General features: G+C 63.8%; 107 protein-coding genes and 4 tRNA genes (2 of these 111 only partly in view). 61 read left to right on the top strand and 50 right to left on the bottom strand.

Translation table 11 applies throughout. The features are described 5' to 3' along the window. The 19 genes from rpoC to KW845_RS19815 form a co-directional block, all read right to left on the bottom strand. Positions 1-2009: the 5' end (the start) of a DNA-directed RNA polymerase subunit beta' gene (rpoC, locus tag KW845_RS19905; RefSeq protein WP_218371059.1), read on the bottom strand. Its footprint begins 2230 nt before the window's first position; the window shows 2009 of its 4239 coding nt (coding positions 1-2009); the start codon lies at positions 2007-2009; the stop codon falls past the left edge of the window. Continuing rightward, positions 2009-6121: a DNA-directed RNA polymerase subunit beta gene (gene rpoB, locus KW845_RS19900; protein WP_218371058.1), complete on the bottom strand. Its 4113-nt coding sequence runs from the start codon at positions 6119-6121 to the stop codon at positions 2009-2011. The genes rpoC and rpoB overlap by 1 nt, the downstream gene beginning before the upstream one ends. A 168-nt stretch (positions 6122-6289) precedes the next feature. Beyond that, entirely contained in the window at positions 6290-6670 is a 381-nt protein-coding gene (rplL, locus tag KW845_RS19895; RefSeq protein ID WP_218371057.1) for a 50S ribosomal protein L7/L12, read from the bottom strand. A 76-nt stretch (positions 6671-6746) separates the two neighbouring features. Next, a complete protein-coding gene (rplJ, locus tag KW845_RS19890) occupies positions 6747-7271 on the bottom strand; it encodes a 50S ribosomal protein L10 (protein ID WP_218371056.1) in 525 nt (174 codons plus the stop codon). A gap of 251 nt (positions 7272-7522) precedes the next feature. Then, the gene (gene rplA / locus KW845_RS19885; protein WP_218371055.1) at positions 7523-8221 is read right to left on the bottom strand and encodes a 50S ribosomal protein L1; all 699 of its coding nucleotides are present in this window, start codon (positions 8219-8221) and stop codon (positions 7523-7525) included. Positions 8222-8223: 2 nt separating this feature from the next. Continuing rightward, complete coding sequence (rplK, locus tag KW845_RS19880; RefSeq protein WP_012251786.1) at positions 8224-8655, bottom strand: 50S ribosomal protein L11; 432 nt, start codon at positions 8653-8655, stop codon at positions 8224-8226. 65 nt (positions 8656-8720) lie between these two features. Then, a complete protein-coding gene (gene nusG, locus KW845_RS19875) occupies positions 8721-9254 on the bottom strand; it encodes a transcription termination/antitermination protein NusG (protein WP_218371054.1) in 534 nt (177 codons plus the stop codon). 9 nt (positions 9255-9263) lie between these two features. Further along, positions 9264-9644 (bottom strand): preprotein translocase subunit SecE, encoded by a 381-nt coding sequence (secE, locus tag KW845_RS19870; RefSeq protein ID WP_218371053.1) that lies wholly within the window; start codon positions 9642-9644, stop codon positions 9264-9266. 115 nt (positions 9645-9759) lie between these two features. Then, positions 9760-9835 (bottom strand) — tRNA-Trp (locus KW845_RS19865). Positions 9836-9950: 115 nt separating this feature from the next. Continuing rightward, positions 9951-11141, bottom strand: coding sequence for an elongation factor Tu (gene tuf, locus KW845_RS19860; protein ID WP_218371052.1), 1191 nt, complete (start codon positions 11139-11141; stop codon positions 9951-9953). Between the two features lie 54 nt (positions 11142-11195). Continuing rightward, positions 11196-11270, bottom strand: a tRNA-Thr gene (locus KW845_RS19855). Positions 11271-11276: 6 nt separating this feature from the next. Then, positions 11277-11350 (bottom strand) — tRNA-Gly (locus tag KW845_RS19850). A 120-nt stretch (positions 11351-11470) separates the two neighbouring features. Then, a tRNA-Tyr gene (locus KW845_RS19845) sits at positions 11471-11557 on the bottom strand. A 71-nt stretch (positions 11558-11628) separates the two neighbouring features. Continuing rightward, complete coding sequence (locus tag KW845_RS19840) at positions 11629-12633, bottom strand: asparaginase (protein WP_218371051.1); 1005 nt, start codon at positions 12631-12633, stop codon at positions 11629-11631. Beyond that, on the bottom strand, positions 12626-13537 hold the full coding sequence (locus KW845_RS19835; protein ID WP_218371050.1) for a ParB/RepB/Spo0J family partition protein: 912 nt from the start codon (positions 13535-13537) through the stop codon (positions 12626-12628). The genes KW845_RS19840 and KW845_RS19835 overlap by 8 nt, the downstream gene beginning before the upstream one ends. Before the next feature lie 136 nt (positions 13538-13673). Beyond that, positions 13674-14474: a ParA family protein gene (locus tag KW845_RS19830; RefSeq protein ID WP_218371049.1), complete on the bottom strand. Its 801-nt coding sequence runs from the start codon at positions 14472-14474 to the stop codon at positions 13674-13676. Next, complete coding sequence (gene rsmG / locus KW845_RS19825; RefSeq protein ID WP_218371048.1) at positions 14471-15268, bottom strand: 16S rRNA (guanine(527)-N(7))-methyltransferase RsmG; 798 nt, start codon at positions 15266-15268, stop codon at positions 14471-14473. Before rsmG ends, KW845_RS19830 begins: the two co-directional genes overlap by 4 nt. Continuing rightward, on the bottom strand, positions 15265-17184 hold the full coding sequence (gene mnmG, locus KW845_RS19820) for a tRNA uridine-5-carboxymethylaminomethyl(34) synthesis enzyme MnmG (protein ID WP_218371047.1): 1920 nt from the start codon (positions 17182-17184) through the stop codon (positions 15265-15267). The genes rsmG and mnmG overlap by 4 nt, the downstream gene beginning before the upstream one ends. A 788-nt stretch (positions 17185-17972) precedes the next feature. After that, positions 17973-18179, bottom strand: a complete 207-nt coding sequence (locus KW845_RS19815) for a cold-shock protein (protein WP_218371046.1) — start codon at positions 18177-18179, stop codon at positions 17973-17975. 262 nt (positions 18180-18441) lie between these two features. On the opposite strand from KW845_RS19815, the gene KW845_RS19810 reads away from it, so the two are divergent. Then, complete coding sequence (locus KW845_RS19810; protein ID WP_218371045.1) at positions 18442-19608, top strand: pyridoxal phosphate-dependent aminotransferase; 1167 nt, start codon at positions 18442-18444, stop codon at positions 19606-19608. Between the two features lie 60 nt (positions 19609-19668). Here the strand turns inward: KW845_RS19810 and KW845_RS19805 are convergent, their stop codons facing one another. The 5 genes from KW845_RS19805 to KW845_RS19785 form a co-directional block, all read right to left on the bottom strand. Further along, positions 19669-21195 carry a tripartite tricarboxylate transporter permease gene (locus KW845_RS19805; protein WP_218371044.1) on the bottom strand — a complete coding sequence of 509 codons (1527 nt, stop codon included), beginning with the start codon at positions 21193-21195 and terminating at the stop codon, positions 19669-19671. Next, the gene (locus KW845_RS19800) at positions 21192-21629 is read right to left on the bottom strand and encodes a tripartite tricarboxylate transporter TctB family protein (RefSeq protein ID WP_218371043.1); all 438 of its coding nucleotides are present in this window, start codon (positions 21627-21629) and stop codon (positions 21192-21194) included. Before KW845_RS19800 ends, KW845_RS19805 begins: the two co-directional genes overlap by 4 nt. A 96-nt stretch (positions 21630-21725) precedes the next feature. Then, positions 21726-22721, bottom strand: a complete 996-nt coding sequence (locus tag KW845_RS19795; protein ID WP_218371042.1) for a tripartite tricarboxylate transporter substrate binding protein — start codon at positions 22719-22721, stop codon at positions 21726-21728. A 115-nt stretch (positions 22722-22836) separates the two neighbouring features. Continuing rightward, positions 22837-24213, bottom strand: a complete 1377-nt coding sequence (locus KW845_RS19790; protein WP_255592836.1) for a sensor histidine kinase — start codon at positions 24211-24213, stop codon at positions 22837-22839. 85 nt (positions 24214-24298) lie between these two features. Then, positions 24299-24976: a response regulator gene (locus KW845_RS19785; protein ID WP_218371041.1), complete on the bottom strand. Its 678-nt coding sequence runs from the start codon at positions 24974-24976 to the stop codon at positions 24299-24301. 497 nt (positions 24977-25473) lie between these two features. Between KW845_RS19785 and KW845_RS19780 the strand changes: the two genes are divergently transcribed. From KW845_RS19780 to KW845_RS19770, 3 genes are all read left to right on the top strand, one after another. After that, positions 25474-25917, top strand: a complete 444-nt coding sequence (locus KW845_RS19780; RefSeq protein WP_218371040.1) for a type III secretion system chaperone — start codon at positions 25474-25476, stop codon at positions 25915-25917. A gap of 111 nt (positions 25918-26028) precedes the next feature. Further along, positions 26029-26484 (top strand): type III secretion system chaperone, encoded by a 456-nt coding sequence (locus KW845_RS19775; protein ID WP_218371039.1) that lies wholly within the window; start codon positions 26029-26031, stop codon positions 26482-26484. 12 nt (positions 26485-26496) lie between these two features. Then, positions 26497-29346: a hypothetical protein gene (locus tag KW845_RS19770; RefSeq protein ID WP_218371038.1), complete on the top strand. Its 2850-nt coding sequence runs from the start codon at positions 26497-26499 to the stop codon at positions 29344-29346. A gap of 31 nt (positions 29347-29377) precedes the next feature. Here KW845_RS19770 and KW845_RS19765 read toward each other — a convergent pair whose 3' ends face one another. The 8 genes from KW845_RS19765 to sctW are packed head-to-tail and all read right to left on the bottom strand — an operon-like array spanning position 29378 to position 35705. Continuing rightward, positions 29378-29644 (bottom strand): EscF/YscF/HrpA family type III secretion system needle major subunit, encoded by a 267-nt coding sequence (locus KW845_RS19765; RefSeq protein ID WP_218371037.1) that lies wholly within the window; start codon positions 29642-29644, stop codon positions 29378-29380. 9 nt (positions 29645-29653) lie between these two features. Further along, positions 29654-29932: a hypothetical protein gene (locus KW845_RS19760; RefSeq protein WP_218371036.1), complete on the bottom strand. Its 279-nt coding sequence runs from the start codon at positions 29930-29932 to the stop codon at positions 29654-29656. Positions 29933-29968: 36 nt separating this feature from the next. After that, positions 29969-31291, bottom strand: a complete 1323-nt coding sequence (gene sctD, locus KW845_RS19755) for a type III secretion system inner membrane ring subunit SctD (RefSeq protein WP_218371035.1) — start codon at positions 31289-31291, stop codon at positions 29969-29971. Positions 31292-31328: 37 nt separating this feature from the next. Continuing rightward, positions 31329-33422 (bottom strand): type III secretion system export apparatus subunit SctV, encoded by a 2094-nt coding sequence (gene sctV / locus KW845_RS19750; protein ID WP_218371034.1) that lies wholly within the window; start codon positions 33420-33422, stop codon positions 31329-31331. 8 nt (positions 33423-33430) lie between these two features. Next, the gene (locus tag KW845_RS19745) at positions 33431-33811 is read right to left on the bottom strand and encodes a tetratricopeptide repeat protein (RefSeq protein WP_218371033.1); all 381 of its coding nucleotides are present in this window, start codon (positions 33809-33811) and stop codon (positions 33431-33433) included. After that, on the bottom strand, positions 33808-34203 hold the full coding sequence (locus KW845_RS19740; protein ID WP_218371032.1) for a hypothetical protein: 396 nt from the start codon (positions 34201-34203) through the stop codon (positions 33808-33810). Before KW845_RS19740 ends, KW845_RS19745 begins: the two co-directional genes overlap by 4 nt. An 18-nt stretch (positions 34204-34221) precedes the next feature. Then, positions 34222-34608 carry a hypothetical protein gene (locus KW845_RS19735; RefSeq protein WP_218371031.1) on the bottom strand — a complete coding sequence of 129 codons (387 nt, stop codon included), beginning with the start codon at positions 34606-34608 and terminating at the stop codon, positions 34222-34224. After that, positions 34605-35705, bottom strand: a complete 1101-nt coding sequence (gene sctW / locus KW845_RS19730; protein ID WP_218371030.1) for a type III secretion system gatekeeper subunit SctW — start codon at positions 35703-35705, stop codon at positions 34605-34607. The genes KW845_RS19735 and sctW overlap by 4 nt, the downstream gene beginning before the upstream one ends. 211 nt (positions 35706-35916) lie before the next feature. On the opposite strand from sctW, the gene KW845_RS19725 reads away from it, so the two are divergent. The 23 genes from KW845_RS19725 (at position 35917) to sctC (ending at position 53382) form a co-directional block, all read left to right on the top strand. After that, positions 35917-36639: a hypothetical protein gene (locus KW845_RS19725; protein WP_255592760.1), complete on the top strand. Its 723-nt coding sequence runs from the start codon at positions 35917-35919 to the stop codon at positions 36637-36639. Positions 36640-36662: 23 nt separating this feature from the next. Continuing rightward, a complete protein-coding gene (locus KW845_RS19720; RefSeq protein ID WP_218371029.1) occupies positions 36663-37472 on the top strand; it encodes a hypothetical protein in 810 nt (269 codons plus the stop codon). Positions 37473-37553: 81 nt separating this feature from the next. Then, a complete protein-coding gene (locus tag KW845_RS19715; RefSeq protein ID WP_218371457.1) occupies positions 37554-38120 on the top strand; it encodes a hypothetical protein in 567 nt (188 codons plus the stop codon). Between the two features lie 36 nt (positions 38121-38156). Continuing rightward, positions 38157-38468 (top strand): hypothetical protein, encoded by a 312-nt coding sequence (locus tag KW845_RS19710; protein WP_218371028.1) that lies wholly within the window; start codon positions 38157-38159, stop codon positions 38466-38468. A gap of 26 nt (positions 38469-38494) precedes the next feature. Beyond that, positions 38495-38992 (top strand): SycD/LcrH family type III secretion system chaperone, encoded by a 498-nt coding sequence (locus tag KW845_RS19705; RefSeq protein WP_218371027.1) that lies wholly within the window; start codon positions 38495-38497, stop codon positions 38990-38992. A gap of 1 nt (position 38993) precedes the next feature. Beyond that, positions 38994-39911: a type III secretion system translocon subunit SctB gene (sctB, locus tag KW845_RS19700; RefSeq protein WP_218371026.1), complete on the top strand. Its 918-nt coding sequence runs from the start codon at positions 38994-38996 to the stop codon at positions 39909-39911. Between the two features lie 26 nt (positions 39912-39937). After that, positions 39938-41203 carry a type III secretion system translocon subunit SctE gene (sctE, locus tag KW845_RS19695; protein WP_218371025.1) on the top strand — a complete coding sequence of 422 codons (1266 nt, stop codon included), beginning with the start codon at positions 39938-39940 and terminating at the stop codon, positions 41201-41203. Between the two features lie 26 nt (positions 41204-41229). Continuing rightward, entirely contained in the window at positions 41230-41709 is a 480-nt protein-coding gene (locus KW845_RS19690) for a SycD/LcrH family type III secretion system chaperone (RefSeq protein ID WP_304502402.1), read from the top strand. A 12-nt stretch (positions 41710-41721) separates the two neighbouring features. Further along, positions 41722-42165, top strand: coding sequence for a tetratricopeptide repeat protein (locus tag KW845_RS19685; protein WP_255592759.1), 444 nt, complete (start codon positions 41722-41724; stop codon positions 42163-42165). Between the two features lie 45 nt (positions 42166-42210). After that, positions 42211-42624, top strand: coding sequence for a type III secretion system inner rod subunit SctI (sctI, locus tag KW845_RS19680; protein ID WP_218371024.1), 414 nt, complete (start codon positions 42211-42213; stop codon positions 42622-42624). Next, positions 42624-43484: a type III secretion system inner membrane ring lipoprotein SctJ gene (sctJ, locus tag KW845_RS19675; protein WP_218371023.1), complete on the top strand. Its 861-nt coding sequence runs from the start codon at positions 42624-42626 to the stop codon at positions 43482-43484. Before sctI ends, sctJ begins: the two co-directional genes overlap by 1 nt. Beyond that, the gene (locus KW845_RS19670; protein WP_218371022.1) at positions 43481-44125 is read left to right on the top strand and encodes a SctK family type III secretion system sorting platform protein; all 645 of its coding nucleotides are present in this window, start codon (positions 43481-43483) and stop codon (positions 44123-44125) included. The genes sctJ and KW845_RS19670 overlap by 4 nt, the downstream gene beginning before the upstream one ends. After that, positions 44095-44733, top strand: coding sequence for an HrpE/YscL family type III secretion apparatus protein (locus KW845_RS19665; protein WP_218371021.1), 639 nt, complete (start codon positions 44095-44097; stop codon positions 44731-44733). The genes KW845_RS19670 and KW845_RS19665 overlap by 31 nt, the downstream gene beginning before the upstream one ends. A 12-nt stretch (positions 44734-44745) precedes the next feature. Next, complete coding sequence (gene sctN / locus KW845_RS19660) at positions 44746-46080, top strand: type III secretion system ATPase SctN (RefSeq protein WP_218371020.1); 1335 nt, start codon at positions 44746-44748, stop codon at positions 46078-46080. Next, the gene (locus tag KW845_RS19655) at positions 46077-46583 is read left to right on the top strand and encodes a type III secretion protein (protein ID WP_218371019.1); all 507 of its coding nucleotides are present in this window, start codon (positions 46077-46079) and stop codon (positions 46581-46583) included. Before sctN ends, KW845_RS19655 begins: the two co-directional genes overlap by 4 nt. Next, entirely contained in the window at positions 46580-47143 is a 564-nt protein-coding gene (locus KW845_RS19650; protein WP_218371018.1) for a hypothetical protein, read from the top strand. The genes KW845_RS19655 and KW845_RS19650 overlap by 4 nt, the downstream gene beginning before the upstream one ends. A gap of 25 nt (positions 47144-47168) precedes the next feature. After that, positions 47169-48242, top strand: a complete 1074-nt coding sequence (gene sctQ / locus KW845_RS19645; RefSeq protein WP_255592757.1) for a type III secretion system cytoplasmic ring protein SctQ — start codon at positions 47169-47171, stop codon at positions 48240-48242. After that, positions 48239-48916, top strand: a complete 678-nt coding sequence (gene sctR / locus KW845_RS19640) for a type III secretion system export apparatus subunit SctR (RefSeq protein WP_218371016.1) — start codon at positions 48239-48241, stop codon at positions 48914-48916. The genes sctQ and sctR overlap by 4 nt, the downstream gene beginning before the upstream one ends. Positions 48917-48925: 9 nt before the next feature. Further along, positions 48926-49192, top strand: a complete 267-nt coding sequence (sctS, locus tag KW845_RS19635; protein WP_218371015.1) for a type III secretion system export apparatus subunit SctS — start codon at positions 48926-48928, stop codon at positions 49190-49192. A gap of 17 nt (positions 49193-49209) precedes the next feature. Beyond that, entirely contained in the window at positions 49210-50010 is an 801-nt protein-coding gene (gene sctT, locus KW845_RS19630; RefSeq protein ID WP_218371014.1) for a type III secretion system export apparatus subunit SctT, read from the top strand. Further along, a complete protein-coding gene (gene sctU / locus KW845_RS19625; protein WP_218371013.1) occupies positions 50007-51062 on the top strand; it encodes a type III secretion system export apparatus subunit SctU in 1056 nt (351 codons plus the stop codon). Before sctT ends, sctU begins: the two co-directional genes overlap by 4 nt. Further along, positions 51059-51457: a hypothetical protein gene (locus tag KW845_RS19620; protein ID WP_218371012.1), complete on the top strand. Its 399-nt coding sequence runs from the start codon at positions 51059-51061 to the stop codon at positions 51455-51457. Before sctU ends, KW845_RS19620 begins: the two co-directional genes overlap by 4 nt. A gap of 2 nt (positions 51458-51459) precedes the next feature. Further along, a complete protein-coding gene (gene sctC, locus KW845_RS19615) occupies positions 51460-53382 on the top strand; it encodes a type III secretion system outer membrane ring subunit SctC (protein ID WP_218371432.1) in 1923 nt (640 codons plus the stop codon). Positions 53383-53403: 21 nt separating this feature from the next. Here the strand turns inward: sctC and KW845_RS19610 are convergent, their stop codons facing one another. Together KW845_RS19610 and KW845_RS19605 are read right to left on the bottom strand one after the other, a co-directional pair. Beyond that, positions 53404-53973, bottom strand: a complete 570-nt coding sequence (locus KW845_RS19610) for an RNA polymerase sigma factor (RefSeq protein WP_255592755.1) — start codon at positions 53971-53973, stop codon at positions 53404-53406. Between the two features lie 201 nt (positions 53974-54174). Beyond that, entirely contained in the window at positions 54175-54753 is a 579-nt protein-coding gene (locus KW845_RS19605; protein WP_218371010.1) for a hypothetical protein, read from the bottom strand. A gap of 167 nt (positions 54754-54920) precedes the next feature. Here KW845_RS19605 and KW845_RS19600 point away from each other — a divergent pair, with 167 nt between their 5' ends. Next, positions 54921-56402, top strand: coding sequence for a glutamate-cysteine ligase family protein (locus tag KW845_RS19600; RefSeq protein ID WP_218371009.1), 1482 nt, complete (start codon positions 54921-54923; stop codon positions 56400-56402). Between the two features lie 16 nt (positions 56403-56418). Here KW845_RS19600 and KW845_RS19595 read toward each other — a convergent pair whose 3' ends face one another. Further along, the gene (locus KW845_RS19595; protein ID WP_218371008.1) at positions 56419-57579 is read right to left on the bottom strand and encodes an ABC transporter substrate-binding protein; all 1161 of its coding nucleotides are present in this window, start codon (positions 57577-57579) and stop codon (positions 56419-56421) included. Continuing rightward, a complete protein-coding gene (locus KW845_RS19590) occupies positions 57576-59588 on the bottom strand; it encodes a SpoIIE family protein phosphatase (RefSeq protein WP_218371007.1) in 2013 nt (670 codons plus the stop codon). The genes KW845_RS19595 and KW845_RS19590 overlap by 4 nt, the downstream gene beginning before the upstream one ends. Positions 59589-59704: 116 nt before the next feature. Here KW845_RS19590 and KW845_RS19585 point away from each other — a divergent pair, with 116 nt between their 5' ends. Continuing rightward, positions 59705-62188 (top strand): MFS transporter, encoded by a 2484-nt coding sequence (locus KW845_RS19585; RefSeq protein WP_218371006.1) that lies wholly within the window; start codon positions 59705-59707, stop codon positions 62186-62188. An 11-nt stretch (positions 62189-62199) separates the two neighbouring features. On the opposite strand, the gene alr is transcribed toward KW845_RS19585, so the two are convergent. Then, the gene (gene alr / locus KW845_RS19580; RefSeq protein ID WP_370628256.1) at positions 62200-63345 is read right to left on the bottom strand and encodes an alanine racemase; all 1146 of its coding nucleotides are present in this window, start codon (positions 63343-63345) and stop codon (positions 62200-62202) included. Between the two features lie 161 nt (positions 63346-63506). Continuing rightward, complete coding sequence (locus KW845_RS19575) at positions 63507-63932, bottom strand: ATP-binding protein (RefSeq protein ID WP_218371005.1); 426 nt, start codon at positions 63930-63932, stop codon at positions 63507-63509. A gap of 172 nt (positions 63933-64104) precedes the next feature. Between KW845_RS19575 and KW845_RS19570 the strand changes: the two genes are divergently transcribed. The 3 genes from KW845_RS19570 to KW845_RS19560 all read left to right on the top strand — a co-directional run bounded on the left by KW845_RS19570 (position 64105) and on the right by KW845_RS19560 (position 65981). Beyond that, a complete protein-coding gene (locus KW845_RS19570) occupies positions 64105-64440 on the top strand; it encodes an STAS domain-containing protein (protein WP_218371004.1) in 336 nt (111 codons plus the stop codon). A 120-nt stretch (positions 64441-64560) separates the two neighbouring features. Further along, entirely contained in the window at positions 64561-65658 is a 1098-nt protein-coding gene (ada, locus tag KW845_RS19565; RefSeq protein WP_218371003.1) for a bifunctional DNA-binding transcriptional regulator/O6-methylguanine-DNA methyltransferase Ada, read from the top strand. Then, positions 65655-65981 carry an Ada metal-binding domain-containing protein gene (locus KW845_RS19560; protein ID WP_218371002.1) on the top strand — a complete coding sequence of 109 codons (327 nt, stop codon included), beginning with the start codon at positions 65655-65657 and terminating at the stop codon, positions 65979-65981. The genes ada and KW845_RS19560 overlap by 4 nt, the downstream gene beginning before the upstream one ends. Here KW845_RS19560 and KW845_RS19555 read toward each other — a convergent pair. Further along, the gene (locus KW845_RS19555) at positions 65955-66503 is read right to left on the bottom strand and encodes a DUF924 family protein (RefSeq protein ID WP_218371001.1); all 549 of its coding nucleotides are present in this window, start codon (positions 66501-66503) and stop codon (positions 65955-65957) included. The genes KW845_RS19560 and KW845_RS19555 overlap by 27 nt on opposite strands. A gap of 168 nt (positions 66504-66671) precedes the next feature. On the opposite strand from KW845_RS19555, the gene KW845_RS19550 reads away from it, so the two are divergent. The 12 genes from KW845_RS19550 (at position 66672) to KW845_RS19495 (ending at position 83128) form a co-directional block, all read left to right on the top strand. Continuing rightward, complete coding sequence (locus tag KW845_RS19550; RefSeq protein ID WP_218371000.1) at positions 66672-67925, top strand: nitrate/nitrite transporter; 1254 nt, start codon at positions 66672-66674, stop codon at positions 67923-67925. A 63-nt stretch (positions 67926-67988) separates the two neighbouring features. After that, positions 67989-69374, top strand: coding sequence for a NarK family nitrate/nitrite MFS transporter (locus tag KW845_RS19545; RefSeq protein WP_218370999.1), 1386 nt, complete (start codon positions 67989-67991; stop codon positions 69372-69374). Between the two features lie 148 nt (positions 69375-69522). Next, positions 69523-73263, top strand: a complete 3741-nt coding sequence (locus KW845_RS19540; protein ID WP_218370998.1) for a nitrate reductase subunit alpha — start codon at positions 69523-69525, stop codon at positions 73261-73263. Then, the gene (gene narH, locus KW845_RS19535) at positions 73260-74825 is read left to right on the top strand and encodes a nitrate reductase subunit beta (protein WP_218370997.1); all 1566 of its coding nucleotides are present in this window, start codon (positions 73260-73262) and stop codon (positions 74823-74825) included. Before KW845_RS19540 ends, narH begins: the two co-directional genes overlap by 4 nt. A 16-nt stretch (positions 74826-74841) precedes the next feature. Then, positions 74842-75489: a nitrate reductase molybdenum cofactor assembly chaperone gene (gene narJ / locus KW845_RS19530; protein WP_218370996.1), complete on the top strand. Its 648-nt coding sequence runs from the start codon at positions 74842-74844 to the stop codon at positions 75487-75489. Between the two features lie 16 nt (positions 75490-75505). Next, a complete protein-coding gene (narI, locus tag KW845_RS19525) occupies positions 75506-76189 on the top strand; it encodes a respiratory nitrate reductase subunit gamma (protein ID WP_218370995.1) in 684 nt (227 codons plus the stop codon). Positions 76190-76231: 42 nt separating this feature from the next. Further along, positions 76232-76978 (top strand): peptidylprolyl isomerase, encoded by a 747-nt coding sequence (locus tag KW845_RS19520; protein WP_218370994.1) that lies wholly within the window; start codon positions 76232-76234, stop codon positions 76976-76978. A 10-nt stretch (positions 76979-76988) separates the two neighbouring features. After that, positions 76989-77978, top strand: a complete 990-nt coding sequence (moaA, locus tag KW845_RS19515) for a GTP 3',8-cyclase MoaA (protein WP_218370993.1) — start codon at positions 76989-76991, stop codon at positions 77976-77978. A gap of 2 nt (positions 77979-77980) precedes the next feature. Further along, positions 77981-78631, top strand: coding sequence for a carbonic anhydrase (locus KW845_RS19510; RefSeq protein ID WP_218370992.1), 651 nt, complete (start codon positions 77981-77983; stop codon positions 78629-78631). 84 nt (positions 78632-78715) lie between these two features. Beyond that, the gene (locus KW845_RS19505; protein ID WP_218370991.1) at positions 78716-80650 is read left to right on the top strand and encodes a type IV pili methyl-accepting chemotaxis transducer N-terminal domain-containing protein; all 1935 of its coding nucleotides are present in this window, start codon (positions 78716-78718) and stop codon (positions 80648-80650) included. A 13-nt stretch (positions 80651-80663) separates the two neighbouring features. Then, on the top strand, positions 80664-81323 hold the full coding sequence (locus KW845_RS19500) for a response regulator (RefSeq protein ID WP_218370990.1): 660 nt from the start codon (positions 80664-80666) through the stop codon (positions 81321-81323). Positions 81324-81355: 32 nt separating this feature from the next. Then, positions 81356-83128: a monovalent cation:proton antiporter-2 (CPA2) family protein gene (locus tag KW845_RS19495; protein ID WP_218370989.1), complete on the top strand. Its 1773-nt coding sequence runs from the start codon at positions 81356-81358 to the stop codon at positions 83126-83128. A 24-nt stretch (positions 83129-83152) separates the two neighbouring features. Here the strand turns inward: KW845_RS19495 and KW845_RS19490 are convergent, their stop codons facing one another. Together KW845_RS19490 and KW845_RS19485 are read right to left on the bottom strand one after the other, a co-directional pair. Then, entirely contained in the window at positions 83153-84901 is a 1749-nt protein-coding gene (locus tag KW845_RS19490) for a bifunctional protein-serine/threonine kinase/phosphatase (protein WP_218370988.1), read from the bottom strand. Between the two features lie 15 nt (positions 84902-84916). Then, positions 84917-85729 carry a formate/nitrite transporter family protein gene (locus KW845_RS19485; protein WP_218370987.1) on the bottom strand — a complete coding sequence of 271 codons (813 nt, stop codon included), beginning with the start codon at positions 85727-85729 and terminating at the stop codon, positions 84917-84919. Between the two features lie 373 nt (positions 85730-86102). Between KW845_RS19485 and KW845_RS19480 the strand changes: the two genes are divergently transcribed. From KW845_RS19480 to KW845_RS19470, 3 genes are all read left to right on the top strand, one after another. Next, on the top strand, positions 86103-87107 hold the full coding sequence (locus KW845_RS19480) for an alpha/beta fold hydrolase (protein ID WP_218370986.1): 1005 nt from the start codon (positions 86103-86105) through the stop codon (positions 87105-87107). Between the two features lie 156 nt (positions 87108-87263). Then, the gene (locus KW845_RS19475; RefSeq protein WP_218370985.1) at positions 87264-87614 is read left to right on the top strand and encodes a winged helix-turn-helix domain-containing protein; all 351 of its coding nucleotides are present in this window, start codon (positions 87264-87266) and stop codon (positions 87612-87614) included. A gap of 1 nt (position 87615) precedes the next feature. Further along, complete coding sequence (locus KW845_RS19470) at positions 87616-87882, top strand: hypothetical protein (RefSeq protein ID WP_218370984.1); 267 nt, start codon at positions 87616-87618, stop codon at positions 87880-87882. 30 nt (positions 87883-87912) lie between these two features. On the opposite strand, the gene mnmE is transcribed toward KW845_RS19470, so the two are convergent. Next, positions 87913-89271, bottom strand: a complete 1359-nt coding sequence (gene mnmE / locus KW845_RS19465) for a tRNA uridine-5-carboxymethylaminomethyl(34) synthesis GTPase MnmE (protein WP_218370983.1) — start codon at positions 89269-89271, stop codon at positions 87913-87915. 124 nt (positions 89272-89395) lie between these two features. Here mnmE and KW845_RS19460 point away from each other — a divergent pair, with 124 nt between their 5' ends. The 10 genes from KW845_RS19460 (at position 89396) to KW845_RS19415 (ending at position 100104) form a co-directional block, all read left to right on the top strand. Further along, a complete protein-coding gene (locus KW845_RS19460; protein ID WP_218370982.1) occupies positions 89396-90982 on the top strand; it encodes an ABC transporter substrate-binding protein in 1587 nt (528 codons plus the stop codon). Positions 90983-91001: 19 nt separating this feature from the next. Next, positions 91002-91976, top strand: a complete 975-nt coding sequence (locus KW845_RS19455; protein WP_218370981.1) for an ABC transporter permease — start codon at positions 91002-91004, stop codon at positions 91974-91976. Beyond that, complete coding sequence (locus KW845_RS19450; RefSeq protein WP_218370980.1) at positions 91973-92899, top strand: ABC transporter permease; 927 nt, start codon at positions 91973-91975, stop codon at positions 92897-92899. Before KW845_RS19455 ends, KW845_RS19450 begins: the two co-directional genes overlap by 4 nt. A 14-nt stretch (positions 92900-92913) precedes the next feature. Beyond that, complete coding sequence (locus tag KW845_RS19445) at positions 92914-93906, top strand: ABC transporter ATP-binding protein (protein WP_218370979.1); 993 nt, start codon at positions 92914-92916, stop codon at positions 93904-93906. A 41-nt stretch (positions 93907-93947) separates the two neighbouring features. After that, on the top strand, positions 93948-94979 hold the full coding sequence (locus tag KW845_RS19440; RefSeq protein ID WP_218371430.1) for an ABC transporter ATP-binding protein: 1032 nt from the start codon (positions 93948-93950) through the stop codon (positions 94977-94979). Positions 94980-95138: 159 nt separating this feature from the next. Continuing rightward, on the top strand, positions 95139-96338 hold the full coding sequence (locus KW845_RS19435) for a M20 aminoacylase family protein (RefSeq protein ID WP_218370978.1): 1200 nt from the start codon (positions 95139-95141) through the stop codon (positions 96336-96338). Between the two features lie 110 nt (positions 96339-96448). Beyond that, entirely contained in the window at positions 96449-97351 is a 903-nt protein-coding gene (locus tag KW845_RS19430) for a TauD/TfdA family dioxygenase (RefSeq protein ID WP_218370977.1), read from the top strand. A 12-nt stretch (positions 97352-97363) separates the two neighbouring features. After that, positions 97364-98407: an ABC transporter substrate-binding protein gene (locus KW845_RS19425; RefSeq protein WP_218370976.1), complete on the top strand. Its 1044-nt coding sequence runs from the start codon at positions 97364-97366 to the stop codon at positions 98405-98407. A gap of 1 nt (position 98408) precedes the next feature. Further along, positions 98409-99206: an ABC transporter ATP-binding protein gene (locus KW845_RS19420; RefSeq protein WP_218370975.1), complete on the top strand. Its 798-nt coding sequence runs from the start codon at positions 98409-98411 to the stop codon at positions 99204-99206. A 22-nt stretch (positions 99207-99228) separates the two neighbouring features. Next, the gene (locus KW845_RS19415) at positions 99229-100104 is read left to right on the top strand and encodes an ABC transporter permease (RefSeq protein ID WP_218370974.1); all 876 of its coding nucleotides are present in this window, start codon (positions 99229-99231) and stop codon (positions 100102-100104) included. A 9-nt stretch (positions 100105-100113) separates the two neighbouring features. Here the strand turns inward: KW845_RS19415 and KW845_RS19410 are convergent, their stop codons facing one another. From KW845_RS19410 to rpmH, 8 genes are all read right to left on the bottom strand, one after another. Further along, a complete protein-coding gene (locus tag KW845_RS19410; protein WP_218370973.1) occupies positions 100114-101742 on the bottom strand; it encodes a GMC family oxidoreductase in 1629 nt (542 codons plus the stop codon). Beyond that, positions 101739-103271 carry a sulfatase gene (locus KW845_RS19405; RefSeq protein ID WP_218370972.1) on the bottom strand — a complete coding sequence of 511 codons (1533 nt, stop codon included), beginning with the start codon at positions 103269-103271 and terminating at the stop codon, positions 101739-101741. Before KW845_RS19405 ends, KW845_RS19410 begins: the two co-directional genes overlap by 4 nt. A 4-nt stretch (positions 103272-103275) precedes the next feature. Next, positions 103276-104280, bottom strand: coding sequence for a tripartite tricarboxylate transporter substrate binding protein (locus KW845_RS19400; RefSeq protein ID WP_218370971.1), 1005 nt, complete (start codon positions 104278-104280; stop codon positions 103276-103278). Positions 104281-104596: 316 nt separating this feature from the next. After that, positions 104597-106036, bottom strand: a complete 1440-nt coding sequence (locus KW845_RS19395; protein WP_218370970.1) for a catalase — start codon at positions 106034-106036, stop codon at positions 104597-104599. A 246-nt stretch (positions 106037-106282) separates the two neighbouring features. Further along, positions 106283-107971 carry a membrane protein insertase YidC gene (gene yidC / locus KW845_RS19390; RefSeq protein ID WP_218370969.1) on the bottom strand — a complete coding sequence of 563 codons (1689 nt, stop codon included), beginning with the start codon at positions 107969-107971 and terminating at the stop codon, positions 106283-106285. Positions 107972-108032: 61 nt separating this feature from the next. Continuing rightward, positions 108033-108305 carry a membrane protein insertion efficiency factor YidD gene (gene yidD, locus KW845_RS19385; protein ID WP_218370968.1) on the bottom strand — a complete coding sequence of 91 codons (273 nt, stop codon included), beginning with the start codon at positions 108303-108305 and terminating at the stop codon, positions 108033-108035. After that, a complete protein-coding gene (locus KW845_RS19380) occupies positions 108302-108673 on the bottom strand; it encodes a ribonuclease P protein component (RefSeq protein ID WP_218370967.1) in 372 nt (123 codons plus the stop codon). Before KW845_RS19380 ends, yidD begins: the two co-directional genes overlap by 4 nt. Before the next feature lie 50 nt (positions 108674-108723). After that, positions 108724-108858 (bottom strand): 50S ribosomal protein L34, encoded by a 135-nt coding sequence (gene rpmH, locus KW845_RS19375; RefSeq protein ID WP_029577875.1) that lies wholly within the window; start codon positions 108856-108858, stop codon positions 108724-108726. 268 nt (positions 108859-109126) lie between these two features. Between rpmH and dnaA the strand changes: the two genes are divergently transcribed. The 4 genes from dnaA to KW845_RS19355 all read left to right on the top strand — a co-directional run. After that, positions 109127-110560 (top strand): chromosomal replication initiator protein DnaA, encoded by a 1434-nt coding sequence (gene dnaA / locus KW845_RS19370; RefSeq protein ID WP_218370966.1) that lies wholly within the window; start codon positions 109127-109129, stop codon positions 110558-110560. Between the two features lie 2 nt (positions 110561-110562). After that, the gene (dnaN, locus tag KW845_RS19365) at positions 110563-111672 is read left to right on the top strand and encodes a DNA polymerase III subunit beta (RefSeq protein WP_218370965.1); all 1110 of its coding nucleotides are present in this window, start codon (positions 110563-110565) and stop codon (positions 111670-111672) included. Between the two features lie 90 nt (positions 111673-111762). Beyond that, positions 111763-114216, top strand: a complete 2454-nt coding sequence (gene gyrB / locus KW845_RS19360; protein WP_218370964.1) for a DNA topoisomerase (ATP-hydrolyzing) subunit B — start codon at positions 111763-111765, stop codon at positions 114214-114216. A 426-nt stretch (positions 114217-114642) separates the two neighbouring features. Next, positions 114643-115343, top strand: the 5' end (the start) of a protein-coding gene (locus KW845_RS19355; RefSeq protein ID WP_218370963.1) for a hydantoinase/oxoprolinase family protein. The gene runs 1345 nt beyond the window's last position; the window shows 701 of its 2046 coding nt (coding positions 1-701); the start codon lies at positions 114643-114645; its stop codon lies beyond the right edge, outside the window.

Below are 115343 nucleotides of genomic sequence, written 5' to 3'. Positions count from 1 at the left end.
GACGAGTACTGCTTGTCGATTTCCTTCACTTCGCGGCTGGCCTCGGCCAGGATGCCTTCCTTGGCCTTGGGGATCAGCATGTCGCCCATGGCGATGGAAATACCGCCGCGGGTCGCCAGGCGGAAGCCCGACTGCATCAGCTTGTCGGCGAAGATCACCGTGTCGCGCAGGCCGCAGCGGCGGAACGACTGATTGATCAGGCGCGAGATTTCCTTCTTCTTGAGTGCCTTGTTCAGCACCGTGAAGGGCAGGCCCTTGGGCAGGATCTCGGACAACAGCGCACGCCCCACGGTGGTTTCGTGGCGGCGCAGCACGGGCTGGAACGCGTCGTTGTCGTCGCGTTCGTATTCCGTCAGGCGCACGGTGATGCGCGACTGCAGCTCGACTTCGCCGTTGTCGTAGGCACGCTGCACTTCGGCAACATCGGTGAAGAAAATGCCTTCGCCCTTGCCGTTGATGCGCTCGCGGGTCGTGTAGTACAGGCCCAGCACGATATCCTGCGACGGCACGATCGACGGTTCGCCGTTGGCCGGGAACAGTACGTTGTTCGAGGCCAGCATCAGCGTACGTGCTTCGAGCTGGGCTTCCAGCGACAGCGGCACGTGCACGGCCATCTGGTCACCGTCGAAGTCGGCGTTGAACGCCGCGCAAACCAGCGGGTGCAGCTGGATGGCCTTGCCTTCGATCAGCACAGGCTCGAACGCCTGAATGCCCAGGCGGTGCAGCGTGGGCGCCCGGTTCAGCATGACCGGATGCTCGCGGATGACTTCTTCCAGGATGTCCCAGACCACCGGCTCCTGGCTTTCGACCAGTTTCTTGGCGGCCTTGATGGTGGTGGCCAGGCCCATCATTTCAAGACGATTGAAAATGAAGGGCTTGAACAATTCCAGCGCCATCAGCTTGGGCAGGCCGCACTGGTGCAGCTTGAGCTGCGGGCCCACCACGATGACCGAACGGCCCGAGTAGTCGACGCGCTTGCCCAGCAGGTTCTGGCGGAAGCGGCCGCTCTTGCCCTTGATCATGTCGGCCAGCGACTTCAACTGGCGCTTGTTGGCGCCCGTCATGGCCTTGCCGCGACGACCGTTGTCGAGCAGCGAATCGACGGCCTCTTGCAGCATGCGCTTTTCGTTGCGCAAGATGATTTCAGGCGCCTTCAGTTCGAGCAGGCGCTTGAGGCGGTTATTGCGGTTGATGACGCGGCGGTACAGGTCGTTCAGGTCGGACGTGGCGAAACGGCCGCCATCGAGCGGTACCAGCGGACGCAGGTCCGGCGGCAGCACGGGCAGCACTTCCATGACCATCCATTCGGCCTTGATGCCAGACTTCTGGAAGCCTTCCAGCACCTTCAGGCGCTTGGAGATCTTCTTGATCTTGGCTTCGGAACTGGTGGCCTTGAGCTCGCCGCGCAGCGTTTCCACTTCACGGTCGATATCGATGGTACGCAGCAGTTCGCGCACGGCTTCCGCGCCCATCAGGGCACGGAAGTCGTCGCCGTACTCTTCGGTCTTGGCCAGGAAGTCGTCGTCGGACATGATCTGGCCGCGCTTGAGCGGCGTCATGCCAGGTTCGATGACGCACCAGGCTTCGAAATACAGCACGCGTTCGATGTCGCGCAGCGTCATGTCGAGCACCATGCCCAGGCGCGACGGCAGGCTCTTCAGGAACCAGATGTGCGCGACCGGGCTGGCCAGCTCGATGTGGCCCATGCGCTCGCGGCGCACCTTGGCCACGGTAACTTCGACACCGCACTTTTCGCAGATTACGCCACGGTGCTTCAGCCGCTTGTACTTGCCGCACAAGCACTCGTAGTCTTTGATCGGGCCAAAGATCTTCGAGCAGAACAGGCCGTCGCGCTCGGGCTTGAACGTGCGGTAGTTGATCGTTTCGGGCTTACGGACTTCGCCGTAGGACCACGAGCGAATTTTCTCGGGCGAGGCGATGCCGATCTTGATGGCATCGAACTGCTCGTCTTGCGAGACTTGTTTAAAGAGGTCGAGTAGCGCTTTCATCAGTTACGCTCCAAATCCATGTCGAGGGCCAACGAGCGGATCTCTTTGACCAGCACGTTGAACGATTCCGGCATGCCGGCATCGATGACGTGGTCGCCCTTGACGATGTTTTCGTATACCTTGGTGCGGCCGGTGATGTCGTCGGATTTCACCGTCAACATTTCCTGCAGCGTGTAGGCGGCGCCGTACGCTTCCAGCGCCCACACTTCCATTTCGCCGAAACGCTGGCCGCCGAATTGCGCCTTGCCGCCCAGCGGCTGCTGGGTCACCAGCGAGTACGGGCCGGTGGAACGGGCATGCATCTTGTCGTCGACCAAGTGGTGCAGCTTCAGGTAGTGCATGTAGCCCACGGTGACCGGACGCTCGAATTGCTCGCCGGTACGACCGTCGAACAGCCACGCCTGCGTACGCGATTCGGTCAGGCGCATGCGCTGGGCGACGTCGTCGGGGTAGGCCAGTTCGAGCATCTTGCCGATTTCTTCCTCGGTGGCGCCGTCGAACACCGGCGTCGCGAACGGCACGCCGTTCTTGAGGTTCTGCGCCAGTTCCATGACTTCGTCATCGGTCAGGGTGTCGACCTGCTCGCCCGTGCCGGAGGTGTTGTACACCTTGTCCAGATAGGCACGCACGTTCTTCACCTGCGCCGTGCGCTCGTCGCGCAGCATATCGGCAATACGATGGCCCACGCCCTTGGCAGCCCAGCCCAAGTGCACTTCGAGCACCTGCCCGACGTTCATCCGGGAAGGCACGCCCAGCGGGTTCAACACGATGTCGGCGGCGGTACCGTCGGCCATGTGGGGCATGTCTTCGACCGGCGTGATGCGCGAGACGACACCCTTGTTGCCGTGGCGGCCGGCCATCTTGTCGCCAGGCTGCAGGCGACGCTTGACGGCCAGGTACACCTTGATCATCTTGAGCACGCCCGGGGGCAGCTCGTCGCCTTGGGTCAGCTTCTTGCGTTTTTCTTCGAACGCCAGGTCGAACTGGTGGCGTTTCTGCTCGAGCGATTCCTTGGCCTGTTCCAGCACCACGGCGTGGGGCTCGTCGGCCAGGCGAATGTCGAACCACTGCCAGCGATCCAGGTCGGCCAGGTAGGCCTTGGTGATCGTGGCGCCCTTGGCCAGCTTGCGCGGGCCGCCGTTGACCGTCTTGTTCACCAGCAGCTTCTCGATACGGTCGAACTGGTCGTTCTCGACGATACGCAACTGGTCGTTCAGGTCTTGGCGATAGCGGCGCAGTTCATCATCGATGATGGACTGGGCGCGCTTGTCGCGCACGATGCCTTCGCGCGTGAACACCTGCACGTCGATGACGGTGCCGACCATGCCCGAGGGCACGCGCAGCGAGGTGTCTTTCACATCGGAGGCTTTTTCGCCGAAGATGGCGCGCAGCAGCTTTTCTTCCGGCGTCAGCTGGGTCTCGCCCTTGGGCGTGACTTTGCCCACCAGCACGTCGTCGGCAGTGACTTCGGCACCGATGTAGACAATGCCGGAATCATCCAGGCGGTTCAACTGCGTTTCAGCCAGGTTGCTGATGTCGCGAGTGATTTCCTCGGGCCCGAGCTTGGTGTCGCGCGCAACGACCGTCAGCTCCTCGATGTGGATCGAGGTGTAGCGGTCGTCGGCCACGACTTTTTCCGAGATCAGGATCGAGTCTTCGAAGTTGTAGCCGTTCCAGGGCATGAACGCGATCAGCATGTTCTGCCCCAGCGCCAGTTCACCCAGGTCGGTGGACGCGCCATCAGCCAGCACATCGCCCTTGGCGACCTTGTCGCCACGCTTGACGATGGGACGCTGGTTGATGTTGGTGTTCTGGTTGGAACGGGTGTATTTGATCAGGTTGTAGATGTCGACGCCCACTTCACCGGCGACGTTCTCGTCGTCGTTGACGCGGATCACGACACGTTCGGCGTCGACGTGATCGACCACGCCGCCACGCAGCGCCTGCACGGTCGTGCCGGAGTCAACCGCCACGGTGCGTTCGACACCGGTACCCACCACGGGCTTTTCAGGACGCAGGCAGGGCACGGCCTGGCGCTGCATGTTGGCGCCCATCAGTGCACGGTTGGCGTCATCGTGCTCGAGGAACGGGATCAGCGATGCCGCCACCGAAACGATCTGCGACGGCGCCACGTCCATATAGTGCACGTTGGCCGGTGCGGTCAGCATGGTTTCGCCTGCTTCGCGGCAAGCGACCAGGTCGTCGACAAAACGGCCTTCGCTATCGAGCGCGGCGTTGGCCTGCGCGATGACGTAGTTGCTTTCTTCGATGGCCGACAGGTAGTCGATCTGGTCGCTGACCTTGCCGTCGATGATCTTGCGGTAAGGCGTTTCCAGGAAGCCGTACTCGTTCAGGCGAGCGTACAGCGCCATGGAGTTGATCAGGCCGATGTTCGGACCTTCCGGCGTTTCGATCGGGCAGACGCGGCCATAGTGCGTGGGATGCACGTCACGCACTTCGAAGCCGGCGCGCTCGCGGGTCAGGCCGCCCGGGCCCAAGGCGGACACGCGACGCTTGTGCGTGATTTCCGACAGGGGGTTGGTCTGGTCCATGAACTGCGACAGCTGGCTCGAGCCGAAGAACTCCTTGATGGCGGCCGAGATCGGCTTGGAGTTGATCAGGTCATGCGGCATCAGGTTTTCGGTCTCGGCCTGGCCCAGACGTTCCTTGACGGCGCGTTCGACCCGCACCAGGCCGGCGCGGAACTGGTTTTCGGCCAGTTCGCCCACGCAACGCACGCGGCGGTTGCCCAGGTGATCGATATCGTCGATCTGGCCGCGGCCGTTGCGCAACTCGACCAGCACCTTGATGGTTTCAAGGATGTCTTCGTTGCTGAGCGTCATGGGGCCGGTGATGTCTTCACCACGACCCAGTCGGCTGTTGACCTTCATGCGGCCCACGCGCGACAGGTCGTAGGTTTCTTCGCTGTAGAACAGGCGCTGGAACAACGCTTCGACGGCGTCTTCGGTGGGCGGTTCGCCTGGACGCATCATGCGGTAGATGGCCACGCGCGCGGCCATCTGGTCGGCGGTTTCATCGGTGCGCAGCGTCTGCGAGATGTACGGGCCGCGATCCAGGTCGTTGGTGTACAGCGTCTGGATATCGTGCACGTTGGCCGCACGCAGGGCGCTCAGCACGCTTTCGGTGATTTCGTCGTTGGCATGCGCCACGACTTCGCCAGTGTCGGCATCGACGATGTTCTTGGCCAGCACGCGGCCATACAGGAACTCTTCGGGCACCGAAATGCGCTGGATGCCCGCAGTGGCCATGTCGCGCAGGTGCTTGGCGTTGATGCGCTTGTCTTTTTCGACGATGACGTTGCCGTCGCGGCCGGCGATATCAAAGCGGGCCATCTCGCCCTTCCAGCGCTCGGGCACGAATTCAATCATGCCGCCTTCGCTCTTGAGCTCGAAGTTGTCGAAATCGAAGAAGTGCGCCAGGATCGACTCGGGCGTCATGCCGATGGCTTTCAGCAGGATCGTCACGGGCATCTTGCGGCGACGGTCGACGCGGAAGAACAGGACGTCCTTCGGGTCGAATTCGAAGTCCAGCCACGAGCCACGGTAGGGAATCACGCGGGCCGAGAACAGCAGCTTGCCCGAGCTGTGCGTCTTGCCGCGATCGTGTTCGAAGAACACGCCGGGCGAACGGTGCAGCTGCGAGACAATGACACGTTCAGTGCCGTTGATGACGAACGAACCGGTGCCCGTCATGAGCGGAATTTCGCCCATGTAGACTTCCTGTTCTTTCACTTCCTTGATGGTCGGCTTGCTGACTTCACGGTCGAGCAGCACCAGGCGCACCTTGGCGCGCAGCGGCGACGCGTAGGTCAGGCCACGTTGTTGGCATTCCTTCACATCGAACACCGGCTCGCCCAGCACGTAGCTGACGAACTCCAAGCGCGCCATTCCGTTATGGCTGACAATCGGGAAAATCGACGAAAACGCCGCCTGCAAACCGTCGCTTGCGCGATCGGACGGAACAGTATCCGCCTGCAGGAAAGTTAGGTAGGATTGAAGCTGAGTCGCCAGCAGGAAAGGAACGTTTTGAACGTCTTCACGCTTGGCGAAGCTTTTGCGGATGCGCTTTTTTTCGGTGTACGAGTAAGGCATGAGCACTCCGACTCGAGGTTGCATGGGCCGTCAACCACGGCCCCAGGTGATACGACTCCAGAAAACCCCTCTACAAAGACAAAGGGCACCCTGGCAGTAGGGGTTTCCTGGAAACGCAAAAGCCCGGGGACGGCAAACTGCGCTGTCCCCGGGCAGTTGACGCAGGTCTTATTTGACTTCGACCTTGGCGCCAGCTTCTTCCAGCTTCTTCTTGGCAGCTTCGGCGTCAGCCTTGGCAATGGCTTCCTTGACGGGCTTCGGCGCGCCGTCGACCAGGTCCTTGGCTTCCTTCAGACCCAGGCCGGTCAGTTCACGCACGGCCTTGATGACGCTGACCTTGTTGGCGCCGGCTTCAAGCAGCACGACGTTGAATTCGGTCTGCTCTTCAGCAGCGGCGGCAGCGCCACCGGCAGCGGGGGCAGCCACGGCCACGGCGGCGGCAGCAGCCGACACGCCAAACTTCTCTTCCATTTCCTTGATCAGCTCGGACAACTCGAGCACGGTCATGCCAGCGATGGCGTCAAGGATTTCAGCTTTGTTCAGTGCCATTTTTTAGAACTCCAGAATTGGATAAATGCCAGGTTGGGTGTCGCTCGGTCGTTCAACGAATTCCGTGGGCAGTGGCTTACGCCGCTGCCTTCTGGTCGCGCACGGCAGCCAGGCCGCGGGCGAACTTGGTGGGAACTTCGTTGAGCGTACGCACGAATTGCGCGATGGGGGCTTGCATGGTGCCCAGCAGTTTCGACAGCAACTCTTCGCGCGAGGGCATGGTGGCCAGGGCCTTCACGCCTTCTTGGTTCAACAGGTTGTTGGGCAGCGAGCCCGCCTTGATGACCAGCTTGTCGTTGCTTTTTGCGAAACCAGCGAGAACCTTGGCCGCCGAAACCGGATCGTTGCTGATGCCATAGATCAGCGGACCGGTCAGTTGTTCGGACAACGGCTCGAAAGCCGTGCCGGCAACTGCTCGACGGGCCAGCGAGTTCTTCAGAACACGCAGATACACGCCCGATTCACGCGCAGTTTTGCGCAGTACGGTGACAGAGGCGACGTCCAGACCACGGTACTCGGCGATAACGATCGACTGGGCCTTGGCAACAACTGCCGAGACTTCTTCGATCACCACCGCTTTCTCTTGACGATTGAGACTCACGGTTTGAACACTCCATCAAAAGACGCCTGGGGCCTGTGGCCTTGCGCGTCAACCGAATGCGGCGCCTGGTTGAGTTCTTCGGGTAAAGAAATCTTCCTGGGGACGCCGTCTACGCTGGATCCGGACTGGGTAAGCTCCGGGATTAAGCGGGGCAGCGGCGATGCGGCTGCCGATACCCTGCTCCAGCGGTCTTTGACAGCAGCATCCGGAAATCCGGATGCGGCCCAAAGTTCGTTTTTGCCCGCGGCCGATTAACTGGCCGAGAGCGAAGCTACTTCCACGCGCGCACCGCCGCCCATGGTGGACGACACGGCGAGCTTGCGCAGATAAATACCCTTGGCAGCAGCGGGACGAGCCTTTTGCAGGGCGTCGACCAACGCAGCCAGGTTGGTTTGCAACTGTTCCACGCCGAACGAGGCGCGGCCGATGGTGGCGTGAATGATGCCCGCCTTGTCGGTGCGATACTGGACCTGGCCCGCCTTGGCGTTCTTCACGGCCGTGACGACGTCAGGGGTGACGGTGCCGACCTTGGGGTTCGGCATCAGGCCACGGGGGCCCAGGACCTGGCCCAGGGCGCCCACGACACGCATGGTGTCTGGCGAGGCAATGACCACGTCGAAATCGATCTGGCCACCCTTGATACGCTCGGCCAGGTCATCCAGGCCGACGATGTCGGCGCCGGCGGCACGCGCGGCTTCAGCCTTGTCGCCCTGGGCGAACACGGCGACGCGCACGCTCTTGCCGGTACCGGCAGGCAGCACCACGGAACCACGAACCAACTGGTCGGATTTCTTGGGGTCGATACCCAGCTGCACGGCGACGTCGATGGATTCATCGAACTTGGCGGTGGCGGTTTCCTTGACCAGGGTCAGGGCTTCGGACACGGGGTACAGCTTCGTGCGATCGATTTTCTTGGCGATGGCGGCGGCGCGCTTGGACAGTTTGGCCATGATTAGATCCCCTCAACCGTGATGCCCATGCTGCGGGCGCTGCCAGCGATCGTGCGAACGGCGGCTTCCAGGTCGGCCGCGGTCAGATCGGGTTCCTTGGTCTTGGCGATTTCCTCGGCCTGGGCGCGCGTGAGCGTGCCGACCTTGTCGGTGTGCGGCTTGGCCGAACCCTTTTGCACTCCGGCAGCCTTCTTGATGAGGACCGTCGCGGGCGGGGTCTTCATGATGAAGGTGAAGCTCTTGTCGGCGAAAGCGGTGATCACCACCGGAATCGGCAGACCGGGCTCCATGCCCTGGGTCTTGGCGTTGAACGCCTTGCAGAATTCCATGATGTTCAGGCCACGCTGACCCAGTGCCGGGCCAATCGGGGGAGAGGGGTTAGCCTTACCAGCCGGTACTTGCAGCTTGATAAAGCCGACGATCTTCTTCGCCATGCTTTGCTCCTTGCGGGTTCAAACGCTCGCCGCGCTACGCGACGGGCTCCCCGGGGGTTGAAAAATCAGGTCTTCTCGACCTGGCTGAAATCGAGCTCGACGGGCGTGGCGCGACCAAAAATGGTGACAGACACACGCACCTTGCTCTTTTCGTAATTGACTTCCTCGACGTTGCCGTTGAAGTCTGCAAACGGGCCTTCTTTGACGCGAACCATCTCGCCCACTTCGAACAGGATCTTGGGGCGGGGTTTCTCGACACCCTCTTCCATCTGGGAGAGGATTTTCTCGACTTCCTTTTCGGAAATCGGCGTGGGACGGTTACCCGAGCCACCCAGGAAGCCGGTGACACGGTTGGTGTTCTTGACCAAGTGCCAGGTTTCGTCAGTGAGATCCATCTCGACCAGGACATAGCCCGGGAAAATGCGGCGCTCACTGATGGACTTCTGGCCGCCCTTCATTTCGACGACCTCTTCCGAGGGCACCAGGATCCGGCCAAACGACGTCTGCAGGGCCGCGCGCTCGATGCGCTCGATCAAGGCCTTGTGGACGCTTTTTTCCATGCCCGAATACACATGGACGACATACCAGCGTTTACTCATTCGGCGTCCTTATCTCCAGCCCAGCAGCAGGCCATAGAGCACCCATTCGATGCCCTTGTCGAGCACCCACATCAATAGGCCCATGACTGCGACGAAGGCAAAAACTATGCCCGTCATCTGGGTGGTTTCCTTGCGGGTAGGCCAGGAAACCCGTTTGGCTTCGTTATACGATTCGCCGGCGAAGCTCAGGGTGCGGCGGCCGGGTTCGCTGAACCAGGCAATCAGGGCGGCAACCACCAGGCCGCCGACGAACACGCCGACACGGGCGGCCATGGGTTGGGCGCTAAGCACCGAAAAACCCACGATGCCAGCAATGATGACCAGAACCGCCAGCCCGAGCTTGACCCGGTCGGCGGTACTGGTTACGGTTTCTACGCTGGTATTAGACATTTTGCGACGCGAGCCGGCCAAGATTGCACGACTTGCGGTGATCTCCCGGCGAATTAAGAGCGAGCGGGGTTGACAACGAACTAGGCCTTGTTAGCCATGACTTTGGCCGCCAGGGTGGCAGGGGCAGTAGGAATCGAACCTACAACCTTCGGTTTTGGAGACCGACGCTCTGCCAATTGAGCTATACCCCTAAAACGCTTAAAGTGCGATGCATGGCAACTTGCGGAACCATACATAGTACTACTTTTTTGACAAACATGGGAAGCGGGCCCAAAACGGGCCGGCTTCCCCATGCAGAACGCCGATTTAGGCGATGATTTTGGCGACGACGCCGGCGCCGACGGTACGGCCGCCTTCACGGATGGCGAAACGCAGACCTTCTTCCATGGCGATCGGGGCCAGCAACTTGACCGTCATCGACACGTTGTCGCCCGGCAGCACCATTTCCTTGTCCTTGGGCAGGTCGATCGAGCCGGTCACGTCCGTCGTGCGGAAGTAGAACTGCGGACGATAACCGTTGAAGAACGGCGTGTGACGCCCGCCTTCTTCCTTGGACAGAATGTACACCTCGGCGGTGAATTCCGTGTGCGGCGTGATCGAACCCGGCTTGGCCAGCACTTGGCCACGCTCGACGTCTTCGCGCTTGGTGCCGCGCAGCAAAATACCCACGTTGTCGCCCGCCTGGCCCTGGTCGAGCAGCTTGCGGAACATCTCCACGCCCGTGCACGTCGTCTTGACCGTCGGCTTGATGCCCACGATCTCGATTTCCTCGCCCACCTTGACCACGCCACGCTCGATACGGCCCGTCACCACCGTGCCACGACCCGAGATCGAGAACACGTCTTCGACCGGCATCAGGAACGCACCGTCGACCGCACGCTCGGGCGTCGGGATGTACGTGTCCAGCGCCTCGGCCAGCTTCAGGATCGCCTGCTCGCCCAGCTCGCCCTTGTCGCCCTCGAGCGCCAGCTTGGCCGAACCCTTCACGATCGGCGTGTCGTCGCCCGGAAAGTCGTACTTCGACAGCAGTTCGCGGACTTCCATCTCCACCAGCTCGAGCAACTCGGCATCATCGACCATGTCGGCCTTGTTCAGGAACACGATGATGTACGGCACGCCAACCTGGCGCGACAGCAAAATGTGCTCGCGCGTCTGCGGCATCGGGCCGTCTGCGGCCGAACACACCAGGATCGCGCCGTCCATCTGCGCCGCACCCGTGATCATGTTCTTGACGTAGTCCGCGTGACCCGGGCAATCAACGTGCGCGTAGTGACGGTTCGCCGTCTCGTATTCCACGTGCGCCGTGTTGATCGTGATGCCACGTGCCTTCTCTTCGGGCGCCGCGTCGATCTGGTCGTAGCCGCGGGCTTCCCCGCCGAACTTGTTCGACAGCACGGTCGTGATGGCCGCCGTCAACGTCGTTTTGCCGTGGTCAACGTGACCAATCGTACCCACGTTCACGTGCGGCTTGGTACGTTCAAACTTGCCTTTTGCCATGGCTGACTCCTGACCTGGATTGAAGCTTCTGACTACGAAGAGAACAAAAAGTAGTGGTGCCCATGACGCGGATCGAACGCGTGACCTCTCCCTTACCAAGGGAGTGCTCTACCACTGAGCCACATGGGCAAATTCTGGAGCGGGTGAAGGGAATCGAACCCTCGTCGTAAGCTTGGAAGGCTTCTGCTCTACCATTGAGCTACACCCGCGGGCTACCCTTTCACCACTCACCCGTATTCTGCAGTGCCTGCCGCACAGCGAACCATGCGAAAAACCCGGGCCTTACATTGAGAATCCAGGCTTTGGCCTGGATTCGGAATATGGGTCTCTGGTGGAGGAGGTTGGATTCGAACCAACGTAGGCGCAAGGCCAACAGATTTACAGTCTGCCCCCTTTAACCACTCGGGCACCCCTCCAGCGGAGAACTAGGGATTATGGACACTTTTGAAGTAGAAGTCAAATCCCACAATCATTGCGCCCAGGGGGCTTAGTACCGGTCGAAAAAGCCCTGCAGCTCGGCGGGATCCTGGGTCAGCGCCAGGCCCAGCATCAGCAGGATGCGGGCTTTCTGCGGGCTGAGTTCGCCGCCAGCGATGAATCCGGCAGCATCGTCATCGACTTCGATGTTGCGGCCAACCCGGCCGCTGCCCGTGCGGCTGGCCCGCACCACCGCCACGCCGTCCGCCGCGGCGCGCTGCAGCGCCTGCAAGGCCGCATTGGTGGCGTTGCCGTCGCCCACCCCGGCCAGCACGATGCCGCGCGCCCGGGAGGACAGGAAATCGATCAGGTCGGCCCCCAGGCCGACACCGGCATGGACGACCTCGACCCGTGGCCAGCCGGCCGCTTGCAAGGCCTGGAGCGTAAATACGCTGGCGCGGCCATGCACGGTGTCGTTGCGCGAGAAAAAACAGGCCTGCGCACTGCGCATGACCCCTGCCCTGCCGCGATTGGGCGAGGCGAAGGCGTTGATACCGGCGCAGGCGATTTTCTGCACTTCGCGCGCGTAATGGATGTCTTCGTTCATGACGACCAGCGGGCCACGCCCGCGGGCGGCGGCGCATCCGGCCAGTGCCACGGCGTGATACAGATTGGCCGGCCCGTCGGCACCCGGCGCGGTGGCCGGGCGCATTGCGCCGACCAGGACCAGGGGTTTGTCTTGGCGGATGACCAGGCTGAGGAAATAGGCGGTTTCTTCGAGGGTATCGGTGCCGTGGGTAACCACGATGCCATCGATAGACGGATCGCTGCACAAGGCATCGATACGCTGCGCCAGATCGGCCCATACCGCATGGCTCATGTTCTGGCTGCCCACGCTGGCCACCTGTTCGGCCTGGATGTGGGCCAGTTGGCCCAGCCCCGGCACGGCATCCAGCAGGTGGCCGACAGCCAATGCACCGGCACGATAGGCATGCGAGGCGCTCTCGGCCTGGGCGCCGGCAATGGTGCCGCCGGTCGCCAGTACGGCGATCGTCGGCAGGCGCGCGTCAGGCATCCAGCACCCCGGACAGGCCCTGGCGCTCAAGCAGCGAATTGAGGTGTTCCCAGCCGTGGAAGTCGATGACGAGCTGGCCTTTGTCGCGGGCGCTGACTTTCAGGGCCACGCGGGTGCCGAGCTGGTCGGACAGGGCTTCTTCAAGGCGCGCCACATCGCGTGAGGCACCGTTGCTTTTCTTGCGCAGGGGTGTTTCGGATTCTTTGGCGGCCTTGGTGACCAGTTTTTCAGCTTCGCGAACCGACAGGCGCTTGGCAATGATCTGGTTGGCCAGCTGGATCTGCATGGCCGCTTCGACAGCCAGCAGCGCGCGCGCGTGGCCCATGTCGATATCACCGGCCAGCAGCATGGTTTGCACGGGCGCAGTCAGGTTCATGAGGCGCAGCAAATTGCTGGTAGCCGAACGCGAGCGGCCGATGGCCTGGGCGGCTTGTTCGTGGGTCAGGCCGAATTCGTCGAGCAGGCGGCGTACACCCTGCGCTTCTTCCAGTGGGTTGAGGTCTTCACGCTGGATGTTTTCGATCAGCGCCATGACGGCTGCGTTTTCGTCGGCGACCTCGCGCACCAGCACGGGCACTTCTTTGAGGCCCGCCAATTGCGCGGCGCGGAAACGACGTTCGCCGGCGATGATCTCGTAGTGGCCGGGTTCGTCGCTGAGCGCACGCACCAGGATGGGCTGCATGATGCCCTGAGTGCGAATGGACTCGGCCAATTCGTTCAAGGCGCCTTCGTCCATGCGCGTGCGCGGCTGATACTTGCCGGCGCGCATCTTCAGGATGGGCAGCGTCGACGGCGGCCCTTCGGTTTTGGCCGAGACCTTGCCGATGGTATCGATGGCGGGCCCGTCTGCACCGAGCAGGGCATCCAGCCCGCGGCCCAGACCCTTGGGTTTTTTGGTGGCCATGTCGAATAGATCCTTTCTACAACTTTCGATTCTTGCTGCGGCCGTCAGGCGCAACCTGGAACGATACGCCCGGCCGCGAATGCGGTGAACGTGTGGATAACCCCAGCATGGCGATCAGGATGGCCATGGCGCGGCGTCAATCCATGCTTTCGACGCGCTTTACCATCTCGGCGCCGAAAGAAATATAGGCCTGGGCCCCGCGCGAGGCCTGGTCGTACACCACGCCCGGCAAGCCGTAGCTGGGTGCCTCGGCCAGGCGGACGTTGCGGGGAATGACCGTGGAAAAAACCTTGTCGCCGAAATGCGATTCGAGCTGCGCAGACACCTGCTGCTGCAGCGTCATGCGCGGGTCGAACATGACGCGCAAGAGGCCGATCAGCCGCAGTTCGTCGTTGATGTTGCGATGCACGCGCTTGATCGTGTTGACCAGGTCGGACAAACCTTCGAGCGCGAAGTATTCGCACTGCATGGGAATGATGACGCCATGCGCCGCAGCCAGGCCATTGAGGGTAAGCAGCGACAGCGTGGGCGGACAATCGATCAGGACGAAATCGTACTGTTCCACGACCGCGTCGATGGCCATTTTCAATTGGCGTTCGCGCTCGTCCATGTTGACCAGGTCGATCTCGGCACCCGAGAGTTCGCGATTGGCAGGCAGCACATCGTAGCCGCCCGCTTCCGAGCGCACCCGTGCCTGGTCAATGGAAGCATCGCCGATCAGCACCTGGTACAGATTGGATTGCAGCGTGCTCTTGTCGATGCCGCTACCCATGGTGGCATTGCCTTGCGGGTCGAGGTCTACCAGCAGTACCCGCTTGCCGTACGTGGCCAGGCCCGCAGCCAGATTGATGGCGGTGGTGGTCTTGCCGACGCCACCTTTCTGGTTCGCAATGCAAAATACGCGAGCGGTACGCGGGCTGGGCGATGTGGTGTTCATAGAGTTCCTTGACAGCGACGCATCCAGATCAGGCAGCGTTGTGCATCCAGTGCCGGCACCTGCAGTGCCTGGATGTTTTCTACGCGCCATTCGCCCTGCTGGTGCAGGGCTTGAATCTCGTCTTCCGGGACCTTCCCTTTCATGGCGACGAGCGTACCATCGTTGCGAACGTGGCGGCCCGCCAACGACGCAAAATCATTGAGCGAAGCGAACGCGCGCGAGACGACGACATCGCAGCCGGCTGGCGGCAAGTCTTCTACCCGTGCATGTATCGCACGCAAGTTGGGCAGCGACAGCACGCCTGACATCTGGCGCACGAAGGCCATTTTCTTTTCCACCGCGTCCACGCAGCCTATCTGCCAGGTGGAGCGCATGATGGCCAGCACGACGCCGGGCAACCCGCCTCCCGAACCGATGTCGTACACGGTGGCTGGCGCGTCTGTGGCGATGACACGGCACAGAGGGTTGACGACACTGAGGCTGTCGACCAGATGCTGCACCAGCATCTGTTGCGGGTCACGAATGGCCGTGAGGTTGTAGGTGCGATTCCAACGCTGCATCTGCGCCAGATAGGCCAGCAACTTGTCGACCTGCTCCGCATCCGCCTGCAGGGCCAGTTGGTCGCAGGCTTGCCGCAGGCGCTGCGCCAGGCCAGCGTCCGACGCGGGGCTCGTTGGCGAGCCTTCGTGCTGCGCACTCCGGTATTCGCCCTTGGGGCGGCCCGGCGGGCTTATGACGGTGCCTTCGTGCTCCGCACTCCGGTATTCGCCCTTGGGGCGGCCCGGCGGGCTCATGCGGCTTGCTTGCGCGTGCCGTAGTGCAAGCGCTTGAGGTGAATGAGCAACAGCGAAATGGCTGCGGGGGTCACGCCGGAAATGCGGGCGGCTTGTCCTATGGTTTCGGGACGGTGCGTCTTGAGTTTCTGGCGCACTTCGAACGACAGGCTGCTGACCGCGTCGTAATCGATATCGGCGGGAATGCGCTGTTGTTCGTGCGCCAGGTGCTTCTGTACTTCGTCTTGCTGGCGAGCGATGTAGCCGGCGTACTTGACTTGTATTTCGACCTGCTCGGCCAGGATCTCGTCGGCCATCACGCCGGGGCCGGCCAACAGGCTGCCGTCACTACTGCACGCCTGCATGAGGGCGGCATAAGAAACCGCGGGACGCTTCAGCAAGTCTGATAGTGAGTACTCACGTTCAATTGCTTTCCCCAATAAAGGCTCAGCCGCTTCGGCGGGAAAACTGCGCGGATTCACCCAGGTGGACTTCAGCCGCTCGATTTCGGCCGCCACGGCATCGCGCTTGCGGCTGAAAGCATCCCAACGCGCGTCGTCGACCAGCCCGAGCCTGCGCCCTGCTTCGGTCAGACGCAGATCGGCATTGTCTTCGCGCAGGCTGAGGCGATATTCCGCGCGGGACGTGAACATTCGATAGGGCTCGGTAACGCCGCGCGTCACCAAGTCATCAACCAGCACGCCCAGGTATGCCTCATCGCGGCGCGGTGTCCAGGTGTCGCGATCCAGGGCCTGAAGCGCCGCATTGGCGCCAGCCAGCAGCCCCTGCGCTGCGGCTTCTTCGTAGCCAGTGGTGCCGTTGATCTGGCCGGCAAAGTACAAGCCGGAAATAGCCTTGGTTTCCAGCGTGCTCTTGAGGGCGCGCGGATCGAAGTAGTCATACTCGATGGCATAGCCCGGCCGCAGGATATGTGCGTCCTCGAGCCCCGGCAAAGAATGGATCAGATCCCACTGGACATCGAAAGGCAGGCTGGTGGAAATGCCATTGGGATAGACCTCATGGGTATCCAGCCCTTCGGGCTCAAGAAATACCTGATGAGATGCCTTGTCGGCGAAACGATGAATCTTGTCTTCGATGGATGGGCAATAGCGCGGGCCCACGCCTTCGATCACGCCACTGTACATCGGTGACCGGTCCAGCCCGGCTCGGATGATGTCGTGAGTACGGGCGTTGGTGTGGGTGATCCAGCAAGGCAACTGACGCGGGTGCATTGCGGCATTGCCCAGGAAGGAGAAGACCGGCATGGGGTTCAGGTCGCCCGGCTGCTCTTCGAGCACGCTGTAGTTGATAGTGCGCCCATCGATGCGCGGCGGTGTACCCGTCTTCAAGCGCCCTTGCGGCAATTGCAGCTCTTTCAGGCGCTGGCCCAGCGAGATCGCAGGCGGATCGCCGGCACGGCCCCCAGAGTAGTTTTGCAGACCCACGTGGATCAGGCCGTTCAGGAACGTGCCCGCCGTCAGCACCACCGTACGGCCGCGGAACTTCAACCCGATCTGAGTCACCGCGCCGACAACGCGATCGCCTTCCACCATCAGGTCATCTACTGCCTGCTGGAAAAGCCACAAATTTGGCTGGTTTTCCAAGCGGGTACGAATAGCCTGGCGATACAGCACACGATCTGCCTGGGCTCGCGTAGCGCGCACGGCGGGCCCTTTGGAACCATTCAAGATACGAAACTGAATGCCTGCTTCATCCGTGGCGATTGCCATGGCGCCACCGAGTGCATCGACTTCTTTGACCAAATGCCCTTTGCCTATGCCGCCGATGGACGGATTGCAAGACATCTGACCGAGCGTCTCGATGTTATGCGTCAGCAACAGGGTCTTGGCGCCTATGCGGGCCGCGGCTAACGCGGCTTCGGTGCCAGCGTGGCCGCCGCCAACGACAATAACGTCAAATTCGCGGGGGTAATCCATGATGAAGAGCAGGGAGGAAGAGCTGATTGAGCTCCATTATAGAGGCCAGCAAGGCTATGTTTCACGTGAAACCTGCAGCGGATTTGCAACGACTGGAGTCAGATAAGCTCGTAGATGTTCCACGTGGAACATCGATCGATCCCAGCGCGAGCTACGCTTGGTTTCACGTGAAACAATCACCTCCAACAATGACGGCACTCCAATCCGATACCAACGATCTCTGGGCAACAAGATTGCGCGAGCCCTGAAGTGCCATTGGGGAAGGGCTATCCACAAACTACCCACAGGATGGTTCGAGCCTAATTGACCTGTCAAACGAGCAGGATCAGCCTGGGGATATCTCTGTGAACAACTTCTGATGACGTGCCGCGGCGCAATAAGAAGAGGGCCCTGTCATAGGAGGATGCGCTGCGAAACCGACCTGATAAATAAGAGCCTGGTGCCCTTAACCCCCGGAAAACTCAGCTGATTTTCCAAGCAATGCGTATCTGCGAAAGCACGTGCCAGCCGATAGCCTGCTACCTATGGGCTCGCATATCTATATAGCATCGCTGTGCAGAAGTGGCCGGTCGGCCCAGCTGCGATTGCCATGCCGGGACATCGCCCCCAAGCAGCGCACCATATCTATCCACAGAGTTATGCCCGTAGTTACCCACAGGCGCCGCAAAACCGTACGCGGTGTGGAGCAGCATGGGCAGGGCAGGAAATGACAACGCCCCGGAGCCATACAGCCTCGGGGCGTTGCGGCCAGGGCGTCCCTGGCTAACGGGAAAGCGGGATTTCCCGATTTAAAGCGGGCGAATATCGGCCGCTTGAGGTCCTTTCGGACCTTCCTTGACTTCGAATTCAACTTCCTGGCCTTCGTTCAGGCTGCGGTAGCCGCGCCCTTGAATAGCCGAGAAATGCGCGAATACATCGGTGCCACCGGTATCCGGCGTGATGAAGCCGAAACCTTTATCGGCGTTGAACCATTTGACCTTGCCCTTCTGAACCATTTGTGTAGCGTCCTGGTAATAAAAACGAATGCAAGTGAATCAAGGACGCCGACGCGTGTAAGGGCCTGTGCAACACTTGAATCAACCGCGAAAGTCAGCATACTCACGCGTCTTGGACTAAACAAATAGTTGTTTACCCCTATGTGGCTTTTTTTCCATGTCCATCGTGGGAAATATGCCTGTCACGACCGCTGGCACCGGCCGGTGTTAGTGGGATACTTACGCGGTTTCTTTCCCATTCTATCCACGTTGCTTCATTGCCATGATCCGATCCAAGCTGCCAGATGTCGGCACGACTATTTTCACTGTCATGAGCCGGCTGGCCATCGAGCACCAAGCCATCAACCTGGGGCAAGGCTTTCCCGATTTCGATCCCGACCCCAAGCTGTGCGACCTGGTTGCGCGCGCCATGAGTGCCGGCCATAACCAGTATCCGTATATGCCAGGGGTTGCGCCCCTGCGCCAGGCAATTGCCGAGAAAACCCAGGCGCTATATGGCCGCACCTACGATCCCGAAACCGAGATCACGGTAACCAGCGGCGCCACCGAAGCACTGATGGCCACGGTGCTGGCCGCCGTCAATAGTGGCGACGAAGTCGTGGTGATCGAGCCGTGCTACGACTCGTACCTGCCGGCCATCCGCCTGGCCGGCGGCACCGCTGTGCCCGTGCCGCTGCGTGCTCCGACGCAAGACGATCCGTACTACCGCATCGACTGGCAGCGGGTCCGCGATGCGATCACGTCGCGGACCCGCCTGCTGATGCTTAATTTCCCGCACAACCCCACGGGTGCCGTGCTGGGCGACAGCGACCTGGACGCATTGGAAAGCATTGTGCGCGACACCGGGGTGCTACTGTTGTCCGACGAGGTCTACGAGCACATTGTGTTCGATGGCAGGCCGCACGCCAGCCTGGCTCGGCGTCCGCTGCTGGCCGAGCATGCTTTCGTGATCTCGTCATTTGGCAAGACGTACCACACCACCGGCTGGAAAGTGGGCTATTGCTGCGCCCCGCGCCAACTGAGTGCCGAGCTGCGCAAGGTGCACCAGTTCATGGTGTTCACGGTATCGTCGCCCATGCAGTTTGCGCTGGCCGAATATATGCGCGATCCCAAGCCGTATGGCGATCTGCCGGCGTTTTATCAGGCCAAGCGCGACCGCCTGGCGGCCGGCCTGGCTGGTACGCGTTTTAATCCTTTGCCCAGCCCGGGCACGTTTTTCATGCTGGCCGACTACAGTGCCATCTCGAAGCAGTCCGAGGCCGACTTCGCTCGTGACCTGACGCTGCAGCACGGCGTAACGGTCATACCCGTATCGGCGTTCTACCAGCACCCCGACGCTGAATCGTCCAACCATCAGTTGGTACGGTTCTGCTTTGCCAAGAAAGACGCCACACTGGATGCCGCCATCGAGCGCCTGACAAGCGTATAGCATCCAAAAAAAGGGCCGGATGAGGTTGACCCCATCCGGCCCGGAAGATGCAGCAAGTGGTCAGGCCGCGGCTTTGCGGGCCTGACGGCGCTCGCGAATCCGGCGCATCGACTGCGGGACGATGACCACGGCTGCGGCGGCAATCCACAGGCCTACCGATACCGAACTGGCGTACAGCACGGAGACATCGCCATCGGTGATGGACAGCGCGCGCCGCAGGTTCTGTTCCATCATGTCTCCCAACACGACGCCCAGTACCAGCGGCGCCATAGGCACCCCGAACTTGCGCAGGAAATAGCCGATCGTGCCGATGCCAACCACCATCAACAAATCGAACGTGCCCGAATTGATCGCATATACGCCGATATAGCTGATGCTGAGAATGCCCGGCACCATCAGCCAGCCGGGCACCGACAATACTTTGGAGAACACGCGCACCATGGGCACGTTCATCAGGAACAGCATCACGTTGGCAATGAACAGCGAAGCAATCAAGCCCCACACCAATTCGGGCTTGGTTTCGAACAGCACGGGCCCCGGCGTGATGTTGTAGAGCGTCAGTGCGCCCATCATGACCGCCGTGGTGCCCGAACCCGGCACACCCAGTGTCAGCATGGGCACGAACGAACCGATGGCCGACGCCGTGGCGGCGGACTCGGGCGCGACCAGGCCTCGCATATCGCCCTTGCCGAATTTCGCGTTGGGATCCTTGTTCTCGATGATGCGCTTTTCCTGCGAATACGCGACGGCCGCGGCCACGCTGGCGCCGGCGCCAGGTAGCACGCCCACGCCGAATCCAACCAGGGAACTGCGCACGATGCTCCACCAGGTGAAGGCCAGTTCTTTCAGGTTGAACAGCTTGCGGCCGCTGGGCTTGACCTCGACGCTATGGCCAGCCACGACTTTTTCAAGCATTTCCAACATTTCAGCCATCGCGAACAGCGCAATGACCACCACTACGAAGTCGATACCGTCGGCCAAATGCACCGAATCGAAGGTGTAGCGATAGACTCCTGAATTGGAATCGACCCCGATTACCGAGATGCCCAGGCCTATCATGGCGGCCAGCACGCCCTTGATGGGCTGCTTGCCCAGCAGGCTGGTCAGGCAGCAGAACGCGAACACCATCAGCACGAAGTATTCGGCAGGGCCGAATGCCAGCGCCCATCTGGCCAGCAACGGCGCCAGCAGGATGATGCCGGTGACAGACACAATGGCCCCCACGAACGCCGAAGCCGCCGATAGGGACAGAGCCACGTTGGCCAGGCCCTGCCGGGCCAATGGATAGCCATCAAGCGTGGTCATGATGGCACTGGCCTCGCCCGGTACGTTCAACAGGATCGAGGTGATGCGTCCCCCATATTCAGCCCCCACATACACGGCGGCCAGCAGGATCAGCGCGGTTTCCGGCGGCAAGTTCATGGCGAATGCGATGGGAATCAGCATCGCCACGCCGTTGATAGGCCCCAGCCCGGGCAGCACCCCGACCATCGTGCCTATGAACGAACCAATGGCCGCGACCATCAGGTTGGTCAGCGAGAAAGCGACGCCGAAGCCTATGGACAGGTGGTCGACGATGGAGCTCATAGCAGGTCTCCCAGCAGGCCGGTAGGCAGGACCACGTCCAGCGCCTTGTCAAACAACAGAAAGAAGAATACGCCCATGATTACCCCGCCCAGGGCGCACTTGAGCCAGGACCCGCCGAACAGGCGGCCCACGAAAATCGTCATCAGGGAAGTGGAGAGGATGAACCCCAGCCACTGGAACAGGAATGCGTAGCCGGCCGCGGCCACCACCATCAGCGCGATACGCGAGTTCGCGCCCACCGAATTGGCCTCGACCGGATTGCCGCCCTTGATGGCCAGGCGCAGCCCGCATAGGCCGATGATCAGCGCCACCAGCATCGGGAACGCGCGCGGCCCCACGGGCTCGTAGGCAAAGGGGGCTTCGATATCCCAACCGGCCCACGTCATGAAGGCAGCCAGGATCAGGGCGAAAATACCCAAAGTTCGATCATTCATGATCCAGTTTCCAAAAATCGGAAAGCCACCGGCACCGGTAGACAGGTCACGGACGCCGGCAGCATGGACGGAGCGGCCGGGCGCCGCCCCAGATGCTTATTTCTTGATCAGGCCGAAGCTGTCAGCCAGTTCGCGGTACATCTGCACACGTTCCTTGACGTACGCGTCGAGTTCGGCGCCAGTCTTCCTGAACGGGAACAGGCCCTGCTGCTCGCGCAGCTTGGCGTATTCGGGCGAATCCATGGTCTTGTTGAAGGCATCTACCCAGAATTGGTAGTCTTTGTCGGACACTTTGGGCCCAACGTAGAAGCCACGGATAATGGGCCAGTCGATGTCGTAGCCTTGCTCCTTGGCCGTAGGCACCGAATTCAGCTTGCCGGGCAGGCGCTCGTTGTTGAATACGGCCAGCACGCGGATCGGTGCGCCGCCTTCAAGCATGGTGAAGGCCTCGGCGGCATCGCCCATGTAGGCCTGGATATGGCCGCCGCGCAATGCCGTGACGGCCTCGCCGCCGCCTTCGAACGCCACGAAGCGCATCTTGCGGAAGTCGACACCGGCCGCCTTGGCGGTCAGGGCGGCTTTCATCCAGTCCTGGCTGCCCACGGTACCGCCGGCGCCCAGCACGATCTTGGTGGGATCTTTCTTGAAGGCCTCCATCAGGCTCTTCAGGTCGGTATAGGGTGAATCGTTGCGCACCACGGCCACGCCGTAGTCGGTGCCGATGCCAGCCAGCCAGCGCACATCGTTGACGTTGTACTTGCCGAACTTGCCTTGCGCCAGGTTCAACAGCGAGCCACCCGAGAACGCCACGATGGTGCCGGGTTCGTCGGGGTGCTGGGCAACGATGTTGTTGTAGGCAACCGCGCCGATGCCGCCCGGCATGTAGACGATGCGCATGGCGGATTGCAGCGCGCCGCTTTGCTTCAGGCCTTCGGTTGCCAGGCGGCAGGTCAGGTCGAAGCCGCCGCCAGGCTGGGCCGGTGCGACGCACTCGGGCCGGCGCGGCTCGTCGGCCGCATGGGCAGCCAGGCCCAAGAACAGCGCACACGCGCCAAGTACCGCCGCCAGGCGGGCTTTCAGAAAGGTATGCATCTTGCGGTCTCCGTGAATCGCTTTTTGGATGTCATCGTCGGCGGGCCAAGATGCCTGTCACAGGCACATGGCCAACGGATCAGAACCGTACCCAACGCAGGCTTTCCGGAAGCTTTCAGATTTCCGCAATTTCATGCCGCACCGCAGCATTCGGGAATGAACCTAGGGTAAACACCAATGCCGCACGCAGACCCGGCAGCGGCGCGCGATTCTCCAACACCATCGTGCCGCCGTGGATCTCGACTATCGTGCCCACGATGGCCAGGCCCAGCCCGGCGCCAGGCTTGTTCTTGCCGGCGGCGCCGCGGCGAAACCGGACGCTGGCCCGCGCGATGTCTTCGGCCGACATGCCGGGCCCGCTGTCTTCCACGGTGACCCGGGCATGGCGTTCGTCGGCGTAGACCCGCACCGTCACCTGGCTGGCTGGCGGGGTATAGCGTATGGCGTTGTCCACCAGGTTGCTGAGGGCTTCGCGAAGCAGCCAGTCGACGCCCTGGATGCGTACCGGCAAGCTGGACGCCTCTAGACCCAGATCCAACTGGCGCGCCCGCGCGGCAGGCAAAAGGGTGCGGATGACCCCTTGCGCGATCTCGGCCAGATCGACCGGTTCGGGCGCCAGGCCGCCTTCGGCCAGCGGCGCATCCTTGGCGCGCGCCAGCGCCAGCATCTGGTTGGTTGTGCGCACGGCGCGGTCCAGGCCTTCCTGCATGGCCAGCAGCACGGTGCGTACTTCCTGGGGATCGGATTCGCGCAAAGCGTAGGCTGTCTGGGTGCGCAAAATCGACAATGGCGTGCGCAACTGATGCGAGGCGTCGTCCAGGAACTGCCGCTGCAGCCTCGCCTGGGCCGCAAAACGGGCCATGTGGAGGTTTACGGCGTCGACCAGGGGTACGACCTCACCTGGGATGTCGGGCGCGTCCACGGGGCTGAGATCGTCTGCAGACCGGCTTTCGACTTCCTGGCGCAAACGCTCGAGGGGGCGAACCGCCATGAACACGCTCCAGACCACCACCAGGATGACGATGGCAATGACGACGATGTCGCGCTCGAGCGCCCGCAGCAATGCCCGGTCGAGGAAGTCTTGCCGCGATTCGAGTGTTTCGGCCACCTGCACGATGACCCGGCCCCCGGTGTCGTTGTACAGGGGCGGATCCATCGGGCGCGCCAGCGCCGCCACCCGCAAGGGTACGCCCTGGTATTCGGCGTAGAAAAACTGCGGCTGCCCCGATACCAGCGGTTTGTCGGGCAATGGCAGGTTGGGGCTGCCAATCTCGGCCAGGCCGTCTTCGGTGGCCACCCGGTAATACACGCTGCCGTTGGCGGTGAGCTCGAAGAATTCGAGCATCAGGTACGGCTGTTCCATGGCCAGGCCGCCACTGGCTGTGGATATGTTGTGATCGATGGATCGCAGGGCGCCCGACAGCGACCGGTCGTAGGCCAGGTCGACCTGGTGCCGCAACTGGTAGTTCGACAGCCACAGGGCGACCAGCATGATGAAGACCAGGGCCGGGATCAGCCACCACAGCAGCAGCGATTTCAGGGTGCGGTGATGCGCAGGCTTTGCCCAGCGGCCGGCCCTAGTTTTCAAGAAGAGCCTCCAGGCAATAGCCCATGCCGCGCAAAGTGACGATCTGCACGCCGGTATCGGCCAGTTTCTTGCGCAATCGGTGCACCAGGACTTCGATGGCTTCGAGATTGATGTCGGAATCGTCGGTCTGGATGCGATCCAGGATTTGCTGCTTGGTCATGGGTTCGCCGCTGCGCTGGATGAGTACGCGCAACACGGCATGTTCGCGCGGCGAAAGCTGCAGGGGCTGGCCATGTACCGTGAAACGCTGCGCCGAAGTATCCAGCATCAGGTTGCCCAGCGCCAGCCGCGGGTGTTCGCGGCCACGGCTGCGCCGGATCAGTGCCGTGAGCCGGGCTTCCAGTTCTTCCAGGATGAAAGGCTTGGGCAGGAAGTCATCGGCGCCTTCGTGCAGGGTGCCCACGCGTTCGGCCAGCGAATCGCGGGCCGTGAGCACCAGCACTGGCGTGCGGTCGTCACGGGCGCGGATTTTCGACAGCAAGGTATGCCCGTCCATGCCTGGCAGGCCCAGGTCCAGGATGACGGCATCGAATTCTTCGACGGCCAGGCGCCTTTCGGCCAGCAGTCCATCGTCGGCCCATTCCACCACGAAACCGGCATGGCGGGCCAGGCTGCGCGACAGCCATCTGGCCAACTCGGCTTCGTCTTCTATGAGCAGGATACGCATGGTTTGAATTCTTGGATTGGCGCGTGGCGGTAGCGCATGAGTGTTTTTTCTCTTCTCTTCTTCTATATATAAAGACTAATGATTAATAAGGCCTGTGGATAACTGCATTAACTCAAAATTTCCCAATATTTTCATGTCCTTGAAACGGTTTTTGGCTGTGCAGGACTTCTGTTTTGTACAAAGGGCCAAGTTGAACAACTTTTAACGACGCGGAAAAACGCTTACTTGTTCAATCGGGGTCCACATGCTGTGCACAGAGCGCTGACTTAGAGGTTATCCACAGGCCGTATGTTTCACCCGGGAAGTTTTTAGTGACGGTGAATACTTACTTCAACCCAACGAAAGCAGACGAGGATGCTGGCACAACGCCGCTGACTAGTATTGCAAACGGCCGATACTGCTTTGTAGGAATGAAACAAATTATGCGAAAGTCTAAAATTTGAGCCTGCATTGAGCCTACAATGTGATGCTTTCCTGCTGCCTATTCGAGTCCCGCTGTGTCTGATTCGACCTTCGAGCGGATACTTTCCGAGCTTGGCCAATTATTAGGGATTTCAAGCCTTGCTCCCACGGGGGACGGCTTGTGCCAGCTCGTTTTCGACGGCAGCCTTGCGGTGCAACTGGTCGACATGCGTGCCCACAGGCAAGTGCTGCTGTCGTGTGCCCTGGACACGGGGCCGGCCAATGCGGCGCATGCCGAACTGATGGCCAAGGCGAACTTCATGCAAGCTGGTTGTGGCGTCGTGGCTTGTCTTGCGCCTGACGGCCGCGCCCATCTTCAATTGTCAATACCCCTGACCGAGTGCAATGGGCAAGCACTGGCAACAGCGCTGGAAACCCTGCTGAACCAGGCCGAGACCTGGCAGATGCGGCTGCGCGACCAAGCAGCCAACATTCGGGAACCGATTCGCAATCCGGCGGTATACCTGCAATCGGTGTAATTCCCCAGACGGCGACGGAACTGATCCCGACCCCACGGTTACTGAACGGCCAGGTCCCTTGCGATATACCAGACGCATGGGCCTTGTTCCATTCGCCCATGAGGTCGGTCCATGCAAGCATCTACTCTCGTTGCGTTATTTGGCCAGGAGGCCGGCATTGAATTGTCGTTGGGAGACACCGGCACTTTGGCGCTGGCCTTCGAGAACGGCATCACGCTGAACCTGGAGCACGATGCGGCGGTCGATCGGCTGCATTGCTATGCCGTCGTCGGCTTGGAACCTGCAGATCCTGCACAACGGCTGACGTGGTATCGCGCCATGCTGGCCGCCAATGCATTTGGTTACGATACAGACGGCGCTACGTTGGGGCTGGACGAGGTTACCGGCGATCTGCTTCTGACGCGCCGGCTGGACTTGGATCGGGCCGATGTGCAGGCGCTGTCGCAAATGGTGGAATCGATGGCACAGGTAGCCCTGGAATGGCGCGACCGGCTTGTCACCACTGTTTCCGTGGGTTCGAAGCCGGAACCGACAGGGCCATTGACTGCATTCGAGCAACGCGCCTGAGGGGAGCCAACCATGCCCATACGCAATGTAGACGCCGCAACCGTACAGCGTGCGGTGCAGCAGGATTATGGCGACGCGGCCTTGGGGCGCGTCGGCAATCTGAGGTTTCGCGGGAGCCCCGGAGCAACACCGCGGGCCAGACGGCCCAACATATTCAAGCGTATGGCGGCCAGCCTGTCGGCGATGGTTGTCTCTATCAGGCAAACGCCGCAGCAACGCGCGCAGACGGAAGCGCTGGCCGCCGCGCGCGAGTTCAGCCGCAATACAGGCAGCTTGTTGGGGGCACTGACTGCAAATGGGGATACAGGCAAAGACAAGCGGGCCGTCGTGGCAGCCCTGAAACGGATGCAGGTCGATGTGGAAAAGCTGTCAGCGGGCGGTACCCCAAGCGAACTCCTCGGGCCTGTGCTGCGACGGCATACGCGTGCTCTTAGCGATGTGGACTTGCAGGCATTGAGGAACGGCATCTTATCCAAGAGCTGGGTGCGCCAGGAAATCGCGCAGACATTAACGCCATTGGTCCGATCCGAAGCGCAGGTGTGGCTTGATACGATCGAGCAGAATGTCGTCGACGAACATGCTGCGCGCGCAGGCGAGGCGTTCTGCAAGGTGTTCCTGCCGGCCATCAGCAGACGCAATAAAATCGATGGAGGCAAACTGGATGACGCACTGCGAGCACTTACCATCGCGGCCGACAGCCTGGACTTTACGAAATATCCCTCTGAGGACTTCGCAACACGGGCCATGCAACGAGTGCCGAACAAAGAGTTGGGAGCACTAGTGCGGGCTTTATCTTCGCGCCGTGATGGCGATAGCAAAACGGCGTTCGAAGATATGAAGACCATCGTCCGGGAACATTGTCAGAATGAGGCGTCGAGTTACATTCCCCTGCTCGAGGACATGCAAAAAGCGGTCTACCAGACGGCGGGGGCGCGCCTGGATGATGAAGTCCAGCGACAAGGCAGCGCGATGAAAGACGGCATCGCACAAGGTCACGACGCTCAAATGGTATATGACATGGCCCAGCGGGAGGTGGCAAAGCTTGGCGGTCGTGAGCTGGGATTGGGCGATCTGGCCGATGAAGTGGCGGTGTCCAGAGCGATGGCGGCGGCCGGCCAGGAAACGGCCGAGCGTTTGATTACGAAATTGGACTACGTGCAGCTGGCCGCGATAGCGAAGGCGGCCGCGCAACTGGGACCAGACGAGGCCGGGATTGTGCAGCCAATCGTCCAGAATGCTTACGACGTGCTCGCCGATGAGTTCCACGCAGGCGTGGACCTTGCCTTGTCTAACCTGGAGTGGGCGGCAAGCGAGGGCAATCGCGGTTTAGCGGCAGAAGCCTTGCGCGCATTGAGTGGCGCAGTGAACGCCTCGCGGATATTTCATGACACGTTCGGAGAAACCATGGACGGTGCGAGGCGGGATGCGCTTTGCGCCGCAGTTAGTGGCGCTCAGGCGCTGTTCCGTGCCGCGGATGACAGGGATGGACCCTTGTCCGAGGCTTCGTTGAGAGAACTGACGCATCGTGAACTGGGACACCTGCGTGCTGCCAGCGACGAGCTGACCGAATTCGGGCTGGACTTTTACGCTCGTGCCATGAAATCTGAAGTCACGCTTCGTGGCAACGCATTAATGCAGCCCCTGCATCGGCCTATTACCGATCTGGTTACGCTGTTGGCCGGCGACGCCGATATCGCCACTCTGATGCGTGCAGTGCGCGACGTGGCTGGACAAGCCGCAGACGGGATGGACAAACTGAGCGTATTCGGAACAGGCATGGGCGGCGACGACCGGGTCCAGGCGCTGGATAGCGTCATCGAAAGCACGATAGCCAAGATGGCGGGCAATGACGACATATTACGGAACGCAGCGCGCTACATCGGCCCGCGGTTAGGATCGGCCAATCAGGTGCTGCAAGAGGTGAAGATGGCGCTGGCGCACCAAGGCTTTGAACATACACAAGATGCCGATACCGTGCGCGAATACGTGACAAGTGCCGCCGATGGGCAAATTGCCTTGCTGGACATGGCTTCGACTTTGTTGACTGCGTTGGCGAGCGCGCTGAACGGCCCAGCCAATATACAAGGACAGGCACAATCACCTGTTGTGGTGTCCCCCGAGCTGGTGGCGGTGCTACGCACGGAATTTGGCATGGATTACGAGCCTGTGTCGGGTGAGGCGAGAATGACGCTGGCCCGCGCCGCCCGCGAAAAGCTGGACGCTGAGCTGGCGTTGCCCGCCAGTAAAGACACCTGGCCGAATCAAACGATAGAACTCAGCAACGGTACGCGCATGCAGTCGTTTACGGTCAGCCACCAGTTCGTGCTCGATGCCATCGAACGGCCTAGCGTGACATTCTCGGTGTTGGGACAGGACAAGCAGAATCGGCCGATCAGCGAATCGTCGTTGGTGGGCAAGCTGGTCGGAAGCAAGCGCGAGCAAGCCGTGGCGCGATCGCTTGACGCCCTGCAAAGGGTGGCCGGGGAAGTCACAACCGAAAAGCTGACGCATATCATGAACCAGCAGATTGCCGGTGCATTGCTGACCGGCCTAGACACGATAGGCACGGATTCTCCGCTACAGCTGCCCGACGGCACTACCGCGATACCGACCGGGCCAGGCTACATGCATTTCGACGTCGAAGGCTTGGCGGATGGACGTTTTGCGCTTGATGTGCGCATGCATATTCCGGAACTGGGGGTAGCGTCGATATTGTTGCCCGAAGGCATGCGGGACGGCGTCCCCCTGGACCCGACCGGCAGCGATGTAATCGTGACCTTCGGGTTGCTGGTGGCAGTCGATGCCCAGGCCATGGAAGTGGCCAAGCCGGTCCAGATGCGTTATCGATTCTTGCCTGCCTGATTCGCATCAGGCTGGCGGGGCCCTTGGTGGCTCAGGACGCCTTCTGAATGACGCCCTTGAGCGAATCGGCGATCTGCTTGGTGATGGTGCTTTGGATTTCCACCATCATTGTCCATTGCTGGATCCGTTGCTGCATCTGCAGCATGTCGGCTTGCGATACGCTGCCGTCTGCGTTGCTGCCGATGTTCGACATGGTTTCGCGCAACTGGGTTTCCTGGGTGCGGATACCGTCGTAGATGGTGTTGTTGACGTCGTTGAAATTCAGGCCGGACGAACCGGTAAGACCGTTCAGCGCCATGGATGTCTCCTAGCGGGATGGGAAAGGGGGGATGGCCGCCGCTTGCGGCAACGCCTGGCTGGCGTGAGGCGGCGACAATGGGTACGCGGCAAGCACTTCCTGCGCGGCCGCGGCCGCGCTGGCGGCCGCTTGCCAGGCCGGAAAGTCAGTGCGAGACAAGCCCGCCGCCATGCGGGCTTGCAGCCGCGCTTCGAGCACCCTTGCTTGCGCGATCAGTGCATCGCGCACGGCGGGGCCATCGGGGGCCGCGAGACGCTGTTCGAGATCGGTGAGAGCAGTGGCGTTCATGGTAGGTAGATTGGCAACATGGGGCTGCGAGGCGCCTTAGCGCAGGATGATGGCCGGCCGGGGCCCTTCGAAAATGATGCGCGTGGGTTCTATGGCCGTCAAGCGATATTGGCCATGCACGCCTCCCACCAGCAGTTTGCTGCCGTCCTGCAGCACGATGAAAGGCTGCGGGCCGCTGACCACACTACGTATGGTGAACGGCACCGAATCGGCATACTGCCGCTCGCCCGTAGACTGAGCCACTTGCACAACGTCTACGTGAGTCGTGTTGAAACGGGCAATCAGTGTCTGCAGTTGCTCCAGTTGATAATCGTCCAGGGCTTGTGCGCCAGCCTCCAGAAAATGGGGCTTCCAGGTCAGCGATACCCCGGACAACCCGGCTTCGGCCAATTGCCGGGCAAAATCGTCGGCGACCTGGGGGGCCAGCGCGATGTCATTACCCAATACGGTCATGCCAGGCAGCTGCGCGCGCAGCGCATCCAGCGCCGAAGCACGTTCTCGCGCGCTGGCGGCAATACCCAGGATCGTCAGGCGTCCATCGCCATCGTAGCGGGGCACATATTTGACGCTGAAGGCTTTCAGCGCATTTGCCGCGGTTTCGATGGCTACGTCTTCGACGCTGACGCGCATGGCGGGCATGGGCCAGATCTGCGACAACGTGGCTGCCAGCCGGTCTTGTTCGGCCGCATTGCGTACCCAGCCTGATACCCGTACGGTGCCATTGGGCAATATGGCGATGTGCAGCCGCGAACTCAGGCCCAAGCGGTCGATGGCGGCCGAGATCTTGCCCAGCGACTGCTGGGCCGCGGCGCGGGGGTCGACAGGTGGCGTCGGCCGGGGATCGCCGGGCAGCAGTTGGCTCATCAGGATGACGACCAGCACCGCCAGGACGACTGCGCCCAGCCCCAGAACCATGGGCCAGGTATCCCGCTTGCGCGGCGGAGGAACGATCGGCCGGCTGGGTACGGGTGGCGCGGGTCGAGCCGAGAGCGCATCGGCCGCCGGGGCAGGCATCGCCTCTGCCGGGGGGGATTCGTCGTTAGCCGCCAGCGGCAGCGCCGTCCATGGGTCGGCGCTGTGCGCGACGGTAATCCAGATAGGGCCCAGCGGCAGGGGCCGATTGAAGGGCGTCGCGGGGTCGCCTGGCGCGAGGGGGGGGGCGGACGCTGCATCGGGGTCAGGCACCAGGTCCCAGCCATGAGTGCCGACGCGCAGCCGCGCCGCGCGCGGTCCCAGTCCGGTATCGGCCAGCACGATGTCGCAATCGGGGTCGGCGCCCAGCACCGCGCCGTTGCTGGCGGGGCAGCGGGCTTCGCGGTGCATGCCCGACAGGACGCGCAGTTCCAGGGCCGGACTCATCGGCGGCCTCCGGGGCACAGGCGGGGACGGCCATGCATTACAGGTCCACCCTGGCCAGCGGCTGCACGTTGATTTCCTGCGTCAGCTCCTGGTAGGACAGTACTGGCAGGTCGTACAGGTCTTGCTCGATCATTTTGCGCAGATAGCGCCGGATGTCCATCGATGTCAGCAACACGGGCTTGCGCGCCGCGCCCGACAGGTCGCCCACGGTGCGCTTGATGTTCTCGACCAGTTTCTTGGATGCGGACGGATCAAGCGCCAGGTAACTGCCGGCCGAAGTTTGCCGGATCGCGCTGCGCACGGTTTCCTCGACGTTGGGCGCCAGCAGATAGGCCGGCAGGATGTTCTGCCCGCTGGAATATTTGTAGCTGATGTGGCGCTTGAGCGAGACCCGCACGTACTCGGTCAACAGAACCGAATCTTTTTCTTTCTGGCCCCATTCGATCAGGGCTTCCAGCACCGACCGCAGGTTGCGCACGGAAATGTCTTCCGACACCAGGCGCTGCAAGATCTCGGCGACTTTCTGTACCGGCATCACTCGCAGCGCTTCCTTGACCAGGTCGGGGTAGCGTTCTTCCATGGCCGAGAGCAGGAAGCGCGTTTCCTGGATGCCGATGAAGTCCGACGAATACTTCTTAAGAACGAAGGCCAGGTGCCAGGTCAGCACCTGGTGGGCATCCAGGAACGGGATACCGGCCGCTTGCAGCGTGGGGGCCAGCGCCGCTTCGACCCAGATAGTGGGCAGGTCGGGCAGGAAGCGTTTATCCGTCTCGTAAGCGACTTGCAGGGCCTGCAAGTTCTGTTCGGTGTCGCGCACCAGCACATTGCCGGGACGCAACCGGCCTTGCGAGACCGGGACTTCGGACAGCAGGATCGTGTAGGTCTGTTCCGGCAATGCATCGTTAAAGCGCAACTGTATGCCGGGAAACGGCACGCCCAGGTCGAAATACAGGGCCCGCCGTATCTTGAGTAGTTCGTCATTGAGTTCGTTGGCATTGAAATGGCGCTGCAAGCCTGCCGCCACGTCGATCATCAGTGGCAAGGTGGGGGCGAACTCGGCACTGCCGTCGGTCTTGGGCGCGGCCTGGGCGGGTTGGCCATCGGCCGCCAGCGCCGGAATCTCGGTGATGACGCCGGTTTTCTCATCGACGACCTTGCGGGTACCGCGCAGCAATACGAACCCCACCGTGCCTACCGCGGCCGCCAGCGCCAGAAAGGTAAACGTGGGCATGCCGGGAATCAGCCCCATGCCGACGGCGATAGCGGCGGCGATCAGCAAGGCGCGCGGCTGGGCCAGCACCTGAGCGCCAATGTCTTTGCCCACGTTGGATGGACCGTCGCCGGTTTGCACGCGAGTCACGATGATGCCTGCGCAGATGGCGATGAACAGCGCCGGGATCTGCGCAACCAGGCCGTCGCCTATAGTCAGGATGGAATACACATTGACGGCTTCGCCGGCGGTCATGCCGCGCTGCATGGTGCCGATGAGGATCCCGCCCAGCAGGTTGACGGCCACGATGATAAGGCCGGCAATCGCATCGCCCTTGACGAACTTCATGGCGCCATCCATGGCGCCGTATAGCTGGCTTTCCTTCTCGACCACGCCGCGCCGCTTGCGTGCCTCGTCCATGTCGATGGTGCCGGCGCGCAGGTCTGCGTCGATCGACATCTGTTTACCGGGCATGGCGTCCAGCGAGAAGCGCGCCGCCACTTCCGCCACGCGCTCGGCGCCTTTGGTGATCACCACGAATTGCACGATGGTCAGGATCAGGAAGACCACCAGGCCGACGATCAGGTTGCCCCCCACCACGAAATTGCCGAACGTCTCGATGATGTGGCCGGCATCGCCTTGCAACAGGATCAGGCGGGTGGTGGCGATGGAGATGCCCAGCCGGAACAGGGTGGTGACCAGCAAGACCGAGGGAAACGACGAAAACGCCAGCGGCGACGGCAGATACATGGCCACCATCAGCAGGATGGCGGACAGCGTCATATTGGTGCCGATCAGCACGTCGACCAGGGGCGTGGGCAGCGGCAGGATCATCATGAAGATGATCGAGACGATCAGCACCGCCAGGACAATGTCGTTGCGGCTGGTGACGACGGCGACGGCGCGGTTCAGAGCTTGCATCAGGCGGGTCATCGTGAGGAAGTCAGGGACGCGACGGCCGGCGTGCCGGCACGAGAACGCAGCGCGACATAGGCCCGCATGGCGGCCCCGGCCTCATCGCGGCGGTCTTGCGCCAGCAGGGCTTGGGCGCGCACCAGATGAAAAGCGGCATCGACACCACCGCGCATGGCGGTTTTTTCAAGTATGGCCAGGGCGCGATCCGGCTTGCCGACGCGAAGCTGGGCCAACGCCAGCGAAACTTGCTGACGCGAATCGGCCAGGCCCAACGTGTCCAGGGCGGCCAGCAAGACGACGGCTTTGTCCGGCTTCTGATTCTCCAGGTACACGTAAGCCAGCAGCCCGAGCAGGTCGGCGCCGTCGGCGTCCAGGGCAAGAGGTGCGGCACTCATCCTTGATAGAGCGCGCTTCGGTACATGGCTACGAGCTCACGCATTCCAGTTTCTTCCTTGAGCAGGCGTACGGCGCGATTCAACACGCGGGCATCCTCGCCGCCCTGCTCCGCGGCCGCCGACAGGCTGTCCAGTGTGGTGGCCAACATTTGCGAGAAGCGGCCAGGCATGAGCAGATCGTGATTGCCGATGGAGGGCTTGAGCGCGTCTTCCAGGAATCTTTCAATGTTGGGCTTGTCGAGCAGTTGTGCCAACTGGGCCTTGACACCGTCGGACGAAGGCGGCAGGTCTTGGCGCTCGGGCAGGTGTTGCGTGCTGGTTTCTTTGCTCGCATAGGCAATCGCGTCGATACCGCGGTCGAAAGTCAGGCCGGTGATGTGCAGGTCGGGCATGGCGTTCCTCGGTCCAGCTTAGTAGGCGTCGTCGCGCACGGCATCGAGCCAGCGCGCCAGGTAGTCCAGCGCCTGTTGCAGGCGCTGTGGGCTGAAATCGGCATCGGCGATGCGGGTAAGCGCCACCAGGTGGGTATTGCCGTCGCGTTCGCTCAGGGCAGCCTGTACGGGCCAGTCTTCCTGGCAACTGTAGTGGTTGCGTCTCCAGGCGCGCCGCAGCCAGGCGCCGGCATCGTATGGCAAGTGATGCGACACATAGACCGCGATGCCGCACGGAGTGTGCTCCAGGCCCGCCCTGCGCCCGGATTCCAGTTGGACCAAGGCCGCACCGCGCTGGCCGAAGTCCTGCCCGTCAAATCCGGCGGCTTCGGCAGCATCGACCAAGGCGGCGTCGAGATGGTTCATTGATCTTCCTCATCGATAGCGACGTCCAGCGCTTCCTGGGCGGCATTGAGAATGCCGTGGCGGGTATCGACATCGGGATAGATTTGCACGGGCAAGTCTTTGAGCATGGCGCGCACGCCGGCCAGGAAGGCAATGCGGCCTTCTGCCGGTACGACGCCGTGCTGGGCGGCCAGGCCGGAAAAGCGCGATTCCGCCACCCATTTCTCGCCGCTGACCGACACCAGGTCGCGCATCAGGTTCGAGCTATCCACCGCACAGCCGAACTGGCTGTCCAATTTGGCGGCCAGTTCGCCGCAGCCGTCCAGCACGGTGGCGGCCACTTCCAGGTAATACAGGTCGGCCACCAGGGCCTGCAGCCGGTTGGGATCAACCGAGGGCCGGGTGGCGGCCAGGTCTTGGCCCAGCGCGGCGATAAGTTGTTTCAGCCCGCGGGCCACCCCGGTGTCTCCGAAGCGTTCCAGGGCCAGGTTCAGTGTCTTGGCCAGCGAATTCTCGCCCAGTACGACATCCCGGTACGTGCGCTGGAATTGCACGACCCCGGCGGCATCGGCCGCATACGCTCCGGCGGCAGGCAGGCTGTTCAGGCCGGCTCGGATCTCGGGCCCGCTTTCCAATTCCAGGTCTGCCAGCGCGTCGCGGATGGCTTCCAGGATGTCCGCCGGTGCGCCCTGCCGTTCGCCTTCGTGCAAGGCTTGCTGAAGGCCCAGGTATTGCTGGGATACCTCGCCGAATGCCTGACTGGCGGCCTGCCTGGGGCTGGCCTGGCCACTGAGCAGGTGCTTGACCAGCTCGGTCAGCTTTTCTTGGGCATCGGGGTCGTGGGTCTGCTCGAGCAATTCGACGATTTCGTCGGTGCGCAGCAGTTCGGCGGGCCGTTCGCCCTTGATCTTGCGTTCCGCGTGGTGCTTGTCCTCGGCTTTCTCAGCCATGTGCAGGCTGAGTTCCTCGGCGGCGTTGGCCAGCGAGACGCCGCCGGGCACGGTGATGGCCTTTTCGCCCAGCATCGTACCGGCACGCGTATCTGACCCGCCCGCGCCGGGCTGCGGCGTGGTCGAGGCAAAGGCTGGAGATAGGGTTCCGGCGTCGATTCGGTTCATAAGCGGGTAGCGGGGGCGCCACTGGGGCAAGCCCGTTCAGCGGTAGTAACAAACGGGTCCGGTTTGGTTCCATGACAACCGTCCGGTTCTACGGAACCAAAACCGGGCGCGCTGTTACTTACCCCAGGTCGGCGTTGGCCTGCCAGCCGGTCTGGCGGGCGGCAGCCCTGGGAACCCGGGGGCGCGCCGCCCTTACACACTGGAGAGAACCATGTCGATTTCGGGATTGGGCATCACTAATGCGACGGGCATAGACCTGTCGTCGATGGATCTGGAGACCGCTTTGATGACGGTACAGACTCAGAGGTCGCAATTGCTGGAGGCAACCCTGAAACAGCAGTTGGACACGGTCAATTCCCGCAATCAGCAGATTGCCGGACTCAGTGAAGACAATTCCAAGCTGGCGGCCACCAATAGCGGGCTGGACAAGACCAACGCCGACATGACCGGCCAGATCGCCGAGCTGAAAGACCTGCAGGGCCGCCTGGCGGCCAGCAAGTGCCCGGACCCGGAAGGCTTCTATGGCCTGTCGTGGGGCCAGGGCGACGATCCTGCGCTGTCATACAAGACGCTGGACCAGATCAAGGACGCCGGATTGACGATACCTACCGGCGCCGATGCGCCCCGCAACGTAGACGGCAACGGCACCATGGATGCCAAGGGCCGCGTCGTGCAGGGCTGGGTGGACCAGATCAATACCAAGGTGGCCGAGCTGGAAGCCAAGATCAGCACGAATACCACGGCCATCGATGACAACAAGAATGCGATCGCCAGTAACAAAAGCACCATCGACTCGCTTGGTAATACCCAGCAGATGGAGATGCTGCGACTGCAAAGCTTGACCGGCAAACGCAACGAGGCGTTCGAGACGATGACAAACTTCCTGAAGAAAATGCAGGACAGCCGCTCGTCGATCATCGGCAATATGCGTTGAGCAACCTGTAACAAGGACGCGACATGACCAATCCCATTCCGCCCGCATCCAGCCCGTCGCTTGCTGGCGTGGGGTTGGACAGCAATTCCCGGGTGCAGGGCGCGGACCTGGTCGGCGCCGACCAGGAAACCGCAATGATGACAGTGCAGACCGAGCGCACCCGCTTGCTGGACAAGGAAATCGCCAGCCAGATCGAGGAGCTGCGGGCCATCAACCGCAAGCTGGAACTGCTGAACGAAGTGCTGTCGGGCCTGAAGGCCGTGCAGGCCCAGTTCCGGTCCAGCGATGACTATGACGACGAGTGGGACGACAAGGGCGACGGCTGGAGTTACAAACTGGCCGACCAGATCAACCGCGCCGCCATGGCGGCCGATATCAACCTGGGGTTCGACTCGGACGACAACACTTACCGGTTCTATACCCATATGAGCGACCTGGATGAGTACGCCACCGCGTATATGCCGTCCGGTATCCGTCTCGCCATTATCAAGTTCCGGGAAACCGGCATGCTCGATCCCGCGGTGCTGCCCAATTATTTTCGCGATAACGGCTCGCCAGGCGGCCAGGGCTTCCTGATACCCGACCGCCCGGGGCAGGCCGTAAACCGCTGTCCGGGCGGCATCCGCTACGACTCGGAGAATGGCGAGATCCGCAAGGTCGTCACCAAGGTGACAGGGTTGGTGGACAACCTGTCGAGTGTGCAACAGGACCAGATGGTGCGGCTGCAGGCAATGCTGAACCGCCGCAACGAAGCCGCCGACATGACCAGCAACTACGTGCGCAAGCTGCACGAGAGCCGTGCCGGCATTGCCGAGAAGATCCGTGGAACTTGAGCGGGCTGGCTGTTACTTACCGGACATGGCTGTCCGATATCGTTGAAACCGGGCGCCCGCCGCCCTACCAAGGAGTCCGTCTTGAACACTATCGTTCCTAATTCCGGCGTTTCCGGCATCGGCCAGATCGATCTGTCGTCGATGGATATCGAAACCGCACTAATGATGGTCCAGCAACAGCGGGTCGGCCTGCTGGATGCACAACTGAAAGACCAGATTGGTGAAGTGCAGAAGCGCAACGAGCTGACCGGTTCGCTGAACCAGATGCAGGCCCAGCTCAATGGCATGAAGGCGGCGTTGAAGAATGACGCCAAGCCGGGCGACCGCATCTCGGATAGCGATGCCAACAAAGCCCTGTGCAACGAATACGCGAAGCTGGCCACCTCGCTGGGCATGTCGACCTCGCCCGTGGAGTGCGATCCGAAAACCGGCCAAGTCAACACCGACAAGATGCCCAAAAAAGAAGATATCGAGCGCGTGGTGGCCGATATCAAGAGCAAGCTCGATACCGCCAGCAATAGCCAGCAGATGGACATGCTGCGGCTGCAGAGCATGTCGAACAAGCGCAACGAGGCGTTCGACGTGATGACGAACTTCATCAAGAAGATGCAGGACAGCCGCTCATCCATTATCGGCAACATGCGCTGACGCGCCCCCCGCCACCTTTATCGGAGATAACTGGCCATGGCCTCCCCCGAGCAAGATAACCCGACCCAGAACATCATCGACCGCGCCGAGCAGGCGGTGCAGGAAGCGCAGCGTTCGCTGGAGAAATCAGATGATGCGCTGCGCGCCCTGGGCCTGGACCCGGCGAAAGTGAAATCGGTGCTGCAGGCGCAGCCGCTGACCGATGCGCAGCGCGACGAAGCCGAGAAGCTTTTCCGCCAGGACATGGAAGACATCGAACGCGAGGTCACGCAGGAATCGGCCTACGCCCGGCAGCGTTCCACCGCGCGGACCACTACGCCGGGCAAGCGTCCCCGCACCATGGTCTGAGACGGCTCATCGACGGAGCGACGAGCATGACCCAGAACGCCGGCTACACGCCCGAGGAATTCGCGGCATTGCACGACCAGATCGTCGACACGTTCGCGCGTGGCGGCACGCTGGCCGACTTGCGCGACATTAGCGACGACGAGTGCGAGGCACTATATACGTTGGGCCACGGGCTGTACGAAAAAGGCCGCTACGCAGACGCCCTGAAGGTGCTGGGCTATCTGGTGGCGCTGAATCACAGCGAGCACCGCTATCTGGTGGCGCTGGGCGCGACGGCGCAGGCACTGGGCAAGTATCGCGACGCGGTGCAGCAGTACATGGCCGCCACGCTGCTTGATCCCCTGGACCCCACTCCTGTGTTCTATACCGGCCAGTGCATGCTTGAGCTGAACCAGTACGCCGCCGTGATCGAGTCGTGCGACCTGGCGATCGCCATGTGCAAGGGTGAACGGCACGCTGTGCTGCTCGAGCGCGCCAAGGCCATGCGCGCCACCGCCGCGGCCAAGTCCTCCAAGGAGAGTTGATATGAACCCCATCGGCAACCAGCCTGTCCCGAATGCCGCATTGCTGGACCAGCTTGCGCCCATTCCGCCGCGCGACGCGGGCTCGGCGGGCCCGACACAGATCGACCTGTCCAGCCTGGTACCGACGAATTCGCCCGGCACCGACAAACTGGCCCAATTGGGCCTGACCCTGCCCGACTTGCCGCGCGGGGTGTCCGACCCGGCGGTATCCGACCTGGCGGCGACCTTGAACGGCCTGCCGGCATCAGGCCCCGGGGATATCTACGAGATGATGTCGCTGTTCCAGAAAATCGCCCAGGAACAGCGCAATTCCGCTCGCATGGAGCGCCAGTCGAGCATGGCGGCGCAGGTTGGCGCCCTGCAAAGTGCTGCCGACAAAATCCGTGACGCCGCCGAGGAACGTTTCAAGGGCGCGCTGGCACAAGGCATTGCGCAGATCGCGTCTGGTGCGGTGTCTATTGGCGCGGGGGCCGTATCGATCGGGACAGGCGCGGCCAGCGCGGGGCTGTCGTTGAAGGCCAATTCGGCCGCCAAGACCGAATTCAACAACCAGATGGGCGCCAAGATGAGCCCTGAAGTCGCCAGCGGGATGGCGTCACGGGCCGGAGCGGAACTGAGCGCCCAGGCGTCCAAGTACGGCGCCGTGTCGCAGTCCGTCAATGGCATCGGCTCGGGCGTGGGCGGCATGGTAGGAGGCATCGGGTCGATTGTGCAGGCCAGCTTCGAGCGCGAGGCGGGCCAGATCGATGCCCAGAAAGCGCGCCTGGAGGCCGATGCCAAGGTGGCCGAGACCGGCGTGCAGCAGGCCAACGACATCATGCAGCAGATGATGCAGATCATCCAGGACATCCGCGAGAAGCTGGGTTCGATCGAGCAAAGCCGCGTAGAGACTTCGCGCGGGATCGCGCGCAATATTTGACGCCCGTCGCGGCCAGGAGCCTGACCATGGAAATCCGTTCCACCCCTCCGATGTCGGCTGGCGTGCCCGATGCCACGGGTGCCCCGATTGGCGCCGAAGCGGCGCTGCGCCTGGCGCAAGGCATCGACCTGAGCGCGCTGGCATCGCAATGGGCCAGCATGGTGACCTCGTCCAAGGGGTCTGCGCCTGGCGCGTTGGCCAATGCCAACGGCCAGCCGGCCATTGCTTCCCCCAGCCGCGAGTTCACCGCCGACGAGATGGTGGATTTGCTGCGCGCGCTAAAGACCAAGTCGCAAGACCGGCAGCTTGAGAGCGCCAAGGAAAACATCGAAGCCAATCGCATCAATCAGCAGAAGAACAACGAAAAGCAGATCGCGAAGATCAATGAATGGATCGAGAAGAGCAAAGAGGCTGAAAGCGGCGGCATCTTCGGCAAGATCTTCGGCTGGCTCGGCGCCATCGTGGCGGCATTGGCCGCCGCGCTGATGGTGGTGGCCGCGGTGGCGGTCACGGCGGCTACCGCCGGGGCGGCGGGCCCGATCATGTGCACGCTGGCGGCGATTGCCGTGGCGGCCGCGGTATCGATGGTGGCTACCCAAATATCGTCCGAATGCGGCGGCCCCGAGATCAGTATCAGCAATGGGATTACCCAGGCTGTGGCGGGTTTGCTCACGGCCTTCGGGGTGGACCCCGATCTGGCCCAGAAAATCGGCGCCATCGTGGCCGGGCCTGCCATGGTGATGACTGGCACGATTCTGGTGGATCCCGGCGGCCTGGGCAAGATGGCGGGCGCGATCGCGTCGGTGGCGGGCGCGGATGAAGCCACCGCGGGTTATGTCGCCATGGGGGTGGGGCTGGCCGCGACCCTGACCGTGGCGGTGGTGATGACGGTGGCCTCGATGGGTGCGGGCGCGTTTGCCGGCGCAGCCAATGCGGTCGGCAACGTCAGTGCGCAGACCGCACGTACGGTAACCGACGTGCTCAAGAGCACTACCGAAGTCGTGCGCGGCGTGGCCGCGGTGGTGCAGGGCGTGGGCTCGGTGGGCCGGGGCGTGGAAACCATCAAGACTGCCGAGAAGCGCGAAGATGCCGACAAGGCCTTGGCCGACAAGAAATTGCTGGAAGCGCTGATGGCCAAGCTGCAGGCGGCCATGAACGAAGATCGCGAAAAACTGAAGGAAATCCTGCAAGCCATGGACGAATCCATGCAGATGGTAAGCAAAATGATCAATGCCGCGGCCGACAGCATGAGCCAGGTCACCGCCAATATCAGCAAGCGGGCCATGGTTTGAACACTGGCCGCAAACCGGAGACGACGTTGTCCCAATCCCCTGCCCCTACCGAGCGCTCGCCCTTCGGCCAGGCCTTGCATCAAGGCTTGTCAGAGTTGGCAAGCAGCAAGCGGATGAGCGCGCAGCAGCTCGAAGTGATCTACGCCCTGGCATACGCCCACGTGGCGCAACACCAATATGCCCAGGCGCTGCCGCTATTCGCGTTTCTGTCGCAGTACGGCGCGACGCGCAAGCATTATCTGTCCGGCCTGGCCTTGTGCTTGCAGATGGTTGGTCGCTATGACGAAGCGATCTGCATTTATTCGCTGATCGGCACCCTGTACCCTGACACGCCGGACGCGGCGTTGCGGGTGGCCGAGTGCCAGTTGGCCCAAGCCGACACCGAGTCGGCTCGCGCAGAGTTGGTACGCGTGCTGGAGCTGGCCGGCACCTCGGGCCGGCATGGACAGGCGCGGGCCCGCGCCCAGGCTCTGCTGAATTTGACTGCGCGCGAGGCCGGCGCATGACGGCTATGCGATATGCCTGACATGCCACGCGCCCCGCAGGGCGCCACCGGAACAGCCGTCTCAGCCGAGACGGCTTTTGTGCTTGATGCGGACGAGGCGCGCCTGCTTGCCGAGATCGGACTCCTGGCGGCAGCGGCTGGCGACGTGGCGCGTGCCGGCACCATCTTTGGTGCCCTGCGGCAAGTGCGGCCCACGCGCGCCTATCCCAGCATCGGCCTGGCTGTGGCCTACATGAATGCGGGCCAGGCCGCGCAAGCCGTGCAGTTGCTGGAGAATGCGCCCGCGGCCGATGCCGGCGAACTGGGCACGCTGCATGCCTGGCGCGGCCTGGCGTTGCAGTTATCCGGCCGCAACGCCGAAAGCCGCCGGGTGCTGCAAGCCGTGGCCGGACAGGATGGCGAAGGCGCGCGCTTGGCGCGCAGCCTGCTGGGATTGGATTCGAGTCAAACAACATAAGATGCCCGCCGTTTGCTCAACGGCTGATCACGGAGCTGGGAAAACATGGAAATAGCTGCGCTGTCCGCCGCCATGGCGCCTGTACTGACACCGCCGGTTGCGCCGGCCGAACCCACCGCGCTGGCCACGGCGCAATTCAATTCGCTGATGAATGCGCCCGTTCCTGCCGAGCTGACGGGAGTGCAGGCCGCGCTGCAGTCGGCGCTGGGGCCGGCAGCCGAGCCTTTGCCTACCTTGGGCAACCAGATTCTGGCCAGTTTGCAATCCACAATGACCGAGTTTTCGCAGAAATGGCAGGGCATTGCCGGCAGCCTGGAACAGGTGGCCGCGCGGCCGGCCATCGGCGACATGCTGAAAGTGCAGGCAGACCTGTTGCAGGTGTCGGTGCAATACGAACTGGTCGGCAAGGCGGTATCGCGCACGACCCAGAACGTCGATACGCTGGTCAGGATGTCGTGATGCAGGCCTTGTCGTACCCTTTGGGGCCGATGTCGGGCCGGCGTGCCGGTTGGTACGGTGTGGGACGCCTGCGCATGCTGTTGGCCGCCGCCCTGCTGGTGTTGCTGGCGGCGTGCGGCTCGCGCGTCACGCTGTTTGCGGCTGCCAACGAGAGCGAGGCCAACGAGGTGCTGTCGGTGCTGCTGGATTCAGGCATCCAGGCCGAAAAAACCGCTACTAAAGAAGGGGTGTCGGTGTCGGTGGCCGGCAATGAAGTCGCTCGTGCGCTGGATATCCTGCGCGCCCGGGGCCTGCCGCGCGAACGCTTTGACGGCATGGGCCAGATATTCCGCAAGGAAGGCCTGGTGTCCTCGCCGCTGGAAGAGCGCGCCCGCTACATCTATGCCCTGTCGCAGGAATTGGCCAACACGCTGTCGCAAATGGACGGCGTGCTGGCGGCCCGCGTACATGTGGTGCTGCCCGAGCGCGGTGGCGTGGGCGAGAACACTACGCCTTCGACCGCGGCCGTGTTCATCAAGCACCAGATGGGCTACAGCCTGGATGCGCTGCAGCCGCAGATACGCAAGCTGGTGACGCATGCGATTCCGGGCCTGACCGAAGACCGGGTGTCGATTGCCCTGGTGTCGGCCCAACCGGCAGCCACGCCCACGCACGCGCCGACCCTGACCAGCGTTCTCGGGTTCCAGGTCGGCGCCGGTTCGGCCACGCCGCTGGGTGTGGTGCTGGCCCTGCTGATCTTGCTGGCGCTTGGGCTGGCTGGCGCGCTGGCTTACCTGCTGTGGCGCCAAGGCTGGCCATTCGGGCCAAAGCTCAAGCCGTCTCCGCGCCGCGAGCCGGGCTCCGAGGGTAGCACCGCATGACGGACTTGGCGGCCCTGTTCGGTGCCAGGCTGGTGGCGTTCAACCAGCTACCCAGCCGTACGCTGCACCCCAGTCGGCATGCCGAGTTCGCCCCGGATGGTATCGCCCTGCCCGGCCGGTTGGATGGCGCCTGGCATCGCCACTGGTCGCGCGAGATCCTGGCCCGCATCGGCATGCTGCATCGTCCGGTGCGCGATCCGGCTCAGCCCGCGCTGGCGCTGGCACTGCTGCCGGCCGTGCGCCTGGAACACTGTACGCGCATGATCGGGGTGACCCTATGCGCGCCGCATCTGCGCCAAGTGATCGCCGGTTCTGAAGTCAGGCAACTGATTGCCACCCTGGGGCAAGACGCGCTGGCCTTCGCACGTGAACCGGCTGCTGCTTTGCATCCCGGTTGGGCAGCGGGCAACACCCTCAGTGCGACCGTATCGGCACAGGAGGTCGACCAACTGGGGCGTGCCACGCTGGTGGCTGCCCTGCGCCCGGGCGGGCCGGAAATACTGGCCCGGGCCGAACTGAAGCTGCCCGCCATGCCCGTCGGCGATGCGCCCTGCAGCGAGCCCGAAGCCTTGGCATTGGCACTGGGCGTCCTGAAAACAATTGAACCATCATGGCATTCCTCATTCCCCGCGATCCGCTGACCCCCCGGCAACTGGCCACCCGTGTGGATCCCGCCGTCCAGGTGCTGCGGGCGGCCGATCATGCCGCGTTGGTCGAGGCGCAGGCCATGCTGGAGAATGCGCGGACGCAAGCCCAGGCCGTTCTGGATGGCGCGAACGCCGCCTTCGAGGCCGAACGCCAGCGCGGCTACGCCGATGGCAAAGAAGAGGCGCTGCTGGACCAGGCCGAGAAAATGATCGAGACGGTCGGCCGCACGGTCGAGTATTTCGCCAGTGTCGAGAATGAAATGGTCGACCTCGTGATGGCGGCAGTGCGCAAGGTGGTCGACGGTTTCGATGATCGCGAGAAGATCATGACTGTAGTGCGCAATGCCCTGGCGGTCGTGCGCAACCAAAAGCAGATGACGCTGCGGCTGAACCCGGCCGAGGTAGACGCCGTGCGCGAGCAGATCAATGAATTGCTGGCCGCGTATCCCGGCGTGGGCTACCTGGACATCCTGGCAGACGGGCGGTTGCCGCGCGGCGCGTGCATCCTGGAAAGCGAGATTGGCATGGTCGAGGCCAGCCTGGACGGCCAGATCCAGGCGCTGCGCGGTGCCTTCCAGCGTACGCTGGGCAGCCGGATCTAGGACGCGGCAGTCATGCGGCAATTCGACTACATCACCGAGATGCTGGAAATGGCGCTGCAGGATACGCCTACCCTGCGCATCAAGGGGCGCGTGACCCAGGTGATCGGCACCATCATCAAGGCGGTAGTGCCCACAGTAAAAGTGGGCGAAGTCTGCATCTTGCGCAATCCTGGCGAAGACTTCGAAATGAAGGGCGAGGTGGTGGGCTTCGCCCGCGATGCCGCCCTGCTGACCCCGATCGGCGATATGTACGGCATCTCGTCGGCCACCGAGGTGATTCCCACCGGCCGGGCGCACATGGTGCCGGTCGGCGCCGGCCTGCTGGGCCGGGTGCTCGACGGGCTGGGGCGCCCGCTGGACGAGGCCGAACTGGGGCCGCTCGAGGCCAACAAGTTCTACCCGGTGTTCGCCGAGGCGCCCGATCCGCTGACGCGACGCATCATCCGGCAGCCGCTTGAATTGGGCGTGCGCGCCCTGGATGGGGTGTTGACCTGCGGGGAAGGGCAGCGCATGGGCATTTTCGCCGCGGCCGGCGGCGGCAAATCCACCCTGATGGGTATGTTGGTAAAAGGTGCCGACGTGGACGTGACCGTGGTGGCCTTGATCGGCGAACGCGGCCGCGAGGTGCGCGAGTTTCTGGAACACGAGCTTGGGCCCGAAGGCCGCCGCAAGAGCGTGATCGTGTGCGCCACCAGCGATAAATCGTCGATGGAGCGCGCCAAGGCGGCGTATGTGGCCACGGCCATTGCCGAATACTTCCGCGACCAGGGCAAGCGGGTGCTGTTCTTGATGGATTCGGTGACGCGCTTTGCGCGCGCCCAGCGCGAAATCGGCCTGGCGGCCGGCGAGCCGCCGACGCGGCGCGGGTATCCGCCGTCGGTGTTCGCCACGTTGCCCAAGCTGATGGAGCGTGCTGGCATGAACCAGCATGGCTCGATCACCGCGCTGTACACCGTGCTGGTGGAAGGCGACGACATGACCGAGCCTATTGCCGACGAGACGCGTTCGATTCTGGACGGGCATATTGTGTTGTCGCGGCGGCTTGGGGCATTGAACCATTATCCGGCGATCGACGTGCTGGCCTCGGCGAGCCGCGTGATGAACGCCGTGATCACCCCGGAACACAAGCGCCTGGCCGGCCGGTTTCGCGAGCTAATGGCCAAATACCAGGAAGTCGAGCTGTTGGTGAAGATCGGCGAGTACAAGCGCGGCGGCGATGCCGTTACTGACGAGGCCATCGACAAGATCGACGCGATCAACACCTTCTTGAAGCAGCGCACCGACGAGCACACGACCCTGGCCGAGGCGCTGGCGAGCATGACCGCCATTGCGGGGGCGGCACCATGAGCATGTTCGACGAGCTGCTGGCTATCAAGCGGTTTCGCGAAGGCCAAGCCGAACTGGCCGTGGTCCGCCAGCGGCAGGTGCATGCCGATGCCGAGCAGGCACGCTTGGCGGCCGAGCATGATTTGCAGCAGTTTCGCCACTGGGCGCAACAGCGCGAGTCGGACATGTATGGCGATCTGTGCAGCCGCCTGGTACGGGTGCGTGACATCGAAGACGTGCTGCAAGGCGTGGCCGGACTGCGCGAGGACGAGCGCCAGCACGAGACGGTGCTGGATGAGGCAGGCAAGCAAGTCGAGCGCGAAGCCCAGGCGCTGGCCGAGCGCCGCACGCACCACCGCGACGCGACGCGCACGACCGAGAAATTCGTCGAGCTGGCCCAAGTGAACTTGGCCGAGCACCTGAAGGAAATGGAGCGCAAGGAAGACCTCGAGATGGAAGAGGTCGCGGCGGTGGCGCGCGACCGCAACGATTGGGAACAGCACGAGGAATACGAGCCGGCATGAGCATTGATCGTCGCATCGGGCTGGAAACGGCCATTCCCCAAGGCATGCCCGACTTGCCTGAATCAGGCGCGGAAACGCGGCGCGACGCCTCTGATGCGGATCGCCGGGCGTTCGAGCAGGCGATGGCCCAGGGCGATGGCGCGGCGCCTGCCGACACGCCCGCGGCCACGCCGCGGCCGTTCGCGCTGTTCGGCGTGCCGCAGGGCACCGCTGCGCCCGGTACTTTCGATCCGCCAGAAGGCCTGGCCGATATGTTGGCCAGCTCGGCCGACCGGCTGCTGGTGGGCGATGGCAGCGCTGGCCGCCGCGAAGTACGCATCGAGCTCAAAGACGACATGCTGCCGGGCGTGACGTTGGCCGTATATGAGGAAGCGGGCCGTCTGGTGGCCGGATTCGTGTGCGCCAATGAAGCCTCGCGCGAGCGGCTGTGCGGTTCCGCCCGCGTGCTTGCCCAAGAGATGGCGCAGTCGTTGGCGCGGCCCGCGCTGGTGCGCGTGTCGACCGACGATCCCGAAGATCCCTGTTTATTAGAAGAGGCGGCTGATCCGGGCGCGCCATGACGATTTTGTAGGCATGATGGATTCGATGAACCTAGCGCCGCGCATCGCGCTGCCACGCCTGAACGGCAACGAGGCGCAGGCCCTGAGCCTGATTGCTCGCCACGGTGCCGATCTGCGGGTGGCGCTGGCGCCATCCGGCGGGGCGACAGCGGACGCCCCGGCCTCGGCATGGCGGCTGGCATTCACGCCCGGCGCCGTGGAACCGCTGGTGCAGGCCGCCAGTTTGCATGCCGAGCTGGAATGGGCCGGCGCCGCCCTGCGGTTGAGCCTGCCGCCCGCGGCGCCGGCGGCCTGGCTGGCGGCGCGCCTGCCCGACCTGCAGCCCGGCCCGGTGCCCGAAGCCCTGCAAGCCATGGCCTTCGAAGCCCTGCTGGGCGAAGTGCTGGCCGCGTTGGAACAGTCCTCGTCGAATGGGCCTGCCTATGTGCGCAGCCTGGATGCCGGGGCGGCGCGTCTGCCGCACATCTGGACGCTGACCGTGCGCGCCGAGGCGACCGGCGATACCGGGTACGCGGTACTCGAGACCGACGGGCTGGGCCTGATGCTGCTGGCCGGTCTGTTGTCGCAGACACCGAAACCGGACAATTCCATCGACGTCGACGCCCTGCCGGTGGCGCTGCGCGCCACCGTGGGGGCGGTGCAGTTGCCCGCTGCGCAATTGCGCAGCCTGCAGCCGCAGGATGTCGTGCTGTTCGACGAGTATTACGTCGGCCCGCAGGGCGATCTGTGGCTCACGCTGCCGCAAGGCCAGGGCTTGCGCGTGCGTGCCGAACAATCCACTTATATCGTGACTCAAGGCTGGACTTCGATCATGACCCAGACTACCAATGCAGAACCGGCCGATGACGGCACGACGGATGAGCCGCTGGACCTCGATGCCGTTCCGGTACGGCTGACGTTCGACTTGGGCGAGCGCAGCCTGTCGCTGGCGCAGCTCAAGCGGCTGCAGCCCGGCGAAACCTTCGACCTGCAACGCCCGCTGGCCGATGGCCCGGTCATGATCCGCGCCAACGGTGCGCTGGTGGGCACCGGGGAACTCGTCGAGGTGGACGGCCGTATCGGCGTTACCATCGCCACCCTGGGCAAGGGTGCCGCATGACCTCGTTCGATCCGATCAGCCTGGCCGTTGTCCTGGCCCTGCTGGCCCTGGTGCCGCTGGCCGCGGTGATGACCACGTCGTTCCTGAAGATCGCCATCGTGCTCACGCTGGTGCGCAATGCGCTGGGTATTCAGCAGGTGCCGCCCAACATCGCTTTGTACGGCCTGGCCCTGATCCTGTCCGCGTATGTGATGGGCCCTGTCGTCATGCAGATGGGTACCGAACTGCGCACGGTTGGTGTGGCCATGGAGTCGGCTGAGCCCGGGGTGCCGCCACCGAACCGCATCACCAGCATCATGGACGCCGTGACGCGGGGAGCCGAGCCCTTGCGGGGTTTCATGTACAAGCACAGCCGTCCAGAACAGCGCGACTTCTTCGTGCGCACCGCACGCGAGCTGTGGGGGCAGGAACAGGCCCGCAACCTGAAGGAAGACGATCTGCTGGTGTTGATCCCGGCATTTCTGTTGTCGGAACTGACTGCGGCGTTCCAGGTGGGATTCCTGCTGTACCTGCCCTTTGTGGTCATCGACTTGATCGTATCGAACATTCTGCTGGCGATGGGCATGATGATGGTGTCGCCCGTCACTATCTCGATGCCGCTCAAGCTGTTTCTGTTCGTCATGGTGGATGGCTGGACCCGCCTGATCCAGGGCCTGGTGCTTTCCTACGGCTAGGGGCCGCGCATGCAAACCGTCGATCTCGTCTCTTACATGACTCAGGCGCTGTACCTGGTGCTATGGCTGTCACTGCCGCCGATTGCGGTGGCAGCGATCGTGGGCACCTTGTTTTCGTTGTTCCAGGCGTTGACCCAGATCCAGGAACAAACCCTGTCGTTCGCGGTGAAGATGATTGCGGTGTTTGCCACGCTGCTGCTCACGGCGCGCTGGCTAAGCGGTGAGTTGTACAACTTCACGATTGCCGTATTCGACCTCTTTTACAAAATTCGCTAGCGCCACAAGGAACCGAAATGATGTCCGGCGTTACGTATGCGGAGGCGAAGATATTCCTGGGCACGCTGGCCCTGACCCAGCCCCGCATCCTGGCGATGTGCCTGATGCTGCCGCTGTTCAACCGCCAGTTGCTGCCGGGACTGCTGCGCTATGCGATCGGGGCCGCCATGGGGCTGATCCTGGTGCCTGCGCTAGCGCCGCGCTATGCGGCCATCGACCTGGGCTGGATCGAATTGGTATTGCTGGTGGCCAAGGAAGTCTTCGTCGGGCTGGTGCTGGGGTTTCTGGTGGCCATTCCGTTCTGGATCTTCGAGGCCGTGGGTTTCGTCATCGATAACCAGCGGGGGGCCAGCCTGGGCGCCACCATCAATCCGGCGACCGGCAATGATTCGTCGCCATTGGGCATACTGTTCAACCAGGCATTCCTGGTGTTCTTTCTAGTCGGAGGGGGCTTCACGCTGATGCTTACGATGCTGTACGACAGCTTCCGACTGTGGGACCTATGGGATTGGGCGCCAACCTTGCGGCGCGAAAGCATACCCCTGATGCTGGACCAGCTCAGCCGCTTTGCCCGCCTGGTGCTACTGTTTGCCGCGCCAGCCGTGGTCGCCATGTTCCTGGCCGAACTGGGGCTGGCGTTGGTCAGCCGTTTCGCTCCCCAGTTGCAAGTGTTTTTCCTGGCCATGCCGATCAAGAGCGGATTGGCGCTGCTGGTTCTGGTGCTGTATATGAGCACCTTGTTCGAGTACGCGGGCGACGCCACGCGGCAGATCGATTCTATTCTGCCGTTCCTGGACCAACAGTGGCGGGCGCCATGAGCGGCGAAAAGACCGAACAGCCAACTAGCAAGCGGCTGCGCGAATCGCGCCAGAAAGGCGACGTCGCGTACAGCAAGGACTTTACTCAGACGTTGCTGATACTGGCCTTGTTCGGCTATCTGCTTGCCGATGCGCACAGCATCGTCGAGTCTTTGGGGAAGCTGATGCTGGTGCCGGCCACCCTGACCGGCATGCCGTTCGACGAGGCGCTCAAGACGGCCCTGGATGCATCGCTGCGCGAGGGCGTGGCGCTGGTGCTGCCGTTCGTGCTGATCGTGCTGGGCGTGGGTATGTTTGGCGACTTCCTGCAGGTTGGCATTGTGCTGGCGTTCGAGAAGCTCAAGCCCTCGGGCAAAAAACTGAACATCCTGAGCAATCTGAAGAACACGTTTTCCAAGAAAAACCTAATCGAATTCCTGAAGTCGATCCTGAAGATTGTTTTCTTGTCGGCACTGGTTACCTTGGTGGTGCGCGATGCGCTGCCCGAGCTCATGACCGTTCCCCATAGTGGCCTGGCCGGCTTGCAGTCCGGCGTGAGCGGTATGTTGCGTACCCTGATCGTCAATGTGGGCGTGGCCTACGTGGTGATCTCGTTGGCCGATTTCGCGTGGCAGCGCTTCGAGTACCGAAAGGGCCTGATGATGAGCAAAGAAGAGGTCAAGCAAGAATACAAAGAGATGGAGGGCGACCCTCACATCAAGCAACAGCGCAAGCATTTGCACCAGGAAATGGCCATGCAGGGTGCGGTCGAGGGTGCGCGCAAGGCAACGGTGGTTGTGACCAATCCCACGCATTTGGCCGTGGCCATCTATTACGAACCCGACGAGACTCCCCTGCCGCGCGTGCTGGCCAAGGGTGAAGGCGCATTGGCCGAACAAATGATGCGCGCTGCGCGCGAGGCAGGAGTGCCCGTGATGCAGAATATTCCGTTGGCGCGTTCGTTGATGGAGAACGCCCAGCTTGACCAGTACATTCCCAGTGACCTGATCGAGCCCGTGGCCGAAGTCTTGCGCCTGGTTCGCAAGCTGGCCGCCCAGGAGCCGCCGCCATGACCGCCGCCCCCCACCCCCTGATCTCCCGCTATGTGGCCCGTCACGATATTGCCGGGGCGCTCCGCGCCGATGGCCGTGCCACCCTGGTGGTCGACGACAAATATCGGATGCACCTGGCTGCTGCGCGCAATGGCTGGCTGGCAATCAGTTCGCGCTTGTGCGCCCTGCCTCCCGAGGGCATGGGGCGCGATGCCTTCCTGGAAACCCTGGGACTGCAGGCAGAGGGCATGCTGGCTGGGCATGCCTCGGCCTGCGTGATCGATCCGGCTGCCGATGCATTGTGGCTGCAGCAGATGTTGCGGCCCGACAGCACCGATATCCAGTTGGATGAAGCCGTAGGCCAGTTCGCCAACGCCCTGTCGTTCTGGACGGGCGCCGTACGGCGCGCGGCATGAATATGTGGCGACGGGATGGCATCGAGGAGAGAAAGGCATTGAAACGGATAATCCTGGCAGTTGTGCTGTCGCTGTCGATAATCGGTCCGGCGCAGGCTCGCCCTTCATGGCCAAATGCGCCCTATAGTTACTACGCGAAGAACGAGAGCCTGCGCGAAGTGCTGCAAGGGTTTGCCGGCGGGTTCAGCCTGTCGCTGCAAATGGGGCCAGGCGTGAACGGCGTGGTCAATGGCAAATTCAACGCCAACTCTCCCACCGAATTCATGGACCGCTTGGGAGGCGTGTATGGCCTGACCTGGTTCGTGTATGCCGGCACCTTGTTTGTCAGCCGGTCCAGCGACATGGCCACGCACGCGGTCAGCGCCATGGGCAGCTCGATTACCGCCCTGCGCGATGCATTGATGCAGTTGGGCGTGCTCGATGCCCGCTTTGGCTGGGGCGAATTACCCGAGCAAGGCATTGCGTTGGTGTCGGGGCCGCCGGCCTACGTCGATCTGATCAACCGCACGGTGTCGGCCCTGCCGATCGGGGCGGGCGGGCAGCAAGTGGCGGTATTTCGCCTGAAGCATGCGTCCGTCAATGACCGCACCATCCGCTATCGCGACCAGTCAGTCGTCAGCCCTGGGCTGGCCACTGTGTTGCGTAATCTCATCCTGGGCTCGGGGTCGGGTGCCAACAACGAGGTGCTGTCGGCCATTGCGGCGCCGCTGCGCGACAACCCACCGGCGTTCGAGACGGGCAGCGGCATGGCCCCTCCGCTCGATGGCTCGGGCCCTCCCAGTACTACCGTGCTCGATGCGAGCGGACCAGGGCGGCGCGTCTCGAATGCCGGTGGGCTGCGCCTGCGGCAGCCGACCGTGCAGGCCGATCCGCGCTTGAACGCCATCATTGTGCAGGACATACCCGATCGCATCCCAATCTACCGCCAGCTCATCGAGCAATTGGACCAGCCCAGCACACTGATCGAGATCGAAGCCATGATCGTCGACGTGAACTCGGAACTGGTCAACGAACTGGGCGTGACTTGGGGCGCGCGAGCCGGTTCGGCCACCTTCGGCTACGGCGATTTCAGCCTGGCGCCCGGCGGGTTGCCGATCGACAGTGGCGCCGACCTGATGCCCGGCACGCTGGGCCTGAGCATCGGCAATGCGCTGGTGGCGCGGCTGCGTGCGCTGCAATCGCGTGGGCAGGCCAATATCCTGTCGCAGCCGTCCATCCTGACGGCTGACAATACCGGCGCGATCATCGACCTGTCTGAAACGTTCTATATACAGACCCGCGGCGAACGCGTGGCCACGGTGACGCCGGTGACCGTGGGAACCTCGCTGCGCGTGACGCCTCGCTACATCGAGGGCAAGCAGCGGCGCGAGGTCGAACTGACTGTCGACATTGAAGATGGGCGTATCCAGGAAGAACGCCAGATCGACAACCTGCCTACCGTGCGCCGCAGCAGTATCAGCACCCTGGCCATCGTGGGTAACGACGAAACGCTGTTGGTAGGCGGGTACAACACCAGCCAGGATTCAGAGCAAGTCGACAAGGTGCCGTTCCTGGGCGACATCCCCGGCCTGGGCTTGCTGTTTTCCAGCAAGTCCAAGACGGTGCAGCGTCGCGAACGCCTGTTCTTGCTGCGCCCCCGCGTGGTGGCGATCAATGGCGAAGTGGTTGCCCCGCCGCAGGGCGCGACGCCGGGCGGGCCTGTCCTGAACACCACCTGGGGTAAGCAGGGCGAATCGATGACGCCTGGCCAATATCTGGACCTGGTGCGCGGCCAGCAGACCCGCGTGCTCTTTGAATCGGTACCCGTCAGCGTGCAGAGTGGGCCGGTGCGACCGTCGCGCGATTATTCGAGCGACGTGCCCCCTGGCGGGGCGGTATTGCGCGTGGAGACCTTGAATGCGCCTGGAACTGGACGCGAGCCTTGATGCGCGCGGCAATGCTGCGATTCAGGGATCGAGCGCAATGCCTTTTTGCTGCAGCTTGCTGCGCAGGGCATTGCGCGCGCGCGACAACCGGCTGCGTACGGTGCCGATGGGCACGGTGAGCATGGCGGCCGCTTCTTCGTACGAGATATCTTCCAGTCCGACCAGCAGCAGGATGTCGCGCATGTTCTCGGGTAATTCGTTCAACGCTTCTTGCAGCAGACGGATGGTTTGGGCCTGTTCGGCCGCCGATTCGGGCGTGGCATTGGACGAGGCGTGATTGACCAGGCTGTCTTCGCTGACGAAATCGTAGCGGCGCTCGGGCGCACGCGACAGATGATTGCGCACCAGGTTCAGCGCAATGCCGTACAGCCAGGTGGACAACTGCGATTCGCCCCGGAAGCTGCCGTACGACCGTGCGGCCTCGACGAAAGTTTGCTGTGCCAAGTCTTCGGCTTCGCTGGTGTTGCCAATGTGCTTGATGATGAAACGTTGCAGGCGGCCGCTGTGTTCTCGTACCAAGTCGCGCAACAAACGCTCATCATGGGCCGTCCAGACCTCTTCCTTGCCAGAAACCGGCAAGGACGCTTGCAAGGAAGCGTCAGCGAGATCGCGAGGATCAACCATGGACAGACATGGGAATATTGGGCGGGATGGACGGCAAATTACAGCAGATCTAGCCAAAAACGGATCAATTGTGGAACAAAGTTACTACATATTTGCTTTCAGATATATGCGGAGAATTGCGCTCCCACCCGACGTTTTCATTTCGTAATAAGTGCGCCGGGGTCGGGATCAGGAGGGACGGGTAAGCAATTCCGCCAGCCAGCCACGGACGGTGTCGTGCGCAACCGGAGTTTGCCCGCTGGATGCGGCGTCATCGAAGCGCCGTTGCATCGCGCTGTCGATGTGCTGGCGCTGGGCCGCCGTCAACGAGTCGGCAGGTACGCCGGCGCGTGCGCAGGCGTCGAGAAACAGTGGGGAATTCATGCTGGCCGAACTGGCCAACCGGGTGGCGAAGTCCACGCCTTCGAGTGCCTGGCGCGAGGTTTGCGCCATATCGAGTGCCTGGGTAATGACGCGGGCCGACAAAGGCTTGCCGGGAGTGGCTGTCAGGCCCAGTTCGCGCGACACGGCGTTGGCGATGCCATTGCCATAGGTGTTGGCCAGTGCCTGGGAAAACATGGAAGTGATGTCGATATTGGGCGCTACCCACGCCACGCTGCGCCCGCTGGCGGTAGTACCGGTACCCAATACTTGCAGGGCCTGGCCGTCAATCGAGATATAGACATCTCCACCTGCTTGAGCCGCCTTGCTGAAGGCGTCGAGGGCGATGGTACTGGACAGCGAATGGGTGACTGGATCGATTGTCATGCGACCGGTGAGCCTTGCGGGTCGAAACGGAACGCGGCGCGTGTACGCACCCCTGTTCCAGTAAGTAACCGACAGCCGAGTTTGGTTCCGTGAATAAACAATGCGCTCATGACGCTCCTTCATATTAAATCATCGCCTGCCAACTGCCGCTCGGGAGGCAACCCGATATGACCAAAAGCAAGACAGGGAGCCTATTAGGCCTCGAGCTGGAAATGGTGCCGGTATGCCTGGGCAGCGGGCACAGCCATCCGGTGAGGGGGTATTTCGAAGCCTTGGCCGCCATTAAGCGTACCCGGAATGAGACGGTCACTGTGCGCTGTCTGGGCGGCCGGCCTTGCGGCGTTTCCGGCGAGCATGGTGAAAGCGGCCTGGACAATGGCTACAACTTGCTGGAAACCGCGTTTGCCCCCATCGAGGGCGGCGCAGGTGGCCTGGATCGCCTGGCCGGTCGGGTGGCCGGGGAGCTGGCCGATGTGGTGCAGGCGCTCGGCCAAGAAGACGCTTGCTTGCTCAATGTGTCGGAACATCCGGCCTGCACGCTCGATACACGCTGGTACACAGAAGTGCGCCTGCCGCGGCCGATCTACCGCGAGCTGGTCGAGCACCGAGGCTGGCTGCATCGCGCGGGCATCGACGCCAAGGCACAGAATGGGCCTTGCACCGCCGTGGATGTGCAAGAGGCGGTGCAGGCGCTGAATGCCATACTGGCGCTGGCGCCGGCCAGCGCAGCCCTGTTTGCCAACAGCCCCTTGCAGGCCGGCCGCATTACCGATTGGAAAGAAAACCGGCTGACACTATGGGACCGTATGTTCCGCCACGCTCGTTATGCCGGCGACCATTATCTGCAACGTCTGCCCGAACGGCCCTTCCTGGATCTAGGAGACCACTTCCGCTGGATGTTCGGGGTCGGCACCGTCAGCCGCGCGTTGCCGCTGGCTGCCTCGCAAGACTACAAGAGCGCCGTCACGGCTTACCTGACGGGCGATCCTTCACTGCAGCAGTTCCTGGCCGCGCCGTCGTGGCGAGGTCGGCGCACCGATACCGACGAATGGGTCGAGCTGCGGCCGCACAGCAGCTATTTCGAGTATTCGCAGTTCGCGCATTTCCTGGATGCGCGATGGCGTTATCGGTTGGCTTCGCCGCCACCGCTGCAGGAACTGCTGCAGGCCTGGAACCAGCCCAGGGGTCTGGAAGCGCTTTTTGCGCGTTGCGGCGTCGACGGTTATATAGAAGGGCGTGCACCGGGGGCCGTGTTTGCCGACGCGCAATTGCGCGATGAAGCCGGCCATGCCATTGCGTCTTGCGCACCGTTGGCACCTTCGGCGCTGCAGCTGGGGTTGATGCGCAACCTGGCGCAGGCCGAAAGCCTGTGGCGCGACTGGGGCTGGCTGCGGTTGCGGGCGCTGCGGGCCACGGCTATACGCAACGCCTTGGACGACGACGCTGTGTGGGCCCTGGCGCGCGACGTGCTGGCGGTGGCGCGCGCTGGCCTGCGGGCCGGTGAACGCCATTACCTGGACTACGCCGATTACGTGCTCCAGACCCGCCGCACCGGCGCCGATCGCCTACTCACGTTGTGGCATGAAGCCACGGGCAGCCTCGATGAAAAACTGGCGCAGATAGCGCCGCGCCGCGCAGTGCTTGCCTAAGTGCGGCGAGCGCCCTTCAGCGCGATTCGTAGACTTCATCGGCGGCCAGCAGGATATCGATCGGGGGGTCGAAACCGATGGCGCGCGCGGTATCCAGGTTAAGGGCGATCTTGGCGGGATCGATCCAGATCTGGCTTAGCTGGCGCGGCTTGGCGCCGTTGAGGATGCGTGCCATTGTCTCGGCATGGAACAGGCCTACATAAGAGTAGTCGGCCTGGGCCAGGCTCATCAATAGCCCTTGCTTGACCTGTTCGGATCCCAGCATGGCGAAGCTGGGCACCTTGGCTTGCCGCAGTACCTGAGCCACATCGCCGACACTGTTCGCGGTAATGCCGCGGTGCACGGTGACATAGATGGCGTCTACGCTGCCGGCCAACTGCCGGTAGCATTCGATGGCGTTATGCGTGGCCTGGGCTTCGCTGACGCCGTTGGACGGAGCATCGCAGGCGCGGATCTGAAAGCCCTCTTCCTGCGCCACCTGCTCGACCGCTGCCACGGCGGCATAGGTACGGCCTTCGGGGCTGTCTTCGTAGACAATACCCAGGGTCTTGAATGGCACGATTTCGTGAAACAGCCGCACTTGGCGCTGGTAGCGTTCGGGCTGTACCCGGGCGTGCAGATTGTCCAGCCCGCTATCTTCGGCACTTTGGACGATGCGCGCTCCTACGGCGTCGCTGGTCGAGGCCACCACCGTGGGCACCGGGGCGTCCAGCGCCGCCATGTCTTGCCCGGCCCAGGTGCCCATGGCGATGATCAGGTCGACGTCGTGCTGCTTTGCCAGGCGTTGCGAAATCGCCTGCTTGACCTGCGGCCGCTGCAAGGCGTCGAAGTTGCCAGGCTGCCACCAGGCGTCTTCGACGAATTGCAGCGTATCGCTTCGGACATTGTTCGCCAGGAAGCTCCACATCTGCCTGCCGTTCAAGCCTTCGGGAATGGCCGGCACTGTCAACCACCCCAGTTGCTGCAGGCCGGCCACGATGACGCGCAGCGTGAGCGGATATTCGCTGTAGTCGCCGCTTTCGAAGTAGCCCAGGCGCCATTTGCCGCCATCAGGCTTGGCCGCGGGGGCGGTCGAGAACACGGGCCCGGATGCGTCCGGCGCGGGTTGCTGCGCTGTTGCCGCGGCCGGCATCAACAGGCAACCCAGGAACAGCAAAGTAGAGAGGGATTTGTTCATGTGCGTCGAACCACGATCAGCGTGATGTCATCGGATTGTTCCGCGCCGGCGGCAAATGCCTGTACGTCTTCGAGTAGCCGCCGGGCCAGCCCGCTGGCCGAGGATGGTGGACCCGACAGGATCTGGAACAGGCGGGGCTCGCCATACTGGGCGTCATGGCTGCTGAACGCCTCGGTGACGCCATCGGTATAGCCTACCAGCACTTCGCCCGGCGCCAGACGTGTGACCAGGCGCCGGTAAGGCATGTCTTCCTGTACTCCGCAGGCCGGGCCGCTGCGGCCTTCAAGCAGGCGCACGACGCCATTGGCATCGATGACCGCAGGCGGAAGATGCCCGGCGTTGGCCCACACCAGTTCGCCGCTGTCCAGGTCCAGCACGCCCAGCAGCAGCGTCACGAACATCATGTTGGGGTTGTTTTCCGCCAGCCGGTTGTTGATCTTCTGCATGATCAGGGCCGGGTCGGTCTCGTCTTCGGCGGTGGCGCGGATCAGGGTGCGCGTGACCGCCATGAACAACGCCGCCGGCACGCCCTTGTCGGAGACATCGCCAATGGCCAGGCACAGCTTGCCGTCGGGCAGCACGAAATAGTCGTACAGGTCGCCGCCGACTTCCTTGGCGGGCAGCATGATGGCGTGCAGGTCGACCTGGCGCTGCACCGCAGCGGGCAAGGGAATCGGCAGCAGGCCGAGCTGGATGGCGCGCGCGATATTGAGCTCGCTTTCAAAGCGCTCGCGGGCCGAGGTTTCGTGCATCAGATCGGCTACGTTTTCGCGCAGCTTGCGATCCATGAACAGGAATGACGCGGCCAGGCGGCCCACTTCGTCGCGGTGCCGCTTGGGTAACGCCGCCACGTGCGCAGGCACCGTGGCCGGCAATGTCAGGTCTTGTTCGGGCAACTGCCGGGCATAGTGGGTCAGCGTATTCAAGGGTCGCACGATGCGCGTGGCGACCAGCCAGGCAAACAGCAGGGCCAGCACCAGAGTAATGCCGAAGATAGTGGCTTGCCGGTTCAGCAGCCGCTTGGCCGGCGCCGTCAGGTCGCTTTCGGGCACAGCGGCTACCACCGTCCAGCCGAGCGGCTTGTGGCGCACGGCCTTGATCTGCCACAGCTCCTGGCCGTCATCGAAGCGCAGCGATGCCGATGCCGATGCGGGCGCGGGGGGCGCCGCGCGCAGCAGTTGCCGTAGCGGCTTGTCCGAGGCGCGGTCTACGGTATCGAGCAGGCCGGTGCGGTTGGCGGGCGGTGCCACCACCATGCGGCCGTCGTCCGCCATGATGAACACGAAACCCGAGCGGGCCAAGGTCAGTTGCGATAGTGTCGCGCGCATGGCGGCTTCCATCCGGGTGCGCCGGTCTTGTACCTGGCGCAGCACGTCTTGCGCGCTGTCGGAAATGGCAAACACCCAGTCCCAGGGGCGGAAATAACCAAAGTACGCGTAGCGCGTCTCGGTGTCGCCCGGCGAGCCGGCCAAGGGCCATCGGTAGATGGCAAAGCCATAGCCGGCGCGGCGGCTTTCTTCATACAGCGCCTCGGCCAGCGGGCGGCCCTTCAGGTCTTGCTGGCCGGACAAGTCCTGGTCGATCATCGGCGCGCTGCCGCTGGCCAGCACGGAATAACTGGCATCGTAGATGAATACGTAGCGCTGATCATCCAGCCGCAGCTGGTTGACCCAGGCGCGGGCCTGTCCCTTGGCCGCGCCGGTCGTCATTACGCCGCGTTCGGCCATGGCGGCATAGCTGGCCAGCACCGAGGATATGGTGGCGCCCACTTGCACCAGTTGCCGCCGTCCGCTGCGTACCGTGTTGATCTTGTCGTCGAGCAGCGCGCCCCAACGCGCTTCGGTATCGCGCATGACCAGGTCCATCACGTTGTCTACGGCGTGCTGTTCGCTGGCGGCGACAGTGCGCGTGACGTCGCGCTGCGACACCAGCATGACGAGTGCAGCCACGACCAGCAGAATTGCCACGACCAGCAGGAAAATCTTGCTGCGTAGGGAACGAATGAGCATGGAGTGATCGGCAGGGTGGGCAATCCGATGCTGTCAGAAATCGACAAAAAGGATGCAAATTGCATCAATTGTAAATACCATTGAAGTCCGCGTGTGAACTTTGTGCCGTTGCCGATATGCGTAGTGAACCCTTGCAGGTCGTGCTGGACGGTCTGCGGCGCCGCCCCGTGTTGGAAGTCACCCTGGCCTGCCTGACGGTGTTGCTGCTGGCGCAAGCCCTGATCGGCGCATTGAGTTTATCGGCCCTGAACCGGTTAGTGGCCGATACCACTGCCGACCGCGTTGAAGTGGCCGCGCGCCAGGTGGCCGGCAATATCCAGAACGGGTTGCGGTTGGGCAAGCCGCTGGGCCAGTTCTTTGGTTTGCATGAACTGCTGCACGACGGTATCCGGCGCACGCCTGACGTGCGCGGCGCGACCGTGATGGTGGCCGACGGGCGTATCGTGGCCGCGCAAGGCCAGGCGATCGCGTCCGCTGGTGCGTTGGCGCGTGTGCTGGGCGGCCCGGCAGGCAGCGCCTTGCCCGATGGCGCAGTCCGTCGTGACACGGGCGCCGTGGTGCTGGCCGCGAACGGCCAGATTACGGTGGCGGTGCGGCTCTCCAGCGCCGGTAAAGTGGTCGGTACGGTTGCCCTGTCGGTAGCCGGTGATACCGGCGCGGGTCGGGCGCTGATCCTGGACAATCTGCGGGCCTTGTTCCTGGTCACCGTGATTGCCGGCCTGGGGTTAGCCGCGGCATTCAAGTACGCCATCCCGCTGACCATGCTGGCCGCCGGTGGCCGCGCGCGCTTCCTGGTACCGCTGTTGGCGCTGATGCTGGCGCAAGGTATCTACGCGGGCTACACGATCTCGACGTTTCGCAGCGCCTCGCTACAAGTGGCGCGCGAGAACGTGACCATGCTGGCCGAAGGCTTGCAGCGCGATCTCGATCGCGTGTTGGGCTATGGGCTGTCGATCGACCGGCTGCGCAATGTCGAAGCGCCATTCGCCCGGTTGGCCGGCACGTTTCCGGCCATCCAGACCATCGAACTGACCGACGCCAGCGGCCTCGTCTTGAACCGGGCCAATGCCCAGGGGGCCTTGCCGGTCGACCACGGGCTGGCCGGAGCATCGCCCGCCAGCTTGACGTTGGCGCTGCCGCTGGGCGCCGAGCAGGACCGGCCCGACGCGCGCGGCAGCCTGGTGCTGCATTTGGATGGCGACGTGATTGGCGCAGGCGTGCGTAGCCGCGTCATCGATGCGGCAACCGTGGTGGGCGTGGCGCTGGTCTCGGCCATCGAGATGCTGCTGTTGCTGTCGCTGCTGATGAATCGCGCGTTTTCGGCGCGTGGCGTCACTGAGGCCGGCACACGCGTCGGCCCCGATGATGTGTCGGAGATCGGCCGCATTGCGCGGCCGGTCATGTTTGGTTTTCTATTTGCGTGGGCCCTGCCGCTGGGCTTCTTGCCCTTGTACGCGCGCAGCCTGCCCACGGCTGGCCTGGACCTGGCGCCCCACCTGCTGCTGGCACTACCCATTTCCGTGGAAATGGGTTGCGGCCTGCTGGCCGCGCTGCTGGCCGGCGGACTCACCGACCGCAAGGGTTGGCAAGTTCCCGTGTTGGCCGGGCTGGCAGTCACGTTCGCAGGCATGGCCGCATGTGCCGCCGCGCCCAACCTGCCTTGGTTTGCCGCTGCCCGCGGCCTGGTCGGGCTGGGATACGGTTTGACCTGGATGGGCTTGCAGGGCTTTATCGTGACCCGCAGTCCGGCGCAGTACCGCGGCCGCAATATGACCAGCGTGATCGCGGGTCTGTTCGCCGGCCATTTGTCCGGCGCGGCGGTGGGCGCCATGCTGATGGAGCAGGCAGGCTTTCGGGCGGTATTCGTCGTGGGCGCCGTGATGCTGGTGTTGCCGCTGGCTGGGGTGCTGGTATTGATGCGTCCTTACATGGAACGCCTGACGACCGCCATGCGCATGGCCGTTGCCCAGCCGCGGGCCCGGGTGGCCGACACGCTGCGGCTGCTGTGCACGCGCGACTTCGGCTTGCTGCTGCTGGGCAGCGTCATTCCGTTTTCCATTGCGCAGGTAGGCCTGCTGTCGTTCGCGCTGCCGCTCTACCTGGAGGCCGAGGGCGTTGCCGCGTCCAGCATTGGCCGGGTGCTGATGATCTACGGGCTCTGCGTGATTTACATGGGCCCATTGATGGGCCGGCTGGTCGACCGGTCGGCCGTGAAGAAGCGCTGGATCGTCGTGGGCGGCGTGATCGGTAGCGCGGGCATGCTGGGGCTGTATTTCGACAGCGGGTTGATGGCCGCCTCCGGCGCCGTGCTGATGCTGGCGCTGGCAAGCTGCTTCTCGGGCGCGTCGCAGGCACCTTATATGCTGGCCTTGCCTGATGTGCAGCGCTACGGCGCGGCCGGTGCCACCAGTGTGCTGCGCGCGGCCGACAAGCTTGGTCAGATGGCCGGTCCGCTGGTGGTGGGCGCCATGTTCGGGGCGGCGGGAATGGGGACGGGCCTGGCGATCACGGGGGTCATCTACCTGGCGGCCACCCTGTTGTTCCTGGTTTTCGCGCCGGCCGGCGCTCGCGCGGTCGCGGCGCCGTCGACACCGGCCTGAGCCAGGGGGCGCTAGGCGGGATGGGCTGCGTGCGCCACCAGCGGCACGCGCGCGGTCAGGCCGCACAGCAGTTCGGCCGCGATAGTGCCGGCGGCGGCCGCCACGGTTTCCACGGGCAGCCCAGGCGCACCCCACAACGTTACTGGCGCACCGGGCACGGCGTCGGCAATACCGGTCAGGTCAATCATCGTCACGTCCATCGTGATGCAGCCCAGCACCTGGCTGCGGTGCCCATTGACCAGCACCGGCGTCCCGCTGGCTGCATGGCGGGGGTAGCCGTCGGCATAGCCGCAGCCAACCAGCCCAATGCGTGTGGCCTGGGTGGCGACGAACGATGACCGATAGCCGGCGCTTTCGCCGGCCGCCACGGTTTGCAGCGACATCAGGCGCGCGGTCAGTGTCATGGCCGGCCGCAGGCCCAGCGCCGGGCCATGCGTGCCGGGCAAAGGGCTGGCGCCATACAGCGCCAGGCCCGGACGGATCCAGTCGGTCTCGGCCATGTGGCCGGCATGCCGCCACATGGCCGCGGAATTGCAGGTGGATATTGGTCCGGGCAGATCGCGCGTGGCTTGCCGGAACAGGGCATGCGCCGCGGCGATGCCATCTTCGTCTTCGGCGTGCGCATAATGGTTCAGGTGTCCGATCTGGCCGATGCGATGTTGCGCCGCCAGTTCGCGGCAGCGCGCATCCGCGCGCCCATAGGCCGCGATATCGAAGCCCGCCAGGCGCAGGTCGCCGCAGAAGCGCAGCCAGACATCCGGCGCCTCGGGGCGGGGCGGGCGGGCGGACAGCCAGTCGATCTGGGCCGCATGGGAAATCACCAGGTGCAGGCCGGGAATATTCAGCAAGGCCGCTTCGCTTGCGCTTTGCAGGCCGGCATACACCAGGATCGGGCCCTGCCAGCCGGCTTGCCGGCAGGCATGGGCGTCAGACAGGTATTGGACCGCGATTCCGTCGGCGTCGACCAAGCCGGGTAATACCAGGGCCAACCCGTGGCCATAGGCGTCAGCCTTGACGGTGGCCCAGATGCGGGGCGGACGGGCGCATTGCCGGGCACGCTGGCGGATCAGCGCCAGATTATGGGCAATGGCCGTCGCGTCGATGCTTGCCTGGATGCGGTGATCCGCTGTCAGCGACGCGTGCCAGCGGGCATTCACCGCCGAGCTCCGCAGAAAAGGGCGCGAGAGCGTATTGGGGCGCGCATGAGGGGCTCCGCTTCAATTCGGATCAACCCGGTCATGGTAACGGAAATTGTGTCTATACATTGCAAAAAATTCAAGACTTGCACCCATTCCGGGGGGCCGGCCCTGTGGCAGGGTCAGCCCTGCACGATCAGGGTCAAGCGATTCCAGTCGCCATCGCGCGCATAACGCAGGTCATCCAGATAATGGTGCATCAGCCGCAGGCCGTGGCCGCCGATCTCTGCCTGGTCCAGGTCGGCAGCCAGGGGGGGCGGTGCGGCCGAAGTGGGATCGTAGGGCCGGCCGTTGTCGGCCAATTCGAGTTGCACCCGATTGCCTTCGCGGTGGCAGGAAAGCCTAACGGCGGGAGCGTGTGCGGCAGAAGGCGCAGCGAACGCGTACGACACGATGTTGGTCAGGGCTTCGTCCAGACTCAGCGTCAGCCCGAAATTCATCTTGGCGGGCCAACCGTCGCGTTCGGCGATGCGTTCCAGCCACTGCGTGGCAAGCGACACTGCCTGGTCGTCGGGCACGAGCTGCAGCGTATCGGGCTGGGATGGCATGGGCGGCGCCTTGGCATCTAGGGTCGTGGGCAGATACAAGTATGCACGAATGCGCCGTCGCCGGGCGAGCGTCTGTGTGTATTCCCGTAGTGCCCCGGGGGCGCTGCTCGCGTATCATCGGCCGGTATGCGCGCCGCCGGCCGGCCATCCCGAATCTTTACCGGAAACCACCATGAATCTCACCATCGACAAGCTCGGAGACGTGCTGCTTGTCTCGCCCGAAGGGCAGATCAACAGCGCCAATGCGGCCGGCATCGAGGCCGACCTGCTTACCCATGTCGACAAAGGCGAACGCAAGGTTGTCCTGGACTTGGCCCGCCTGGACTACATTTCCAGCGCCGGTTTGCGCGTGGTGCTGGTGGTGGCCAAGCGCCTGAAGCAGGCCGGCGGTGCGCTGGCGCTGTGCAGTATGCAGCCACAGGTGCGCGAGGTCTTCGATATCAGCGGCTTCCTGGCCATTTTGACGGTAACCGACACCCCTCAGCAAGCTGCCGAAAAACTGGCCTGACGCCTGGCAGGCCATCACGGCCATAAGCACTTACCGCCCGAATTCGACCGCAAGAGACGGGATTCTTGCGGTCGAATTCCGCATTACACTGGGATCTCGCTGGTTTTTGCGGAGACGGCCATGATCCTCGCCGATGCCGATACCCTGTCGTCCGACGCCATTGAATACCTGACCGACGATGCCCGCTGGCTGGCAGTACGCCAACGCGACACCGGCGCCGATGGCCATTTCGTCTATGCCGTGCGCACCACCGGGGTGTACTGCCGCCCCAGCAGTTCGGCCCGTCTGCCGCGCCGCGAGAATGTCGAGTTCTTCGATACCGCACACGCGGCCGAGGTGGCCGGCTACCGGCCCAGCCGGCGGGCGGCCGCCGACCGCAGCGACGCCGCGGCCAGGCGCGCCACGCTGGTCGAACTGGCCTGTCGCCAGATCGAGCAGGCCGAGACGCCGCCATCGCTGGACACATTGGCCCGCCAGGCGGGTGTCAGCCCCTTTCATTTCCATCGCCTGTTCAAGGCCGAAACCGGACTGACGCCCAAGGCCTATGCCAACGCCCATCGGGCGCAGCGATTGCGCGCCGAACTCAGTGAGTCCGAAACCGTCACGCAGGCTATCTACGAAGCCGGGTTCAATTCCAACAGCCGCTTCTATGAAGCCTCGGACAGCCTGCTGGGCATGCGGCCGCGCGACTATAAGGCAGGCGGGCACAATGCCGATATCCAGTTTGCGGTGGGCGAATGCGCATTGGGTGCCATTCTGGTGGCGCGCAGCCAGCGGGGGCTTTGCGCCATTTCGCTGGGAGACGATCCCGATACCTTGGTACGCAGCCTGCAAGACCGTTTTCCCAATGCCCGGCTCAATGGCGAAGACCCCGACTTTGAACAACTGGTCGCCCAGGTGGTGGGGTTCGTCGAGGCGCCGGCGCTGGGGCTGAACCTGCCGCTGGACGTACGCGGCACGGCTTTCCAGCAACGTGTATGGCAGGCGCTGCGCGATATTCCCCCGGGAACAACCACCAGCTATGCCGATATTGCCCACCGCATCGGCGCGCCCAAGGCCGTGCGGGCAGTGGCCCAGGCGTGCGGCGCCAATCTCCTGGCCGTGGCCATTCCTTGCCACCGCATTGTCAGGCGCGATGGCGACATCTCGGGATACCGGTGGGGGGTGGATCGCAAGCGCGAGCTGCTGCGGCGCGAAGCGAAAGAGGTTGTGGCGTGAACACGTCGCAGCCCGGCGGCCAGGGCAACGCGGCACAGTGGACGCTCATCGGCGCGGACGGCCGGCCCCACGCCAGCCCCCGGCCAGGCACCTTGGGCGGCCACCGAGGCACTCGGATATATGGCCGGCTGGATTGCCGTGCGGCGCGCCAGGCGCTGGCACGCGGCGGTTACGTGAAATACCGCGTGTTCTTCGCCGATGAAGCCACCGCGGTGGCGGCGGGCTATCGTCCCTGCGCTGTCTGCATGCCTGGGGCCTACGCCGCCTGGAAGGCGCGCCAGCCGGTGGCCGGCCGGTCAGCCGGCAAACCCGCCCTCGGCTAGAAACGCCTGTTCTTCTGGCGTGGTCTCGCGTCCCAGCAAGGGATTGCGATGCGGAAAGCGCCCAAACCGCTCGACGATGCGAAGGTGGTCTTCTGCGTGGGGCAACCATGGCGAACCCAACGGCTTGTTCAGGGCGACCGCCCGGCGCTGGTCGTCCAGGCTTTCGGAATGCGACAGCGGCAGGTAGCAGAAGACGCGCATGCCGGCTTCGATGTCGGCATCTTTCCCGGCCTGGATCAGCCGCCGCGCGTAATAGCGTGCCAGCGGATCGGTGGCATACATGTGGCCGGTGCCGCGAAAGGCATTGCGCGGGAATTGGTCCAGCAATAGCAGCAAGGCCAGGCCGTCGTACGCGCTGTCTTCCCAGGCGTCGAGTTCGCGTCGCGCGGCTGCCATGTGCAAGTCCAGGAAGCGCGCGCTGAACGCGCGGTCGAAGGCTTCGTCCTTGCGGAACCAGCGTTCCGGGCCGGCCTCGCGCCAGAAGTCGATCACGGTGCTTGCGTCGTTGGGGTTCCTGTTCACGTGCTCATCCTGCCATAACGGGGTCGATAGGGATTGCGAGCCAGCATACCCGGCCGGTGCGAGAAGGACTAGTCACATTGCCGTGGACCGGCAGGTCTGTCGGCGAATGTTCAGGGAAGGGGGGCGTGCGTATCTTGATTGACATGTCCAATGACATGCGAGGCCATCATGGCACACCCACCGACAACGGGCGCCGCGACCCGAGTCCTGATCTCAAGTACGTTCGCTTTCACGATCTGTTTCGCGGTATGGATGATATTTGCCGTACTCGGCATACCCATCAAGACCCAACTAGGCTTGTCCGAAACCGAATTCGGCCTGTTGGCGGCCATGCCCGTGCTGAGCGGATCGCTGATTCGCGTGCCGCTGGGCATCTGGACCGACCGCTACGGCGGCCGCATTGTCTTCTTCTTGCTGATGCTGGCCTCGGTGCCCGCCATCTGGCTGCTGGCCTATGCCACCGAATACTGGCACTTCCTGGTGCTGGGCCTGTTCATCGGCCTGGCGGGCGGATCGTTCTCGGTAGGTACGCCCTATGTGGCGCGCTGGTTCCCGCGCAACCGCCAGGGCCTGGCCATGGGGATATTCGGCGCCGGCAATTCCGGTTCGGCCGTGACCAAGTTCGTCGCCCCGGCGCTTATCGCCGCTGCCGGCGGCGCATGGATCATCGTACCGAAGGTCTATGCCGTGGCGATGCTGGTCACCGCCATCCTGTTCTGGATGTTCTCGGCTACCAACCCGGCGCACAGCGTGCGCGGGGGCGCCAGCCTGTCGGCGCAAATTGCAATGCTGCGCGATCCGCGCGTGTGGCGCTACTGCCAGTACTACTCAGTGGTGTTCGGCGGCTACGTGGCGCTGGCGCTGTGGATGACCAAATACTACGTCGGCGAATACGGTTTCGACATGAAGATTGCCGCCCTGCTGGCCGCGTGCTTCTCGCTGCCGGGCGGCGTGCTGCGCGCCGTGGGCGGCTGGATCTCCGACAAGTACGGGGCCTATCGCACCACCTGGTGGGTGATGTGGGTCTGCTGGGTGGCGTTCTTCATTCTCAGCTATCCGCAAACGCACTTCATCATCGAGACCGACGCGGGTCCGCGTGAACTGTTCCTGTCCATCGGGCCCACGCTGTTCACCGTCCTGATGTTCGTGGTGGGTATCGCCATGGCCATCGGCAAGGCTTCGGTCTTCAAGTTCATCTCGGATGAGTTCGGCGACAACATCGGCGCCGTGTCGGGCATCGTCGGGCTGGCCGGCGGCCTGGGCGGGTTCGTGCTGCCCATCCTGTTCGGCGTGCTGCTCGACCTGACGGGCGTGCGTTCCAGCGCCTTCATGTTGATGTACGGCACGGTGTGCGTCTCGCTGGTCTGGATGCACTACAGCTTCCGTCCCGCATCGCGCCCCACGGCGCTGCAGGCTGCCTGATATCCCTCTTCCACCCTCTTGCCGGACGCCATCGCGTCCGGCACCCCCGACCGCGAGAACACCATGTCCAGCTATGTACTGACCCGTTGGGAACCCGAGAACCAGAACTTCTGGCGCAACACCGGCGCCCGCATCGCCAACCGCAATCTTTGGATATCCATTCCCGCGCTCAGCCTGGCGTTCTGCATCTGGATGCTCTGGAGCGTGGTTGTCGTCAACCTGGACAAGGCAGGCTTCGAATTGTCCAAGAACCAGATGTTCTGGCTGACGGCCCTGCCCGCGCTGTCCGGCGCCACCTTGCGCATTTTCTACTCGTTCCTGGTGCCCGTGTTCGGCGGGCGCCGCTGGACAGCCATTTCCACCGCCACGCTGCTGATCCCGGCGCTCGGCATGGGCTTTGCCTTGCAAGACCCGACCACCTCGTACCCCACCCTGCTGGCCCTGGCGCTGTTGTGCGGCTTTGGCGGCGGCAACTTCAGTTCCAGCATGGCCAACATCAGTTTCTTTTTCCCGAAAGAAAAGAAAGGCTTCGCCACCGGCATGAACGCCGGCATCGGCAACCTGGGTGTGTCGGTGGTGCAGTTCGTCGTGCCGGTCATCATCACCATGGGCGTACTGGGTACGCTGGGCGGCGATCCGCAGCGCTTCATGGTAGACGGCGTCGAACACCAGATCTGGCTGCAGAACGCCGGCTTCATCTGGGTGCCGATCATCCTGGCCTCGTCGATCGCGGCCTGGTTCGGCATGAATGACATCGCCGACGCCAGGGCATCGTTCGCCGACCAGGCCGTGATCTTCAAGCGCAAGCACAACTGGCTGATGTGCTGGCTGTATGTCGGCACGTTCGGCTCGTTCATCGGGTTCTCGGCGGGCTTTGCCATGCTGACCAAGGCGCTGTTCCCCGAAATCAATCCGGTTACCTATGCGTTCCTGGGGCCGCTGGTCGGGTCGTTGACGCGGCCGATCGGTGGCTGGGTGTCCGACAAGATCGGCGGGGCGCGCGTCACGCTGCTGGTGTTCGCCGCCATGATCCTGGCGGTGCTGGGCGTGCTGGCTTTTGCCCCGACTGCCGGCAGCGGCGGCAACTTCCAGGGGTTCCTGGCGATGTTCATCGTGCTGTTCGCGCTGACCGGCGTGGGCAACGGTTCGACCTTTCGCATGATTCCGGTGATCTTCCTGCAGGAACGCATGCGGCAAGCACGCGGGCGCGGCGCGCGGGCCGAAAAGCAGGCCCTGATCGATGGCGGCAAGGAATCGGCCGCGGTGCTGGGCTTCTCGGGCGCCATCGGGGCCTACGGCGGCTTCTTCATTCCTCGCAGCTTCGGCAGCTCGATCGAGATGACCGGCAGCGTGGGCGCGGCGTTGTATTGCTTCATTGCCTTCTATGTCAGTTGCCTGTGCATCACTTGGTGGTACTACGCGCGCCGCAATGCGCCGATGCCTTGCTGATGCTGCCCGGTGACTAGTCATTTCGGTCAAGTGAACTAGTGCGCCTGGCGTGCCGACCTTGTACCAGCGATGAATGGTCGGCCGCGCCTTGCCTCAATACAGTAGTAGCTAGAACGCGCCGGTGTTGCCGGCGCACACGGAGAAAAGAATGAGTCATTTCCTGGACCGGCTGAAATTCATGTCGCGGGTGAAATCCACCTACTCCGGCGGCCACGGCGAAGTCGTCAATGAAGACCGTAGCTGGGAAAACGCCTATCGTAGCCGCTGGCAGCACGACAAGGTCGTGCGGTCCACGCACGGCGTCAACTGCACCGGCTCGTGTTCGTGGAAGGTGTACGTCAAGAACGGCCTGATCACCTGGGAAACCCAGCAAACCGATTACCCCCGTACCCGCCCCGACCTGCCCAACCATGAGCCCCGTGGCTGCCCGCGCGGCGCCTCGTATAGCTGGTACGTCTATTCGGCGCAGCGCGTGAAGTATCCAATGATTCGCGGCCGCCTGGTGGAAATGTGGCGCGAGGCGCGCAAGACCATGAACCCCATCGCCGCCTGGGAATCCATCAGCCAGGATCCGGTCAAGGCCAAGCGCTACAAGTCGGTGCGCGGCCTGGGCGGCTTCGTACGGGCCGACTGGGACACCGCCACCGAGATCATCGCGGCCGCCAATGCCTACACCATCAAGCAGTTCGGCCCCGACCGCCTGATCGGCTTTTCGCCCATTCCCGCCATGTCGATGGTCAGCTACGCCGCCGGGGCGCGCTACCTGAGCCTGCTGGGGGGCGCCTGCCTGAGCTTCTACGATTGGTACTGCGACCTGCCGCCTGCCAGCCCGCAGGTGTGGGGCGAACAAACCGACGTGCCCGAGTCGGCCGATTGGTACAACTCTACCTACCTGATGGTATGGGGCTCGAATGTGCCCCAGACGCGTACCCCCGATGCGCACTTCTATACCGAGGTTCGCTACAAAGGCACCAAGACGGTGGCCGTTTCCAGCGACTTCGGCGAAATGGTCAAGTTCGGCGATATCTGGCTGGCGCCCAAGCAGGGCACCGACGCGGCGCTGGCGCTGGCCATGGGCCACGTCATACTGAAAGAATTCCATCACAGCAACGCTTCCGACTACTTCCACGACTACGCCCGCCGCTACACCGACATGCCCATGCTGGTGCAGTTGAAAGAGCGCGATGGCTGCCTGGTGCCCGACCACTTCCTGCGCGCCTCGCAACTGGTCGATGCGCTGGGCCAGCACAACAACCCCGACTGGAAGACACTGGTCATCGATTCCCAGACCGGCGAACTGGTGGCGCCCAATGGCAGTATCGGTTTTCGCTGGGGCGAGGCGGGCGTCGATGGCGGTGCCAGGCTCGGGCGCTGGAACCTCGAATCGCACGACGGCGGCAGCGGCCGCAAGATCGACCCCGCCCTTACCTTGCTGGACAACCACGACGCCGTGATGGGCGTGGGCTTTCCGTACTTCGGCGGCGAACACGGCAGCGTGCTGGTGCGCAACGTGCCCGTGCGCCGCATCACGCTGGCCGATGGAACCCCGGCCTGCGTGGCCACTGTTTACGACCTGCAGATGGCCAGCTACGGCGTCGACCGCGGCCTGGGCGGCGAGAACGTGGCCGCCTCGTACGACGACGATGTTCCCTACACGCCGGCCTGGCAGGAAAAGCACACCACCGTGCCGCGCCACCTGGTTATCCAGGTGGCGCGCGAGTTCGCGCAAAACGCCCACGACACCCAGGGCAAGTCCATGGTGATCGTCGGCGCCGCGCTGAACCACTGGTATCACATGGACATGACTTACCGGGGCATCATCAACCTGTTGATGATGTGCGGCTGCGTGGGCAAGAGCGGCGGCGGCTGGGCGCATTACGTGGGCCAGGAAAAGCTGCGTCCGCAGTTCGGCTGGGCGCCGCTGGCCTTCGCGTCCGACTGGTCGCGCCCGCCGCGGCACATGAACGGTACCTCGTTCTTCTACGCGCACACCAGCCAGTGGCGCCACGAGAAATTGCCGATCAGCGACATCCTGGGCCCTACCGCCGATGCGGCACGCTACAACCAGGTCAGCATGATCGACCTGAACGCCAAGTCCGAACGCATGGGGTGGCTGCCGTCGGCGCCGCAGCTCGAGACCAATCCACTGGACGTGGTGGCGCAGGCCGAGGCCGCCGGCCAAGACCCGGTGGCCTACGCTGCCCAGCGCCTGCAAGGCGGCCACCTGAACCTGAGCTGCGACGATCCCGACAACCCGGCCAACTTCCCGCGCAACATGTTCGTGTGGCGCTCGAACATCCTGGGTTCCAGCGGCAAGGGCCACGAGTACTTCTTGAAATACCTGCTGGGTACGCAGAACGCCGTGTTCGGCGACGAGGCCGATGCCATCAAGCCATCGCAGGTGCGTTATCGCGCAGAGGCGGCGGAGGGCAAGCTCGACCTGCTGACCGTACTCGATTTCCGCATGAGCACCACCTGCCTGTACGGCGACATCGTGCTGCCCACTGCCACCTGGTACGAGAAAGACGACCTCAACACGTCCGATATGCACCCCTTCATCCATCCGTTGTCCGAGGCGGTGCAGCCCTTGTGGGAAAGCAAGACCGACTGGGAAATCTACAAGCTGCTGGCGCGCAAGTTCAGCGATATCGGCGGCCCCTACCTGGGCAAGCGCAAAGATCTGGTATTGACGCCGTTGCTGCACGACACGCCGGGCGAACTGGGCCAGGCCTTCGAACCCAAGGACTGGAAGCTGGGCGAATGCGACCTGGTGCCGGGCAAGACCGCGCCGTCCATGACGGTGGTCGAACGCGACTACAACGACATCTACCGCAAGTTCACGTCGGTGGGGCCGTTGCTTGACAAGCTGGGCAACGGCGGCAAGGGCATCAACTGGAATACCGAGCACGAAGTGCACGAACTGGGCGAGCTGAATCGTCGCGTCGACGACGCCGGTGTCAGTTCCGGCCGGCCGCGCCTGGATACGGCCATCGATGCCGCCGAAATGATTCTGACCTTCGCCCCGGAAACCAATGGGCATGTATCGGTCAAGGCCTGGGAAGCGTTGGGCAAGATCACCGGCCGCGACCACACTCACCTGGCAAGAGGCCGCGAGCACGACAAGATTCGCTTCCGCGATATTCAGGTGCAACCGCGCAAGATCATCTCGGCGCCGACCTGGTCGGGCCTGGAAAGCGAAGAGGTCAGCTACAACGCCGGCTATACCAATGTGCATGAACTGATCCCGTGGCGCACCCTGACCGGCCGCCAGCAGTTCTACCAAGACCATCGCTGGATGCTGGATTTCGGCGAAGGGCTGTGCGCCTACAAGCCACCTATCGATACGCGCACCGTGGCACCGATGCTGGGCAAGTATCCCAATGGCGAACACGAGCTGGTGCTGAACTGGATCACGCCGCACCAGAAGTGGGGCATTCACAGCACCTATTCCGACAACCTGCGCATGCTGACGCTCAGCCGCGGCGGCCCGCACGTCTGGGTATCCGAAACCGAGGCCAGGCAGGCCGGCCTGGTCGACAACGATTGGGTCGAGGTCTTCAACGTCAACGGCACCCTGACGGCGCGGGTGGTGGTCAGCCAGCGCGTGCCCGTGGGCATGTGCCTGATGTACCACGCCCAGGAAAAGATCATCAACGTGCCTGGCGCCGAAACCAGCGGCATGCGCGGCGGCATCCACAACTCGGTGACGCGCACCGTGCTCAAGCCCACCCACATGATCGGTGGCTATGCGCAGCAGGCCTACGGCTTCAACTACTACGGCACCGTCGGCAGCAACCGCGATGAATACGTGGTGGTGCGCAAGATGAAGAAAGTCGATTGGATGGAAGGCCCGCTGGGGCAACAGCTCGAGGAAGGAAGCGCAACATGAAAATCCGTGCCCAAGTCGGTATGGTCCTGAACCTGGACAAGTGCATCGGCTGCCATACCTGCTCCATTACCTGCAAGAACGTCTGGACCAGCCGCGACGGTGTCGAGTACGCCTGGTTCAACAACGTGGAAACCAAGCCTGGCATCGGCTACCCCAAAGAATGGGAAAACCAGTCGCGCTGGAATGGTGGCTGGACGCGCACGCCCGCGGGCAAGCTCGAGCCGCGCCAGGGCGGCAAGCTGAAGATCCTGGCCAATCTTTTCGCCAACCCCAACCTGCCCGCCATCGACGACTACTACGAACCGTTCACCTACGACTACGAACACCTGCAGAATGCCCCGCTGAGCCAGACACCGCCCACGGCTCGCCCCGTGTCCGTGCTGACGGGCCGGAAAATGGACAAGATCCATTGGGGCCCCAACTGGGAAGACGACCTGGGCGGCGAATTCAGTTCGCGCAGCCGCGATGCGCTGTTCGAGGGCGTGCAGAAAGAGATGTACTCGACCTTCGAGAACACTTTCATGATGTACCTGCCGCGCCTGTGCGAACACTGCCTGAACCCCGCGTGCGTGGCCAGTTGCCCTTCCGGCTCGATCTACAAGCGCGAAGACGACGGCATCGTGCTGGTCGACCAGGACAAGTGCCGCGGCTGGCGCATGTGCATCTCGGGTTGCCCGTACAAGAAGGTGTACTACAACTGGCAAAGCGGCAAGGCTGAGAAGTGCACCTTCTGTTATCCGCGCATCGAGGCCGGCCAGCCGACCGTATGTTCCGAAACCTGCGTGGGCCGCATCCGCTACCTGGGGGTGCTGCTGTACGATGCCGACCGCATCGAGGCCGCCGCCGCCAGCACTGACGAGAAAGACCTGTACCAGGCGCAGCTCGACATGTTCCTGGATCCGAATTCGCCCGAGGTGATCGCCCAGGCGCGCCGCCAGGGTATAGCCGAATCCTGGCTGCAGGCCGCGCGCCAATCGCCCGTATACAAGATGGCCTGCGAATGGAAGGTAGCCTTTCCGCTGCATCCCGAATACCGCACGCTGCCCATGGTCTGGTACATACCGCCGCTGTCGCCCATCCAGTCGGCGGCCGAAGCCGGCCACATGCATCACAAGACGGTCGGCAAGGCCGGCGTGATTCCCGATGTGTCCACGTTGCGCATTCCCATGCGCTACCTGGCCAACTTGCTGACCGCGGGCGATGAGGCCCCTGTGCAGCGGGCCCTGGAACGCCTGCTGGCCATGCGTGCCTACATGCGTGCCGAATCGGTGCATGGCGAGCGCGACGAGGACATCCTGGCCGATGTCGGGCTGGACCGTGCCACCGTGCACGACATGTACCGCATCATGGCCATTGCCAACTACGAAGACCGTTTCGTGGTGCCGTCCAGCCACAAGGAAATGGTCGAGGACAGTTTCAACGACAAGGGCAGTTGCGGCTTCACGTTCGGCAACGGCTGCTCGGGCGGCGTATCCGACGGCGCGTTGTTCGGCAAGAAGCCGCGCGGCAGCGAGATTTTCATCGAGATGCCCAAGTCGCGCAAGAAAACCGCCCTGACCTGAGCACGGAGCCAACACCATGAGCCCATACCGCATACTTTCCGCGCTGCTGGCCTATCCCGAGCAAGCGCTCATCGATGCCCTGCTCGAGATCGACGATGCGCTCGATGCCTATCCCGAGGCCCAGGACCAGCTATCGTCCCTGACCGACTACCTGAAGACCCACGGCCTGATCGAGCTGCAGGAAAACTACGTCGCCACGTTCGACCGCAACCCATCGCATTCGCTGCATCTGTTCGAGCACGTGCATGGCGAAAGCCGCGATCGCGGCCAGGCCATGGTCGACTTGCTGCAAGAGTACCGCCGCCACGGGTTCGAACCGGACGTGGCCGAGTTGCCCGACCATGTGCCGCTGTTCCTGGAACTGCTGGGGCTGATCGACCCCGAACAGGCCGGGCCGCTGCTGGACGAAGCCATTCATGTGCTGGCAGCCATCGGCGCACGTTTGGGGCGGGCCGGCAGCCCCTACTCGACGATCTTCGCCGTGCTGCGCGGCATGACCAAGGTGGTGCCGCGTGAACAGACCGAGCCGCCGGTGCGCGACATGGACGAGGCCATGGAAACCTACGGCGTAGGTGCCGATGGCGTCGAGCCCCTGTTGCCGCATGCCGCCGCGGGCACGCACGTGGTGCATTTCCACCCCCGCCCGCGCGGCGCCCAACAATAAGACCGGGATACCATCCATGAATACCGTGCATCAGTTCGTATTCGGCATCTACCCTTACATCGCGCTCAGCATCTTCCTGCTGGGCAGCCTGGCGCGCTTCGAACGCGAGCAATACACCTGGAAAAGCGATAGCTCGCAATTGCTGCACCGGGGCCAGCTGCGGCTGGGCAATATCTTGTTCCACGTGGGCATCCTGGGGCTGTTCTTCGGGCACCTGGTGGGCCTGCTGACCCCGGTGGTGGTGTGGGACACGCTGGGCGTGTCGCACAGCGTCAAGCAGGGCGTGGCCATGGTGGCCGGCGGCGTCATGGGCGGGTTGTGCCTGGCGGGCCTGCTGATCCTGCTGCATCGCCGCCTGACCGATCCACGCATCGCGCGCACCACCCGCCCGGGCGACAAGATCCTGCTGCTGTGGCTGCTGGTGACCTTGCTGCTGGGCCTGTCCACCATCGCGGTGTCGGCTGGCCACATGGATGGCCACATGATGGTGCTGTTCATGACCTGGGCCCAGCACATCGTTACGTTCCAGGGCGATGCGGCCGGCTATATCGCCGATGCGCCGGCGCTGTTCAAGGCGCACCTGTTCATGGGCCTGACGCTGTTCGCCATCTTCCCCTTTACCCGGCTGGTGCATGTCTGGAGCGGATTCGCCTCGGTGGGGTACCTGGGTCGTGCCTGGCAACTGGTGCGGCCGCGCTGAAGCAAGGCGCCGCCGGTTCGTCCGGCGGCAACGGGAGCAAACATGCCTGTCATCGTCAATGGCGTCGAACTCAGCGACGCCGACCTGGAACAAGAGCTGCCTTATCACGGCGACGCGGCCAATCCGCAGCGCCGCGCCATTACCGCACTGGTGCTGCGCCGGGTAATGCTGGACGAAGCCCGGCGCCTGAGGGTGTCCGGCGCCAGCGACGCAGCCATCATCGATGCCCTGCTCGATACGCACGCGACTTCGCCCGAGCCCGACGATGCCGCGTGCCGCCGCCATTACGACACCCACCCCGAACGCTTCACCGTGGGCGAACTGGTCGAGGTGGACCACATCCTGTTCCAGGTGACGCCCCAGGTCGACCTGCAGCGCCTGCGCGAACGCGCCGAAGCCGTGCTGCAGGAAGTGCAGGCCCAACCCACCCGTTTCGCGGAACTGGCGCGCGCGCTGTCGAACTGCCCGTCGGCCGCGGTGGGCGGCAGCCTTGGACGGCTTGGCCGCGGCGACACCGTGCCCGAATTCGAGCGGGCCGTGTTCGGCCCGCCCGCCGGCGCCGTGCTGCCGCGCCTGGTGGAAACCCGCCACGGGCTGCACATCGTGCGGGTGGCCCGGCATGTGGCGGGCCGCTTGCTGCCATACTCGCAAGTGGCGCCCCGCATCGCCCAGGCGCTGGCGGCGGCCAGCCGCGACACGGCCTGGCGGCAGTACGCGCGCATGCTGGTCGGGCGTGCGCGCATCGAGGGCATTGAACTGGAAGGCGCCGATGGCCTTCTGGTGCAGTAAGGGGATGGCGATGCCCGGCTCTGCTTCCCTGGTGGATCGCCACGGGCGGCGCATCGATTACCTGCGCGTGTCGGTGACCGACCGTTGCGACTTGCGCTGTACCTATTGCCTGCCCGCCGATTTCAAGAATTTCGATGCCCCCGCGCATTGGCTCGACCATGCCGAGATGGCACGCCTGGCTGGCCTGTTCGTGGGCCTGGGCGTGCGCAAGCTGCGCCTGACCGGCGGCGAACCCCTGACGCGCGGCGGCCTGCCTGTCCTGGTGCGGGCGCTGGCCGCGCTGCCCGGCCTGCAAGACCTGTCGCTGTCTACCAACGGCACACGGCTCGAGCGCCATGCCGCTGAATTGCGCGCCGCGGGCGTGGGCCGCCTGAATGTCAGCCTGGATACGCTGGACGCCCTGGCGTACGCCCGCATCACGGGTCGCGATTGCCTGGGCGACGTGCTGCGCGGCCTGCACGCCGCGCACGCCGCTGGCTTTGCACCCATCAAGCTCAACGCCGTGGTGCAGGCGGACACGCCCGAGAAAGAGCTGGACCTGCTGCTGGACTATGCCCGCCGGCACGGGTTCATCCTGCGGTTGATCGAGCCCATGCCGGTGGGCCGCACCGGCCGGGGCACCACCGGCATCGACCTGACCGAGCTGGGCCGGCGGCTGGCGGCCCGCCACGGCCTGGTGCCGTCGGTAGCGGGGTCGGGCGCCGGCCCTGCACGCTACTGGAGCAGCGCCGGCCAGCGCCTCACGCTGGGAGTCATCACTCCGATGTCGCAGCATTTCTGCGCCACCTGCAACCGCGTCCGGCTGGGCGCCGACGGCACGCTGTACCTGTGCCTGGGCTGGCAAGACAGCGTGCCGCTGGGCGCCATGCTGCGCCAGGGCGCCAGCGATGCCCGCCTGGCGCAGGCCATCGTGGCCGCCATCGCGGCCAAGCCCGAGCGCCATGATTTCAATACGCACCCGGAGCGCATCGTGCGCTTCATGTCGCAGACCGGAGGCTAGCCGTGCCCAACACCGATACCCAGGACCTGCAACGCCTCATCACCGGATTCCAGCGCTTTCAACAACATTATTTCGACGACTCGCCCGCGCTGTTTCGCGACCTGTGCCGCGGCCAGAACCCCGGCACGCTGCTGATCGGCTGCTGCGATTCGCGGGTCGACCCGGCCTTGTTGCTGGGGTGCGATCCTGGCGATATCTTCACCGTGCGCAACGTGGCCAATCTGGTGCCGCTGTCCGAGGGGCACGGCGGACAGCAGGGGGTGCTGGCGGCCATCCAGTTTGCCGTAGAGCAACTGCAGGTTGGCCGCATCATCGTGCTGGGCCACAGCCAATGCGGCGGCATCCGCGCGCTGATGGAACAGCGCCTGGACAGCGAGGGCGAAGACGACTATATCGGGCGCTGGGTCAATATCGCGGCGCCCGCCCGCGACCAGGTGATCCGGCAGTTGCCGCATGCCGGCCTGGCCGAACAGCGGCGTGCCTGCGAACAGGCGTCGATCCTGATCTCGCTGGGCAACCTGGAATGCCTGGATTGCGTCAGGCAGCAAATGGAACGCGGCGCCATCAGCCTGCACGGCTGGTATTTCGACCTGGATGCCGGCGCCCTGCTGGCCTATTCGCCGCGCGCCGACGCCTTCCTGCCGCTGGTCTGATCCGCTGGCCGGCCAGGCCTGATTCCCTGTTTGGCAACCATGAAAAAAGCTACACTGCCGGTGTCCACTCGCTGGCGCCGTGACATGACTTTTTCTGAATTTCCCGTGGGCCCCGACGGCCTGCCCACCCTGCGCGACAGCCTGCCTACCCGCATCATCGCCAGCTCGCTGGTGGCCTTGGCAGTAGTGCTCAGCATGGTGGCCTGGACGCTATGGCTGTCGTGGGGGCTTGAAGGCGCGGGCGCCGCGATCAACGATACGGGCAGCCTGCGCATGGTGGCCAACCGCGTGGCGGTCGAACTGATGCGCCCAGGCACCGATCGCACCACCTCAGTCGATGAATTCGTACACACCCAGGACGAAACCCTGGCGTTGCTCGAACGCGGCAACCCTGCGCGGCCGCTGTTCCTGCCCGCCGACCCCGATATCGGCGCCCAGTTGAGCGTGGTGACGCGGTTCTGGAACCAGACCATGAAGCCGGCCGTGGCGCATGCCCAGCAAAGCGGGGACATGGCCGGCTACCTGGATGCCCTGCCGGGCTTCGTGGCCCAGGCCGACAAGCTGGTGCGCATGATCGAGCTCGACAATGCCGACAAGACGGTCCTGCTGCGCCTGTCGCAGGGTGTGCTGGCGGGTATCGGCAGCGTGGGCACCGTGGCCATGATCTACCTGTTGTACCTGTGGATCATCTCGCCGGTGCTGCGCCTGCGCGATGGCCTGCAGCGCATGACGGCCGGCGAATTCAGCACCCGCCTGCCCGTCGAGACCCGCGACGAATTCGGGGTGCTGGCGCGCGGTTTCAACCTGATGGCCGACAAGCTCGAGAGCCTGTACCTTGGGCTGGAAAACCGCGTGCGCCGCAAGACCGCCGAACTCGAGGCGCAAAATCGCGATATCTGCGCGCTGTACGACATGGCGGCGTTCCTGAACCAGCCCAACAGCATCGAGGCCGTCTGTCGAGGCTTCCTGCAACGGGTGATGAGCCAGTTCGATGCCGAAGGCGGCACGATCCGTGCCCTGGATCCGTCGGACGAGAAACTCAACATGATGGTGTCCGAAGGCCTGTCGCCTGAACTGGCCGAGGCCGAACGCTGCATGCGCGCCGATCACTGCTATTGCGGCGTGGCCACCCAGGAAGGCACGCAAATCGTGCGCGACCTGCGCAAGATCGCACCCATCGAGGCCTTCCATTGCGCCAACGACGGCTTTCGCAGCCTGGCGGTGTTTCGTATCGTGGCCCGCGACGAGGTGCTGGGGTCGTTCTCGTTGCACTTCAAGATCCAGCGCCAGGTGTCGCCCGCCGAAACCCAGTTGCTGGAGACGCTGGGCCAGCACCTGGGAGTCGCGCTTGAGAACCGCCGCCTGGACGCCAAGGCGCGGCAACTGGCGGTGGTGCGCGAACGCAGCCTGATGGCCCAGGGCCTGCACGACAGCATTGCGCAGGGACTGAACTTCCTGAAACTGCAGCTGCAACTGCTGGACGACGCCGTGGCGCGCGGCGACCAGGACGACCTGCGCCAGATCGTGCCCTTGCTGCGCACCGGCGTCGAAGAAAGCTATCAGGACGTGCGCGAACTGCTGGTGAACTTCCGCACCAAGCTCGACCAGGGCGAACTGCCCGATGTCATCGAAGACGCCGTGCTGCGGTTTCGCCGCCAGACCGGCATCGAGGTCGACCTGGACATGCAGTACGGCACTGATCGGCCCTTGGCACCCGAACAGCAACTACAGGTGCTGTTCATCTTGCAGGAAGCCTTGTCGAACGTGCGCAAGCATGCCCAGGCCAGCCACGTGCGGGTGTCGCTGAAAAACAACCAGGATTTCGAGATGGAGATCGCCGACGACGGCGTCGGCTACGATCCCGAGGAAGTGGGACAGCGGGAAGAAAGCCATATTGGCCTGCATATCATGCGCGAGCGGGCCGCCCGGCTCAACGCTGTGATAAAACTGACGTCCCGGCCTGGCGCCGGCGCCACGGTGCGGCTGGTCTTGCCGCGCGCCGAACGCCGGGCGGCCTGATTTTCGCTACCCCATGGCTATCCGTATCCTGCTAATCGATGACCACAGCCTGTTTCGTTCGGGCGTGCGGCTGCTGCTGCAGCGCCAACCCGATTTCGAAGTCGTGGCCGAGGCGGCAGACGGCGTGGAAGGGATCAAGCGCGCCAAGGAATTCCAGCCCGACGTCATCTTGCTGGACCTGAACATGCCAGGGCTGTCGGGCCTGGAAACCCTGCAATTGCTGGTGCAGGACGTACCCGGCAGCGCGGTGGTCATCCTGACGGTCTCGGAAGAGACCGACGAACTGAGCCAGGCGCTGCGCGATGGTGCGCGCGGCTACCTGGTCAAGAACATCGATGCCGAGGCGCTGACGGCGGCGATCCGCCGGGCCGCCGCGGGCGAGCCGGTCATTGCCGACAACATGACGGCCAAGCTGGTCGACCGGTTTCGCGAGCAGGCCACGCTGGGCACCGGTGCCACGAGCGGCGAGCGCGCGCGCCTGACCGTGCGCGAGCGCGAGATCGTGCAATGCCTGGCGCATGGCGCCAGCAACAAAGTCATTGCGCGCCAATTGGACATTGCCGAAAGCACCGTTAAGATCCACGTCCAGAACATTCTGAAGAAGCTGAACTTGACCAGCCGCGTACAAGTGGCGGTATACGCCGTCGAACACGGGTTGGCCACCGACGATTGACGCCGGCCGCGGGCCGGACCACAGGGGAAATCATGGCGGTAGAAGGCGACGCAGGCGAACTAGCCAAGGTCGTGGTGTTGTTGGGCGCCGCGGTGGTAGCGGTACCACTGTTCCGGCGGCTGGGCCTGGGGTCGGTGCTGGGGTATTTGGCCGCGGGCCTGGTCATCGGGCCGTTCGGCCTGGGCCTGTTCCGCGACCCGCAGACCATCTTGCATACCGCCGAACTGGGCGTGGTGATGTTCCTGTTCATCATCGGCCTGGAAATGCGTCCGTCGCACCTATGGGCGCTGCGCGGCGAGATTTTCGGGCTGGGCAGCCTGCAAGTGCTGGTTTGCGGCCTGCTGCTGACCGGCGTGGGGGTGGCCTTCGGATTCCCGCTGGCGGTGTCGTTCATCTGCGCCATGGGGTTCGTGTTGACCTCTACCGCGACCGTCATGCAGTTGCTGGGCGAACGGGGCGATATTGCCGCGCCACGCGGGCAGAAGATCGTTTCCATCCTGCTGCTCGAAGACTTGCTGATCGTGCCGCTATTGGCGCTGGTGGCGTTCATTGCGCCGCCGGGCGCGCAGCACGCCGCGGCGCCCAGCGCGGCGTCGCGCTGGCTGGATGTGGGCATCGGCGTGGGCGCGCTGGCGGCGCTGGTGGTGGCGGGGATCTGGCTGCTGAACCCGTTGTTTCGCCTGCTGGCGCGCGCCAAGGCGCGCGAGGTGATGACCGCTGCGGCATTGCTGGTGGTGCTGGGGTCGGCCCTGCTGATGCAATGGGGCGGCCTGTCGATGGCCATGGGCGCCTTCCTGGCCGGCGTGCTGCTGTCGGAGTCGACCTTTCGCCATCAACTGGAAGCGGATATCGAACCCTTCCGCGGCTTGCTGCTGGGGCTGTTCTTCCTTGGCGTGGGCATGTCGCTGGATCTGCCGGTGGTGGCGCGCAATGCTTTCCTGATCGTGGCGGGCGTGCTGGTGATGATGGTGGTGAAAGCGCTGTGCATCTATGGCACCGCGCGGCTGGCCAAGAGTTCGCGGGCCGAGGCGCTGGACCGCGCCGTGCTGATGGCACAGGGCGGCGAATTCGCCTTCGTGCTGTTTTCTGCCGCATTGGTCAATGGCGTCATCGACCCCGTCATCAACGCCAATATGACAGCCATCGTGGTGTTGTCGATGGCGCTGACTCCGCTGGCCGTGCTGGCCCACAAGCGCTGGGCGCCGCGCGCAGGCGTGTCCACCGAAGGGCTCGAGGCGCCCAGCAACCAGGTTGGCCGCGCGCTGGTGATCGGTTTCGGCCGCGTGGGGCAGATTGCCAGCCAGCACATGCTGGCCATGGGGGCAGAGATCACCATCATCGATAACGACCCCGAAATGATCCGCAGCGCCGCCGACTTCGGCTTCAAGGTCTATTACGGCGACGGCACGCGCACCGATGTATTGCATGCCGCCGGCGCCAAGCATGCCCAGGCCATCCTGGTGTGCGCCGATGGCAAAACCACGGTGACGCAGATGGTCGAGCGCATCAAGGCCATATGTCCGCATTCCCAGGTGCTGGCACGGTCGTTCGACCGCGAGCATGCGCTGGAACTGCACAAGATCGATGTCGATTTCCAGATACGCGAGACCTTTGAATCGGCCATGGTGCTGGGCCGCCAGGCCACCATGGCGCTGGGCGCCACGCCCGAGGCATCGGGCGAGATCGCCGAAGATATCCGCCGCCGCGATGCGGAGCGTTTCCAGCTGGAAGTGACGGGCGGCCTGTTCGCCGGGCGCGCCCTGCTGCTGAACAACCAGTCGGCCGAGCACGAGCAAGACCGCTAGGCTGGTTTGCAGCGCGCGGCGGTTTCAGCGCAGCGCCAGTGCCAGCACGAGAGCCAGCGCCAGCAGCAGGCACAGGCCTTTCCAGAAGGCCAATGGGTTGCGTTCGAGCAGTGGCGGGCGCGTGCCGGCGTTGAGCGCCATATGAGGATGGCGCAGCGCGTAGGTGAATTCCGATAATTCCTGGTACCGCGCTTGCGGGTCGGGATGCACCGCCTGGCTGAGCACGCCGTCCACCCAGGCCGGGATGGCGCGTTGATCGTCCAGGGCCGATTCATAGCGCAGGTTGCGCTGGGCCGCGCGCGTGCGGGCCTGGGCGACCTGGGTGCCGTAGGGCAGCCGGCCGGTCAGCATCTGATAGGCAATCACGCCCAGCGAATAAATATCGGACACGGTGCTGCCCGGCTCGCCCAGGAAATACTCGGGCGCCGCATATTGCGCCGTGCCCAACATCTGCGGTACGTCGGCCGCCGACGCGATTTCGGCAATGCCCGCCACCCGCGTGGAACCGAAGTCGATGATGCGTGCGATGCAGGCGGCATCGATCAGGATGTTGTCGGGGCGCAGGTCCTGGTGCACCATCGCTTGCCGGTGAAACGCCTGCAGGCCGCGGGCAACCTGCTCGATGATGCCCACCACCTGTTCCAGCGGCGGCGTGTGATGCCCGGCCATCCAGCGCGTCAGGGTGGTGCCTTCAAGGTACTCGCTGACCGTGTACAGGCTGCGACGCGGGCGTGTCGAGGGCCAGGCCTTCACTACATGGTGGCTGTCGATGCGGCGCGCAATCCATTCTTCCATCAACAGGCGTTCCAGGTAGACGGGGTCATGGCGCAGGTCCAGCGACGGGATCTTGATGGCCACCGGCGTGCCGGTGTCGATGTCGATGGCGTGGTAGACGTGGCTGCGGCTGCTGGCATGCAGTTCCCGGTCGATGCGGAACCCTTCGAATTCCATGCCGGCCTGCAGCAGCGGCGGGCATGGCAAGGCGCCAGCCTGGCGGGCGACTTCGCCGGCATCGGGGGCCGGCAGGCCATCGACGCGCACGATCTGGACGGTCAGGTTGTCGGTGCTGCCGCAGGCGTAGGCCAGGTCGGCCAGCGATCCGGCAGCGCCGTCCAGGTCTTGGGCATGCATGCGCACCGCCTGGATCATCGCGGCGGCATCCACATGTTCGTACACGCCGTCGGTGGCCAGCACGAACACGTCGCCGGATTCGATGCGCCGCGTGTGGTAGTCCACTTCCAGGTGCGGCGACAGGCCCAGCGCGCGGCCCAGGTAGCTTTTGTCGCGCGATACCCAGATGCGGTGGTCGTCGGTCAGTTGCTCCAGTGTGTTGCCGCGCATCCGGAAGATGCGCGCATCGCCGATATGCAGCACATGCGCGGTGGTCGATTTCAGTACCAGCACGCTCATCGCGCAGACGTAGCCGCGGTCCTGGTCATGGCGATGCGGGCCTTGGCGGGTTTGCGCATGCAGCCAGGCATTGGCGGCCGACAGCACGCGCTGTGCCGATTTCTTCACCGGCCAGGATTCCGGAGTGCAGTAGTAGTCTTCCAGGAAGCTGGCTACGGCGGTCTCGCTGGCGATATGGCTGACATCGCTGCTGCTGATGCCATCGGCCAGCGCCACGGCGATGCCCTTGGTGCCCAGCAGCGGGCCGTCGGGAATGCACAGGCCGTGGAAGTCCTGATTGGATGGCTTGCGGCCCCGGTCCGAATATTGGCCCACCGCCACGCGCAACTGCTCGGCGGCGGGACGGGGCGCGGGGCGATCCATGCGCGCGGCCTGTTATCAGTTGAAGCGGCGCTTGGGCGCGGTCTTCATGTGCGTGGTGTACAGCGTCAGGCCGGTCAGCGAGATGCCGCCCACCAGGTTGCCCAGCACCACCGGGATCTCGTTCCAGATGAGGTAATCCATGATGGAGAAATTGCCGCCCAGGATGAGCGCCGACGGGAACAGGAACATGTTGACCACCGAGTGTTCGAAGCCCATGTAGAAGAACAGCATGATGGGCATCCACATGGCGATGACCTTGCCGCTGACGGTGGTGGAAATCATCGCGCCCACCACGCCCAGTGACACCATCCAGTTGCACAGCACGCCCCGGATGAAGATCGTCAGCATGCCGGCCGCGCCGTATTCCTTGTAGCCCAGCGTGCGGTTTTCGCCGATATGGGCGATGACGTCGCCCACTTTGCCGGCCGGGATCGAGAACCCGTAGGTAAACACAATGGCCATCAGCACCGCCACCGTCAGCGCGCCCAGGAAGTTGCCCACGAACACCACGCCCCAGTGCTTCAGGATGGCGCGCGGCGTGACGCCCGGCCGCTTCTCGAACCAGGCCAGCGGCGTCAGCATGAACACGCCGGTCAGCAGGTCGAAGCCCATCAGGTACAGAATGCAGAAACCCACCGGGAACAGGGCCGCGCCCAGGATGGGCGAGCCGGTCTGCACATTGACCGTGACGGCAAACACGGCGGCAATGGCCAGGATCGCGCCGGCCATGTAGGCACGGATCAGCGAGTCGCGCGTGGCCATGTAGATTTTCGATTCGCCCGCATCCACCATCTTGGTGACGAATTCCGAAGGGACCAGGTAAGACATGATGTGTTCCTGTAGGGATGAAGCAAGACGGGAATCCCTGTGCGCAAAACAAAAAGGCGCCCATGACCTTGGGGTAGGTCAAAGGCGCCGTTGCCTGGGACTTGAACGAGTTGTGGTGCCGAACGTGGGTTCGTCAGAGGGAATCAAGCAACATGTGTGCCAGGGCGGCGGCCTTGACGGCGCAGGCGCGCTACGCCCGGGACGCCGGCGTCACGCGCCGCACGTTCATCAAAGTGGTGCAGGCGAAGCCGGCGCGGTGCACGGCGATGCACCGGAATGGCGCAATGACCCGGGCGCGTCGGTGGCTGACAGGATGCTGAACCTTTGGGCGACGAAGAGGTCGCATGGGTTCGTTCATTCAGTGAGGGCTCGCATGTACAAACCCATCATCGCCGTTGGGGCGCTATCTTTCGCCGCCAGTGTCCACGCCCAGCCCGCCGTGCCCGACTACGGGACCCGGCTCGAACGCTTCGACTATCCGTACCAGGTCGGCGAGTTCAACCTGGCTTCGCAGGGGCAGCAGCTATCCATGGCCTACATGGACATCTGGCCGGAACGCTCCAATGGCCGCACCGCCGTGCTGCTGCATGGCAAGAATTTCTGCGGCGCCACCTGGGAAGGCACCATCCGCGCCTTGACGCGCGCCGGTTATCGGGTGGTGGCGCCCGACCAGATCGGCTTCTGCAAATCGAGCAAGCCCGCCGCCTATCAATACAGCTTTCACCAGTTGGCCGCCAACACGCACGCCCTGCTGCAAACACTGGGCATCGAGCGCGCGGTGGTCATGGGCCATTCCATGGGCGGCATGCTGGCCACGCGCTATGCCTTGATGTACCCGGGCCAGGTCGACGCCCTGGTGATGGTGAACCCCATCGGTCTGGAAGACTGGAAGGCCAAGGGCGTGCCGTATCGCACCGTGGACGAATGGTATGCGCGCGAACTGAAGACGAGCTATACGGGTATCAAGAAGTACCAGCAGAATACCTATTACGCCGGCACCTGGAAACCGGAATACGACCGCTGGGTCGCGATGGCGGCGGGCATGGTCCAGGGAGAGGGGCGCGAGCAGGTGGCCTGGAGCCAGGCCCTGACCTATGACATGCTGTATACCCAACCCGTGGTGCATGAGTTCGGCCAGATCCGCGTGCCGACCCTGCTGCTGATCGGCGAACAAGACAACACCGCACCGGGCAAGGATGCCGCTACGCCCCAGGTGGCGGCCACGCTGGGCAACTATGCGGCGCTGGGGCCCGCCACCGCCCAGGCCATTCCCGGCGCCCGGCTGGTGGCCTTTCCGGAACTGGGGCATTCGCCGCAGATCCAGGAGCCGCAGCGCTTCCATGAGCGTCTGGTGCAAGAACTGGACCAGATGCTGTAGCGCGCATCCGGCCAGCCGCCACGGTCCGGCAGATGCTGCCGTGGCGGCACGCCTGGAACGCCCGCCGCACGCGATTGCATACCCTGCTGGCGCGTGGGTTGACAGAAAATAGATTCATATGAAATAATTTTCTGACAGGTACATCGGAGACAGGCCGTGGCAAGAAGCGTCGCGCTAAATGGGGATCAACTGCTGCGGGCCGTCAGCGCCCTGGGCAGCCATCAGCGCATGCGCATCGTTGCCGAACTGCATCGCGGGGGGCGCGCCTATGTCAGCGATCTGGCTCGCACGCTGGGCATCAGCCGTCCCTTGCTGCACCTGCACTTGCGGCGCCTGCTCGAAGCGGGCCTGGTAACCAGCCGCATGGAGGTATCCCCCGATGGCAAGGCGCTGAATTACTTCGAGAACGCGCCCTTCGCGTTGACGCTGACGCCGGCGTCGATCGCGCAGGCCGCCTTGTCGCTAAGTGATGAAGCGCCACCCGTCAAACCAACAAGGAGCAACTGAGATGGCAGAAGCAGACTGGGGCATGGTCATGGGAATCGTGGTGCTTGTCTTGGGCACGATCCTGGCGGTCACGTTGATTACGCAGGTGTTCGGCACCTGGCGGGCGCGCGCCGCGCTGGCGCGCGAAGAGGCCTATCGCCAATTGGCGCAGCAAGTGGCCGAGCAGCAGGCGGCCCTGGCAAAAGGCATGCATGACACCACCGAGACGGTCAAGGACATGCAGCGGCGTGTGACGTCGATCGAAAAGCTGTTGAGCGAAGTCGGGTAGGCCGGCCAGGCCGGACCTGGAACGCGGGCCTTATTTCCCGATACAGAAACTGGAAAAAATCTCACCCAGCAGATCGTCGCTGGTGAACTTGCCGGTGATGCTGCTCAGGCTGTCGTGCGCCAGCCGCAGCTCTTCGGCAAACAGGTCCAGCACGCGGTCGTCCTGCGCCGCATGTTCGGTGGCCGTGGCCAGGTGCCCGGCGGCGGCCTGCAAGGCATGCAGGTGCCGTTCGCGCGCCAGCCAGGGCGATTCGGCCCCGGGGTTCCATCCGGCCAATGCCAGCAGGCGGGCGCGCAGTTCGTCCAGCCCCGCGCCTTCACGCGCGGAAATGCCCAACTGCCCGGCACCGGCCGCAAAGGGCCTGTCCAGCAGATCTACCTTGTTGAACACGGTCAGCAGCGGCGTGCGCGCCGGCAGCCGCGCCACGATCTGCGCATCCAGCGCATCGGCCGGTTGGGTGGCATCCTGCAGGTGCAGGATCACGTCGGCCCGCTCGATTTCTTTCCAGGTGCGCGCGATGCCCATGCTTTCCACCGTGTCGTCGGTCTCGCGCAGCCCGGCGGTATCGACGATGTGCAGGGGCACGCCTTCGATGTGGATTTCTTGCACCACCTTGTCGCGCGTGGTGCCGGCGATGGGGGTGACGATGGCGATATCATCGCCGGCCAGGGCGTTCAGCAGGCTGGACTTGCCCACGTTGGGCTGGCCGGCCAGCACCACGTGCAAGCCTTCGCGCAGGATGACGCCTTGCCGCGCCTGCGCGATCAGCGTGTCCAGGTCGGCCGCCAGCGCCTGCAGCGTGGGGCGGGCCTGGTATTTTTCAAGGAAGTCGATTTCTTCTTCGGGAAAGTCCAGCGTGGCCTCGACCAGCATGCGCAGGTGCACGATGCGGTCCGACAAGGCGTTGACGCGGGCCGAGAATTCGCCCGACAGCGACGCCATGGCACCGCGTGCGGCGGCAACCGATGATGCATCAATCAAATCGGCCACGGCCTCGGCCTGGGCCAGGTCCATGCGGTCGTTCAGGAAGGCGCGGCGGGTGAATTCGCCCGGCTCGGCCAGGCGCAGGCCCAGGTCGGCGCCGGCCTGCAGGCAGCGGTCCAGAATGCGCCGCAGCACGGCCGGCCCGCCGTGGCCCTGCAGCTCGAGCACGTCTTCGCCGGTGTACGACTGCGGCGCGCGGAAATACAGGGCTATGCCTTCGTCCAGGTGCTCGCCGGTGTCGGCCGTAAATGGCAGGTAGTGCGCGTGGCGTGGCGTCAGTTGGCGCCCGAACAGGCGCCGTGCCAGGCCCGACAAATCGGGGCCGGAGACGCGCACCACGCCGATGCCGCCGCGGCCCGGTGCGGTGGCGATGGCGGCAATGGGAGCATGCGTGGACGAGGCCATGGATAGGTAAATTTCTTGGACGAATTCAGGACGGCAATAAGGGAATATAACTGTTGCGTGCCTGTGTGTTTGCTGGTTAAGGTGTGCCGGCGGTCTACCCTACAGAACACATCGGGAGAGCATCATGGCATCTCAGTGGTTACGTTTATTGGCTGGCGGCACACTAACCATGGCCATGGCGCTGGGAGCCATGACGCCGGCGGCGGCGCGCGACCTGGTGGTGGCGCTGAAGACCGAGCCCAGCTCAATGGACCCGCAATACCATGCGCTGACCCCCAACACGCAAATATCGCAGACCTTGTTCGACCCGCTGGTGCGCGCCGATGCGAAGCTGCAGCCGCAGCCCGCGCTGGCCGAGTCCTGGACGGTGGATGGCAATGTCTGGACCTTCAAGCTGCGTCCGAACGTGAAATTCTCGGATGGCTCGCCGTTCACGGCGGAAGACGTGGTGTTCACCTATGACCGTATCCCGAAGGTGCCCAACAGCCCGTCGCCGTTCACGCTGTACCTGGGTTCGGTGGCCAAGACCGAGGCGGTCGATCCCCTGACCCTGCGCATCACGACCAAGGCGCCGGCGCCGCTGCTGCTGATCAACCTGGCGCAGTTGCCCATTCTGTCGAAGCAGGCGGCCTCGGGCCCCGCGCCCGAGGGCAAGACCACGACCGAACTGAACAGCGGCAACGGCCTGGTGGGTACCGGCCCCTACAAGTTCGTTTCCTGGAAGCGCGGCGCCGAACTGGTGTTCGCCCGCAATGAGCACTACTGGGGCAAGAAGCCCGATTGGGACAAGGTGACGTACCGCCCCATGTCGAACGCCGCCGGCCGGGTGGCCGCCTTGCTGGCGGGCGACGTGGACATGATCGAGGATCCCCCCACCGACGACCTGCCCAACCTGAAGAAGAACAAGGGCCTGTTCGTCGAGGAAACCCCTTCGGTGCGCGTGATGTACGTGGCCATGGACCAGTACGCCGAGCCCACGCCCGGTATTACCGGCCTGGACAAGAACCCGCTGAAAGACAAGCGCGTGCGCCAGGCGCTGTCGCTGGCCATCAACCGCGATGCCATCGTCGACCGCGTGATGGGCGGCGTGGCCAAGGCGGCGGGCAATGCGCTGCCGTATCCCATGTTCGGTTCGTCCAAGGAACATGCCGAGGCACCCAAGGCCGATCCGGAAAAGGCCAAGGCGCTGTTGAAAGAGGCGGGCTACCCCGATGGGTTCGCGATCACGCTGGGGGCGCCCTCGGGCCGCTACGTGAACGATTCGAAGATCGCGCAGGCCGTGGCGTCGATGTGGTCGCGCATCGGCGTCAAGACCAGCGTCGAGGCGCTGGCGCCGTCGGTATTCTTCAAGAAGCGCGACAGCTATGGCTTCAGCGCCTACATGGCGGGCTGGTCGGCCACCAGCGGCGAGATGTCCAACCCGCTGACCTCGTTGCTGATGACGCGCAACCCCGACGCGGGCGAAGGCACCACCAACCGCGGGCGCTATTCGAACCCCGAGATGGACAAGCTGGTGCGCCAGGCCGCGTCCACCATGGATGACGACCAGCGCGCCAAGCTGCTGCAGCAGGCCAGCAATCTGGCCATGGATGACTTCGCCATGCTGCCGCTGCATTTCGAGCTGTCGGTGTGGGCCATGAAGGACGACATCCGCTACGAGGGCCGGCCCGACCAGACCACCCTGGTGCAGTACGCGACCCTGAACAAATAGGGCCACGAGCTGCGTCGACATGCTGGCAACCATCATCCGCAGGCTGCTGCAGACGCTGATCGTGATGCTGGTGATGTCGGCGCTGGTGTTCGCCGGCATCTATCTGGTGGGCGATCCGGTCTCGATGATGGCCAGCCCCGAGGCCACCGACGCCCAGCGCGAAGCGATCCGCGTGTCGCTGGGGCTGGACAAGCCCCTGGTCATGCAATACCTGGTGTTCATCAGCCAGGCGGTGCAGGGCAACTTCGGCAACAGCTTCCTGACCGGCGAGCCGGCTATGCGCCTGATCCTGGAGCGCATGCCGGCCACGATGGAACTGGCCACGGTGGCCATGCTGCTGTCGGTGCTGATCGGCGTGCCGCTGGGTATCCTGGCCGGCCTGCGGCCCAAGGCGGTAGGCTCGCGCGCCATCATGACCGGCTCGGTGCTGGGGTTTTCGCTGCCGAACTTCTGGGTGGGCCTGATGCTGATCATGCTGTTCGCCGTGACACTGGGCTGGTTGCCAGCCAGTGGCCGCGGCGCGACCGTGCCGGTGCTGGGCGTGCCATTGAGCGTGCTGACGCTGGACGGCTGGGCCAGCCTGATCCTGCCGGCCGGCACCATTGCGCTGGCCAAGTGCGCCATGATCGTGCGGGTGACGCGCGCGGCCACCCGCGAATCGCTGCCCATGGACTACATCAAGTTCGCGCGCGCCAAGGGCCTGTCGGAAAAGCGCGTGCTGGGCGTGCATTTGCTCAAGAACATCCTGATTCCCATCGTGACGGTGGCAGGGCTGGAATTCGGCCAGGTGGTGGCCTTTGCCGTCGTGACCGAGACCGTGTTCTCGTGGCCCGGCATGGGTAAGCTGCTGATCGACTCCATCGTCAACCTGGACCGTCCTGTGGTGGTTGCCTACCTGATGTTGATCGTGTTTTTCCTGGTCATGCTGAACCTGGTCGTGGACATCATCTACACCGTGCTGGACCCGCGCGTACGCCTGGAGCGCCGAGCATGACGACGCCTGTTTCTTCCGCCCCGTCCGCCGCCCCGCCCGCCGTCCGCGTCGAGACCCCGCTGCGCCGCTTCCTGGTGGATTTCTGTGCCAGCAAGCTGGCGCTGGTGGGCGTGGCGCTGTTGCTGGTGACCGTGGGCGCGGCTGTGTTCGCGCCCTGGATCGCGCCGCAGAACCCGTTTGACATCGGCACGCTGGATATCCTGGATTCGAAGCTGCCGCCGGGCAGCGTCAGCAGCGACGGCAGCATGACCTATTGGCTGGGCACCGACGGGCAGGCGCGCGATGTGTTCTCGGCCATTCTTTACGGCATGCGCACCAGCCTGATGGTGGGCACGATTTCGGTGCTGGCGGCTTTTGCCATCGGCGCCACGGTGGGCCTGATCGCCGCGTATTTCGGCGGGCGGATCGATGCCTTCCTGATGCGCGCGGTGGATATCCAATTGTCGTTTCCGGCCATCCTGGTGGCGCTGATCCTGCTGGCGATCCTGGGCAAGGGCGTGGACAAGGTCATTATTGCGCTGGTGGTGGTGCAGTGGGCCTACTTCGCGCGCGCGGCCCGCGGCGCGGCGCTGGTCGAGCGCGGCAAGGAATACGTCGAGGCGGCCCGCTGCATGTCGCTGAGCTGGGGGCGCGTGCTGTTCCACCATGTGCTTCCCAACTGCATGCCGCCCCTGATCGTGATCGCCACCATCGACCTGGCCCACGCCATCGCGCTGGAAGCCACGCTGTCGTTCCTGGGGGTGGGCGTACCGGTAACCGAACCTTCGCTGGGCATGCTGATCTCGAACGGCTTCGAATACCTGTTGTCGGGGCTGTACTGGATTTCGTTCTTCCCGGGCATTGCGCTGGCCCTTGCCATCATCGGCATCAACCTGGTGGGCGACCACCTGCGCGATGTGCTGAACCCGCACAACGCGGCCTGAGCGGCGAAACGGCCATGGACAATCACGCCACGACGACCGACGCACCGCCCATGCTGCAAGTGCAGGGGCTGAAAACCCATTTCTTCACGCGCGCCGGCGTGGTCAAGGCGGTGGACGGTGTGGACCTGTCGGTGCGCCCGGGCGAGATACTGGGGCTGGTGGGCGAATCGGGGTCGGGCAAGAGCATCACCGGGTTCTCGCTGCTGGGGCTGGTGGATGCCCCGGGCCGCGTGGTCGAGGGCGAGATCCGCCTCAATGGCGAAGACCTGCGCCAGGCTTCGCCGCGGCGCTGGCGCGAGTTGCGCGGCAGCGACATCGCGATGATCTTCCAGGATCCGATGATGACGCTGAACCCGGTGCTGCGCGTCGATACCCAGATGATCGAGACCGTGCGGGCGCACCGCCGTGTCAGCCGGGCCGACGCGCACGCGCGTGCGCTGGATGTGTTGACCAAGGTGGGCATCCCGTCGCCGCAGGAACGCCTGCGCGCCTATCCGCACCAGTTGTCCGGCGGCATGCGCCAGCGGGTGGCCATTGCCATTGCCCTGCTGAATGCCCCGCGCCTGATCATTGCCGACGAGCCCACCACCGCGCTGGATGTGACCATCCAGGGGCAGATCTTGTACGAAATGCAGAAGCTGTGCCGGGAGACCGGTACCGGGCTGATCTGGATTACGCACGACCTGGCCGTGGTGGCGGGCCTGGCCGACCGGGTGGCCGTGATGTATGCCGGCCGCGTGGTGGAAACCGGCACCACGGCCGACGTGATCGGCCGGCCGCTGCACCCGTATACGCATGGCCTGATTGCGTCGATACCCACGCCGCAGACGCGCGGCCAGCCGCTGGACCCCATTCCGGGCATGACGCCTTCGTTGTTGAACTTGCCGCAGGGCTGTGCGTTTCGCACCCGCTGCCCACGCGCCACCGATGCCTGTATGCAGGCGCCGCAGGCGGTCGAGCACCGGCCCGGTCACTGGGCCCGCTGCTGGCATGCAGGAGAACCGTAGTGCAAAGCGCCGCGCCCCTTTCGCCGCAGCGGGCATCGCCATTGCCCGATGCACCCGTCGCCGCGCCGATTCTGTCGCTGCGCCAGGTCGAGCAGCATTTCGTGCAACCGGTCGACCTGGCCGGCCGCATTGCCAACCTGTTCGGCGCGGGCCTGAAGACCCTGGTGGTGCAGGCGGTGGCCGGGGTGGACCTGGATGTGCGCGCGGGCGAGGTGATCGGCATCGTGGGCGAATCGGGTTGCGGCAAGTCGACGCTGGGCCGCATGGTGTCGGGCATCTTGCGGCCGACCGGCGGGCAGATCCATTACCAGGGCAAACCAGTGGCGCAGATGCCGGCTGCCCAGCGGCGCGCCTATGAACTGGGTGTGCAGATGATCTTCCAGGATCCGTACGCGTCGCTGAACCCGCGTATGCGGGTGCTGGACATCATCGGCGAGGCACCCGTGGCGCACGGCTTGATACGCGCCGGCGAGAAGGCCGACTACGTGGCCGGCCTGATGCGCCAGGTGGGCCTGGATGCCGGCTATGCGCAGCGCTATCCGCACCAGTTCTCGGGTGGCCAGCGCCAGCGCATCGGCATTGCGCGCGCACTGGCCCTGAAGCCTTCGGTGATTGTGTGCGATGAAGCCGTGGCGGCGCTGGATGTGTCGATCCAGGCCCAGGTGTTGAACCTGTTTGCGCAATTGCGGCGCGACCTGGACTTGACCTATCTGTTCATCAGCCACAACCTGAGCGTGGTCAGCCACATATCGGACCGGGTAGCCATCATGTACCTGGGCCGCATTGTCGAGCTCGCGCCCACCGAGGCGGTGTTTTCTCGCGCGAACCATCCTTATACGCAGGCCTTGCTGAAAGAGCTGCCCGACTTGCGGCCGGGGCGGCGTGATTACCAGCCCATCAAGGGCGAACTGCCTTCGCCGCTGGCGCCGCCCTCGGGCTGTGCCTTCCATCCCCGCTGTCCGCATGCGATGCCGCGGTGTTCGGTGGAGCGGCCGTTGTTGCGTGCGGTGGCGGCGGGGCATGTCAGTGCGTGTCATTTGAATGACGAGACGAGAGGAGCGGCGGCTGCCTAGCTGGGGTAATTGCGTTGTTGGGCGTGATGGTTTGGGTACTGGCCCCACCCCCAAGCCCAGGGCGGCGAGGCGACCCAAGAACGCACCCCGGCCAGCACCCCAAACCCGCCGGTATGCTACAAAACCTGCATATATACATATCCATTTCAGAGCATCGCCATGAAAACCCTAGACGAAATCGAACGCGCCCATGCCGACCTGACCGCCCTGCGGCGCGACATCCATGCGCATCCCGAGCTGGCCTTCCAGGAAACCCGTACCTCGGCGCTGGTGGCCGAGCGGCTGCGCAGCTTCGGCATCGAGGTGCATACCGGCTTCGGCAAGACCGGCCTGGTAGGAGTGCTGAAGTCGGGCACCAGCGGCAAGACCGTAGCCTTGCGGGCCGACATGGACGCCCTTCCCATGCCCGAGCACAACCGCTTTGCGCACAAGTCCACGGTGGACGGCCGTATGCACGGCTGTGGCCACGACGGCCATACCACCATGCTGCTGGGGGCTGCCGAGTACCTGGCCAAGCACCGCGACTTCGACGGTACGGTGATTTTCATTTTCCAACCGGCCGAAGAAGGCGGCAATGCGGGTGCCCGCGCCATGATGCAGGACGGCCTGTTCGACAAATTCCCGTGCGACGCGGTGTTCGGGCTGCACAACATGCCCGGCATGCCGGTGAACCAGTTCGGTTTTCGCAGCGGGCCGGCCATGGCGTCCAGCAACCGCTGGGACATCACCATCCGCGGCGTGGGCGGCCATGCTGCGCAACCGCACAACGCGGTGGATTCCATCATCATCGCGGCCGACATGGTGCATGCGCTGCAGACGCTGATCTCGCGCAGCAAAGACCCGCTGGAATCGGCTGTGCTGACCATTACGCAGGTTCACGCGGGCGACGCCTATAACGTCATTCCCGGCGAGGCCGTCCTGCGCGGCACGGTGCGCACCTATACGGTAGACGTGCTGGACAAGATCGAAGACGGCATGCGGCGCATTGCCACCACCCTGCCGCAGGTCTATGGCGCCACTGGCGAACTGGACTTCGTGCGGGCCTACCCGCCGCTGGTGAACTGGGAAAAGGAAACCGCGTTCGCCGCCCAGGTGGCCCGCGAAGCCTTTGGCGACCAGCAGGTCAATTGTGACATTCCCGCTTTCATGGGCGCCGAAGACTTTTCCTTCTACCTGGAACAAGTGCCGGGCTGCTACCTGTTCCTGGGCAACGGTGACGGCGATCACCGCATCGCCACTTACCATGGCATGGGCCCCTGCCAATTGCACAACTCCAATTACGACTTCAACGACGCCCTGCTGCCCGTGGGGGCCACTTACTGGGTCAAGCTGGTACAGAAGTTCCTGCCGGCGGGCTGAGCCGGCCGCGGCGTCTATATGACGCCAAGCTCTGATTAAACGCCGATAACTTCGTTTGAGTTGGCTGGCGGGCTTTGCATAATGGATCGTTCTGAATACCGGAGCGATCCATGTCTGTTGCCAATAGCGCCTTGCGCCGCGATGCGCTCGCAAGCGATTCGCAGGATTTCGATGTCCGGCCGCTGGCCGGCGGCATCGGCGCGGAGATCGTTGGCATCGACCTGGGCCGCCCGCTGGCCGACAGCGACTTTGCCCGCGTGCATCGTGCGCACCTGGACCACCACGTGGTGGTGTTCCGCGACCAGGACATCACCCCCCGGCAGCACATCGACTTCAGCCGCCGCTTCGGCAAGCTGATGATCCATGTGCTGCACCAGTTCCACCTGGCCGGGCACCCCGAGGTCCTGATCGTCTCGAACATCATCGAGGACGGCAAGCCCGTGGGCCTGGGCGATGCGGGCAAGTACTGGCATTCGGATATTTCGTACAAACCGCTGCCCAGCCTGGGCTCGTTGCTGCATGCGCAGGAATTGCCGGCCGAAGGCGGCGACACGCTGTTCGCCGATATGCACAAGGCCTACGACACCCTGCCGGCGCACCTGCGCCAGGCGATCGAGGGGCGGCAGGCCGCGCATTCGTACCTGGCCAAGTACGGCCAGATGCAGAAAGAAGGCAACTGGCGCCCCAACCTTAGCGCCGAACAGTTGGCTCAGGTGCAAGAAGTGGTGCACCCAGTGGTGCGCACGCATCCCGAGACCGGACGCAAGGCGCTGTTTGTCAGCGAAGGGTTCACCACGCGCATCGAAGGGCTGCCCGCCGACGAAAGCCGGCAGGTGCTGGACGAATTGTTCGCCCATAGCATCCGGCCCGAACACATTTATCGCCATGCCTGGCGCGAGCGCGACCTGGTGTTCTGGGACAACCGCTCGCTGATCCACCTGGCCGCGGGCTGTCCGGCACACCTGCGCCGCAAACTGTATCGCACCACGATTGAAGGCGACCTGCCTAACTGAGCCGGATTGAACATGACGAATTTCCCCACTACCAAAGAACGCTGGGCGCGCTACGCCGGCGCCACCATGCTGGCCCTGGTGATTGCGCTGCTGGCGCTGGCCTCGCCCACGCCGGCGCTGGCCGAGGGCCGCCTGCGTATCGCCGAGCAATACGGCATCGTGTACTTGCTGTTGAACGTGGCGCGCGACCAGCAACTGATCGAGAAGCACGGCAAAGAAGCCGGTGTGGATATCGATGTGGAATGGGTCAAGCTGTCGGGTGGCGCCGCGGTGAACGATGCGCTGCTGTCCGGCGCCGTGGATATCGCCGCCGCCGGTGTCGGCCCCCTGCTGACCATCTGGGACCGCACGCATGGCCGGCAGAACGTGAAAGGCGTGGCCTCGCTGGGCAATTTCCCGTATTACCTGGTGACCAACAACCCGGCCGTGAAGACCATCGCCGATTTCACCGACAAAGACCGCATCGCCCTGCCGGCGGTGGGCGTATCAGTGCAGGCGCGGGTGCTGCAGCTGGCGGCCGCCAAGCAATGGGGCGATGCCGAGTACGCCAAGCTGGACGCGATTTCCGTGGCCGTGCCGCACCCGGACGCCACGGCCGCGATCATCTCGGGCGGCACCGAGATCACCGCGCACTTCGCCAATCCGCCCTTCCAGGAACAGGAACTGGCGCAGAATCCGCAGGCCCGCATCGTGCTGAACTCGTACGACGTGCTGGGCGGACCCAGTTCGTCCACGGTGTTGTTCGCCACCGAGAAGTTCCGCGACGGCAACCCGAAGACGTACGCCGCGTTCCTGAAAGCGTTGCAAGAGGCGGCCGACTTCATCACCGCGCATCCGCAGGAAGCCGCCGAAACGTACCTGCGCGTGCAGGGCGCCAAGCTGGATCGCGACTTCCTGGTCAAGGTCATTACCAACCCGGACGTGTCGTTCACGCTGCAACCCAACAACACGCTGGTGCTGGCCAAGTTCATGCACCAGGTCGGCGCCATCAAGAACCCCGCTGCCAGCTGGCGCGATTACTTCTTTGAAGATCCGGCCATCGGGCAGGGCAGCTGATATGGCGGCGTCTCATCCGCTGCTGCAGGTGCGCGACCTGACGCTGGAATACAAGACGCCGCAGCGCCGCGTGCGCGCCACGCACGAAGTCAGTTTCGATGTCTATGACGGCGACCGGTATATCTTGCTGGGGGCCTCGGGTTGCGGCAAATCCACCTTGCTGAAAGCGGTGGCCGGGTTCGTGCCGCCCGCGGCTGGCCAGGTGCTGCTGGACGGCACGCAAGTTGCCGGCCCGGGCCCGGACCGCATCGTGGTGTTCCAGGAATTCGACCAGTTGCCGCCCTGGAAGACCGTGTTGCAGAACGTGGTTTTCCCGCTGGTGTCCACGCGCAAGCTGGGCCGTGCCGAGGCGCGCGAGCGCGCCCGCCATTATCTGGACAAGGTGGGCCTGTCGGCTTTTGCCGATGCCTATCCGCACACCTTGTCGGGTGGCATGAAGCAGCGCGTGGCGATCGCCCGGGCGCTGGCCATGCAGCCGCGCGTATTGCTGATGGACGAGCCCTTCGCAGCACTGGATGCGCTGACGCGCCGCAAGATGCAGGAAGAACTGCAGGCCCTGTGGGAAGAGGCGCGCTTCACGCTGCTGTTCGTGACGCACTCGATCGAAGAAGCGCTGGTGCTGGGCAACCGCATTCTGCTGCTGTCGCCGCATCCGGGCCGCGTGCGGGCCGAACTCAACGCGCACCAATTCGACCTGCATGCCCAGGGTTCGGCCGCCTTCCAGGCAGCGACCCGGCGCATCCACGATCTGTTGTTCGACGTGCCGCCGCGCCACGAGCCGCAGCGGGCCGCCGCCTGACCCCCTATCCCCGAGGATGGCGATGACTTCTATCGCGCAAGGGGGCGTATTGCGCCCCGAAATCGAACACGAACTGCCCTCCTTGCCCGGCCTGGCGGCCGAAGCGCCGCTGGTTTGGCACGAGCGGCTGCGTCAGCACGCGGCCGTGCGCAAGACGCTGATCTTGCTGGTGCTGGCCTTGCTATGGGAAGCGGCCGCCCGCTATACGGACAACGACCTGCTGCTGCCCGGCGCCTGGCAGACCGCGCAGGCCTTCATGCAGGGCCTGGCCGATGGCGAACTGCCCGCGCGGGCGCTGCTGTCGCTGTCGGTGCTGCTCAAGGGCTATGTGGCGGGGATTGTGCTGGCTTTCCTGTTGACCACGCTGGCCGTGTCCACGCGCGTGGGGCGCGATGTACTGTCGACGCTGACGGCCATGTTCAACCCCCTGCCCGCCATCGCCCTGCTGCCCCTGGCCCTGCTGTGGTTCGGCCTGGGCGAAGGCAGCCTGGTGTTCGTGCTGATCCATTCGGTGCTGTGGGCGCTGGCGTTGAATATCTATTCGGGCTTTCTGGCGGTGCCCGAGACCCTGCGCATGGCCGGCCGCAACTATGGCCTGAAGGGCCCGCGCTATGTGGTGGGCATCCTGGTGCCGGCCGCCCTGCCGGCTATCCTGGCCGGGCTGCGTATCGGCTGGGCCTTTGCCTGGCGCACACTGATCGCCGCCGAGCTGGTGTTCGGCGTATCCAGCGGCAAGGGCGGGCTGGGCTGGTACATCTTCCAGAACCGCAACGAGCTCTATACGGATCGCGTGTTTGCCGGACTGGTGGCAGTGGTGATCATTGGCCTGGCAGTGGAGAACCTGGTGTTCAACACGCTGGAACGCGTCACCGTGCGGCGCTGGGGCATGCAGCGCTAGCGCCGCCGCTCAGCGCGCGCCGGCCGACTGCAGCACCAGGCGGGCGCCCTTTTCCCCGATCATGATGCTGGCAGCGTTGGTGTTGGTGGACACCATGGTCGGCATCACGGATGCGTCGATGACCCGTAGTGCGCCGATCCCGCGTACCCGCAGTTCGGGGTCCACCACGGCCGAGTCATCCTGCCCCATCTTGCACGAGCCACTGGCGTGGAACACCGTGCCGCCGTGGTGACGCGCGAAGTGCTCCAGGCTTGCGTCGTCGGCGGCCGTGCTGCCGGGCAGGTATTCGTCACCGGTGATCAGGTCGCGGAACGACGGCTGGTGGAAAATGTCGCGCAGTATTTTCAGGCCCGCGACCACTACCCGCGCATCGTGCGGCTGGGTCAGGTAGTTGGTGACGATCGCCGGAGGCTGCAGCGGGTCGGCTGCGCGGATCCGGACATGGCCGCGCGACAACGGTCGGCATTGGGTGGCCGATGCCGAAAAACCCGAAAACCGGTGCAGCGGGTCGCCCGGCTTATCGACTGACAAGGGCATGACATTGAGCAGCAAGTCGGGCCGGCCCTGCGTCGCGTATTCGCTGCACACCATGCCACCCACTTGGCCCGCGCCGACCGTCAGGGGACCGGACCGGGTAAGCAGCCAGCGCGCGCCCATCGACATCAGGCCCAGCGCGCTGCGCGACTGATCATTGAGCGACATCTTCTTGCGCAGCTTGACGATGACGCGCGCCTGGTAGTGGTCCTGCAGGTTCTCGCCCACGCCCGCCAGGTCCGCATGGACGCCAATGCCGTGTTGTTGCAGCAAGCCGGCCGGCCCGATTCCCGACAACTGCAGCAATTGCGGCGTTTGCAGCGCACCCGCCGCCAGCAGGACTTCGGCGCTGGCCCGTGCAGATTCGATCATGCCGTCGCGCAGCCATTCCACCCCTGTGGCGCGGCCATGCCTGATGAGTACGCGTGTGACGTGCACACCGGTCAGTACGGTCAGGTTGGGCCGCTCCAGCACTGGCGCCAGAAAAGCCGAGGCCGCATCGCAGCGCCAGTGGCCACGCAAGGTCAACTGGTACGAACCCAGGCCTTCGGTGCGGGCGCCGTTGAAATCGGGGTTGCGGCCAAAGCCCGCCTCGGCGCCAGCTTCCAGCCAAGCGTGGCAGTATGGATGGTCGTTGCGCAACTCGGATACGCACAGTTCGCCCGACCCGCCGTGGTATTCGCTTTCGCCGGCCTCATGGCGTTCGGACCGTTTGAAGAACGGCAGCACCTCGCGGTAATTCCAGCCCGTGGCGCCCAGCTGGTGCCAGTCGTCGAAATCGGCGTGCTGGCCGCGGATGTACAGCAGGCCGTTGATGGCGCTGGACCCTCCCAGCACGCGCCCCCTGGGCCAGACGATGTTGCGGTTGCCAGTGGCGGGCTGGGCTTCGGTCTGGAATTGCCACGAGAATCGCGGGTCATAGATGGTGCGGAAATACCCGATGGGCAGGCGCAGCCAGAAATTGCCGCCCTTGCCCCCGGCCTCGAGCAACAGCACGCGGCAGCGCGGGTCGGCGCTGAGCCGGTTCGCCAGTACACAGCCAGCCGAACCGGCTCCCACGATGATGTAGTCGTAGCCGCGCTCGGCCTGTTTGCCGCCGTTCATCGCGCCGGCGCCTGCAGGCCCAGGCGTTGGTAGGCTTCGGGCGGCGCGTCATTGTCGCGCATGATCTTCGTCATCAGTTCCTGCAGCCGGCGCTCGATGGCCGCATCGCGGAAGGGATGCTGCTGTGCGTAGTCGTTGTCCAGGTCGTAGAGCACCGTGGTGGTGTCTTCATAGCCGCCGCCCTGGCCCTGGTGGCCCGTGGGTTGCCCGCGATCGTTGCGGCGCGCCGGCACTTTCAGTACTGGCACGCCCTGTGTGAAGGCAAAGGGTGGCGACAGTTCGGCGCCGCGCAGGTCATCGACATGGAACATCGTCTTCAGGTGCATGGGCATCAGCGTGTATTCGTATAGCTGCTGGCGCGTCATGTCCTCGGGGTACAGGAAATAGGTATAGCGCCCATCGGTGATGTTCGTACCGGCGCCGAACATGCCGTATAGCGCCGCCTCGCGACCCGGCCCGTCCTGCTTCAACAGCGGCAGCAGCGACCGGCCATTGCAGGTCGGGGGCACATCCACGCCATGCAGCGCCAGTAGCGTGGGCATGATGTCGATGGTCTGCGTCAATGCCTGGCGGCGCTCGCCGGCATGGCTCGCGTAATCCGGGTGGTGGATGATCAGCGGGATGTGCGCGATCTCGTTGTAGAACGGCATGCGGTTCTTGCCCCACCAGTCGTGTTCGGCCAGTAGAAAGCCATGATCGGTCGTCAGGACGACGGCCGTGTCTTGCCACATGTCGTGCTCGTCCAGGAAGTCGAGCAAACGGCCGAAATGGTGGTCGCACATGGCTACCAGCGCGGCGTAATTGGCGCGCAGCTCGGCGATTTCACTGGCGGACTCTTCGTTGCGCTTGTAGCGCGGCCAATCCAGGATGGGGCCGTCGTAATCGCTGGGGTAGTGCTCGCGATAACGCGCCGGCGCATGGAATGGCTCGTGCGGATCGAAGCATTCCAGGTGCAGCAGCCAGTTGTCGGCTTCGCGGTTGCGTTCCAGAAATTCAAAGCCGGCAGCAAACGTGCGGGGGCAGCAATAGTCGGCTTCGTCGCGCATGAACTCGCGGTTCACCATTGCCTGGATGCGGCCATCGCCCTTGCCGGCTGGCTGCTGCATCGGGTGGTACATGGTGCGGAAGCGCTCCAGTGGCGGCTGCACCATCGCTTTCCACTTGTCCCATTCCTGGCCGCGCACGAATTCCCAGGTACTGTAGCGGTTGTGATACGTGGCGCCGCCGTCTTCCCAGTAGTGGTAGTGATCGGACACCAAATGCGTATAAACGTCCTGCGCGCCCAGCAATTGCGCAAATGACTGATCAAAGGGCTCCAGCGGCCCCCAGCTCCGATGCAGGAAGTTCAAGCGCCCCGTATGCATCTCGCGGCGTGCAGGCATGCAAGGCAGGCTGCCCACGAAGTGGCGCTCGAAGGTAATGGCCTGTCGCGCGAAACGGTTGAAATTCGGCGTTTCGATGGCCGTGCCACCGTAGCATTGCAGCGCCGATCGCATCAATGAGTCGAACAAGACAAAAATCGTGCGCATGGCCTCACTCCACTTTGATATGCGCGGTGCGGACGATGCTCGTCCATTTATCCAGGTCTGCGCCCACCACGGCGTCGAACTGGGCGACGCTGGCGGGGTCGGCCGCCGTGATGCCGCTGCGTGTCATGGCCTCGCGCACCTGGGGGTCGCCCAGCGCTTTTGATGTTGCCTCGTTCAGCCGCTCGATCACGGCGGCGGGGGTCTGCCTGGGTGCCAGCAAGCCGATCCATTGGTCAGTGTTGAAGCCCGGTTCGCCTGCCTCGGCCATGGTTGGCACTTGCGGTAGTTGAGGCATGCGCCTGTCGCTGGCCACGGCCAAGGCGGTGATCTTGCCGGCCATGATCTGCGGCAACGCCACGGCGGCGTTGGCGAAATGGAAATCCACCCGGCCTCCAATCTGGTCCGTCATGGCTGGTGGCCCACCCTTGTATGCGATGTGCAGGATGTCGAGTTTTTCACGCGACTTCAGCCATTCGCCTGCCAGATGACCGGGCGTGCCGTTGCCGGCCGAAGCATAGTTGAGTTGGCCGGGCCTCGCCCGGGCCCGGGCGATCAGGTCGGCAAGGGATTGCGGCCCCAGGGTGGGATGGGTGACCAGGATCAGCGGGGCATAGGCCAGCGGCGCGACAGGCTGGAAGTCTTGCCGCAAGTTGAATGGCTGCGGCAGCCCCACCGCCTGGTTGATGGCAATGGCACTGGTTGTCACCATCAGCGTGTAACCGTCGGCCGGGGCCTTGGCGACGGTATCGGCGCCGATCGTGCCTCCCGCGCCCAGCTTGTTCTCGACGATGACGGTAGCGCCCAGTTCCGCCTGTAGTTTGTCGGCAAGCAAGCGGGCAGGAAGGTCCACCAGGCCGCCCGCCGGCCACGGGACGACGATGCGTATGGGTTTATCCGGGTAGCCCGCACCCAGGGCGCTGGCCATGCTGCCGGCCAGGACTGCTCCTAGTGCGCCAGTGATTATCCGGCGGCCCAACTGGCTGCGCGTGCTGTGGGCATGATGCCTCATGATGTCTCTCTCCTCGGGTCTGCCTGGCCGATGGGCCGATGGCGTGCCGGACAAAAATGCGGGGGTTGGCGCTCGTCGGTCCACCCCGGTCCGGGCGGGGTTGTTTTTATGCACAGGGTGGGCCGTGGGGTTAAATCATCTAAAGGTTCTATAAACCATACGACCGACACACAGGGAATGTCAATGGGGGCTTGTACGCGCCTACTGGGAGGGGAAACGCGAATGCCCCCGGGGCACTCTGTACCCAGGGGGCATTCACGGGGTCAAAGCGGCGAGGCAGGCGCCAGTGCACTGGCCCCGCCAGCACTACGCGGTGTTATTGCAAGCCCAGCGCCTTCGCCACGCCGGCGGCGTAGTCCGGATCGGCCCGGCGGAAGTGTTCCAGCTGGCGGCGCTGGATGTATTCGGGCACACCGGCCATATGGCGCCCGATATTGCCGAACAACTGCTGCTTCTGGTCGTCGCTCATCAAGCGGAACAGGGCACCGGGCTGCGAATAATAGTCGTCGTCGACTCGGTGGTTCCAGCGGTCGGCCGCCTGGCCGTCCAGTGCCAGGGGCGGTTCGGCCGCGGCCGGCGATTCCTGCCATTCGCCGGCGCTGTTGGGCTCGTAGTTGATCGTGCCGCCCTGGTTGCCGTCGGCGCGTACCGCGCCGTCGCGATGGAAGCTGTGGAACGGGCAGCGCGGCGCGTTGACGGGCACCTGATGGTGGTTCACGCCCAGGCGATAGCGATGCGCGTCGCCATACGAGAACAGGCGACCCTGCAGCATCTTGTCGGGCGAGAAGCCGATGCCCGGCACTACGTTGGCGGGCGTGAACGCGGCTTGCTCGACGTCGGCAAAGTAGTTTTCGGGATTGCGGTCCAGTTCGATGGTGCCCACGTCGATCAGCGGGTAATCGGCATGCGGCCAGACCTTGGTCAGGTCGAACGGGTTGATGTGGTAGGTGGCCGCGTCGGCTTCGGGCATGACCTGGATCTTCATCGCCCAGCGCGGGAAATTGTGCTGTTCGATATTGTCGAACAGGTCGCGCTGCGCGCTTTCGCGGTCATGGCCCACCAGTTCGGCGGCCTGCGCATCGGTGTAGCAGGCGATGCCCTGCATCGACTTGAAGTGGAACTTCACGTAGAAGCGTTCGCCTTCGGCGTTGACCAGGCTGAAGGTGTGCGAACCGAAACCGTGCTGTTGCCGGTAATTCTGCGGCAGGCCGCGATCGCTCATGACGATGGTGACCTGATGCAGCGATTCGGGATTCAGCGACCAGAAGTCCCAGGCGGCGCTGGCGCTGCGCGTGTTGGTCTGGGGATCGCGTTTCTGGGTGTGGATGAAATCGGGAAATTTCAAGGGGTCGCGCAGGAAGAACACGGGGGTGTTGTTGCCAACCAGGTCCCAGTTGCCTTCTTCGGTGTAGAACTTCATGGCAAAGCCGCGCACGTCGCGTTCGGCATCGGCCGCACCGCGTTCGCCGGCCACGGTGGAAAAACGGATGAACAGTGGCGTTTGCTTGCCCACCTGCGAGAACAGCCTGGCGCGTGTGTAGCGCGTGATGTCGTGCGTGACGGTCAGCGTGCCGTAGGCACCCGAGCCCTTGGCGTGCACGACCCGCTCGGGAATGCGTTCGCGGGCGAAGTGCGCCAGTTTATCGATCAGCCAGACGTCTTGCAGCAGTACCGGCCCGCGCGGGCCGGCCGTCATCGAATGGTTATTGTTGGCGACCGGCGCGCCGGCGGCGGTGGTCAGTGTCTTGTCGGTCATGGCGGTTTCCTAACTTGAAATGGCAGCGATGTTGCTTGGCGCCGCGAGCCTGGAGGCGGGCAGTGCGCCGTACCGCTGCAATAGTAGGATTGCCTTATGACCGCAGGGAAATTGATTTATTGCCGGTTGACCATAAACAAAAACTAATAGACTCTGCCCCACAATAAATTTCGCCGTGCCCTTTTTTGAAGGCACGGCGAAATCGGGCAGGTGCCAGGCACCTGCGGGGCTACGCGGGCGGCTGTGCTACTTATTGGCCGCGGCAGCCGTCTTGCGTTCAAGATTGCGCGTGATGGTCCACTGCTGTGCGATGGACAGCGTGTTATTGACGCACCAGTACAGCACCAGGCCGGCCGGGAAGAAGAACATCATCCCGCCGAACACCAGCGGCATGATCATCATGACCTTGGCCTGGATGGGATCGGGCGGCGTGGGGTTCAGCTTGATCTGCAGGAACATGGTGGCCATCATGATGGCCGGCAGGATGAAGTAGGGGTCGCGCACCGACAGGTCGTGCACCCACAGGATCCATGGCGCACCGCGCATTTCGACGCTGGCCAGCAGCACCCAGTACAACGCGATGAACACCGGAATCTGCACCACCATGGGCAGGCAGCCGCCCAGCGGGTTGATTTTCTCGGTGCGGTACATCTCCATCATGGCCTGGTTGAGTTTCTGGCGGTCGTCGCCGTACTTCTCTTTCAGGGCCTGCAGGCGCGGCGCCACTTGCTTCATGCGCGCCATCGAGCGGTAGCTGGCGGCAGCCAGCGGGAAGAACACCGCCTTGATGATGACCGTCAGGGCGACGATGGCCCAGCCCCAGTTGCCCAGCAGGCTGTGCAACCAAGTCAGCAACGAGAACAGCGGCTTGGCGATGATGGTCAGCCAGCCGTAGTCGACCACAAGTTCCAGGCCCGGCGCCAGGGCGCCCATGGCTTTCTGGTCTTGCGGACCCACCCACAGGTGGGAATCGACCTGGGCGGTGGCGCCCGGCTGCACCGCGCCGACAGCTTCGATGCTGCGCGCGGCGTACAGGTTGGGCTGCACCTGCAGCAGTTCGTTGGTGCGCGGCTTGCCCTGCGGGGGCACCCAGGCCGTGGCGAAGTAATGCTGCACGATCGCCAGCCAGCCATTATCGGCTTGCTTGACGTAGTCGCCCTTGTTCTTGGCGATGTCCGAGAAGGTGATCTTCTGGAATTTTTCCTGTTCGGAATAGACCGCCACGCCGGTGAACGTGTGATAGAAGCTGGACGTGTCGGCCGGATCGTTGCCGTCGCGCTCGAGCTGCAGATACAGCGACGGCGAAAGCGCGGCGTCGGTGGTGTTGGCCAGGGCATGCTGCACGTCGATGTCGTAACGGCCGCGATGCAGGGTGTAGGTCTTGGTGACCGTCAGGCCGCCCGATTCGGCCTCGAAGATGACTTGCAGGTTGTCGCCGGTCAGTTCATGGTCGGTGGACACCAGGCGGAACGGCGTCTGGTGATTGGGAAAGCTTTGCCCATCGGGGGCGCCAACCAGGCCGGACTGCACCACGTAGGTCATCTCGGGTGAACGGTCCAGCAGCACGGTGGGCTTATTGGCCTGGCCGGCGGTCGGATACTTGAGCAACTCGGCACGCACCAGCTGCGCGCCGGTGGTGTCGAAGGTCAGGCGCAGCACGTCGGTGGTGACCACGACCTGCTGGGCCTTGGCCGCGGCCGGCGCGGGCGTGGCGCCGGGCACCGTGCTGGCGGCCGGGGCGGGACTCGTAGGCACCGAGGGCGTGGCAGCCTGGCCGCCGGCGCCCGGCTGCTGGGCAGCCGCCGGCTCGTTGCTGCTGGCCGCCGGCGGGCCGCCAAACAACGACGGGTTGCCGTTATGGATTTGCCAGTTGTTCCACAGGAGCAACAGCGAGAAAGAGAAGATCATCCAGAGGATGGTTCGTCGGATATCCATGGTGCCTACGGTAAGTATGCGGGCCGGCCGGAAACGGAACGGCAAACCCGCGAGTTTAGCGTCAATTGGGACCGGTGCGGCGCTGATGCGCGCAGCACGCGGGCTCGTCGGGGTGGTGCGGGGACGGCACGGGGTCGTGTCCGCCCGGCGACCACGGGTGGCAACGGCCGATGCGGCGCACCGCCAGCCAACTGCCGCGCCAGGCGCCGTGCTGCTCGATGGCCTGGATGGCATAGGCCGAGCAGGTGGGCGTGAAACGGCACTGCCGCCCCAGCCAGGGGCTCAGGAAAAACCGGTAGAACCGGATGGGTGCGATCAGCAGGGCCTTGATCATGGCTTCACTCGAGCGAAGTGAGCATCCACTTCGGTACGCGCCAGGCGTTTCAGCGCAGTGAGCGAGGCCGGGGCCGGCTTGCTGTGCAGCCTTAGCACGTAGTCTTGGGGCGGCAGTTGCAGCCGGCAATGCCGGAAGGCCTCGCGGATGACACGCTTGAGGGCGTTACGCGTGCTGGCATGCATAGCGTAGCGCTTGGCGATGACCATGCCCAGGCGTGCCTGGGCAGCCGGCCCAGGGGGCAGGCTGCTGGGCGCGGCGCTGAGAATGAAGAAAGCCCCTCGGGCCAGCCGGCGCCCTTTCAGGGCAGCGGCAAACTCAGAGGGGCGATGCAGCCGCGCCTCGGGAGGAAGCGTGGCGCGAGGCATGAACGACCGGTGCGGCGATACGCGAAAGGCGGAAAGACCCGGTGCCGGCCTTAGACGGCCAGGCGCTTGCGGCCCTTGGCGCGGCGGGCGTTCAGCACGGCACGGCCGGCGCGGGTTTTCATGCGTACGCGAAAGCCGTGAGTGCGCTTGCGGCGGGTAACGGAAGGTTGGTAGGTGCGTTTCATGGACGATCCACAAAAAGAACAACGTCAGAAGGGACCTGCCCGACGGGTTCTCGGCCAGGGCATGCCCTGGCACAAATAACGGCGGGGACGGCCCCCGGCGTACATAAAAAGAACCTTCTGACAGACAGAATTCGGAAAAGCCCATCATTTCAGCAAGTTTTCTCTGCCTTGTCAAACAGTTACGGCCCGAAGACAGGGACGTAACAGCCGCAGCCTGTGGATAACCCACCCCTAGGCAAGGTAGAATCGAGGTTTGAATAAGAGCGACATGAAAGAATTCTGGCAGACCTGCGTCAGTCGTCTAGAGCAGGAACTTCCCCCCCAACAGATCAGCGCCTGGATACGGCCGCTGGTTCCGCTTGCGTACGACGAGACGCAGGCCGTGTTACGCGTTGCCGCGCCCAACCGGTTCAAGCTGGATTGGGTGCGCAAGAATTTTTCTCATCAAATAGAGGCCCTGGCGGCCGAATGGTTCCAGCGGCCGGTGCAAGTGGCGTTCGAACTGCCCGCCGGCAGCGCGGCACCGCGCATGCCCGCGGCGCCCCGCGCCCCTGTGGCGCCCGGGCCCAATGGCGTGCCTGCCGCCGCGCCCGCTGCACCCATCGCCCCGTCGCCCGCCGCCTCGGTCGCCGCCGTGGCGGCGGCGGTACAGGCCGACGCGGCCGGCGCGGTGTACGAACGCTCGCGCCTGAACACCGACCTGGCATTCGAGAATTTCGTCACCGGCAAGGCCAACCAGTTGGCGCGCGCGGCGGCGCTGCAGGTGGCCGAGAACCCGGGTATTTCATACAACCCGCTATTCCTGTACGGCGGCGTTGGCCTGGGCAAGACCCACCTCATCCACGCCATCGGCAACGCCATGGTCGCTGCCGGCACCGGGGTGCGGGTGCGCTATGTCCATGCCGACCAATACGTGTCCGACGTGGTCAAGGCGTACCAGCGCAAGGCCTTCGACGACTTCAAGCGCTACTACCATTCGCTCGACCTGCTGCTGATCGACGATATCCAGTTTTTTTCGGGCAAGAGCCGCACGCAGGAAGAATTCTTCTATGCGTTCGAGGCCATGGTCGCGCAGCGCAAGCAAATCATCATCACCAGCGACACCTATCCGAAAGAACTGGCCGGCATCGACAGCCGCCTGATCTCGCGGTTCGATTCCGGCCTGACCGTCGCCATCGAGCCGCCCGAACTCGAAATGCGCGTGGCCATCCTGCTGCGCAAGGCCGAGTCCGAAGGCGTGCCCATGCCCGAAGAGGTGGCTTTCTTCATCGCCAAGCACCTGCGCAGCAACGTGCGCGAACTGGAAGGCGCGCTGCGCAAGGTATTGGCGTATGCCCGCTTCCACGGCCGCGACGTGGTGTCGGTCGACGTTTGCAAGGAAGCCCTGAAAGACCTGCTGTCGGTGTCCAACGGCCAGATCACCGTCGAGAATATCCAGAAGACCGTGGCCGATTTCTACAAGATCAAGGTCGCCGACATGTATTCGAAACGGCGGCCGGCAAATATTGCCATGCCGCGCCAGGTGGCCATGTACCTGGCCAAGGAACTCACCCAGAAGAGCCTGCCGGAAATCGGCGATCTGTTCGGTGGCCGTGATCACACCACCGTACTGCACGCCGTGCGCAAGATTTCCGATGCCCGCGCCAAGCAGGCCGAGCTGAACCATACCCTGCACGTGTTGGAACAAACTCTAAAAGGATGAACATGCAACTCGTACAAACCACACGCGATGCATTGCTGAAACCGCTGTCGACCGTGGCGGGAATCGTCGAAAGACGCCATACCCTGCCCATCCTGGCGAACATCCTCATGCGCAAAGAAGGCAACAAGGTTTCCTTCATTGCGACCGACCTCGAAGTCCAGATCACTACGCACGCCGATTTCGGTGTGGGCCAGGACAACGAATCCACCACTGTGGCGGCGCGCAAGCTGCTCGATATCCTGAAGGCGCTGCCCGATACGGGCGAGGTCAAGCTGGCCTTGGCCAACAACAAGCTGTCGGTGAATTCGGCGAAAAGCCGCTTTGCGCTGCAAACGCTGGCCGCCAGCGAATTTCCCACGGTTGCGCAACCCGAAAAATGGGATGTCTCCCTGACGTTGCCGCAACGCACGCTGCGCCACGTGTTCAACATGGTGCACTTCGCCATGGCGCAGCAAGACATCCGCTACTACCTGAATGGCATGCTGCTGGTATTCGAAGCCGGCTGCGTGCGCGCCGTGGCCACCGATGGCCACCGCCTGGCGCACTGCGCCACCGAAGCCGACGGCATCGCCGAGCGCCATGAAGTCATCGTGCCGCGCAAGACCGTGCTGGAAATGCAGCGCCTGCTGGAAGATTCCGACGAGCCCGTCTCCATCGACGTGGCGCCGGGCCAGATCCGTTTCCGTTTCGGCGACGTCGAGCTGGTTTCCAAGCTGGTCGAAGGCAAGTTCCCCGATTTCACGCGTGTGATTCCCACCAATTACACGCGCCAGTTCGTGATCAGCCGCGAAGCCCTGCAGGGCAGCCTGCAGCGCGCGGCCATCCTGACCACCGACAAGTTCAAGGGTGTGCGCCTGCAATTGGCGCAGAACCAGATGAAGATCTCGTCTTCCAACGCCGAACAAGAAGAGGCGCAGGAAGAGCTCGACATCGACTACGGCCACGAAGCCCTGGATGTGGGCTTCAACGTCAGCTACCTGCTCGACGTGCTGGCCAACGTCAAGACCGAGAACATCCAGTGGTCGGTCATGCCCGATGCCAATGCGTCGGCCCTGATCACCCTGCCCGACGACGACCAGTTCAAATACGTCGTCATGCCCATGCGGATCTGATCCGCCTCTCCGGGTTTATGCCGCGCGGGCGCTTGCCGCCCGCCGCGGTCTGGCCGCCAGGCCGTCTTTTGAAGTGTTAGCGATACAAACATGTCAGATCAGCAGAACAGCAATCCCGAGAACACCGGCTACGGCGCCGATTCGATCAAGATGCTCAAAGGGCTGGAGGCCGTGCGCAAGCGCCCAGGCATGTATATCGGCGACACTTCCGACGGCACCGGGCTGCACCACATGGTGTTCGAAGTGGTCGATAACGCCATCGACGAGGCGCTGGCCGGCCACTGCGATGACATCGTGGTCACCATCCATACCGACAACTCGATTTCCGTCACCGACAACGGCCGCGGCATCCCCACTGATATTCACAAGGAAGACGAATTCGGCCGCAGTGCGGCGGAAATCGTCATGACCGAACTGCATGCCGGCGGCAAGTTCGACCAGAACTCGTACAAGGTGTCCGGCGGCTTGCATGGCGTGGGCGTGTCGTGCGTGAACGCGCTGTCCGAATGGCTGCGGCTGACCATCCGCCGCAACGGCCAGGTGCACCAGATGGAATTCCGCCAGGGCGAGCGCGTGGCCCCGCTGGCGGTGACCGGCACCACCGACAAGCGCGGCACCGAAGTGCGCTTCCTGGCCGACCCCGTCATCTTCAACAATATCGAGTACCACTACGACATCCTGTCCAAGCGGCTGCGCGAGCTGTCGTTCCTGAACAATGGCGTGAAGATTCGCCTGGTGGACCAGCGCCAGGGCAAGGAAGAGAACTTTGCATTCTCGGGCGGCGTGCGCGGCTTCGTGGAATACATCAATCGTTCCAAGACCGTGCTGCATCCCAATGTGTTTGCCGTCATGGCCGAGTCCAGCGCCGGCGGCATACCGGTGGGTGTGGAAGTGGCCATGCAATGGAACGACACGTACAGCGAAACGGTGCTGTGCTTCACCAACAACATTCCGCAGCGCGATGGCGGCACGCACATGACCGGGCTGCGCGCGGCCATGACGCGGGTCATCAACAAGTACATTGCCGACAACGAGCTGGCCAAGAAGGCCAAGGTCGAGACCTCGGGCGATGACATGCGCGAAGGCCTGGCCTGCGTACTGTCGGTGAAGGTGCCCGAACCCAAGTTCAGCAGCCAGACCAAAGACAAGCTGGTGTCCAGCGAGGTGCGTCCCGCGGTGGAAGATGCCGTGGCGCGTACGCTGGAATCCTGGCTGCTGGAACATCCCAACGATGCCAAGGCGCTGTGCGGCAAGATCGTCGAAGCCGCGCGTGCGCGCGAGGCCGCCCGCAAGGCGCGCGAGATGACTCGCCGTAAAAGCGTGCTGGAAGGCGCCGGCCTGCCGGGCAAGCTGGCCGACTGCCAGGAAAAAGATCCGGCGTTGTGCGAGCTGTACATCGTCGAGGGCGATTCGGCCGGAGGCTCGGCCAAGCAAGGCCGCGACCGCAAGTTCCAGGCCATCCTGCCGCTGCGCGGCAAGGTGTTGAACGTGGAAAAGGCCCGCTTCGACCGCTTGATCGCCAGCGAGCAGATCGCCACGCTGATCACGGCCCTGGGCACCAGCATCGGCCCCGATTTCAACATCGACAAGCTGCGCTACCACCGCCTGATCATCATGACCGACGCCGACGTCGACGGCGCCCACATCCGCACGCTGCTGTTGACGCTGCTGTATCGTCAGATGCCCGAACTGATCGATCGCGGCTATGTGTATATCGCGCAGCCGCCGCTGTACAAGGTGAAGGTCGGGCGCGACGAACGCTATCTGAAAGACGACCAGGAAGAAGCGCAGTTCATGCTGCAGCTGGCGCTGAAAGACGCCCAACTGGTGCCCGCGCAAGGCGCGGCGCCCATCGCGGGCGAGGCGTTGGCCGAACTGGCGCGCCAGTACGTGCTGGCCGATGCCGTCATCGCGCGCCTGACACGCCTGTTCGACGTGGACGCCCTGTCGGCCATGGCCGAAGGGGTCGAGATCGACCTGTCGTCGGCCGAGGCGGCTGCCGCGTCGGCCAAGCGACTGTCCGATGCCATGCACGAAGCCGTGGCGGGCAATGGCGTCGATGTCACCGCCGAATTCGACGAGGCCCATGAATTGCATCGGCTGATGGTGCGCCGCATGCACCACGGCAATGTGCGCTTGAGCGTCATCGACGCCGATTTCGTGCAGGGTGCCGACTACGCGGTGCTGGCCAAGTCGGCCAAGACCTTCCTGGGCTTGATCGGCGCCGGTGCGATCGTGGCGCGTGGCGAAGGCGACAAGCGCAAAGAGCAATTCGTGGCCGACTTCCGCGAGGCCATGCAGTGGTTGCGCAACGAAGCCGAGCGCGGCATCTCGAAGCAGCGCTACAAGGGCCTGGGCGAAATGAACCCCGCGCAGCTCTGGGAAACCACCATGGACCCGACCGTGCGCCGCCTGCTGCGTGTGAAGATCGAAGACGCCATTGCGGCCGACGAGATCTTCACCACCCTGATGGGCGACGATGTCGAACCGCGCCGCGCGTTCATTGAAACCCACGCGCTGTCGGCGTCGAATATCGACGCATGACGTGCAGGATCTCGTGAGTAGTTGGATTTTTCTCGGGAAATCCAGGCGGTGAGGATAGGGCTGCATTCGCAGCCCTATTCTTTTATAAAAAGCATCTAAAATCGCCTCTGCATTCCGGCACATAGACGATATAAGTAGTGCGGAAACGCGTAAGCGGGTGGGTTGATCCCGATGGAATCCCATGACGAAACCTGACGCCCGCAACGCGGGCGGCCCTGCAAAAAAACCCAGCCATCCCGGCTGGGTTTTTTTATTGTCCCTTGCCGGTGCGGCTAGGGAAAACCCCGGTGCGGCAGGCGCTGCATAGGCGTTGACACCGTACACGCGGCCCCTTACCTTATAGCGTATATCGATTTAATCGTATCGATAAACGATAAATAGAAAATGCGCTTTCCGTTCAAGATTTCTATTCGAGGGGTTCGTGATATGTCTGAAGCATTGCAAGTGGCCGTGGACATCGGCGGCACTTTTACCGATGTGGTCGGGCGGGATGCAAGCGGGCGGCTGCGCTACTTCAAGATTCCGACGACGCGCCAGGACGAAAGCCTGGCGGTCTTCGACGCGATCGGACGTATTCGCGACGAGTGGGGGGTCGACCCCAAGTACATCGAGCGTTTCGTGCACGGCACGACGGTCGCCACCAATGCCGTGCTGGAACGCCGGGGAGCCAAGGTCGGCCTGATTACCACGCAAGGGTTCAAGGACGTGTTGGAAATCGGGCGGCAGATGCGCCATCGCATGTATGACGTGATCCTGACGTCAGAGACGCCGTCGTTCCTGATTCCGGGCGGCTTGCGCAAAGAGGTGCCCGAGCGGGTTGCCGCCGATGGCTCGATCGTGACGGCCCTGGATGAAGAGGCGCTGATGCAGCGGGTAGCCGAACTCGTCGCACAGGACGTGGATGCGCTGGCTATCTGCTTTCTGTTTTCTTTTGCGAATCCGCAGCACGAGCAGCGCGCCAAGGCCTTGATATCGGCCGCCTACCCGGACCTTACCCTGGCGGTGTCGCACGAGGTGGACCCGGCCTTTCGCGAGTATGAGCGCACGGTGGTCACGGGTTTCGACGCCTACGTCAAGCCAGTTATCGATCGCTATTTATCGCGGCTGGAGAACGGGCTGGAGAAAAG

The sequence above is a fragment of the Bordetella sp. BOR01 genome (assembly GCF_019218885.1).
In the GTDB taxonomy this organism is placed as follows: Bacteria; Pseudomonadota; Gammaproteobacteria; order Burkholderiales; family Burkholderiaceae_B; genus Bordetella_A.
Note: the sequence above shows the minus strand (reverse complement) of the source record. Positions and strands in the feature narration are given on the sequence as shown.

Coding starts and splice junctions, on each gene's coding strand:
- rpoB (WP_218371058.1), bottom strand. CDS start 6,121: ATGCCTTACTCGTACACCGAAAAAAAGCGCATCCGCAAAAGCTTCGCC.
- rplL (WP_218371057.1), bottom strand. CDS start 6,670: ATGGCACTGAACAAAGCTGAAATCCTTGACGCCATCGCTGGCATGACC.
- rplA (WP_218371055.1), bottom strand. CDS start 8,221: ATGGCCAAACTGTCCAAGCGCGCCGCCGCCATCGCCAAGAAAATCGAT.
- rplK (WP_012251786.1), bottom strand. CDS start 8,655: ATGGCGAAGAAGATCGTCGGCTTTATCAAGCTGCAAGTACCGGCTGGT.
- nusG (WP_218371054.1), bottom strand. CDS start 9,254: ATGAGTAAACGCTGGTATGTCGTCCATGTGTATTCGGGCATGGAAAAA.
- secE (WP_218371053.1), bottom strand. CDS start 9,644: ATGTCTAATACCAGCGTAGAAACCGTAACCAGTACCGCCGACCGGGTC.
- tuf (WP_218371052.1), bottom strand. CDS start 11,141: ATGGCAAAAGGCAAGTTTGAACGTACCAAGCCGCACGTGAACGTGGGT.
- KW845_RS19840 (WP_218371051.1), bottom strand. CDS start 12,633: ATGCCTGACGCGCGCCTGCCGACGATCGCCGTACTGGCGACCGGCGGC.
- KW845_RS19835 (WP_218371050.1), bottom strand. CDS start 13,537: ATGGCCACCAAAAAACCCAAGGGTCTGGGCCGCGGGCTGGATGCCCTG.
- KW845_RS19830 (WP_218371049.1), bottom strand. CDS start 14,474: ATGAACACCACATCGCCCAGCCCGCGTACCGCTCGCGTATTTTGCATT.
- rsmG (WP_218371048.1), bottom strand. CDS start 15,268: ATGAGCCCGCCGGGCCGCCCCAAGGGCGAATACCGGAGTGCGGAGCAC.
- mnmG (WP_218371047.1), bottom strand. CDS start 17,184: ATGGATTACCCCCGCGAATTTGACGTTATTGTCGTTGGCGGCGGCCAC.
- KW845_RS19815 (WP_218371046.1), bottom strand. CDS start 18,179: ATGGTTCAGAAGGGCAAGGTCAAATGGTTCAACGCCGATAAAGGTTTC.
- KW845_RS19810 (WP_218371045.1), top strand. CDS start 18,442: ATGATCCGATCCAAGCTGCCAGATGTCGGCACGACTATTTTCACTGTC.
- KW845_RS19805 (WP_218371044.1), bottom strand. CDS start 21,195: ATGAGCTCCATCGTCGACCACCTGTCCATAGGCTTCGGCGTCGCTTTC.
- KW845_RS19800 (WP_218371043.1), bottom strand. CDS start 21,629: ATGAATGATCGAACTTTGGGTATTTTCGCCCTGATCCTGGCTGCCTTC.
- KW845_RS19795 (WP_218371042.1), bottom strand. CDS start 22,721: ATGCATACCTTTCTGAAAGCCCGCCTGGCGGCGGTACTTGGCGCGTGT.
- KW845_RS19790 (WP_255592836.1), bottom strand. CDS start 24,213: ATGCTGGTCGCCCTGTGGCTGTCGAACTACCAGTTGCGGCACCAGGTC.
- KW845_RS19785 (WP_218371041.1), bottom strand. CDS start 24,976: ATGCGTATCCTGCTCATAGAAGACGAAGCCGAGTTGGCCAGATGGCTG.
- KW845_RS19775 (WP_218371039.1), top strand. CDS start 26,029: ATGCAAGCATCTACTCTCGTTGCGTTATTTGGCCAGGAGGCCGGCATT.
- KW845_RS19770 (WP_218371038.1), top strand. CDS start 26,497: ATGCCCATACGCAATGTAGACGCCGCAACCGTACAGCGTGCGGTGCAG.
- KW845_RS19765 (WP_218371037.1), bottom strand. CDS start 29,644: ATGGCGCTGAACGGTCTTACCGGTTCGTCCGGCCTGAATTTCAACGAC.
- KW845_RS19760 (WP_218371036.1), bottom strand. CDS start 29,932: ATGAACGCCACTGCTCTCACCGATCTCGAACAGCGTCTCGCGGCCCCC.
- sctD (WP_218371035.1), bottom strand. CDS start 31,291: ATGAGTCCGGCCCTGGAACTGCGCGTCCTGTCGGGCATGCACCGCGAA.
- sctV (WP_218371034.1), bottom strand. CDS start 33,422: ATGCAAGCTCTGAACCGCGCCGTCGCCGTCGTCACCAGCCGCAACGAC.
- KW845_RS19745 (WP_218371033.1), bottom strand. CDS start 33,811: ATGAGTGCCGCACCTCTTGCCCTGGACGCCGACGGCGCCGACCTGCTC.
- KW845_RS19740 (WP_218371032.1), bottom strand. CDS start 34,203: ATGCCCGACCTGCACATCACCGGCCTGACTTTCGACCGCGGTATCGAC.
- KW845_RS19735 (WP_218371031.1), bottom strand. CDS start 34,608: ATGAACCATCTCGACGCCGCCTTGGTCGATGCTGCCGAAGCCGCCGGA.
- sctW (WP_218371030.1), bottom strand. CDS start 35,705: ATGAACCGAATCGACGCCGGAACCCTATCTCCAGCCTTTGCCTCGACC.
- KW845_RS19725 (WP_255592760.1), top strand. CDS start 35,917: ATGTCGATTTCGGGATTGGGCATCACTAATGCGACGGGCATAGACCTG.
- KW845_RS19720 (WP_218371029.1), top strand. CDS start 36,663: ATGACCAATCCCATTCCGCCCGCATCCAGCCCGTCGCTTGCTGGCGTG.
- KW845_RS19710 (WP_218371028.1), top strand. CDS start 38,157: ATGGCCTCCCCCGAGCAAGATAACCCGACCCAGAACATCATCGACCGC.
- KW845_RS19705 (WP_218371027.1), top strand. CDS start 38,495: ATGACCCAGAACGCCGGCTACACGCCCGAGGAATTCGCGGCATTGCAC.
- sctB (WP_218371026.1), top strand. CDS start 38,994: ATGAACCCCATCGGCAACCAGCCTGTCCCGAATGCCGCATTGCTGGAC.
- sctE (WP_218371025.1), top strand. CDS start 39,938: ATGGAAATCCGTTCCACCCCTCCGATGTCGGCTGGCGTGCCCGATGCC.
- KW845_RS19685 (WP_255592759.1), top strand. CDS start 41,722: ATGCCTGACATGCCACGCGCCCCGCAGGGCGCCACCGGAACAGCCGTC.
- sctI (WP_218371024.1), top strand. CDS start 42,211: ATGGAAATAGCTGCGCTGTCCGCCGCCATGGCGCCTGTACTGACACCG.
- sctJ (WP_218371023.1), top strand. CDS start 42,624: ATGCAGGCCTTGTCGTACCCTTTGGGGCCGATGTCGGGCCGGCGTGCC.
- KW845_RS19670 (WP_218371022.1), top strand. CDS start 43,481: ATGACGGACTTGGCGGCCCTGTTCGGTGCCAGGCTGGTGGCGTTCAAC.
- KW845_RS19665 (WP_218371021.1), top strand. CDS start 44,095: ATGGCATTCCTCATTCCCCGCGATCCGCTGACCCCCCGGCAACTGGCC.
- sctN (WP_218371020.1), top strand. CDS start 44,746: ATGCGGCAATTCGACTACATCACCGAGATGCTGGAAATGGCGCTGCAG.
- KW845_RS19655 (WP_218371019.1), top strand. CDS start 46,077: ATGAGCATGTTCGACGAGCTGCTGGCTATCAAGCGGTTTCGCGAAGGC.
- KW845_RS19650 (WP_218371018.1), top strand. CDS start 46,580: ATGAGCATTGATCGTCGCATCGGGCTGGAAACGGCCATTCCCCAAGGC.
- sctQ (WP_255592757.1), top strand. CDS start 47,169: ATGAACCTAGCGCCGCGCATCGCGCTGCCACGCCTGAACGGCAACGAG.
- sctR (WP_218371016.1), top strand. CDS start 48,239: ATGACCTCGTTCGATCCGATCAGCCTGGCCGTTGTCCTGGCCCTGCTG.
- sctS (WP_218371015.1), top strand. CDS start 48,926: ATGCAAACCGTCGATCTCGTCTCTTACATGACTCAGGCGCTGTACCTG.
- sctT (WP_218371014.1), top strand. CDS start 49,210: ATGATGTCCGGCGTTACGTATGCGGAGGCGAAGATATTCCTGGGCACG.
- sctU (WP_218371013.1), top strand. CDS start 50,007: ATGAGCGGCGAAAAGACCGAACAGCCAACTAGCAAGCGGCTGCGCGAA.
- KW845_RS19620 (WP_218371012.1), top strand. CDS start 51,059: ATGACCGCCGCCCCCCACCCCCTGATCTCCCGCTATGTGGCCCGTCAC.
- sctC (WP_218371432.1), top strand. CDS start 51,460: ATGTGGCGACGGGATGGCATCGAGGAGAGAAAGGCATTGAAACGGATA.
- KW845_RS19605 (WP_218371010.1), bottom strand. CDS start 54,753: ATGACAATCGATCCAGTCACCCATTCGCTGTCCAGTACCATCGCCCTC.
- KW845_RS19600 (WP_218371009.1), top strand. CDS start 54,921: ATGACCAAAAGCAAGACAGGGAGCCTATTAGGCCTCGAGCTGGAAATG.
- KW845_RS19595 (WP_218371008.1), bottom strand. CDS start 57,579: ATGAACAAATCCCTCTCTACTTTGCTGTTCCTGGGTTGCCTGTTGATG.
- KW845_RS19590 (WP_218371007.1), bottom strand. CDS start 59,588: ATGCTCATTCGTTCCCTACGCAGCAAGATTTTCCTGCTGGTCGTGGCA.
- KW845_RS19585 (WP_218371006.1), top strand. CDS start 59,705: ATGCGTAGTGAACCCTTGCAGGTCGTGCTGGACGGTCTGCGGCGCCGC.
- KW845_RS19575 (WP_218371005.1), bottom strand. CDS start 63,932: ATGCCATCCCAGCCCGATACGCTGCAGCTCGTGCCCGACGACCAGGCA.
- KW845_RS19570 (WP_218371004.1), top strand. CDS start 64,105: ATGAATCTCACCATCGACAAGCTCGGAGACGTGCTGCTTGTCTCGCCC.
- ada (WP_218371003.1), top strand. CDS start 64,561: ATGATCCTCGCCGATGCCGATACCCTGTCGTCCGACGCCATTGAATAC.
- KW845_RS19550 (WP_218371000.1), top strand. CDS start 66,672: ATGGCACACCCACCGACAACGGGCGCCGCGACCCGAGTCCTGATCTCA.
- KW845_RS19545 (WP_218370999.1), top strand. CDS start 67,989: ATGTCCAGCTATGTACTGACCCGTTGGGAACCCGAGAACCAGAACTTC.
- KW845_RS19540 (WP_218370998.1), top strand. CDS start 69,523: ATGAGTCATTTCCTGGACCGGCTGAAATTCATGTCGCGGGTGAAATCC.
- narH (WP_218370997.1), top strand. CDS start 73,260: ATGAAAATCCGTGCCCAAGTCGGTATGGTCCTGAACCTGGACAAGTGC.
- narJ (WP_218370996.1), top strand. CDS start 74,842: ATGAGCCCATACCGCATACTTTCCGCGCTGCTGGCCTATCCCGAGCAA.
- narI (WP_218370995.1), top strand. CDS start 75,506: ATGAATACCGTGCATCAGTTCGTATTCGGCATCTACCCTTACATCGCG.
- KW845_RS19520 (WP_218370994.1), top strand. CDS start 76,232: ATGCCTGTCATCGTCAATGGCGTCGAACTCAGCGACGCCGACCTGGAA.
- moaA (WP_218370993.1), top strand. CDS start 76,989: ATGCCCGGCTCTGCTTCCCTGGTGGATCGCCACGGGCGGCGCATCGAT.
- KW845_RS19505 (WP_218370991.1), top strand. CDS start 78,716: ATGACTTTTTCTGAATTTCCCGTGGGCCCCGACGGCCTGCCCACCCTG.
- KW845_RS19500 (WP_218370990.1), top strand. CDS start 80,664: ATGGCTATCCGTATCCTGCTAATCGATGACCACAGCCTGTTTCGTTCG.
- KW845_RS19495 (WP_218370989.1), top strand. CDS start 81,356: ATGGCGGTAGAAGGCGACGCAGGCGAACTAGCCAAGGTCGTGGTGTTG.
- KW845_RS19490 (WP_218370988.1), bottom strand. CDS start 84,901: ATGGATCGCCCCGCGCCCCGTCCCGCCGCCGAGCAGTTGCGCGTGGCG.
- KW845_RS19485 (WP_218370987.1), bottom strand. CDS start 85,729: ATGTCTTACCTGGTCCCTTCGGAATTCGTCACCAAGATGGTGGATGCG.
- KW845_RS19480 (WP_218370986.1), top strand. CDS start 86,103: ATGTACAAACCCATCATCGCCGTTGGGGCGCTATCTTTCGCCGCCAGT.
- KW845_RS19470 (WP_218370984.1), top strand. CDS start 87,616: ATGGCAGAAGCAGACTGGGGCATGGTCATGGGAATCGTGGTGCTTGTC.
- mnmE (WP_218370983.1), bottom strand. CDS start 89,271: ATGGCCTCGTCCACGCATGCTCCCATTGCCGCCATCGCCACCGCACCG.
- KW845_RS19460 (WP_218370982.1), top strand. CDS start 89,396: ATGGCATCTCAGTGGTTACGTTTATTGGCTGGCGGCACACTAACCATG.
- KW845_RS19455 (WP_218370981.1), top strand. CDS start 91,002: ATGCTGGCAACCATCATCCGCAGGCTGCTGCAGACGCTGATCGTGATG.
- KW845_RS19450 (WP_218370980.1), top strand. CDS start 91,973: ATGACGACGCCTGTTTCTTCCGCCCCGTCCGCCGCCCCGCCCGCCGTC.
- KW845_RS19445 (WP_218370979.1), top strand. CDS start 92,914: ATGGACAATCACGCCACGACGACCGACGCACCGCCCATGCTGCAAGTG.
- KW845_RS19435 (WP_218370978.1), top strand. CDS start 95,139: ATGAAAACCCTAGACGAAATCGAACGCGCCCATGCCGACCTGACCGCC.
- KW845_RS19430 (WP_218370977.1), top strand. CDS start 96,449: ATGTCTGTTGCCAATAGCGCCTTGCGCCGCGATGCGCTCGCAAGCGAT.
- KW845_RS19425 (WP_218370976.1), top strand. CDS start 97,364: ATGACGAATTTCCCCACTACCAAAGAACGCTGGGCGCGCTACGCCGGC.
- KW845_RS19420 (WP_218370975.1), top strand. CDS start 98,409: ATGGCGGCGTCTCATCCGCTGCTGCAGGTGCGCGACCTGACGCTGGAA.
- KW845_RS19415 (WP_218370974.1), top strand. CDS start 99,229: ATGACTTCTATCGCGCAAGGGGGCGTATTGCGCCCCGAAATCGAACAC.
- KW845_RS19410 (WP_218370973.1), bottom strand. CDS start 101,742: ATGAACGGCGGCAAACAGGCCGAGCGCGGCTACGACTACATCATCGTG.
- KW845_RS19405 (WP_218370972.1), bottom strand. CDS start 103,271: ATGCGCACGATTTTTGTCTTGTTCGACTCATTGATGCGATCGGCGCTG.
- KW845_RS19400 (WP_218370971.1), bottom strand. CDS start 104,280: ATGAGGCATCATGCCCACAGCACGCGCAGCCAGTTGGGCCGCCGGATA.
- KW845_RS19395 (WP_218370970.1), bottom strand. CDS start 106,036: ATGACCGACAAGACACTGACCACCGCCGCCGGCGCGCCGGTCGCCAAC.
- yidC (WP_218370969.1), bottom strand. CDS start 107,971: ATGGATATCCGACGAACCATCCTCTGGATGATCTTCTCTTTCTCGCTG.
- yidD (WP_218370968.1), bottom strand. CDS start 108,305: ATGATCAAGGCCCTGCTGATCGCACCCATCCGGTTCTACCGGTTTTTC.
- KW845_RS19380 (WP_218370967.1), bottom strand. CDS start 108,673: ATGCCTCGCGCCACGCTTCCTCCCGAGGCGCGGCTGCATCGCCCCTCT.
- rpmH (WP_029577875.1), bottom strand. CDS start 108,858: ATGAAACGCACCTACCAACCTTCCGTTACCCGCCGCAAGCGCACTCAC.
- dnaA (WP_218370966.1), top strand. CDS start 109,127: ATGAAAGAATTCTGGCAGACCTGCGTCAGTCGTCTAGAGCAGGAACTT.
- dnaN (WP_218370965.1), top strand. CDS start 110,563: ATGCAACTCGTACAAACCACACGCGATGCATTGCTGAAACCGCTGTCG.
- gyrB (WP_218370964.1), top strand. CDS start 111,763: ATGTCAGATCAGCAGAACAGCAATCCCGAGAACACCGGCTACGGCGCC.